Origin of the sequence: Acidovorax sp. Root275 (genome assembly GCF_001428965.1) — a bacterium.
Classification (GTDB): Bacteria; Pseudomonadota; Gammaproteobacteria; order Burkholderiales; family Burkholderiaceae_C; genus Acidovorax; species Acidovorax radicis.
Map to the genome: position 1 here is coordinate 892792 of NZ_LMJH01000001.1, position 101851 is coordinate 994642.

A 101851-nucleotide genomic window follows, 5' to 3' on the forward strand; every position below is an offset into this window, starting at 1 on the left:
CTTCGGCCGTGACCTGCTTGTAGTCCTGCTCGGCGCCCGTCGTGCAGGCCATTTCGCCAAACACCAGCTCCTCGGCCACGCGGCCCGCCAGGCCCACGCACATCATGTCCAGTGCGTTCTGCCGGGTGGTGACCTTGAGGCCCGCGAAGCTGTTGTAGCCGCCCTCGAACGAGGCGATGTTGATCTTCACCTCCTGCGGGGCCTGGCCGAACAGCAGGCAGTAGACCAGTCCGTGGCCCGCTTCATGCACCGCCAGCAAGGCGCGGAAGTCGGCATTGGCGCGCTGCTTGAGCCGGTTGAGCTCCAGAGTCACCCCAAACTGCGCCTGCTGCACATCGCCCTGGCCACCGAGACCATGCACCACCAGATGGCGCTTGTCCGCTGCCAGCGCGATGACAAAGTCCTGCGCCAGGGGCAGCTGCTGCTCCAGCACCCACAGCGCGGCGTTGACCAGGTTGGCGCTCAGGATCGCGTGCACCGACGAGAACAGCGGCCGCGTGCCCTGCGCCGGAAACACCGCGTTGGCATACAGCTCATCCAGCACGTCCTGCCCGATGGCAAAGCGCACGCCGCACTGGGCGGCAATGTCGTCGCAGTACCGCGTGCACAGGTTGCGGATGAGTTGCTCGTAGGTGGCCTTGTTGAACGAGGGGTAGATCACATGCTCGTTGCCCAGCCGCGCGATCTGCTCAGGCTTGAAGCGTTCGCTGAGCGCCTTCTTCACGTCGATGAGCGAGAGCTTGCGCGTGAGGCGGTGGAAGATATCGGCGTCGGTGTCGCAGTCTTCCACGCGCTGGGCGGTCTCGTGGTACATCTCGTCGAGGTTGCCGCAGACGAACACCAGCAGCTTGCTGTAGTCGGTCTCCCAGGACGAAAGCGATTGCTGAAACCGTGTGAACAGCGCCTGCACCTGTGTGGGCGGCCACTGCATGATCTCGGCCAGGGGCTCCGAGAGCTTGAGCATGCGCTTGAGCTCCTGCGCATCCCAGGCGTCGAGTTGGAAGCGGTAGGGTTTCTTGCCAGCGCGCTCATCTTCGTTGTCGTCGGCCCGCTCGGCTTCATAGTGCGCGTCGGCCAGCTTGCGCTCGATGTTGGTGAGGGCACTTAGCGCGGGCGGCAGGCGTCCGTCGGACAGCAGCGTCCAGACATCCTGGTAGCGCTCCACCTTGACCTCCTCGCCCTTGGTGCTCACCGTGCGAAAGCGCTGGAACTCGTCCAGCACCAGCATGCCCGGCGCGCCCTCGTGGATGCCGGAGTCGCCCAGCATGCCGGAGATGGACGAGCTGCGGTAGCTCGCGCCGTGGCTGAAGCCGTCCATCTGCACTTCCACAAAACGGTCGTAAAAGCCCAGCAGCTGCGCCAGGCGCCGCGTGAGCTGCGTCTTGCCCGTGCCCGTGAGGCCCCACAGGCAGACGATGACGGGACGGGTGATGAGCTGGGGCAACACGTACCAGGCGCGGATGGCATCGATCACGCGGTCGATCACGTCGTCGATGCCAAAAAGCTCGGCCTTCAGTTGCAGCGCCGCGTCGGTCAACGCCTGCTGGCGCTGGGCGAGCTCGGCTCGGCTGGCTGGGGCTCTGGCCGGCTCGCCCTGTTGCGCCCGCACGGGGGCGGGCTGCGGTGTGGAAGCCAGGGGGCGCACACCGGCCGGGGCCGCGTGCGGGACGGGATGCCGCAGGTGTGGCGGCACAGGGTTGTTGAAGGGATTCATCTCAATCGTTCAAAAAGGGGTTCCGGATCGCCTTGCGCAGGGCGACGTTGTCCGCGCGGCGCTGGGCCCCACGGGTTCGGATGTGCTTGCCTGCCGCACTCGACAGGCTGCGTTGGGCCAGCGCGGCGGCCACAGGGTTTCGGGGCGGGCCCGAGGCTTCGAGCAGCAGGACCAGGGGCTGCTTCATGCGGCGCAGCTTTTTGATTTCACCCTGGGCGTAGGCCCGAGACAATTTTTTGGCACTCATGTGCACTCCACAAACAAAAAACCCCGGCAATGGAGCCAGGGCTTGCGGAGCGCGTGTGGGCGCCGGGGGGCCAAGGCTGGACAGTGCGTACACAGTCCAGCCGGGGCGGTGGACTGTGGTCAGGCGGGAGCGAACAAGGGAACAAACATAGCGGTGACCTCCAGTGTTTTCAGGGGCTGCCGTTGCGGCGGGCACAGGCCTGAAAGAAGCGCGAATTGTGGCGAGGTGCCTGGGGCTTGGCAAGCCGAGGGGCCCGCAAAAGCCTGCATGTGTCGCATGAAAAGAACAGTGGACGGGCGAGCGCCTCGCCGAACCCTGTGGAAGGGCGGGGCGGGCTGTGCTCAGCCCTGGCGGCGGTAGGTCCAGCCAGCCGCGTGCATCCACTCTTCCTTGTCGCGCGTCTCCACGACCAGTTCCACCAGATCGCGGCCGTCGTTGAGCGGCACCTGCACCGTCATGCCGGCCCGGTCCGACGACAGGGGCAGCAGGAACTGGCTGTCGTCCCAGAAGAGATAACCGGGCAGTTCGGGCAGCTCACGGAGGGCGACCGCCCCCACACCCAGGGCCCGTGGAATGGACTCGGGCGCTTCGTTCGCCAGCAGCCAGGTGCTGTCCATCCGCGCGACCCATTGCGGGGGCAGCGGGGCGGCAGCGGCAGGCATCTGCTGCCCCATGGGCATGGTGACCCAGTAGTGCCCCGCTGCGGCGGGTTCGCGCGAGAGCAGGTAGCGGCGGCCTTCGGCCTGTTCCCACCGGTACTGGGTGCCGGGCTGGGCCTCCGACCACCACCAGCCGTCGCTTCGCAGGCGCAGCCCCGCGCAGAGCGGGGTCCAGTCCTTCGCCTGTGCCGACCAGACCCACAGGTCGATCTGCTGGCTGTCGGGTGAGAGGGCTTTCAGCGGCTTGGATGAGCGGCCATAGATGCCCAGCATGGCGTCCACAGCGCTTGAAGAAGAGGTTGCCGCCGCCGGGATGGCGGTGGATACCTTGGATGGCAGCGCGGGCAGCTGGCCGGTTTCCCGCAAGGCGCGCAGCAGAATACCCTCGGCAATGGGCCCGGGCTTGAAGCCGGGCGCATTGCCGGTGAGCAGCAGGGCCATGCCCGCCTGCGGCAACACGTAGAAGTCGCTGGCGTAGAACATGGTGTCGCCACTCTTTTGCCACGCAAGGACACCCGCGGCGCCCAGGCCCTGCTGTCGTGTGCTGTCCCAGCCCAGGCCCCAGCGCCAGTCGGGGTTGAGATTGATGCGCAGGCCCTGGTTCTGCTCGCTGCCCATCTCCAGAACGCCGGCTTTGGACACGATGCGCTGGCCATCGTGTTCGCCGCCATGGATGAGCATGGAGGCCAGTTTCATCATGTCGCCGGGCGTGGTGCACAGCCCGCCCGTGGCGTAACCCATCACGAATTCCTGGCCCTGCTGAGCGTTGCGGATGGAGCCGTGGGCGAAGCTGCCTTTGGGCAAGGGCTGCAGTGTGTAGCCCGAGCGGGCCATGCCCAGCGGGTTGAGGATGGCGGACTGCACGAACGCCGGGTAGGCCTGCCCGGTGACCGAGAGCACGATGCGCTCGACCAGCGTGAAGCCGTCATTGCAGTAGACCGCCATGGCCCCGGGCGTGTGCTTGAGGTGCACGTTGGCCATGGCCGCCTCCAGTTCCGCCGCATACCCTGGCAGCGGCGCAAAGGCGAACAGGTTGTGGGAATAGGTGCCCGGCAGCCCTGAAGCGTGGCTCAGCAGGTGCCGGACCGTGATGTCCCGGTAGCCCTCCGACAGCATCGTGAACTGTGGCAGGTAGCGCACCACGGGCGCATCCAGCTGCACCAGCCTGCGGTCCACCAGCACCATGATGGCCAGCGCAGCGAGCACCTTGCTGACGGAGCCGACGTTGAAGCGTGTATCCGGTGTTGCGGGCGTGGCCGAGGTCTCATCCAGCGCCCCAAAGGCCTCTTGCCAGACGATACGGTCGCCGTGCATCAGTGCGATGGACGCGGCCCGCACCTCGCTGCCTTGCATGGCCTGGCGTATTTCGGTGCGTCCCCAGGCAATGGTTGCCGTCATGGTGGGAGAGGCATTGCCGCTGCCGCCACAACCCGGCAGCAGGGGCACCAGGGGCGTCAGCGCTGCGGTGCCAGCCCATGCCAGCCAGTCACGGCGTGGTTGCGATGTGGGCGGGACGGAGCGGCTGTCGTCAAAGCGTTTCTGGGCAGATGTCTGCGGGGGCATTCGGTCATTCCTGGGGGGCCGGAGACATCGTCGGGCGATGGTCAAGAGGCGCGATTGTGGAAGCTGCCCGCCAGGGCTGGCAACCGTGCGCATGGCCCGTGTTGCACGCGGCCAACGCCCGGCTCGGATAATGCAGCCCTTCATGACCGAATCCGCGCCTCCCCATACCTTGCCAACCGCCCCGCGCACTGCGCCGCTGCGTATTACTTTTCCCGAGTCCCTGCCGGTCTCGGGCAAGCGCGAAGAGATCATGGAGGCCATCAGCAAGCACCAGGTCATCATCGTGTGTGGTGAAACCGGCTCGGGCAAGACCACACAGCTGCCCAAGATTGCGCTGGCGCTGGGCCGGGGCAAGTGCAACGCAAAGCCTGGACAAAAAGGCCAGCTCATCGGCCACACCCAGCCACGCCGTATTGCCGCCAGCAGCGTGGCCAAGCGCATTGCCGAAGAGCTGAACACGCCGCTGGGGGATGTGGTGGGCTTCAAGGTGCGGTTCCAGGACCGCCTGAGCCGGGATGCCTCCGTCAAGCTGATGACCGACGGCATCTTGCTGGCCGAGACGCAGACCGACCCGCTGCTCAAGGCCTACGACACCATCATCATTGACGAGGCGCACGAACGCAGCCTGAACATCGACTTCCTGCTGGGCTACCTGCGCCAGCTCCTGCCGCGTCGGCCGGACCTCAAGGTCGTCGTCACGTCCGCCACGATTGATGCCGACCGGTTTGCCAAGCATTTCGAGAGCGCCAAGGGCCCAGCGCCGGTCATCATGGTGTCGGGCCGCACCTTTCCGGTGGAGCAGCGCTACCGCCCGTTTGAGGAGAGCCGCGATTACGGCCTTAACGAAGCCATTGCCGATGGCGTGGACGAACTCTGGCAGGGCAATGCAGCGGGCGACATCCTGGTCTTTCTGCCCGGCGAGCGCGAGATCCGCGAGGCCGCCGACCACCTGCGCAAGCACCTGTCGCACCAGCCCGTGATGCGCAATGCCGAGGTGCTGCCGCTGTTTGCACGCCTCTCCCAGGCCGAGCAGGACCGCATTTTTGATGGACACACGGGCCGCCGCATCGTGCTGGCCACCAACGTGGCCGAGACCTCGCTCACCGTGCCAGGGGTCCGATACGTCATTGACGCAGGCACAGCACGCGTCAAGCGCTACAGTTTTCGTAGCAAAGTGGAGCAACTGCTGGTCGAACCCGTCAGTCAGGCCGCCGCCAACCAGCGGGCTGGCCGCTGCGGGCGCGTGGCCAACGGCATCTGCATCCGCCTGTACGACGAGGCCGGTTTCAATGGCCGCCCCCGTTTTACCGACCCCGAAATCCTGCGGTCATCGCTCGCAGGCGTGATCCTGCGCATGAAGTCGCTGCACCTGGGCGATGTGACGCAGTTCCCGTTCATCGAGGCGCCCTCGGGCCGCGCGATTGCCGACGGCTACCAGCTGCTGGCCGAACTGGGCGCGGTGGACGAGGCCAACCAGCTGACCCCCATGGGTGTGGAACTGTCGCGCCTGCCGCTGGACCCGCGCGTGGGCCGCATGATCATCGAGGCGCGCGACCGCAAGGCGCTCGATGAGGTGCTGGTGATTGCCAGTGCGCTCAGCGTGCAGGACGTGCGCGACCGCCCCATGGAGGCGCAGCAGCAGGCCGACCAGGCACACGCCAAGTTCGACGACGACAAGAGCGAATTCAGCGGCTACCTCAAGCTGTGGAAATGGATCAACGAGGCCCGGGGCGGGGCGCCCAGCCTGCCATCGGCCCGTGCCCAGAAAGCCATGGCCGCGCAGAAGGCACCTTCGCAGGCCTACCTGCCGGTGGCGCAGCGCAGCGGTGGTGGCAGCCCTGCGACAGCGCCTGCTGCATCCTCTGCCGCCCCAGTTGCCACCCACAAGCTCAGCAACCGCCAGTACGAGCAGTTGCTGCGCCAGAACTTCATCAGCATCCGCCGCCTGCGCGAGTGGCGCGACATCCACACCCAACTGCTCACCGTGGTCACCGAGCACAAGTGGCAGATCAACACCCAGCCTGCGAGCTATGAGCAACTGCATTTGTCGATGCTGGCCGGTTTGCTGGGCAACGTGGGCGCCAAAAGCGACGAGGAAGACTGGTACCTGGGCGCACGTGGCATCAAGTTCTACAAACACCCGGGCGCGCACCTGAACAAGAAGCCCGGCCGCTGGATCGTGGCGTCGGAACTGGTGGAGACCACGCGCCTGTTTGGCCGGGGCATTGCGGCGATTGAGCCGCAGTGGCTGGAGCAGATTGGCGGGCATGTGCTGCGCAAGCAGCTGCTCGACCCGCATTGGGAGAAGAAATCTGCCGAGGTGGTGGCGCTGGAGCGCGCCACGCTCTACGGCATCGTGGTCTACAACAACCGCCGCGTGAACTTCGGCAAGGTAGACCCCCACGCCGCGCGCGAGGTGTTCATCCGCGAAGCGCTGGTGGGCGGCAACTGGGAGACCAAGCTGCCGTTTCTGGCCGCCAACCAGAAGCTCATCGCCAAGGTCGAAGAGCTGGAGCACAAGTCGCGCCGCCAGGACGTGCTGGTGGACGACGAACTCATCTACGCCTTCTACGACCAGCAGCTGCCGCCGGAGGTGTGCAGCGGCCACAGCTTTGAGGCGTGGTACCGCGAGGAAAGCAAAAAGCAGCCCGATCTGCTCAAGCTCACCCGTGATGAGCTGATGCGCCACGAGGCCGCAGGCATCACCACCAACGCGTTTCCTAAGACGGTGCGCCTGGGCGGTGTGGACTGCGCCGCCAGTTACCTGCACGAACCCGGCGACGCGCGCGACGGCATCACCGTGACCATCCCGCTCTTCGTGCTCAACCAGGTGAGCGACGAACGCTGTGAATGGCTGGTGCCCGGCATGCTCAAGGACAAGATCCAGGCCCTGCTCAAGAGCCTGCCCCAGCGCCCGCGCAGCCGCTTCGTGCCGCTGCCCGACAGCGCCACGCGCCTGGCTGAATTGCTGGGCGCGCCCGAGCGGTTTGGCACCGGCAGCCTGACCGATGTGCTGCTCAAGCAGGTGCGCGACGAGACCTCGCTGGATGTGAAGCGCGCCGACTTCAAGCTCGACATGCTCAGCCCGCACCTGTTCATGAACTTCCGCGTGGTCGATGAACATGGCCGCCAGCTCGGCCATGGCCGCAACCTGGGTGCCCTCAAGGCCGAGTGGGGCGCCAAGGCGCGCGGTGCGTTCCAGGCGCTGGCGGGGCTCAAGCTTGGTGGTGCGGCGGCAGAGGGCGAAAAATCTGATTCAAATATGTCTCCAGCGCTTGATAGTAAAGCGCAAGCAGCTATTAAATCAGGAGTAAAACGCGCGGTGCAGCCCGCCCAGCCCACGAAGCCAGCCAACGCCACGCCATCGGCCCCCGCAGGCCAGCGCTACACCACCTGGACATTCGGCGAGCTGCCCGAGCTCATGGAGATCAGGAAGGCTGGGCAGACGCTGATCGGCTTTCCGGCACTCATTGATGGTGGCGACGCCGTGACGATCGAAGTCTTCGACGAGCCCGAGGTCGCAGCCGCCAAACACCGCGCAGGCCTGCGCCGCCTGTTTGCGCTGCAGATCAAGGATGCGCTCAAGTACCTGGAAAAGAACATCCCCGACCTGCAGAAGATGGCTGTGGCCTTCATGCCCCTGGGCACACAGGAAGAGCTGCGCACCCAGATCATCGATGTGGCGCTGGACCGCGCCTTTTTGCTCGACCCGCTGCCCACCGACGAGTTTGCCTTCAAACGCCGCGTGGAAGAGGGCCGGGGCCGCCTCACGCTGATCGCCAACGAGGTCGCACGCCTGGCTGCCACCATCCTCACCGAATACGCAGCTGCCGCCCGCAAGATCAAGGACACCAAAAACGCCCCCGAGGCCACGCAGGATGCGCAGCAGCAGCTGCAACGCCTGGTGCCCAAGAACTTCATCGCCGCCGCCCCGTGGACCCAACTGGCGCATTACGCCCGCTACCTCAAGGCCATCACGCTGCGCCTGGAAAAATACCGCGCCGACCCCGCCCGCGACGCCGCCAAACTGGCCGAACTGCGCCCGCAAGAGCAGCGCTACTGGCGCCTGGTGGCCGAGCGCAAGGGGGCGGTGGATGCGCGCATGCAAGAGCTGCGCTGGCTGCTGGAAGAGTTGCGCGTGAGCTTCTTCGCGCAAGAGCTGCGCACGCCGCAGCCGGTGAGCGTGAAGCGGCTGGACAAGCTGTGGGCGCAGGTCAATAGTTGATGGCCCGGGTGGCGGCCTGCGCCTTACCCCCTGGTCCAGATCTTGATCGTCACGTACATCGTGTAGCCCAGGGCGAGCACCATCCACACCACAAAAAACAGGTTGGCCCAGTACTGGCCGGAATGCTCTGCCAGGGTGTAGACCTGCCCGGTGCAGCCCTTTCCAACGCACGGAATTTCGCGCAGCACCACTGCGCGCAGGGCTTCGAACAAAAGGTAGCAACCCAAACCGGCAACGAGCAAGAAGCCGATGGGCCCGACAGGTGGTTTGGTGAACTCATCGTTTTCGCCGCGCAAGCCCTGGTTGAGCAACCTCTGTCCGTACCGGTAAAAGAAGTATCCGACCAGGAGCATCAGGGCGTAGTAGACGAGGGTCAGCATGTCGTCGAGTCTTGGTAGGTAGGAGGAACAAGCGGCGTGGCGACGATGGTAGCCGACGCATCTCGATCACAGTTGCCCAGGAGGCGCTGGCGCTGCGCCGCCAGCCTGTGGCCACTGCGCCGCGTTCGACCGGTACCTCGGCGTCACATTCGCGACGCACCATCAGTGCCATCCCCAATGCCGTGGGGCACCATGCGAACTAGGCTGTGTTCTTCAAAGGAATCCCTGCTCCATGCGCCCTCACTACAAGTTCTGGCCCCGCCGCCTGCCCAAGTCCATCACCCTGCCGTCCACCTCGCTGTGGGACAACCTGGCCATCAGTGCCCGCCGCTATCCCGACAAAACGGCGCTGGTGTTCTTTGGCCAGTCGCTCAGCTATCGGCAGTTGATGGAAGGCGCCGAGCGCCTGGCGGCGCGGCTGGTGGGCCTGGGCGTGCGGCGCGGCGACCGTGTGGTGTTGTGCATGCAGAACTGCCCCCAGCTGGTGATGGCGCACTTTGCGATCCTGCGGGCCAACGCGGTGGTGGTGCCGGTCAACCCCATGAACCGTGCGGAAGAGCTCAAACACTACATCACCGACCCTGATACCAAGGTGGCCTTCACCACGGGCGACCTGGCTGCCGAGATGGCCAAGGCCAGCAATGCGCTGCCGCAGGCCGAGCGCCTGGCGCACCTGGTGGTGGCGCAGTTCAGCGATGCATTCGATGTGGATGTGGCGGGTGCCGATGCACCGCCCGAGGCCTGGCGGGAATGGCTGGGCACACGCCACCCGCTGCCCGCACTGGAGGGCGGCCAGGCCCATGCCTGGACGGATGCCGTGGCCTGCAAGGATGCGCCCCCGGAGCTGGTGGTGGGCCCCAACGACATGGCGCTGCTGCCCTACACCAGCGGCACCACCGGCCTGCCCAAGGGCTGCATGCACCTGCACAAGAGCATCATGCACAACGCTGCGGCCGGGGCCCTGTGGGGCACGGGCTCGGTGGACAACGTCACCCTGGCGGTGGTACCCATGTTCCACATCACCGGCATGGTGAGCGTGATGCACACCTCTATCTACTGTGCGGCTACGCTGGTGATCATGCCCCGCTGGGACCGGGACCTGGCCGGGCGCCTCATCTCGCGCTACCAGGTCACGAACTGGACGAACATCCCCACCATGGTCATCGACCTGCTGGGCAGTCCGAATTTTGCAAGCTATGACCTGTCGAGCCTGGTCTATATCGGCGGCGGTGGCGCGGCCATGCCGCAGGCCGTGGCGCAGCGCCTGCTGGACCAATATGGCCTCCGCTATTCGGAAGGCTATGGCCTGACCGAAACGGCGGCACCCTCGCATTCCAACCCGCCCGACCATCCCAAGCAGCAGTGCCTGGGTATCCCTTTCATGAGCACCGATGCGCGTGTGATCGACCCCGACACGCTCCAGGAAGTGCCGGTGGGCGAGCAAGGTGAGATCATCATCCATGGCCCCGAGGTGTTTGAGGGCTACTGGAAGCGGCCCGATGCCACGGCTTCGTCTTTCATCGAGTTCGAAGGCAAGCGTTTCTTCCGCTCGGGCGATCTGGGGCGCATGGACGAGGACGGCTATTTCTTCCTGACCGACCGCTTGAAGCGAATGATCAACGCGAGCGGCTTCAAGGTCTGGCCGGCGGAGGTCGAGGCGCTGATGTTCCGCCACCCCGCTATCCAGGAGGCCTGCATCATTGCCGCCAAGGACAGCTACCGGGGCGAAACCGTCAAGGCCGTGGTGGTGCTGCGCGCCACGCACCAGGACACGACCGAGCAGCAGATCATCGATTGGTGCCGCGAGAACATGGCGGTGTACAAGGTGCCGCGCATCGTGCAGCTGGTGAGCGCGCTGCCCAAGAGCGGCAGCGGCAAGGTCATGTGGCGGGCGCTGCAGGAGCAGGAGGCGCAGTAGGCACAGCGGCATGTTGGCCTTCTTGCGCGACATCAAGGGCTGCCCTCGGCAGCCCTTTTTCTATGGGAGGAGTCAGTGCGATGAGGTTGCCAGCGTCAATTCGCCCAGGTCGCGCTCCAGCAACGCTGGGTCGCCCAGCTGCAACTCGATCAGGCGGCGCAGGTGGGTCACGCTGTCCAGGTCAATGCCGCGGCACAACAGGCCGGTGTGCAGGCCTTCGACATGCGCGACTTCGGTGGACATGGCGATGTGGTTGCCAGTTTCGGCCAGGGGGATGGTGAGCTGGCACAGCATGCCGGCCTCCAGGTTCGCCTGGGCCGGCGCCATGAGCAGGGCACCTTTGAGGGACAGGTCCAGCACATGCACGCTGAATGCATCGGTCGACGTGGTCAGCAGGGCCGGTGCGTCAAAGCCGACGCGGACAAAGTGGCGGCGTTCGTGGGGCATCGCTGTCTCCTGGGCGAAGCGGTGGGTGGGCACATGCTACTCCAAGCCCGACGAACGCAGATTGCATTTGGATGTTTTTGCAAGCTTTCGTTACCATGGGCTTTATTTGGTCAGGGCCAAGCTGTGAGTCCATGCGTGTACCGGTTGGGTCGTCCCCGTGTCGGCTGGTTGCGATGGGCCGTGGTGTTGCCTTTGCTGTGGGCCTGCGCCTTTGCGCTGGCGGCTCCGCGCGAACTGCGTGTGGGGGTGTACTCCAACGAGCCCAAGGTGTTTGTGGATGCCGACGGCAAGCCCGCGGGCATCTTTGTGGACCTGCTGCAGCTGGTTGCGACCCGTGAGCAGTGGACGTTGCGCTACGTCCCTTGCGATTGGCAGGACTGCCTAGGTGCCCTGGCGGCCGGGCAGCTCGATCTGATGCCCGATGTGGCCCGCACCCGCGAGCGCGAGGGGCTTTACGACTTCCATGCCTCGCCGGTGCTGCACAGCTGGTCGCAGGTCTACCGCGCGCGTGGCAGTTCCATCCAGTCGATGTTCGATCTGACGGGCAAGCGCGTGGCGGTGCTCAAGGGCTCGGTGCAGCGCGCAACCTTCCTGAGCATGATGGACAGTTTTGGCATCGCGGTGCTGCTGATTGACGCATCCACGTTGGCCGAGGCCTTCGCATTTGTACAAAATGGCGATGCTGACGCGGTGATTGCCAACCACCTGTTCGGCAACTTCCATGCAGCCCGGTTCGGGCTGGTGGATTCGGGCATCGTGTTTCAGCCCGCCTCCTTGTACTTTGCCACGGGCCGCGGGCGCAATGCCGATGTGCTGGAGGCCATCGACCGGTCGGTGCAGGACTGGCGCAGCGGCGCGGACGCGCAATACACCGACGTCCTGCGCCGCTGGGGTGGGCAGGAGCCGGGTTTGCACATCTCGCCCCTGGTGTGGTGGGGCGTGGCGGGGCTGGCGCTGTTCGGGCTGCTGGCCGCGCTCCTGGCCGTGGTCCTGCAGCGCAAGGTGCAGGAGCGCACGCGCCACCTTCAGGCCAGCGAGCAGAAGCTGGCCGCCATCCTGGACAGCGTGGGCGCCTTCATCTACATCAAGGGGCAGGACTACCGCTACCAGTATGCGAACCGCCACATCCTGGAGCTGTTCGGGCGGCCTGCGAGCGACGTGGTCGGGCAGGACGATGCCGCTTTTTTTGACCCGGCCACCGCCGCGCAGCTTCAGGCGAACGACCGGCGCGTGCTGGAGCATGGCGAGCGGCTGGAAGTGGAGGAGGTCAACACCCACCTGGCCGATGGCGTGACCCGCGCCTACCTGTCGGTCAAGATTCCCCTTCGCCTGCCCGATGGCAGCATCCATGCGCTGTGCGGCATCTCCACCGACATTACCGAGCGGCGCAAGGCCGAGGAATCGCTGCGGATCGCGGCGTCGGTGTTCGAGTCGTTCGAGGGCATGGTGGTCACGGGGCCGGACCAGCGCATCCTGAAGGCCAACCGGTCGTATGCGCGCCTCACCGGCTACACCGTGGAGGAGCTGGTGGGCCAGACGCCGGGTGTGCTGCAGTCTGGCCGCCACGATGCGCAGTTCTACGAGGCCATGCACAGTGCACTGCGAAGCAGTGGCGCCTGGCAGGGCGAAGTGTGGAACCGGCGCAAGAACGGCGAGGTGTACCCCGCCTGGATCACGGTGACGGCTGTGTGTTCTCCGCAGGGCGAGGTCACCCACTATGTGGGCACGCAGACTGACATCTCCCACCGCAAGGCTGCGGAGGAAGAGATCCGCCTGCTCGCGTTCTATGACCCGCTCACGGGCCTGCCCAACCGCCGCCTCATGACCGACCGCCTGCAGCATGGCCTGGCAGCTTCCGAGCGCTCTGGCGCGGGTGGGGCGCTGCTGTTTGTGGATCTCGACAACTTCAAGGATCTGAACGACACGCAGGGCCATGAGGTGGGCGACCAGCTCCTGCGCCAGGTGGCCGCCCGCCTGGGCGGCTGCGTGCGCAGTGGCGACACCGTGGCGCGGCTGGGGGGCGATGAGTTTGTGTTGCTGATCGAAGGGCTGAGCCCGCAGGCCAACGAGGCCGCCACCCAGGCGGAAGCCGTGGGGCGCGCGGTGCTGCAGGCGCTGGCCCAAGCCTATCCGCTCAGTGGCCACGCGTACCACAGCTCGTGCAGCATTGGCGTGGCCTTGTATGCCGATGCGCAGGGCTCGGTGGACGAGCTGCTCAAGCGGGGCGACATGGCCATGTACCAGGCCAAGGGGGCCGGGCGCAACACGCTGCGGTTCTTCGACCCGCGCACCCAGGCGGCGGTCACGGCGCGCACGGCACTGGAGTCCGGGATGCGCGAGGCCCTGCGCGACGGCCAGTTCCTGTTGCACTACCAGGCCCAGATCAGCCAGGCCCACGGGATGGTGGGGGCCGAGGCACTGGTGCGCTGGCAGCATCCGCAGCGCGGGCTGGTGTCGCCTGCCGAATTCATTCCGGTGGCTGAGGCTTCAGGCCTCATCGTGCCGCTGGGGGCGTGGATATTGCGCACGGCCTGCCTGCAACTGGTGGCGTGGGCGAACGATGCACACACCGCACGCTGGACCGTGGCCGTCAATGTGAGTGCGCGCCAGTTCCGCCACCCGCATTTTGTGGACGAGGTTCTGGGGATGCTCGAAGAAACGGGTGCCAACCCCCTGCGCCTGAAGCTGGAGCTGACCGAGACCCTGCTGCTCGACGACGTGGAGGAGACGATCGAGCGCATGACCACGCTGCGGGCGTTGGGCCTGGGGTTTTCGCTCGACGATTTCGGCACCGGGTATTCGTCCTTGAGCTACCTCAAGCGCCTGCCGCTCGACCAGCTCAAGATCGACCAGAGCTTTGTGCGCGATCTGCTCACCAACGCCAACGACGCCAGCATTGCCCGCACCATCGTCACCCTGGCCCAGAGCCTGGACCTGGGCGTGATTGCCGAAGGCGTGGAAACCTTCGAACAGCGCGACATGCTGGCCAGCCTGGGGTGCCACATGTGGCAGGGCTACCTGTTTGGACGGCCGGGGCCTGCCAGCGCGCTGCAGGACGCCTTGGCCGGCACAGGGGGGTGAAGCCCGCAGTGGTCAGGTGGATGGGATGTTTGCTATCATTTTGATTGCATAAGGCGCTTTATTGATATGCGGTGGCGGCCATTTGGGCTTGTAAAATGCGATGCCCCCGACGCTGGGGCGTGCGGTTTTTGTCGCCATTCGCTGACATCTTTTGCACGCCAGGCGGAGTAGGGTGTGGCAGGCCTTGCGACAAACCAGGGCCTGTCCCCGCAACCGTCCACCTTGTGGCCGGTAGGGGCGGAAAAAACAAGGAGTTCCCGATGAAAAACACCACCATGACCACGATGCTCTCAATCCGTCTTCTATTGTCTGGCGCGATGGCCGCGCTGCTGCTGGCTGCGGCCGGTGGGGCCCACGCCCAGGCGTATGTCAATGCCACCGTGGGGGGCGAACTGGCGCCCGGCGTGTATGGCCGCATCAACATCGGCAATGCACCACCACCACCGCTGATCTATGCAGAGCCCGTCATCATCCACCGCCCGGCGGTGGTGGTGCCACGCGCGCCGATCTACCTGTATGTGCCGCCAGGCCACGCCAAGAACTGGGGCAAACATTGCGGCCGCTACAACGCCTGCAACCAGCCGGTGTACTTTGTGCAGGAGCCACCACCACGCCGTGGCCCCGCACACCGTGGCCACGGCCGCGATGACCGCCGTTGGGACGACGACCACCGCCACGGTGGCAAACACGACCGTGACCATGACCGGGGGCGCGGCCATGGCAACGGCAAGGGCCACGGCAACCGCGATTGATGGATCGATCGCTGGCGTTGGCTGACGGCGGGACCGGCCAGCCAGCTGCTCGCAGCATGGCGCCGTGCAAAGCTGGTGCAGGCCCGGCTGCACTTTGCGGGCGCCATCCCCGCAGGCACCCTGGCACCAGCGGTTAAGCTCGGGCCCTTATGGCCCAAGTCACTTTTTCTCCCCCGTTCACGGCCCCCTCCGAAGTCGCCAGCCAGCTGCGCCAGGCAGGCTACGCCGTGTTGTCGCCCGCCGACGTAGCCCGCTGGGTAGGCTGCGATCTTGCGGCTTTGATGGCTTTGAACGGCGACTGGGCGGCATTGCCGCCGGACGATTTTCTCAAGGATGGCGGCCGCTACCGCCGTCGCCGCCATGCGTGTTTTGTGGCGCAGGGCGGGAGCCTGCAGCAGGTATCGCACCGGGCCCACTGGCAGCCTGTGGAATACAACGCGCTGCATGGCGGCATGGAGCGCTGGTTTGCGCCCATGGAGCCTGGCACTGTGGCCCAGCCCGTGTGGCAGCAGCTGCTGGCCGCGTTGGCCGGGGTGTCGGATGCCGTGTTTGCGCCCCCCGGTGCGCCCGTGCCCTGGTTCATCGAGGCGCACCAGTTCCGCATCGACACCACCGACGGCATTGGCCGGCCTACACCTGAGGGCGCCCACCGCGATGGCGTGGACCTGGTGGCGGTCTTCCTGGTAGGGCGCGAAGGCGTCAAGGGCGGAGAGACACGCGTGTTCGAGGCGGCAGGCCCCAGCGGCCAGCGCTTTACGCTGACCGAGCCCTGGTCCTTGCTGCTGCTGGACGATGCCCGCATGATTCACGAGTCCACCCCCATCCAGCCCGTGTCCGAAGGCGGGTACCGCGACACCTTGGTGGTGACCTGTCGGCGTGGCAACTTCCAGGGGGCGGATGTGGTGGGGCAGGCCGCAGCAGTGGGCTGAACGTGGGTGATTGACTGCGCCCGATTTGATGCGAATCAAGATGCGCGGTATGGTGGGCGTTCACACTGGCGTTATAGAAACCGGGCCACAAGCCGGGTCCACCATTCAACCCAAGGAGAAGCACCATGTTCAAGCACATTCTGGTTCCAGTCGATGGCTCCAACACCTCGATGCTGGCCGTGTCCAAGGCGGCCGCGCTGGCCAAGACCTTTGGCAGCGCCGTGACCGCGGTCTACGTGGTAGACCCCTATCCCTTCACCGGCGTGGGGGCCGATTTTGCCTACGGCCAAGCCCAGTACATCAATGCCGCCACGGCGGAAGCCAATGCAGCCCTGGAAGCCACGCGCAAAGCCATGGCCGAAGCCGGCGTGAACGTGACCACCTTGGTGGGCGAGGGCCATGCCGTGCACGACGGCATTCTGCGCGCGCTGGAGAGCACGGGCGCCGACCTCATCGTGATGGGTTCACACGGCCGCCGAGGCCTTGAAAAGCTGGTGCTGGGCAGTGTCACGCAGCGCGTGCTGGGCGTGGTGCACATCCCGGTTCTGGTCGTGAGGGACTGAGCGCCATCCCGATGAAAAACGGCTCCGAAAGGAGCCGTTTTTCATTTCAGTTCTCGATGACGCCGCGCCTCCGCGCATCCCACATTCCACAGCTCGTGGAGCAGGCACACACCCCCGCCAGTGCACCCGTGGATCTGGCTCTGCCAGGCTACCGGGTGCGTCCCCCTTGGGGGAGGGCGCCTCAGGCGACTCAGGGGGCTACTCAATCTTTGCGCCCGAGGCTTCCACGATGCCCTTCCACTTGGCGTAGTCCGTCTTGAGCAGGGTGCCCAGCTGTGCCGCCGACATGGCTTCGGGTTCGGCGCCCTGGGCCTGGATGGCGGCCTTCATGTCGGGCGTGGCCAGCAGCTTGTTGATTTCGGCGTTCACGGCGCTCACCACGGCGGCGGGCGTACCGGCGGGGGCAAACACGCCGTACCAGGTGCTCACGTCGAAGTCCTTGAAGCCCGATTCGGCCACGGTGGGCACTTCAGGCAGGGACGAGCTGCGCTTGGCCGAGGTCACGGCCAGGGGGCGCAGCTTGCCGGACTTGATCTGGCCCATGGCCGACGGCAGGGACGAGACCAGCAGGTCCACGTTGCCTGCCAGCGCGTCCATGAGCGCGGGGTTGGAACCCTTGTAGGGGATGTGGCTGAGCTTCACGCCAGCGGCCTTCTCGAACAGGTCGCCCGCCAGGTGGATCGACGTGCCGTTGCCGGGCGAGCCATAGGTGATGGTGCCGGGCGCGGCCTTGGCGGCGGCCACCACGTCGGCCAGGGTCTTGTACTTGGAGTTGACGCTGGTGGCGATGACGACGGGCGTGTAGGCCACGTGGGCGACGGCGGTCAGGTCCTTGGTGGGGTCCCAGGGCAGGTTCTTGTAGAGCCAGGGGCCGATCACGAGGTTGTCCTTCTGGCCCATCACGAGGTCATAGCCCGTGGGTGCTGCCTTGACGGCCTCGCCGATGCCGATGGTGCCGCCCGCGCCGGCCTTGTTGTCGGCCACCACGGTCCACTTGGCGCTTTCAGTGAGTTTGGTGGCCACCAGGCGCGAGAGGATGTCGGTGCCGCCGCCGGGCGGGAAGGGCACGATCAGTCGGATGGGCTTGGTGGGGTAGGCCGCAGCCGGTGCGGGAGTCTGGGCGTGCGCGGTGGTGCCCACGGCAAAAGCAAGTGCGGTGAGGGGAAGCAGGGTGCGAATCATGGTGAGAGATGTCTCCGTCGGTTCAATCGATGGGGCGGCTGCGCGGGTGCGCTGCCCTGGTCTTGGTGCCAGCCGCGGATGATCGCCGATCCTCCGCAGCGCAGACCTTGCCGATACAGGATGGCAGCATCGCCGGTGGCGATGCCGCCATGCCCTGCGTGCGGTCAGATACGTTCAAAAATCGCTGCAATGCCCTGGCCGCCGCCAATGCACATCGTCACCAGCGCGTAACGGCCCTGGATGCGCTGCAGCTCATGGATGGCCTTCACGGTGATGAGCGCGCCGGTCGCGCCAATGGGATGGCCCAGCGAGATGCCCGAGCCATTGGGGTTGACCTTTGCCGGGTCCAGGCCCAGGTCCTTGGTCACGGCGCAGGCCTGTGCCGCGAAGGCCTCGTTGGCTTCGATCACGTCGAGATCGTTGACAGTGAGGCCCGCCTTCTTCAATGCCAGCTGCGTGGCTGGCACCGGGCCAATGCCCATGTACTTGGGGTCCACTCCTGCGTGGGCATAGGCCACCAGGCGCGCCAGGGGCTTGGCGCCACGGGCCTTGGCGGCACCGGCTTCCATCAGCACCACGGCGGCGGCGGCGTCGTTGATGCCCGAGGCGTTGCCAGCGGTCACCGTGCCGTTTTCCTTGAGGAAGACGGGCTTGAGCTTGGCCAGGTCGTCCATGGTGGCGCCGGGGCGGAAGTGCTCGTCGGTGGCGTATTGCACATCGCCCTTCTTGCTCTTCAACGTGACGGGCACGATCTGGTCCTTGAACACGCCGGCCTGCGTGGCGCGTTCGGCCCTGTTGTGGCTTTCCACGGCCAGTTTGTCCTGGTCTTCGCGGCTGATGCCCCACTTGGCGGCGATGTTCTCGGCCGTCACACCCATGTGGATGTTGTGGAAGGGGTCGTGCAGTGCGCCGATCATCATGTCCACCATCTTGGTGTCACCCATGCGGGCGCCCCAGCGCATGTTCAGGCTGGCAAAGGGCACGCGGCTCATGTTCTCGGCGCCAGCGCCAATCGCCACGTCGGTGTCGCCCAGCAAAATGGACTGGCTGGCGTTGACGATGGCCTGTAGGCCCGAGCCGCACAGGCGGTTCACGTTGTAGGCGGGCGTGCCCTCGCCGCAGCCGCCGTGGATGGCCGCCACGCGCGACAGGTACATGTCCTTGGGCTCGGTGTTCACCACATGGCCGAACACCACATGGCCCACATCCTTGCCTTCCACGTTGGCACGCGCAAGCGATTCGCGCACCACGAGGGCGCCCAGTTCGGTGGGGGGCACGTCCTTCAGGCTGCCGCCAAAGGTGCCAATGGCGGTGCGCACTGCGCTGACGACGACGACTTCACGGGTCATGGGGAGGTCCTTTCAGAGAGGTTTCGAATCAAATGGGTCGCTGCCGCTTGTCTATCAAGCGCTGAATGCTATCAAAATAGGAGCTTTCGGTTCACGCGTCCCGCACGTCGGCAACGGGGTTTGCACCGAAATCGGCACGGTCCAGCCAGGCCAGCACGCGAGTGGCGGCGTCGGCGGGCGACGTGAGCTGCCCGCCCGTCTTGAGGTTGGCAAAGTTCTGCTGGTCCGGAAACGCTTCGGGTGCGGCGCCCCGCAGTTGCACCTGCATGTCGGTGTCGATCACGCCCGGCGCCAGCGAACACACCTTGGCGCCGTGCGGCTTGAGGGCTTCGTCCAGCGCCACGCAGCGCGTGAAATGGTCCATGCCCGCCTTGGCGGCGCAGTACGCGGCCTGCGAGGCCATGGCGCGGCGGCCCAGGCCGGAGGAGATGTTGAGCACCTTGCGTGGCACCGTCCAGGCGTCTGTGGCGCCCAGAAAAGCGGCGGTGAGCTGCATGGGCGCTTCCAGGCCGACGCGCAGGGCATGGGCCAGATCGGCGGCATCGCTGTGCGACAGGGGCGCTATGCGGGGTATCACGCCCGCGTTGTTGATCAGCGTGGCGCTGGCAAACGCCTGTGGGCCCTCGGCGCTGAGCCAGGCCTGCAGCTTGTGTGCAGCCTGCTCCCCTTGCGACAGGTCTTGTTGCCATTGCTCTATGGAGACACCTGCCGCCTTGGCCTCGGTGGTCAGGTCGGCATTGGCACTGCGTGCAATGCAGACCAGGGTGTTGCCGCTCTTCAAAAGCTGCTGGGCCATGGCCAGGCCCATGCCGCGTGAGGCCCCGGTGAGGATGTAAAGGTGATTTTGTGGCATCCCGCCATGTTACTGCGCAGTACGCATGTCCATGCGCCGCTACTGATCCGCAGGCGACTCCAGCGCCGCCAGCAGCAGTGCCAGCCGCGCATCCAGCGCCGCCAGGTCAGCGGCCTTGAGGGGGGCGAGGATGCGGTGTTCGTTGGCCACGTGCGCCTCGACCGCGCGGTCGATCAGCGCCAGTCCCTCGGCCGTAAGCTGCACCAGCGAGCTGCGCGCGTCGTCGGGGTTGGGCAGGCGGGTGATCCAGCCCTGGGCCTCGAGCTTGCCCATGCGGTGTGTCATGGTGCCGGAGGTGACCATGAGCGTCGAAAACAGCGTGGTGGGCGCCAGGCAGTAGGGGGCGCCACTGCGGCGCAGCGTGGCCAGCATGTCGAACTCCCAGAAGCTCAGGTTGAACTCGGCAAAGGTCTCGTCGAGCCGCCGCTGTAGCAGCGCGGCACAGCGTTTGATGCGGCCGATAGGGCCCATGGGGCCCACATCCAGGTCGGGGCGCTCGCGGTGCCACTGGGCCAGGATGGCGTCCACGGCGTCGGGTTGGCGTTGGGTGGCCATGGATTGTTTGTCGGGTAAATTTATCTTGAATTCGAGATTGTATGTTAGAGTTTTTGTCTTGAATTGAAGATAAATAATAGGTTTTTGGTTTTTAATCGATCTCTGCATGGCCGCTACATGACTGCTACACGTTCTTCCCCCTGGCTCGATGCGCTGACCACGGCTGTGGGCCCGGTCATCTGGGGCTCCACCTACATCGTCACTACCGAGCTGCTGCCGCCCGACCGGCCCTTCACCGCCGCGTTGCTGCGCACGCTGCCTGCGGGGCTGTTGCTGGTGTTGTGGTGCCGCCGCTGGCCCGCATGGGGCGACTGGCAGGGCTGGTGGCGGCTGATGGTGCTGTCGGCGCTCAACATCGGAGTCTTTCAGGCCCTGCTGTTTGTGGCGGCCTACCGCTTGCCGGGTGGTGTGGCCGCCGTGGTGGGCGCCATCGGGCCGCTGGTGGTGATGGGCCTGGTCTGGGGCATGGACCATCGGCGCCCGCCTGGGTTGGCGCTGGCGGCAGGGGCCTTGGGCGTGCTGGGCATGGCCGCGCTGCTGTTGTCGCCGGGCGCGCGGTGGGACATGGTGGGCGTGGCCGCCGCGCTGGTGGGCACGGTGTGCATGGCGGCGGGCACGTTCTGGTCGCGGCGCTGGCGGTCAGACCTGCCGGTGCTGGCGTTCACCGGCTGGCAGCTGCTGGCGGGCGGCATCATGCTGGCACCGGTGGCCTGGCTGGTGGACCCGCCGCTGCCTGCGCTCTCGGCCACCCAGGTGGGCGGTTATGTCTACCTGAGCCTGGCGGGGGCCTTGCTGGCCTATGCCCTGTGGTTTCGTGGCATTGCGCGCCTGCCGTCGGTGGCGGTGTCATCGCTGGGGCTGCTGAGCCCCGTCACGGCCGTGCTGCTGGGCTGGTTGATGCTGGGACAGGCCATGACGGGCGTGGCGCTGGTGGGCATGCTGGTGGTGCTGGGCAGTATCCTGGCCGTGCAGTGGGCCATGTCGAGGCCGAAGCCGGTTTAAGGGGCCGCACATCCTGGCTGGATGGTAGTGTGTTTGCTATGTTTTGTGTAGCAAACTATGAGACCCTTCAAGCGCCAGGCCCTCAAAAGACCCAAAAAAACGTTGCCCACACGGCCATCAGGCTGCCGCTATGGCACGGGGGCCGCCTACCCGAGCAACTGGCGCCATGGCGCTGAGGGCCTGTGGGGAGGGCGCCCGGCCGGCGGCGTGCAGGGGGGCTCCGCTGCACGCCGTATCCAGACGGAACACCGAGACCACTTTGACGAGATCAAGGGCCTGGCTCTTCATGCTGCTGGCGGCAGCGGCCATTTCTTCGACCAGGGCGGCGTTCTGCTGGGTGGCCTGGTCCATCTGCATGACGGCTTCACCCACTTGGCCTACGCCATCGCTCTGCTCGGCGCTGGCGGCGCTGATCTCGCTCATGATGTCTGTGACGCGCCGGATCGACTGGACGACGTCTGTCATCGTCTGCCCCGCCTTGTCCACCAGTGCAGTGCCTTGCTCGACACGGTTGACGCTGGCGGAGATGAGTTCCTTGATCTCCTTGGCGGCCTCGGCGGACCGGCCCGCAAGCCCCCGCACTTCACTGGCCACCACGGCAAAGCCCCGGCCCTGGTCGCCCGCGCGCGCGGCTTCCACGGCAGCATTCAGGGCCAGGATGTTGGTCTGGAAGGCGATGCCGTCGATCACGCTGATGATGTCGGAGATCCTCTTGGAGCTGTCGTTGATGCCCTTCATGGTCTCCACCACCTGGGCCACCACTTTGCCGCCCTCCACGGCCACATTGTTGGCACTCAGGGCGAGTTTGTTGGCCTGCTGGGCGCTGTCGGAGTTCTGTTTCACGGTCGAGCCCAGCTCCTCCATGGAGGCGGCGGTCTGCTCCAGCGCGCTGGCCTGGCGTTCGGTGCGGGCTGAAAGGTCGTGGTTGCCCTGCGAGATTTCTGCGCTGGCGGTAGAGACGCTTTCGGCGCTTTGCCGTACGTTGGCCACGATTTCGGCCAGCTTGTCGCGCATGTGGGCCAGTTCTGTGAGCAGCTGGCCCGGCTCGTCCTTGGCACCCTGGGGAATGGGGGTTGCCAGGTCCCCCGCGGCGATGGCAGTGGTGGCCTGGACCGCCTGCCGCACCGGGGCGGTGATGGAGCGTGTGGTCCACCAGGCCAGGAACAGGCCCACCAGGATGGCCAGCACGGTGCTGCCGCTCACCCAGGCGGTGCTGGCCTCGGCCTTGCGGGTGGTTTCCTTCAACGTGGTGGCCACGCCTTCATCGAGCGTATGGGTCAGCTCTTGCAGCACGGCCGCGTAGTTCTGGAAGACGGGGGCCAGCACGGTGTCGGTCTGCGCGACCACGTCTTGCCCGGCTTCCTTGGCCTTGACGAGTTCGGTGCGCTTGACGCGGTAGGCGTCGCGCGCGGCAATGGCCTGGTCGTACAGCTGGGTTTCCTTGCCGGGCAACAGGTAGCCACTCACTTCCTGCATGCGTTTGCTTTGCACCTCGACCACTGCAGACATGTCCTTCTTGAGCTTGCTGGTGTAGGGCGCGTCGTTGGCCTTGAGCAAAGCCTCGGTGCGCAGCCAGTTCATCTGGATGTCGGTCTGCCACTGGTGCATGAGGCCCTGGCGCTTGAGCTCCGAGGTGGCGATGTGTTCATTGCTGCGCTGCAGCGCCGTCACGCTCAAGACACCGAGTGTGGCGATGACCACGGTGATCAGCAGCAGCATTCCAAATGCCACTCCGAGTCGAATGCCCAGTTTCAGGTCTTTGATGCGCATGGCGGCTCCTTGGGGATGCAGTGGCGAAGTGGGGGTGAAAGGGGTGCTGGCGTCCGGTGGCTGGGGCGGTCCGGGTGTCTTGTGGGGCAGGCAGGCGCGTGTCAGGAAAGGGCCGCCGCGCCGGTTTCGAGAGAGCTGGTGCTTTGCAGGCGCTGGCCCACGCGTGCCAGGTAGTCCGCCCGCACGCGGCGGGCTGCGTAGTCGCGTGGCGCGCTGCGCAGCAGCTGCTCCCACGCCTCGCGGCGGTGCCGCTCTGACTGCTGCTGGCACTGGGCCACCACCACGGGCGTGGGGTGGGGGGCCTGGGCATCGGTCATGCATTCGTAGCCGTAGTAGTGCATGAACTCCCACGCCAGGCTCTCGATGGTCTCGATTTCGTGCGGCTGCAGCTGGGTCTTGAACTTGTCCTTGTGGGCCGGCAGGGGGGCAAAGCAGTTGGACTCCCACAGGGCGGACCTGCGGGAGAGGTCTTGCGCCTCCTGCGATGCGGCGATGTCCAGCATCTGCGGCAAAAACTCGATGCCGATGAACTGGCAGATGCGCCGCAGCGTGTGCTCCTGGTCGCTCAGGAAGTCCTCGTAGCGGATGGTGAGCACGCGGTCCGGGTAGCGCAGCGCCAGTGCACGGCCAGCAGTGTGGGCCTTGACCCAGGCCTGGGCGTTGAGCGTGGTATCGAAGTCATGGATGATCGCGCGGTTCATCGACGCCACCTGCGCCCGGGGGTCGCGCACCACGTTCAGGAACCGCATGTCGGGAAACAGCTCCATCAGTTCGTGGGCGTAGTGGACGCTGTCCAACGACTTGTCCATGGCCACGCTGGCCCCGTGCAGCTCGGCGCTGCGCAGCAGCAGCTCCCACACGATGCGGTGCACGCTGCGGGGTTTGCCCTGAAGGGCGCTGAAAATCTCTTCGGCGTCGAAGTGCACCCCCGGCCACTTCACCATGCTGGCCGCCTGCAGGCCCACCACGTCCTTGACCATCTGCCGGTACGCGCTGTCGTCGCGCAGGTCGCCATACAGCGGCACCATCGGCATGAAATCCACGATGTGCAGGGGATACGGCGAATGAAACTGAGGGCTGGCATTGAGACGCAGGCGCAGCGCGTGGCTGCCGCAGCGCCGCAGCGGAATCATCAGCAGCGGAAGCGGGCGCGGGGTGTGGGGTGGCTGGTTCATGGTGTGTCTGCCTCCAGGTGCGCAAAGAACTCGTTGATGAAGCGGTCCATGTCTTGGTCGGGCAGGCGGTCGATGCCACCCGCGCGATGCCGCCCGCCACCCGCCGGGTAGCGGCTGCAGAAGATGTCTGCACGGCTGGCGCTGGCGCTGCCAATGCGCAGGTTGACCAGAAAGTCGCCGTCCGAACGCGGGGTGAGCACGGCGACCGAGCGCCCGTTGTTGCGTGCCACGAGCTGGTTGGCCAGGGTGCCGCACAGGCGCCGGGCCCAGGCGCGGTCGGGCAGCACATACACGCTGGCCCTGTCGTTGGTGGTGTAGGGGGCCAGGTCCTGCACGGCCTGCAGGTCGCTGGCGTGGCCCTCTTGCAGGCGTCGGAATTCGTAGGCCTTGGCCATGAAATCGAGCGGGCTCTCGAAGCGGTGGAGTGACCGGTACAGCTGCACGGGGCAAAAGTGCAGGTCTTCGCGGCTTTCGCCGTAGGCGTTGTAGTTGAGCAGGTAACCCAGCTGCGCCAGCGCCCCGCGCGTGCCAGCTGTGCAGCCATGTTCCCGCGCCATGCGATCGGCGACGGCGTCCAGGTTGTCGCCGTAGGCCGCCACGATGGCCCACTGGTGCAATACACCACCCAGGTGGCGGTCCACCAGGATGCTGGTGCATACGTCGAGGCTTGTGTCGATGTGGGCCGTGAGCCGCGGGTGGCGAAAGAGGGTTTTTGCGCTGTGGTGGTCGAAATAAGTCACCTGGCCGCCTCCGTTGAGCACTCGGCACACACCCTGTGCATTGCGGTCCCACGAGATGTCCAGCGCGGTCACCTGCAGCGGCCGCCCGGAGGGCAGCTGGTCGAACAGGGCAATGTCCCGCTTCGCGCCGCTGATGAGAAAGTTGTCGCGGGGCTCTACCAGGCGCAATTGGTGCAGCGCGCACAGCCCGTCGGCGTCGCCATTGAAGAGGTCGTAGGCCTGCAACCCACGGTCGGCGGGTGCGGAGGCGGGGGGCGCGGCTGCGGCTGAGAAGCGATCAGTGAACATGGAAAAGGTCTTGCAAAAAGGGGCGGAACTGGTCGGGTGGCATTAGCGGATGTACCCGCGCTGGCGCAGGAGCGCGAGCACCTGCGCGCAGGCGTCGGCCAGGCTCAGGTGGGCGGTGTCGATGCTGAAATCGGGCGATTCAGGCGCCTCGTAGGGGGCGGAAACCCCTGTGAACTGCGGAATGTGCCCCGCGCGCGCCATGGTGTACAGGCCTTTGGGATCGCGGCCCTCGCACACGTCCAGCGGGGTGCTCACATGCACCTCCAGAAAACGGTGCTCGCCGATGAGCGCACGGGCCATGGCGCGGTCGCTGCACTGGGGCGAGATAAGGGCGGTGAAGACCATCAGCCCGGCGTCGTTCATGAGGGCGGCGACTTCGGCCACGCGCCGGATGTTTTCCGAGCGTTCGGCCGCGCTAAAGCCCAGGTCCCGGTTGAGCCGGTGCCGAAGGTTGTCTCCGTCCAGCACGAAGCTGGCAAACCCGAGGGTGTGCAGCTGCTCTTCCAGCGCGTAGGCCAGGGTGGACTTGCCCGCACCGCTCAAGCCTGTGAGCCATAACGTGACGGGGCGCTGCTGCAGCAGCTGCTCGCGCAGGGGGGCTGTGACCCGGCCCATGTGCGGGATCACCACCCGCAGGCCGTGGGGCGTCAGGCCTTTCGCTGCAGCGGCAGGGTCCTTGGCCGAGGGTTGGAGTGAGGCGGGAAGCGGCATGGTCAGTCCAGGGGGCGGTTGGGGCGTGCGGCAAGCGCGTTCACTGGCACCGGATGGCGCACGCAAAAAGCGGATGGCCCTGGACCACGGTCGGTGGCCCCAGGCGGTAGGATTCAAAACCCGTGCGGCGCAGCAGGCGTTCCACCCCCAGCGGTGAGACGGTGACCATGCGCTGGGCACCGCGCGCCATGGCGCAGCGGCTGGCCGCCTGCAGCAGGCCGGTGGTGAGGGGCGAGGAGAACTGGTCAAGCGCGGAGCCCGTAGGCCCCGAAAGGTCCATCGAGGCAAAGCGGGACAGTTCCCACACCTCGGGTGCGTTCGGTGCCGGGGCGCCGTTGAGCAGTTGCGGGAACACCTCGGCCAGCAGGTAGGGGCGGGTGGTGGGCAGCAGCCGGGCGGTGCCGATGACCTCGCCGTCTTCGTTTTGTGCGATGACGTAGACGGTGTCGTCCCGGTCAAACTGGTCCAGCTCCAGGGCATCGCGGCAATGAAGTTGCCAGCCCAGTTTTTCCACAAAAACACGGTGCCGGTACCGGGCCATGCGGGTCATCAATGGTGGGTGCAGTTCAGCAGAGCAGCCGGAGGTGATGCGCATTGGAGGTGCCCTCGTGAGTTTCGTCGATTAGAAAATCACGGAAAGATATTTGTAACTACCAACTCTGGTAGGTGTTTCCGTCGGCCTTTCTGGTCAAAATCAACTCGCCAAAGGGCTTCAATGCCGCCAGAATGTGAAAAAAACGTAACGGCGGTTGATGGCGCGTAATTCGCGTGCGGATGGTCAGTCTCTGTGGGGTGGTGCTCGGTGTTGGAGTCCTATGACAAGCTGGCAAGAAGATCTTTTGGGGGTGATGGACCGCGCGCAGTCAGAGCAAGAGGTTTTTTGCAAAATCGAGCTCGCTGCGCACGCTCTGGGGTTTGAGTACTGCGCCTATGGCCTGCGGGTACCCATGCCCTTGTCCAACCCAAAGACCATTTTGTTGAACAACTACCCCTTGGCCTGGCAGGAACGGTATGCGCAACAGGGCTATGTGCAGATCGATCCGACGGTGCTCCACGGATGCCGCAAGCAGACCCCGCTGGTCTGGTCGGACGATGTGTTTGCATCGGCCCAGAATTTCTGGGAAGACGCACGATCGTTCGGATTGCGTTTTGGTTGGGCGCAATCGTGCATTGACGGCGGCGGGGTGCGTGGCATGCTGACGCTGGCGCGTCCGTCCGAGGCCCTGACACCCGAAGAGATCGCCCACAGTGAGATGAAGATGCGCTGGCTGGCGCACATTGCGCACCTGATCCTGTCGCGCATCTTTACGACCCGCCAGGCCGAACTGATGCAGCCGCATCTGACAGCCAGAGAAATCGAGGTGCTCAAATGGACCGCCGACGGCAAGACCTCTGCCGACATCTCCTCGCTGCTGGATGTGTCGGAAAACACCGTGAACTTCCATGTCAAGAATGCCGTGACCAAACTGCAAACCACCAACAAGACGGCCGCCACCGTGCGTGCCGCCATGCTGGGGTTGCTGGGCTGATGTCGCGGCCTGCTGGCGCTGCAACCCCTTGCGCCAAGCCGGGTTGCGTCAGTGCAGGGATGGAAGCAACAGGGGCGACCGGTGGGGGGCGGGTGTGAACACCATGCGGGTTTCGCCGGATGGCCTGCTGCGCCTGTCGATTGACGAATTGCTGTCCCTGCCCATCCATCACCTGATGTCGGCGGTGGATGTGGACCTGGTGGTGCCCCGAAGGGCAGTGTGCGGGTGCGAAACCACCATCAGCGGCTACACCGAGTGGGTAAGTGCTTCCCGCCCGGCGGTGTCCATCGGCTGGGACTGGCATATCCGCCTCTGGACCGCGCAGCGGCCCTTCGCCTGGGCGCGACTGGGCCAGCCTCGCAGCAACGTCATGCTGGTGTACTCCACAGGCAACGATACGGGGTGGCAGAAGAACCTCGAGCTGCTGTCCACGGTGGTGGACGCCTTGCCCTGGCAGGAGCAGTTGAGCCAATCGGTGACGGCCCTGCTGCCAAGCCATTGAGCAAGGCCTTGGCGCTTTGCGGAATGGAAGCGTGAACACACGGAGTGTGAGTTTGCTATTGAATGTATAGCAAAAAATGGCGTCTATCTGGCGCTAGGCCGCAGAAAGCACTTCAAAAATCAGCTGCCAGCTCCCACCGCATGGCCTGGCCGGTAGCTGGGTGGGTCAGGGCCAGTTCTCCGGCATGCAGCAGCAGGCGCGGGGCCTGTGCCTGGGTGGCTGCATCGGCATACAGCGCGTCTCCCAGGATCGGGTGGCCCAGGGCGGCCAGGTGCACGCGAAGTTGGTGCGTGCGGCCGGTGACGGGTTCCAGCTCGACACGGGTGGTTCCGGCCGCAGTGTTGTGCGCCAGGGCGCGCCAGCGGGTATGGCTGGGCTTGCCTTGCAGCGCATCGATGATCCGCAGGGGGCGTCGCTCCCAATCGGCGGCGATGGGCAGGTGGATGTCAGCCCAGGTGCCGGGTGGTTCGGCCACCAGGCCTTGCACGACGGCGAGGTAACGCTTGTGGACCTGCCGCTGCTCGAACGCCAGGCTCAGGCGACGTTGTGCGTCGGCATGCCGGGCCATCAGCACAAGACCCGAAGTGGCCTGATCCAGCCGGTGAACGATGAGTGCGCCTGGCCAATACAACTGGGCGCGGGCACTCAGGCAGTCCTGTTTGTCGGGGCCGCGCCCCGGCACGCACAGCAGGCCCGAAGGTTTGTTGAGCACCAGCAGGTCAGCGTCCTCATACAGTGCCATCGGGGCCGGGTGTCTTGCAGTGCCTGCCGTGCCTTCGGCCACTGTGGGGGTCATGGGCACCCTCGAATCCACGGACGCCTTGGGGCCGCTACCGTATCGGCTTCAGCCCGGGGCATGGTTGTCGCCACCCACCAGGCGTTGCACGGTGGCGCAAAGCTCTTCCACGTCGTTGGGCTTGTGGATCAGTGCCTGTGCGCCTTCAGCCAGCGCGGCCTGCTCGATTTCCGCCGTGACATAGCCCGAGGCCAGAGCCACAGGCAGGTCGGGGCGGATCAGGCGGGCCTCGCGCACCAGGTCCACTCCACAGAAGCCGGGCATGTTGTAGTCGGTCACCAGCAGGTCAAAGGCCTGTGGGGCAGCACGCAGCGCGGCCGTGGCCTCGTGCGGATCGGTGTAGCCGCTGACCTCATAGCCCCGGCGGCGCAGGAGGCGCTGCACCAGAAACACCAGGGCCTGGTCATCGTCCACGTACATCACATGGTGCTTCTTGCGCGGCGCGCTGCCGGGGGCATCGGTGGCGGCAGGCGTCGAGGGTGCGGCGGATGCCGGTGCGGCCTGCAAGGCTTGGGGGGGCTGCGCATCCAGGATGCTCTGCGTGGCGATGTGGGCGACCGGAAAGTACAACGTGAACCGGCTGCCCTGGCCGGGTGCACTTTGCACGTCAACGCCGCCTTCGTGCGTGCGCATCACGCCGTGCACGACCGCGAGGCCGAGGCCCGTGCCTTGGCCCACGGGCTTGGTGGTGAAGAAGGGCTCGAAGATGCGTTCCAGCGTGGCAGCGTCCATGCCCGGACCACTGTCGCGCACCGTCAGGGCGACGTAGTCCACGGGTGCGAGGCCCAGCCGTTCGCTCAGGCGCTGGTCGGGCTGCACGGCGGTGGCTTCCACATGGATGCTGCCGCGCTCGGAGCCAATGGCATGGACAGCATTGGTGCACAGGTTGAGCAGGGCCTGCTCGACCTGCGTGGCGTCGGCCAGCACGGGAGGCAGGCCGGCCTGCAGCTGCATGTGCAGCTCGATGGCCGGGGGCAGGGTGACGCGCAGCAGGCGTTCGGTGTCGTGCACTACCTCTGCCAGCGATACGGCCGAGCGCTGCGGTGGCTCGTTGCGGCTGAAGGTGAGGATCTGGCGCACCAGGTCGCGCGCGCGCCGCCCAGCCTTGTCGATCTCCATCAGGCTTTCCAGCACAGGTGAGCCCGATGCACAGTCGGCCTTGGCCAGCTCGACGTTGCCCAGGATGGCGCCCAGGATGTTGTTGAAGTCGTGCGCAATGCCGCCCGCCATGGTGCCCACCGCCTGCATCTTGTGCGACTCGCGCAGCTGGGCTTCCAGCTCGCTTCGGTGCGCCTCGGCCTTCTTGCGGCCGGTCAGGTCGCGTGCGAACACGGTGGTGGTTTCGCCCTCGGCATGGCGCTCGAACGACACGCTCACCTCCACGGCCAGTTCCTTGCCGCTGGCGGTCAGCGCCGTCATCTCGCCCAGCAGGGCCTGGGTGGTGAGCTGCGCAAACGCCAGCCCCTGCGCCGCGTCGGGCAAAAAACGGTCGAGCGTGCTGCCGAGCGCGTCGCTGGCGCTGCACTGGAACAGCGCTGCCGCTGTGGGGTTGAACACGGTGATGCGCTGGTGCTGGTCCACGCAAATGATGGCGTCCAGCGCGGAGTTGATGATGGCCTCCAGCCGCTTCTCGCTGGCGCGGATCTGCTCGTTGCGCTGCTGCAGGGTAATGGCGCTGTGCTGCAACGCCTGGCGCTCGGCCAGCAGCGGGCCCTGGTCGATCACGGCACACAGAAACTGCGGCAGCGGGGGGCCATTGCTTTGCGGGGCCTCGATGTGCGCAATGTGCAGGTCGCCCGTGATGGGTGTGTCTGCATTGATGGAAAAAACGACCTCCTTGACCTCGCTGCGGCCCAGGTCCTGCGCCAGTGCGAAGGCCTCGCGCACACGCCGGGCGTCCTGCGGGCGCACAAAGGGCATCAGTGCCGTGAGCGGGCGGTCGCGTTCGGTGGGCTGGAAAGATCGGTGGGCCATCGAGTTGGCCTGCACCACCATGTCGTGCTCGTCCACCACCATGAGGGCCAGCGGTACGCTGGCAAACAGGGTTTCGAAGCGTTCGTAGGCGCTTTCGGCCACGGTCTGGCTGTAGCGCAGGACCTTGTTCTGGCTCTCCAGCTCTGCCTGGTAGGCGCGCAACTCGGCCACGAGGCCTTCGGCCGGGGTGCCAGGGGCACGGGCATGCGGGGTGGCACTACCGGGTGGGTGCTCTGCGGGGGCGGGCCGCCGCCCCTCAGGGTCCAGAAACGACAGGTCGGGTTCACTCATGGGTAAGGCGCGGCCAGGGGTTTTGGCGCGGGGAAAGTGCGCGCGCCGCGCAATGCTGTGGGCCAGAAAGCATGGCTACGAGTGTACGCCTGCAGTCTTTGTCCATGCGGTCTGGCGGGTGCCTGCCTGTGCAAGGCAACGGAGCAGAACCCGCGTGGTGCCGCATGCTGGTGGCTCCCGGCCCCCATTCAATGGGCGATTGTTGATCGATTGCGAACAATCCTTTTCTGTGGTGGGGCTTACCGATGGGGAAACGGCTCTCTACAGTTCCACCATCGCCCATTTGCCGATCAACCTTTCAGCCATCTTCAGGAATTCTTGCCATGAACCCCATCGACACCTCCCTTGCCCAACCGCTGCTGAACAAGCTGCAATGGCGGTACGCCGCCAAGAAGATGAACCCCGCCAAGGTGGTTCCACAGGACAAGGTAGAGCGTATTCTGGAAGCCGCACGCCTGGCCCCCACCTCCAGCGGCCTGCAGCCGTTCGAGATCATCGTGGTGACGGACCCCGCTGTGCGCGCCAAGATCCAGCCCATCGCCTGGAACCAGGCGCAGATCACCGACGGCTCGCACCTGCTGGTGTTCGCCGCATGGGACAACTACACGGCCGACCGCATCAACATGATGTTCGACCTGACCAATGACCAACGCGGTTTCAAGAACGAAGGCTGGGAAAACTATCGCCAGATGCTGCTCGGGAGCTACCCCCAGCGCGATGCCGAGGTGAATTTCCAGCATGCCGCCCGCCAAGCCTACATCGGCATGAGCGCCGCACTGATCGCCGCTGCGTTTGAAGAGGTGGACTCCACCCCCATGGAAGGTTTTGACCCCAACGCACTGGACGAAATCCTGGACCTGCGCTCCCGTGGCCTGCGCAGCGTGTCGATCCTGCCGCTGGGCTACCGTGCCGATGAAGGCGACTGGCTGGTCAATCTGAAGAAGGTGCGCCGCCCTCGCGAGCAGTTCATCACCGAGGTCTGAGACCTTTCTTTGCCTGCCTGCCGCCGTAGTGCCTGATAGCAGGCAGGCCCCGGCGGGTCTTGCCGGTATCTGAAGCCCGGCCGCGCGTTCAACGTGCGGCCGGGCTTTGGCGTTTCAGCGCACGGCTTTCGGTGCGTCGTTCACACGGCGCATGGGTGTCAGCACAAAGGCCAGCGCTGCCAGCACCACCAGCGTGCCGCCACTGGCTGCAAACAACTGAGGGAGTGTGACGCTCTTCATCACCCAGCCCGTCACCGCTGCAGAGATGGGAGCCAGGCCCATGAAGATGAACATGAACAGGCTCATTGCCCGGCCAATCAGGGCCGGCGGCACACGTTGCTGGATCCAGGTGAACACGCTTACCTGCATGAAGCCGCCGAGCAGGCCGATGACCAGCATCAGTGCTGCGCCCTGCCACACTGCCGTGATCAGCCCCAGGGGCATGAACAGCGCGCCGATGATGGCGTCGAACGCCAGGATGGTCATGCCCAGGCTGCCAATGCGCAGCCGCGGCACCATGCCCGACACCACCATGCCCAGCAGCGTGCCCGCGCCATGGGCGCCCACCATGATGCCGAAAGCGGCCGCGCCCAGCTGGGGCGTGCTGCTGGCCAGCACCGGGATGGCGATGTGGATGGGGCCCATGATGAACAGGGCAATGGCACTCCAGTAGAGAAAGCAGGTGCGCAGTTCGCCATCGCGCCAGAAGTGAACCAGGCCCTGCGCCACCGATGCCAGCACCGCCTGGGGTGCTGCTGCAGGGGCTGGGTTGGCTGCGTGGGTCTGCACCTTCGACAGCGTCCAGGCCGACACGGCGAAGCTCAGGGCATCGAGCGCAAAAGCGATGCCGATGCCGGTGGCATTGGCGTGGGCCGGTGCATCGGCGGCTCCTGTGGCCGCGTCGCCCGCACCAAACAGTGCAATGAGCAACCCCGCCAGCAGGGGCCCGAGGAACATGGTCAGCTGCCGCAGGCCCAGGCTGATGCCGTTGGCGGCCTGCAATTGCGAGCGTGCCACCACGTGGGGCATCATGGCCGTGCCTGCGGGGATGCTGAAGGCCGTGGCCAGGCCAATACCCAGCGACAGCGCGTACACCATCCACAGTGTCAGGGTGCCTGCAAGCACCAGCCCAGCCAGCACGGCCAGCAGCACCAGGTTGATGTATTTGGTGACCATCAGTACCTGTTTCGGCGAGTGGCGGTCCACCAGCGCTCCCCCCACCAGGATGAACAGCGCACGGGGAATGCTGATGAGGGCCAGCACGGTGCCCAGCACCAGGGTGTCGCCTGTCATCTGCAGCACCAGCCAGGGCAGTGCAATCAGCGTGAACTGGTCCCCCAGCATGGACAGGAAGGCGCCGACCGTCATCCAGCGAAAGTTGGGGTCCTTGAACAGCGCGGCGCGCGGGTCCTGGGGAGGGCTCGTTGGGGGGCGGGGCGAAGGGTGAGGGGGCGTTTCAGGTCGCATGAACAGGGTCTCCAAAAGATTTGCGGGTGTGCCGACGCCCGTTGAGCCACTGGCCCACGGCGGTGAATCGCACGCACAGGTGGTAGCTGGCCAGGCACAGGGCCGTGGTGGCCAGCACGTTGAGGGCCATCTTGGTCAGGACGGGGATCGGCACGCCGTACAGCAGAGCGCCAAAACCAATCGTCAGCGGCAGGTGCACGAGGTACACCCAGTACGAGCTGTCGGCCAGGTAGGCCAACCAGGCGCGAGGCTGGCCGACGTGGCGCAGAAAGAGTCCCATCAGCGCAAAGCTCCACAACCAGGACGCGGCGTTGTAAGCCAGTGCCATCCAGAACTGCAGATGCCGGGTGGCAGAAACGGGTTCGGCGAGGATCTCGGTGAAGGCACCGGTGAGCAGTACCAGCGCGAAGGCCGAAGCCTCAGGCTGGGCCAGCACTTCCGACAAGAATGCAGTGATCAGGAAACACGCGAGCCCCAGGCCCGCCAGTACCGGCCAGTGCCTTTCGGAGCGCGCCATCAGGTCCTTGCGCTGTGCATGCAGGCACAACCCGAATCCGTAGAACAGCCCGTTGTGGAGCCATTCCGCCAGCGGCGGCAAAAAGGACCCGCTGGGCGTGACGATGCCGTGGTCATAGTGGGCGCCGATCCAGGCCAGTGGCAATGTCAGCGCCACCACGCCAAGCGACGAACCGCCCAGCCAGGCCGTGGTGCGCCCCAGGGCTTTCTGCACGCCGCTGGGCAGCGCATTTGCCGCCGCCCACACCACGGGCGTGAACACAGCCAGCCACAACAGCATCCACAGGAACCACAGATGCATGGTGGCGGGGCCTTGGGGCACGTTTGGGCCCTGAGGCAGCAGGCTGCGGTCCACGCCCCAGGTGCCATAGGCCATGCGGTGCAGGAACATCAGGCCCAGCAGGGCGCTGACCACAAACAGAGGCGGCCAGAACACCACGAAGGGCAGGCCCAGGCGGCGCAACCGGTTGTGCACCATGCCCGCCAGTCCGCGGCGCTGCACCAGCGCCGACACAAAAAATCCGGCCAGGATAAAAAACAGGGGCATGCGGAACGCGTGGATCACGGCGACCAGCAAGTCGGCCACCGATGTGGACTGCTCGTCGTGCCAGGGCAGGGGGGACGGCCGGCTCATGTAGATGACCGAGACGTGCAGCACGATGCCCAGCCACATCATGGTGGCGCGCAAATTGTCCAGGGCATGCAGCCGTCGGCCCGGGGCGGCGGGTTCTGGGGGGCGGGTCGATCCATTCATAGGGACCGACTGTGAGCCCTCACGTTGCGTGAGGGTCAAGCGCTTTTCAGCACTTTTTCATCAATGTGTGGGCGACAACGTTGTTTTGGCGGATGTCGGTTTTGTCACTGGCGCAGCATGGGCGAGCGCCGCGTGCAGATAGGCGCGCACGGGCGCGCTCAGGGGGGACCCTGCCTGCAGCAGAGGTTCGTTGGCAGAGGCCGCGACCAGTTTTTGGCGCAGAGGGGGGTTGCCGCGGGTCAACTGGTCGAACAGCGCGTTCCAACGCAGTGCAGCGGCCCGCGCGTTGGGGTGGTGGGGTGGCACGGCGCGGCCCAGAAGCTGCTGGACGTCCTCTTCCAGCGCCGCCCATTGGGTGTAGGGCACATGGCCCAGCGCCCGCAGGTCGTCGCGGGTCAGGTACTTTTCGAGCAGTGCCATGCGCAGCTTGATGGCCGTTTCAATGAACTCGATCATGTCGCCCGGCGGGGCGTGGTTGCGCCCTTGGGTCGTGGGCTCGGTGCGGAACATGTGGCCCCAGCGCTCCAGCAGATCGAGGTCGCCATTCATCCAGTGCAGCATGAGCGCCATCCAGCGGTAGGCCAGCGCCTGCACCTCGGGCGTGTCGGGTGCCAATTGGCGGTCCATGGCGCTGCGCACCAGGTCCTTGACGACCAGCCAGTCGGCCTCGATGAGGTTCCAGTTCTGAAAGATGTGCTTGAGTTCGGCCGAGCTGAAGTACTTGCCGTAGGTCGTCATCAGCGCCAGAGCCTCCAGCCAGTTGCCCATGTCGGGATCGGCACCGGCCATCAGGCCGTCGCGCAGCATGGTCAGGCGCCCGCGCAGTTCCGTGGCCTGCGTGATCTGCTGGTCCAGCGAGCGGATTTGTTGCCCGATGATGCGCTCGGGGGCCATGCCTTCGCCCGCCAGCAGTGCGCCGATATCGCTGAGCGCAAGGCCCATCTGGCGCATGGTCTGGATGCCGTGCAGCCGCTGCACGTCGGCTTGGCTGTACAGGCGATAGCCCGCCTCGGACCGGCCCGAAGGCTTGAGCAGACCGATCTCGTCATAGTGGTGCAGCGTGCGCACCGTGAGGCCGGTACGCCGCGCAAGATCACCGACCTTCAGCAGCACGAGCGACTCCACGACGCATCTTGCGCTCCCACTGAACGATGCAACTGGCGCTCCTCAGGCCAGGGCAGCCGGGCAAGGGCTGCCCCGCAGTGAGGGCTGCGTCCCCCCTGGGGGGAAGGCGCCGCAGGCGACTCAGGGGGAGATTTCATTTCAGCGACCGACTGAAATCAGCTCGATCTCGAAGTTCAGCGTGGCATTGGGTGGAATCACGCCGCCCGCACCCCGGGCGCCGTAAGCGATGGAGGGGGGGCAGGTCAGCTTGGCCTTACCGCCCGGCTTCATGCGCTGCACGCCTTCGGTCCAGCAGGGGATCACGCCGTTGAGCGGGAACGCGGTGGGTTCACCGCGCTTGTAGGAACTGTCGAATTCCTTGCCGTCCAGAAACATGCCTTTGTAGTGCACCTTGACGGTGTCGGTGGCCTTGGGCGAATCGCCCGTGCCTTCCTTGATCGATTCATAGACCAGGCCGCTGGCCGTGGTCACGGGCTTGGCTTGTTGTGCCATGGCGACGGGGGCGATCACAAGGCTGGCAAGCAGCACGCACAGGATGTTGCGCAAAGGGTTCTCCTTGGAGGATGGGATTTCAAACAGGCGCGATCTTAGTCCGGTTCCAGGCCACGCCGGTAACAGGCTTGCCGTGAAAAAGCCTGCACGCAGCCGGGGCTCCATGCAGGCTTTGCAGGCCGAGCCGATGCGGGTCAGGCGTAGTCGCTCACCGGGATGCAGCTGCAGCTCAAATTGCGGTCACCCCACACGTTGTCCACGCGGCCCACGGGCGACCAGTACTTGTTGCTGCGCAAGGCGGCCACGGGGTAGGCAGCGGCTTCGCGGGCGTAGGGGCGGGCCCATTCGTTGCCCAGCAGGCTCTCGGCTGTATGCGGCGCATTCTTGAGCGGGTTGTTGTCCTGCGGCCAGGCGCCCGCCTCGATCTGACGGATCTCTTCGCGGATGGCGATCATCGCGTCGATGAAGCGGTCGATCTCGAACAGCGTCTCGCTTTCGGTGGGTTCCACCATCAGCGTGTTGGGCACGGGGAAGCTCAGCGTGGGCGCGTGGAAGCCATAGTCGATCAGGCGCTTGGCCACGTCCTCGGCCATCACGCCGCTGGTGTCCTTCAACTGGCGCAGATCCAGGATGCATTCGTGCGCCACATGGCCATTGGCGCTCGCGTACAGCGTGGGGTAGTGGTCCTTGAGGCGCGCGCTGATGTAGTTGGCCGAGAGGATGGCCGTCTCGGTCGCGGCCTGCAGGCCCTCGGCACCCATCATGCGGCAGTACATCCAGCTGATGGGCAGCACGGCGGCATTGCCCAGAGGCGCGGCCGAGACGGCGCCCACGCCGCCGGGCACTCCGGCCGTGGCATGGCCTGGCAGGTAGGGCACCAGATCGGCCACCACGCACACGGGGCCCACGCCGGGACCGCCACCGCCGTGGGGGATGCAGAAGGTCTTGTGCAGGTTCAGGTGGCTCACGTCGCCGCCGAACTCCCCGGGGGCTGCCACGCCCACCAGGGCGTTCATGTTGGCACCGTCCACGTACACCCGGCCACCATGCTGGTGCACCAGGGCGCACAGCTCCTTGACCTGGGTTTCGAACACGCCGTGTGTGCTGGGGTAGGTGATCATCACGGCGGCCAGGTTGGCGCTGTGCTGTTCGCATTTGGCTTGCAGGTCGGCCATGTCCACATTGCCGTTGGCGTCGCAGGCGGTCACCACCACCTGCATGCCCACCATTTGCGCGCTGGCCGGGTTGGTACCGTGTGCGCTGCTGGGGATCAGGCAGATGTTGCGGTGGCCGTGGCCCTGGGCCTCGTGGTAGGCCTTGATGGCCAGCAGGCCTGCGTATTCACCCTGGCTGCCGGCGTTGGGTTGCAGGCTGATGCCGGCGTAGCCCGTGGCCTGGCACAGCCAGGCGCGCAGCTGTTCGTCCAGTTCCTGGTAGCCCTGTAGCTGGTGGGCGGGAGCAAACGGGTGCACGTTGGCAAATTCGGGCCAGGTGATGGGGATCATCTCGCTCGTGGCGTTGAGCTTCATGGTGCAGCTGCCCAGCGGAATCATGCTGCGGTCCAGCGCCAGGTCCTTGTCGGACAGCTGGCGGATGTAGCGCAGCATGCCGGTCTCGGAATGGTGGGTGTTGAACACCGGGTGCGTAAGGTAGCTGCTGGTGCGGCGCAGCTCGGCGGGAATCAATGGCTCCACGCCTTTTTCGAATGCGTCAAAAGTGGGCAGCGCCTGGCCATCTTTGGCGAAAACCTTCCACAGCAACTCGATGTCGGCGCGCGTGGTGGTCTCGTCCAACGAGATGCACAGGTAGTTTTCGAAGTAAATTCGCAGGTTGGCGCCCATCTGTACTGCGCGAGAAGCTATGGATTTGGTAGCGCCATCGGTTTTGAGCGACAACGTGTCGAAGCAAGCCTGGGGGCGCACCGGCGCGCCCAGCTGGGTGAGCCCCTTGGCCAGGATGGCGGTGTAGCTGGCCACACGCTGTGCAATGCGCTTGAGGCCTTGGGGTCCGTGGTAGACGGCGTACATGCTGGCAATCACGGCGGGCAGCACCTGCGCAGTGCAGATGTTGGACGTGGCCTTTTCGCGGCGGATGTGCTGTTCGCGCGTCTGCAGGGCCAGGCGGTAGGCGGGCTTGCCATGCACATCCACGCTCACGCCCACCAGGCGGCCGGGCAGGCTGCGCTTGAACTCGTCGCGGCAGGCCATGTAGGCTGCGTGCGGACCACCGGCGCCCATGGGCATGCCAAATCGCTGGGTGGTGCCCACCACAATGTCGGCGCCCCACTCGCCGGGTGCGGTGATCAACGTGAGGGCCAGCAGGTCGGCCGCTGCGATGAAGGCGGCCTGTTTGGCGTGGGCCTTCTCCACATCGGCGCGCAGGTCGTCAATGCGGCCGCTGGTGGCGGGGTACTGGGCCAACACGGCGAAATACTCGCCATTCAGCGCGGCATCCCATTCGGCGGCGGAATTGGCCAGCACCACGTCGATGCCCAGGGGCTTGGCGCGGGTCTGGATCACTTCGATGGTTTGCGGGTGGGCGTCGCCGGCCACCACAAACACATTGCTTTTGCTCTTGACCGAGCGCTTGGCCAGTGTCATGGCCTCGGCGGCGGCGGTGGCCTCGTCCAGCATCGATGCATTGGCAATCGGCATGCCGGTCAGGTCGCACACCATGGTCTGGAAATTGACCAGCGCCTCCATGCGGCCTTGCGAGATCTCGGCCTGGTAGGGCGTGTAGGCCGTGTACCAGGCGGGGTTCTCCAGGATGTTGCGCAGGATGACGCCCGGAGTGTGGGTGCCGTAGTAGCCCTGGCCGATGAAGCTCTTCAAGACCTGGTTCTTCGATGCAATCGCCTTGAGCTCGGCCAGCGCCGCCGCTTCCGTTATCGGCAGGGGCAGGTCCATCGCGGTGCTGCGTGCGATGGAGCGCGGCACGATGCTTTCGATGAGTGCGCGGCGCGAGGCCTCGCCAATCACCGACAGCATGTGTGCTTCGTCGGCCGCGTCGATGCCGATGTGGCGGGGCAGGAATTCGGTGGCGTTTTCAAGCTCGCCAAGCGGCAAGGCGGATTGCATCAACATGGTGGGGCAGTCTCGAAGAGGGAATCAGGGTCAGGCGTTCTTGGCGAAGTCGGCGTAGGTGGCTTCATCCAGCAGCGCATCGAGCTGGCTGGCATCACTGAGCTTGACCTTGAAGAACCAGCCGGCATTGAGCGGGTCGGAGTTGGCCAGCGAAGGGTCGGCACGCAGGGCTTCGTTCACTTCGGTGATTTCGCCAGAGACGGGCATGTACACGTCGGCGGCGGCCTTCACGGACTCCACCACGCCGGCGACGTCGCCCTGGGCAAAGGTCTTGCCCACTTCGGGCAGGTCCACAAACACCACATCGCCCAGCGCGTCTTGCGCGTGGACGGTGATGCCGACCACAGCTGCATTGGCGTCAGCGGCGTTGATCCATTCGTGGTCTTTGGAGAATTTGACGGTCATGGGGAGGCTCCTCAAGCAACTAGAAAAATGAAAGGAATCTGCAATGTAGCGGGCGCAGGCGCGGTCTGTGCGCTGCGCCCGGCGAAATCAGCCACGGAAATAGTTGGCAGGCACGAAGGGCATGGCACGCACTTCCATCGGCACAGCCTTGCCACGCACGATGGCGTTCACGCGCGTGCCCATGGCCGCGAAGGCGGGCGCGACGTAGCCCATGGCCACGGGCTCGTTCACCGTGGGGCCCAGCAGGCCGCTGGTCACTTCGCCGATCTTCTGGCCATCGGTGCTTTGCAATTCGGTGTGTTCGCGCACGGGCACACGCTCCAGCGCCACCAGGCCCACACGTTTGCGCTGCAGGCTGGCGGGGTTGTCGATCTGCGCCAGCACCTTGTCGGCGCCGGGAAATCCGCCTGCGCGTGCGCCTCCCGTGCGGCGCACCTTCTGGATGGCCCAGTTGAGTGCCGCTTCGGGCGGCGTGGTGGTGGTGTCGATGTCGTTGCCGTACAGGCACAGGCCCGCTTCGAGCCGCAGCGAGTTGCGCGCACCCAGTCCGATGGGTTTGACCTCGGGCTGCGCGAGCAGGGCGCGGGCCAGGGTGTCGGCTTGTGCGGCGGGCACCGAGATCTCGAAGCCGTCTTCGCCCGTGTAGCCGCTGCGGGTGACAAAACAGTCGCAGCCGGCAATGGCGAAATCGCCGCCCGTCATGAAAATCAGCTTTTCCACTCCGGGCGCCAGGCGGGCGAGGGCCGTGACGGCCTGCGGGCCCTGCAGCGCCAGCAGCGCATGGTCGGGCATGGGGATCACGTTGCAGCGCTGGCCAATGCGCGCCTGAATGTGGGCAATGTCACCCACCTTGCAGGCGCCGTTCACGATGACGAAGAGCTCGTGGTTGCCCTTGTTGAAGAACATCAGGTCGTCGATGACGGTGCCCTCGTCGGTGAGCAGCAGGCCGTAACGCTGTTTGCCCACGGGCAGGTCGATCACGTCCACAGGCATCAGAGTTTCAAACGCCGCAGCAGCATCGGGGCCGACGAGCTTGAGCTGGCCCATGTGCGAGACGTCGAACAATCCTGCCGCGCTGCGCGTGTGCTGGTGCTCAGCCATCAGGCCCGCAGGGTATTGCACGGGCATGGAATAGCCGGCAAACGGCACCATGCGGGCGCCCAGCTCGATGTGCAGGGCGTTCAGGGGCGTGGTGAGCAGGGGCGAGGACGTGGCAGGGGATGACATGGCGGACTCCGGGCAAATAGGGGCCGCGACCACAAAGGTGGCCACGGGATTTGCCCTGCTGTCCGCTTTACCTGAGAGATTCACCGCAGCGCCCTGGCTGGCCATGCGGTTTGCTCCTTCGGTGGATGGCCTCATCACGCGATGCGGCGGGCCATCTCTCTCCAGCAAGGGAACGCCCGCATCACTGCGGGCGGTTGTCAGTCCTTTTGCCTGAGCGTTCGGCTGCTGCCTGCGCCTTCGGCGGTGCGTTGGCCCGTGGGGCTTGGCACTCTCTCCTGACTGGGCGATTCTAACTACTTCGCGTAGACCAGATCGCGAAGTGCCAGCGAGATCGAGGGGATGTATGTGATGATCAACAGGCACACCAGAATCACGCCGACAAACGGCAGAAGGTGTTTGATGATCCGGTCCAGCGAGATCTTTGCCACCGTGCAGGCTGCAAACAGGTTCACTCCAAAAGGCGGAGTGATCATGCCAAGCGCCAGGTTCACCACCATGATCAGGCCGAAGTGCACTGGGTCGATACCGAAGTGCATGGCCACCGGTGCCAGGATAGGGGCCAGAACGATGATGGCTGCGCTGGTCTCGATGAACATGCCAATCACGAAAAGCGCGGCGTTCACACCCAGCAGGAACAGGGCCGGGGACTGCAGCACCGCCTCCAGCCAGCGGCCGATGGCATCGGGCACACCAGCGCGCGTGATGAGGAACGCGAACAGCCCCGCGTTGGCGATGATGAACATGATCACCGCCGAGGAGATGGCCGACTTGCGCAGGATGGCGAACAAGTCCCTGAGCTTGATCTCGCGGTAGATCACCACGCCCACGATGAGTGCGTAGAACACGGCCACGGCCGACGCCTCGGTGGGGGTGAACACACCGCCGTAGATGCCGCCCAGGATGATCACCGGCATCAGCAGCGCCCAGCCAGCCTGCCAAGTGGCTTGGCCGAAGGGCATGCGGCCTTCACCGTCGTTCTTGCCCCATCCCTTCCACTTGCAATACGCCCAGACAAAAAGCATCAGCGCCCCGCTGATCAGAAGGCCGGGACCAAAACCTGCAATGAACAGCTCGCCAATCGACACTTCGGCGCTCACACCGTAAAGGATCATCGGAATGGAAGGCGGAATGATCACGCCCAGCTCGGCGCTGGTGGCCTGCAACGCCGCAGCGTAGCTGGTGGGGTAGCCATGTTTGATAAGCGCAGGAATCAGGATGGCGCCAATCGCAAACGTGGTGGCCACTGACGAGCCCGACACGGCCGCAAAGATCATGCAGGTCAGCACGCAGGTCATGGGCAGGCCACCCTGCACGCCGCCGACGATGCTCTTGGCAAACTCCACCAGACGGCGAGAGATGCCGCCCGTTTCCATCAGATTGCCTGCCAGGATGAAGAACGGAATGGCCGCCAGCGGAAACTTGTTGATGGACGCGAACATCTCCTTGACGGAAATGAGCATGTTCGCGTTCGATGCCTGGATGCCCAGGATGGACGCGAGCCCGATGGAAACGGCCACCGAGATGGTGAGCGCAAAGCACAGCACCATCGTTGAAATCATGACCACGCTCATTGTTGGTCCCCCACGCTCGGCATTGCATGTCCTCGCTGCCCCCCGAGGGGGCCGTTCGCTTGCTTGAGGCGGCTCGGCACGGCGCTCATTGGGCAGTCTCCAGTTCCATGCGAAGGGGGTCGATGAGGTTGCCGATGATGCCCACCACGCAAAACAGGCCCCCGACAGGCATGGCCAGGTAGGCCCAGAACATGGACACGGATTCCAGCCCGGCCATGCTTTGCACACCGCCACGTTTGGCGTAGTCCCAGCCCCACCAGATGATCACGCCGATGAGCGCCAGGGCCGCGATGGACACTATCCAGTCGAGCACGCGCCGCATCTTCGGTGGACTCCAGCGGTACAGCACATCCACGCTCACCATCGCACCCTGGCGGAAGGCGGCGGGGATGGCGAGGAACACCATCCAGATCAGGCTGAAACGGATCAGCACCTCGGTCCATTCTGCGGGCTGCTCCAGCACGAATCGCGTCACGATCTGGAACATGCCGAGCGCGGACGCCACTGCCAGCATGGCGCACGCGGCCAGCATGGCGAAGGAGGTCGTCCAGCGCTCAAAGGTCAGGAAAGCATTTTTCATGGGGCAGGGCCAGCCACGGGAGAAAGGGAGGGGAGAAAAGGCAAGAACCAAACGCCCGGTAGCTGGAGTGCCACAGGCGTTTGGTTCCAGAGCGCGGAGCGCACAGGGTTACTTCACGTCGCGGATCTTGTCGAGCGTGGCCTTGCCGAATTGCTTTTCGAACTCTGCATTCACCGGGGCCAGCGCGGCGACGAACTTGGCCTTGTCCACGTTGTCGATCACCGTCATACCCTTGGCTCGCAGGTCGGCCACACCCTTGGCATCGTCTTCATCGACGCGGGCGCGGTTTGCCTTGGTGCCTTCCTTGGCGGCGTCCAGAAACGCCTGCTTGTCGGCAGCGCTGAGCTTGTCGAACGAGGCCTTGTTCATCACGAAGATGCACGGCGAGTAGACGTGGCCCGTGAGCGTCAAGTGCTTTTGCACTTGGTCGAACTTGGCCGAGATGATCACCGGCAGCGGGTTCTCCTGCCCGTCCACGGTGCCTTGTTGCAAGGCCGTGAACACTTCGGGGAAGGCCATGGGCGTGGTGATGATGCCAAAGCCCTTGTACGCGGCAATGTGCACGGGGTTTTCCATCGTGCGCATCTTCAGGCCCTTGAGGTCACCGGGCTCTTTCACGTCGCGCTTGCTGTTGGTCATGTGGCGAAAACCGTTCTCGGCCCAGGCCAGGGCCTTGAAGCCCTTGCTGTCGAACTTGGTCAGCATCTCTTGGCCGATAGGGCCGTCCAGCACGGCGCGGGCATGGGCCTTATCGCGGAACAGGAAGGGCACGTCCAGGATCTTGGTGTCTGGCACAAAGTTGGGGATGGGGCCTGTGGAGCTGAAGGCCAGTTCCTGCGTGCCCAGTTGCACGGCTTCGATCGACTCGCGCTCGCCGCCGAGGGCGCCGTTGTAGAAGGTCTGCACCTTGTAGCGACCGCCTGTGCGCTTTTCAACTTCCTTGGCAAACGTGTCGATGGCCACACCCTGGTGGGAGTTCTGGGCCGTAGAAATGCTGATGCGCATGGTGGTTTGCGCGGCAGCGGAGGCCACAAAGCCGAGCGCGAGGCTCAGGCCGACGACGAGTTTGGTCAGTTGCATGCTGTCTCCTGTTGATGGTGGGCTGGGGCCGAAGGGATGCGCGGAGCTCCTTGCGGAGCGGGCCCCGAGCGCTTCCAAATTATGGTGGTGCCGCATCGGCGCAGGCATCGGGGTTTGTGCTGGTAAGCGTGCTTACTAACTGTGCACCGAGGTGCCCCCCAGTCCAAGGGTCGACCTGCAAATGCCAAGGGCCCCGTGCTGGCGGTAACCAGCCGGGGCCTTGTCAGTTTGTGCACTCCGGTAAGAGCGCCTTGATGGAAGAAGTATGCGCTGCAGGGATGAGATGAATTTGCTGAATTCTCTTTGAAACATTCAACTGTCAGAATAATTTTCTGAATTTGTAGGAATCAGTGAATAATCAAACTTATGGATCGACTGGATAGAAAAATTCTCGCTGTGCTGCAGGGCAACGCCCGCGCCAGCCTGCAAGAGATCGGGCAAGCCGTGGGCTTGAGCGCGTCACCTTGTTGGGGCCGCATCAAGAAGATGGAAGAGGCGGGTGTGATCCAGGGTTACACCGTGCGCATCAACCCGCAGTCGCTGGACCTGGCCGACACGGTGCTGGTGCAGGTCACGCTCGACAGCCACTCCGACAACACGCTCGAAAAGTTCGGCGAAACGCTGGCCAGCATCCCCGAGGTGATCGAGGCGCACCTGGTGTCGGGCGACTACGACTACCTGCTGCGCATCGTCGTGAAGGACACGCGCGACTACGAGCGCCTGCTGCGTGAGAAGCTCTACAAGATCAAGGGCATCCGGCACAGCCGCTCCAGTTTTGTACTGCGCACGCTCAAGAAGGCGGACCTCCCCCTTTTTGTGGGATGAATTTGATTAAAAATGGCCGTTGGCGCTTGTCTGTAAAGCGCTAATAGCTATCAATTTAATAGTATTTGCATCAGGTGCCAATTCCAACGCACAGGCATCAAGGAACACCCGCCGTGTTCTGTTTCTGCGGTTCTGAGGCTGTAGGGCATGCAGATCAACGGCAGAATGGCCCCGCCTTTTGCACTGGTTTCGGTGGGTTGCACCACCACGGTGCGCAGCCAGAGGGCTTGAAGCGTGCCAGCACGGCCGGAGAACCACCACCATGAACCTGCGTTTTGTCGAAGCCTTTTATTGGGTTGCCTCCCTCAAGAGCGTGACGCGCGCGGCGGAAAAACTCTTTCTGACCCAGTCGGCCATGTCCAGCCGCGTGGCGGCGCTGGAGGAAGAACTCGGTGTGCTGCTGCTGGACCGGCGCGACAAACACTTCAAGCTCACTGTGGCGGGCACCCGGTTTCTCACGTATGCGAAACGCATGCTGGAACTGCAGCGCCAGCTCAAGACCGAGATGGGCTCGGGCGGCCCGCTGGAAGTGTCGATCCGCCTGGGCGCGATTGAGTCGGTGCTCCACTCATGGCTCATTCCCTGGGTGGAACAACTGCGCAAGGACAACCCGCTGCTGGAGCTGGAGCTTACGGTCGAGTCCACACCTGTGTTGCTCGACCAGATCCGCCGGGGCACGCTGGATGCCGTGTTTGCGGCGCTGCCTGCGTCGGCGGACGGTATCCGCAGCCAGGCGCTGACGCCCATGGAGATGGTGTTCGTCGGCAACAGCAAGATCCACCGCAAGCGCCGCTATGCGCCTGAAGACTTTGCCGGTACCGACATCCTGACGTTCCAGCGTGGCTCCCAGCCCCATGTGTACCTGCTGGACACGCTGCGCCAGGCGCAGGTGGAGCCGCGCTGCGTGCACACCATTTCCTCGATCTCCGCCATGGTGCAGCTGGTACAGGGTGGCTTTGGTGTGGCCACCCTGCCGCGCCTGGCGGTGGAGCGGATGCTGGCGTTCCCGGATCTGCGCGCGTTGGCCTGCGACATCGTCCTGCGGCCACTGCCCATTCATGTGAGCTACCGCGAGGACCCCTCATCCCCGGCAATGGAGGCGATCGTGCGATCCGCGCTCAGCTTCATTGAGGCACAACCACCGCAGCCCAAGACGCGCAAGGCCCGCGCCTGAGCGCGAGGACCCCGCACGCTCCTTTTTTCTGCTGCGCGCACTTCCGTTGCGCTGTCTGCATTTCCGCTTCCGCATTGAGGACTTCGCATTGAAATGGCGTGCGGGGTTCCGCGCGACCGCGCTGGTTCAGATACTCCTTTCAAGGGTCCGGGTTAACCCTTGCAGCAATCACAAGGGTTAACCCTAAGCACCAAATTGGTTTGCCTCGCCCCAATGAAGTGCATCGAAAAAATCGATGAGCTAAGAGAAATTTTTTGAATTTGCCAGCGCAGTTACACCCCAACACAATCCGTCCAACGTCATGCAATTGACTTTTCTCAATGCAAGGAAATACGGTGGACTTAGCTCAAGAAAATTCGCTCGCGGTGTTTGGCCCTGATGGCACCAGCAACCCGAACCATGTCCGCGACACCATCCGAAAAGGACTGTGGACATCGCACACCAGCGGTCTCGCAGACGGCCATGTTCAAGGCAACGTGGTCATCCTGCCCGAGGTGCTTGCCAGTGACTTCCTGCGGTTCTGCCAACGCAACCCCAAGCCATGCCCCGTGCTGGCTGTCAGCGAGCCTGGCCAGTTCGCCCTGCCTTCGCTGGGCAAAGGCATCGACATCCGCAGCGATGTGCCGCTGTACCGTGTTTGGCGCCACGGTGAAATGTCGGAGGAGGTGGCGGACATTGCCAGCCTCTGGCGGCCGGACCTGGTCACCTTCATTCTCGGCTGCTCGTTCTCGTTCGAATCGGCATTGATCGAGGCAGGCATTCGCCTGCGCCACATTGACGAAGGCAAGAACGTGGCCATGTTCCGCACCAGCCTGCAGACCGAGCCCGCCGGCCCCTTCGGCGGTGCCATGGTGGTCACCATGCGTCCCATGCCCGCCGCGGAGGTGATCCGTGCCGTGCAAGTCACCTCACGTTTTCCCAATGTGCATGGAGCCCCTGTGCATATCGGTGACCCCGCCCTGATCGGCATCGCCGATCTGGCCCATCCCGACTACGGGGACGCCGTAGCGCTGATGCCCGGTGAGATCCCTGTTTTCTGGGCCTGCGGCGTGACACCGCAATCGGCCATCTTGAACGCCCAGCCCGCGTTCTGCATCACGCATGCGCCGGGTTGCATGCTGGTCACCGACCTTCTCAACCACCAACTTGCCAGTTTTTAAACAAGGAGCTACCCCATGAAAAAAATTACTTTTGGTCTCTGCGCCGTTGCCTTGGCGGGACTCTCGCAGGCCCAGGTCAAGTGGGATCTGCCGTCCGGCTATGCCGTGAATACCTTCCAGGTGCAGAACCTACAGCAGTTCGTGCAGGACGTGGACAAGGCTACGGGGGGCAAGCTCAAGATCGCGGTGCATCCCAATGCCTCGCTGTTCAAGGCCAACGAGATCAAGCGCACGGTGCAGTCCGGCCAGGTGGCTTTGGGTGAGTTCATTTTGTCGGGCGCTGCCAATGAGGCGCCCGTCTACGGCGTGGACTCCATTCCGTTCCTGGCGACGAGCTATGCGGACTCCAAGCGCCTGGACCAGGCCTCGCGCCCGCTGCTGGTCAAGACGCTGGGTGCACAGGGCATGAAGCTTTTGTACACCGTGCCATGGCCTGCACAGAGTCTGTACTCGGTCAAGCCCGTCACGGCGTTGAAGGATCTCAAGGGCACCAAGATGCGTGCCTACAACCCAGCCACCTCGTACATCGCCACGGCGGTGGGTGCGCAGCCCGTCACCATCCAGCTGGCGGAGCTGTCCGCAGCATTGGCCACGGGCACGGTGGACAACTTCCTCACCTCTAGCGCCAGTGGTGTGGACAGCAAGCTGTACGAGACCGTGAAGTACTTCTACGGTGTGGCTGCCTGGCTGCCCCGCAATGCCGTGGTGGTGAACCAGAAGGCGTTCGACGCGCTGGACAAGCCGACCCAGGAATCCCTGCTGGCCCAGGCTGCCGTGGCCGAACAACGGGGTTGGGCCATGAGCGAGAAGAAAGACCAGGAATATCTGAAGGAACTGGCAGCCAAGGGCATGCAGGTGGATGTGAGCGCCACGAGCCTGAAGGCAGAGCTCAAGGCCGTCGGTGAGCGCATGACCGCAGACTGGATCAAGACCGCTGGCGATGACGGCAAGGCTGTCATCGACGCCTACAACAAGAAGTGAGATGGACGTGTCTATCCTGTCTCAAACCCCTTTGGCCGTGGGCGATGCCGCCACGGTGAAGATGCCGCCGCACCTGCTGCGGCGCATGCTGGACGGTGCCTACCTTGCCGCCGGTGCCGTGGGTGCCGCCTGCATTGCGGTCATCTGCGTACTGATGGTGGTGCAGTCCCTGGGGCGCCAGTTCGGGTTTCCCACTGGCGCCATCAACGACGTGGTGGCCTGGCTGTGCGCGGCGGCGGCTTTTCTCACCATGGCGCATGCCTTCAAGCACGGCGATTTCGTGCGCGTGACGCTGGTGCTGGAAAAGCTCTCGCCCGGCATGCGCCGCAAATACGAAGTGGCCTGCCTGAGCATCGCGGCGCTGGCCATCGGCTACCTGACCTGGTGGGCCTGCATCTTCACCTATGAGAGTTGGCAGTTCCATGAACTGGCCCAGGGGCTGTGGGCGATCCCCATCTGGATCCCGCAACTGAGCTTTGCCTTGGGCTCCCTGCTGTTCTTCGTGGCTGTCATCGATGAATGGTGGATCGTGGTGCGGGGCGGCATTCCTACCTTTGTGCGGCTGGTGGAAGAGCGCCACGCCAAGGGTGACTTTTCTTCGGACCTTTAAGGAGCATCACCATGGACATTCTTTCCATCGGCGCTTTCCTGCTGCTGCTCATGCTCCTCATGCTGTCCGGCGGTGTCTGGATCGCCATGACGCTGGCCATCTGCGGATGGGTCGGCCAGGCCTACTTCACCAACAGCCAGCCCGGCTTGAACCTCTTCTCCGCGTTTTGGGAGAGCAATGCCAGCTGGGAACTGGCCGCGCTGCCCTTGTTCATCTGGATGGGTGAAATCCTGTTCCGCACCCGCTTGAGTGAAGACATGTTCACGGGGCTGGCCCCCTGGCTGGGCAAAGTGCCCGGGCGGCTGTTCCATACCACCATCCTGGGCTGCGGCATTTTCGGTTCAGTCTCGGGATCGTCGGCGGCCACTTGCGCCACCATTGCCAAGGTCTCGCTGCCTGCGCTCAAAAAACGTGGCTACGACGAGAGCATCGCCATCGGTTCGCTGGCCACCGCCGGTACCCTGGGCATCCTGATTCCCCCGTCCATCACCATGGTGGTGTATGCGGTGGCGGCCGATGCCTCCATCATTCGCATCTTCCTGGCAGGCTTTCTGCCAGGGCTGCTGCTGATGCTGCTGTTCTCCGGCTACATCGCCTGGTGGTCGGTGCGCAACAAGGAACGCATGCCTGCGGACGAACCACCCACCACGTTCCGCGAAAAGCTGCACCTGTCGCGCAACCTGATTCCCTGCGCGCTGCTGATCGTGTTCATCTGCTGGTCCTTGGTGGCCGGCTGGGCGACGGCGACGGAATGTGCTGCGTATGGCGTGGTGGGGGCACTGGCCCTGGCCGCATGGTGTAAGGCACTGACCTGGCAGAACTTCAAGGAAGGCCTGGCGGGCTCGGCCCGCACCAGCTGCATGATCATGTTCATCCTGGCGGGTGCTGCCTTCTTGACCAAGACCATGGCTTTCACCGGCATCCCACGCGAGCTGGCCGAATGGGTGGACTCGATGCACCTGTCGCCCTATGCATTGATTGCCTGCCTGGTGGGGGTGTACCTGGTCCTGGGCACCGCGCTGGATGGCATCAGCATGATCGTGCTGACCGCTGCCGTGGTCATGCCCATGATCGAAAAGGCGGGCTTTGACCTCATCTGGTTTGGCATCTTCGTGATCCTGCTGGTGGAGATCGCCGAGGTCACGCCACCTGTGGGCTTCAACCTCTTCGTGCTGCAGAACATGACGGGCAAGGACAGCAACCTCATTGCCAAGGCGGCCATACCGTTCTTCCTGTGCCTGGTGGTCTGCATCGGCCTGATCACGGCCTTCCCGCAGATCGTCACCATCGTCCCTGACCTCGTCATGGGGCAGTCGAAGTAGCCAGCCACCCGGCTTTTCACTGTGCCCTCCAGCGCACCCGTTCTGCGCTGGCGTCCACTTCCCCCCTTCAGGAGCTTGCCATGAAGAACATGGTCTTGTTGGCCGCGCTTGCCGTGGCCCCGGTGGTGCACGCCCAGACCCAGTGGAAGCTGGCCACGGGCTACCGTGCTGAGTCGTTTCATACGCGCAACGTTGTCCAGTTTGCGCAGGATGTGGAGCGTGCTTCGGCAGGCGCACTGCGCATCGAGGTGCATGCCAACAATGCCTTGTTCAAGCTGGGGGAAATCCCGCAGGCGGTGCAGGACGGCAAGGCCCAGGCGGGGGAGACCATCATGACCAGCCTGGTGCGCGAAATTCCCCTGGCAGGGGCCGATTCCGTGCCTTTTGTGGTGCGCAGCTATGCCGACGCGCGGCGCATGTGGGATGTGCAGCGTCCGCTGATCGAAGTGCACATGGCGCGCAAGGGGCTCAAGGCTCTGTATGCCGTGCCCTGGCCCCCACAGGGGCTGTTCACCACGGCCTCGGTGCGTTCGTCGGTGGATTTCAAGGGCACCCGCATGCGCACCTACAACCCGGGCACGGTGCGCATTGCCGAGTTGCTCGGTGCCACGCCGGTGGATGTGCCCATGGTCGAGGTCAACCAGGCCTTGGCGGCCGGAAAGCTGGACTCGATGATCACCTCGGCCCTGACTGGCGTGGAAAACCAGGTCTGGGGCCAGATCAAGCAGTACTACGGCATCAACGCCTGGTTCCCCAAGAACATCGTCTTTGTGAACCAGCAGGCGTTTGATGCACTGCCCGCCCCGGTACGCCAGGCCGTCAGTCAGGCTGCGGCCGAGGCCGAAAAACGGGGGTGGGCGATGAGCGCTGCGGTGGCCGAGGAATCGGTGACCGAGCTGCAGCGCAAGGGCATCAAGGTCGAACCCCCCTCGGCCGTGCTTGACACCGAGCTCAAACGCCTGGGCGAGCGGTTTTCCCGCGAATGGGTGCGGTCCGTGGGGAGCGAGGCCAACCAGCTCTTCATCCCGTACTACACGCAGCGCTAAGTCGTCGCAGGAATCACCCAGCAAGCACACGGCAATCACCAAGGAATCACCATGCAAACCCCTTCAGACACCATCGAGATGTATCTGCTGGCCAAGGATGGCAACCGGCCCCACCTGATGGAGCGGGCCTTCGCTGGCGGCGCACTGTTGCGCATGGATGTGCGGCAGGGCGACATGGGTTTTCCGCCCCTGGCCCACGGCCGCGACGCCATTGCCGAAACCCTGGTGCGCCACTTTGGCCGCACCTATGAAAACGTCTACAGCTTCTGCCTCGCCGATCCTCCGGATCCCGCGTGCTCGGAGTTTCACTGCCCCTGGCTCGTGGCCATGACAGAAAAAGACAGCCGCGCCGTGCGCCTGGGTTGCGGCCAGTACCACTGGCGCTTTGCGCCGGGTACGCGCCTGGCGCAGGAGCTGAGCATCGTGGTGGACAGCATGCAAACCCTGCCGCCCTCGGACATCCATGTCGTGATGCCCTGGATCGCGGCGCTGGACCGCCCCTGGTGCGATGCAGACCGGGCGATAGCGACGGCACCTTCCATCCCTTCGGTGCATGCGGTGCTGGAGGCGTTGGCCCGAACACCGGTTTTGGCCCCTTCGTCCCTGGCCCTGGCGGCCTGAGCGGCGCGCCGAACACTTTCTTTTCACCTTTGCAAACCATCACACCATGACCCAACTTGCACCCTCCATCCACATCCCCCGCTGGCAGTTCTGGATTGACCGTGGGGGTACATTCACCGACATCGTGGCCAAGCGGCCCGATGGCTCGCTGACCACCCACAAGCTGCTGTCGGAAAACCCTGAGCAGTACAAGGATGCCGCCGTGGCGGGCATTCGCCACCTGCTGGGTCTCAAACCCGGTGAGCCTGTTACACCCGCGCTGGTGGAATGCGTGAAGATGGGCACCACCGTGGCCACGAATGCGCTGCTGGAGCGCAAGGGCGAGCCCACACTGCTGGTGACCACGCGCGGTTTTCGCGATGCACTTCGCATTGCCTACCAGAACCGCCCACGCCTGTTCGACCGCCATATCCAGTTGCCCGAGCTTTTGTACACTGAGGTGATCGAAGCGCGCGAACGTGTGGGCGCCCATGGCGACGTGTTGCAGGCACTGGACGAGCCCAGCCTGCGGGGTGATCTGCTGGCGGCTTACGCGCGTGGCCTGCGCAGCGTGGCCGTCGTTTTCATGCACGGCTACCGCTACACCCAACACGAGCAGGCTGCCCAGCGCATTGCCCGGGAAGTGGGCTTCACGCAGATCAGCACCTCGCACGAAACCAGCCCCATGATGAAATTCGTGAGCCGGGGCGACACGACAGTGGTGGATGCCTACCTGTCGCCCATCTTGCGCCGCTATGTGGAGCAGGTGGCCAGCGAGATGCCGGGCGTGAAGCTTTTCTTCATGCAATCGTCGGGTGGGCTCACCGATGCCGGAACGTTTCAGGGCAAGGACGCGATTCTGTCCGGACCCGCGGGCGGCATTGTGGGCATGGCGCGGACTGCAGGGCTGGCGGGGCATGAAAAAGTCATCGGCTTTGACATGGGCGGCACGTCCACCGACGTGAGCCACTACGCCGGTGCGTTCGAGCGCGAGTTCGAGACCCATGTGGCGGGTGTGCGCATGCGTGCGCCCATGATGAGCATCCACACGGTGGCCGCTGGCGGCGGCTCGGTGCTGGCCTATGACGGTGCCCGTTTTCGCGTGGGCCCTGAAAGTGCGGGTGCCAACCCGGGTCCGGTGAGCTACCGCCGGGGCGGGCCACTGGCTGTGACCGATGCCAATGTGATGGTGGGCAAGGTGCAGCCACGTTACTTCCCCAGCGTGTTTGGCCCTGCAGCCAACGAAACACTGGATGCCGACGCAGTGCGCGCGCGGTTTGAAGCCATCGCCGCCCAGACCCAGCGCAAACCCGAAGAAGTGGCCGAGGGTTTCATCCAGATTGCCGTCCAGCAGATGGCCAACGCCATCAAGAAAATCAGCGTGGCGCGGGGCTACGACGTGACGCGCTACACCCTGCAGTGTTTTGGTGGTGCGGGTGGCCAGCACGCCTGCCTGGTGGCCGATGCCCTCGGCATGACCCGCGTGTTCGTCCATCCGCTGGCCGGGGTGTTGAGCGCTTACGGCATGGGCCTGGCCGACCAGACCGTGATCCGCGAGCAAGCGGTGGAGATGCCGCTGGCCACCGCATCGCTGCCGCTGATTGCCGAACGCCTGGACACCCTGGGCTCCGCAGCCCAGGCCGAGCTGGAGGGCCAGCAGGTCAGCGTCAACCCGGTGCAGGTGCGCCACAACGTGCATGTGCGCTACGAAGGCACCGATTCAGCCCTGGTGGTGCCGTTTGGCGACATGGCCAGCATCCAGTCGGCCTTTGAGACGGCCTACCGCCAGCGCTTTGCCTTCCTGATGGCGGGCAAAGGGCTGGTGGTGGAGGCCGTCTCGGTGGAGGCCATGATTGCAGGCGACGCTCCTGCAGAGCCGCGCCTGGCGGTGCACCCGCACCGCAAGCACCCGCTGCGCGAAACGGTGAAGATGTACTCGGGCAGCGAGTGGCACGACGCCGCGCTGGTGGTGCGCGAAGACCTGCACCCCGGCGATGTGATTCCCGGTCCGGCCATCATTGCCGAGAAGAACACCACCACGGTGGTGGAGCCCGGCTGGTCCGCCCGCCTGACCGACCTGGATCACCTGGTGCTGGACCGCGTCACGGCCCGCAAGGTGCAGTACGCGGCCGGCACCACGGTGGACCCGGTGCTGCTGGAGGTGTTCAACAACCTGTTCATGAACATCGCCGAGCAGATGGGCCTGCAGCTGCAGAACACGGCGTACTCGGTGAACATCAAGGAGCGCCTGGACTTCAGCTGCGCGCTGTTCGATGCCACCGGCAACCTGATTGCCAACGCGCCGCACATGCCCGTGCACCTGGGCTCCATGGGCGAGAGCATCAAGACCGTGATCCGCGAGAACGCGGGCAAGATGCACCCGGGCGATGTGTACATGCTCAACGACCCGTACCACGGTGGCACCCATCTGCCCGATGTGACGGTGATCACCCCGGTGTACGTGGCCGAGGGCTCCGAGCCCACGTTCTATGTGGGCAGCCGGGGCCACCATGCCGACATCGGCGGCACCACCCCGGGCTCGATGCCACCGTTCTCCACGCGCATCGACGAAGAGGGTGTGCAGATCAACAACGTGAAGCTGGTGGACCGGGGCGTTTTCCTGGAAGAAGAAGTGCGCAGCCTGCTGACGACGGGCGGCGGCACCACGTCGTATCCCAGCCGCAACCCCCAGCAGAACCTGGCCGACCTGCGTGCGCAAATCGCCGCCAACGAAAAAGGCGTGCAGGAACTCTCGAAGATGGTGGACCAGTTCAGCCTGGATGTCGTGCAGGCCTACATGCGCCATGTGCAGGACAACGCCGAAGAGTCCGTGCGCCGCGTGATCACGCAGCTCAAGGACGGGCAGTTCACCCTGCCGCTGGACAACGGCGCGCAGATCAGCGTGTCGGTCAAGGTCAACGTGGCCGAGCGCAGCGCGGTGATCGACTTTGCGGGCACCAGCGCGCAGCAGACCAACAACTTCAACGCGCCGCGTGCGGTGTGCATGGCTGCGGTGCTGTACGTGTTCCGTACGCTGGTGGACGACGACATTCCGCTCAATGCGGGCTGCCTGAAACCTCTGCAGGTGATCATCCCGCAGGGCTCCATGCTCAACCCGAATCCGCCGGCCTCGGTGGTGGCGGGCAACGTCGAGACCTCCACCTGCATCACCAATGCGCTGTTCGGCGCCCTGGGCGTGATGGCGGGCAGCCAGCCCACCATGAACAACTTCACCTTTGGCAATGCGCAGTACCAGTACTACGAAACCATTGCCGGCGGCAGCGGTGCGGGTGCGGTGTTCGATGCTTCAGGCCGCACGGTGCGCGGGTTTGACGGCACCAGCGTGGTCCAGACGCACATGACCAATTCGCGCCTGACCGACCCCGAGGTGCTGGAGTTCCGCTTCCCCGTGGTGCTCGACAGCTACGAGATCCAGCGCGGTTCTGGCGGGGCAGGCCGCTGGGCGGGTGGCGATGGCGGCGTGCGGCGCGTGCGCTTTCTGGAGGCCATGACGGCCAGCATCCTGTCCAACGGGCGCTTGAACCCTGCGTTTGGCATGGCAGGCGGCCAACCCGGCCGACCTGGCGCCAACCGTGTGCTGCGTGCCAACGGCCAGGTGGAAGAACTGGGCCATATCGGTGCGGCACTGATGGAGCCCGGCGATGTGTTCGAGATATCGACCCCCGGTGGTGGCGGCTACGGTGAAGAGTGCGCCGTGCATTGACGCGCAAGCCGGAGGCGCGTTGCCTCCGGCCCTGCGCAGTGGCACGGCGTTTGCGTTCTTTCCCATGCTGCTTTGCGGGCAGTGGGATGCAACCAGGAGAAATTCATGAACTATCTGCCAGCCACTTCCCATGCCGAACGGTACGCGCAGCCGCGTACGGCACCCACGACGAGCTGCGCCTCGGCGTCGGATGTGGCGCCTGTGGGCGCCTCCCGCCCCGGCCCTGCATCGGCAGAGGCTGCGCCCGCTGGTGGCCGACGCAACCTGAGCGTGGGGCAGAAGCTTGCGGCCAGCTTTGGCCTGCTGGGCTGCGCCGTGGCACTGCTGGGAGCGATGACGTGGATGACCGGCGAGGGCACCCGCCGCCAGGCCACGTTGCTTGCCAGCGAGCAACTGCCCATTGAACGCTCGGTGCGCGACTGGAAGACGCAGTCGGTCACCATTGGCCAGATTGCGTTGCGCACCACGGTGTCCTCCGACGTATTTCCCCTGGTGGCAGAGATCCGCAAGCAACTGGCGACCGAAGACGCGATGCGCAAGCGCATCGAAGAGGCTTTGGCAGGTGCATCCACAGCCGAGCACACCAAACCCCTGTGGGCCGAGGCCCAGGCGCAGCGGCAGCAATACGCGGCGCTGCGAGACGCCCTGGTGCAGAACGCCCTGGAGGCCAAGATCATCAGCCAGAAGGAGCTGCAGGACCACGCCGCCGCACTGACGCAATACCTGCGGGCCATTGATCAGTTGCTCGGGGCGTCCGAGCAGGCGTCCCTCCAGGCGGCGGACGCCATGATCAGCGACGCCTCGCGCGCACAGTGGATCAGTGCCATCGCGGTGCTGGTGGTGGTGGGGCTGTCGGCGCTGTTTGGCTGGCTATTGCAGCGCTCCATCGTGCTGCCGCTGCGCCAGGCCTGCGAGGCTGCGGACTTGGTGGCACATGGCGACCTGACCGTGCGCATGCAGACGCAGCGCACCGATGAAATCGGCCAGTTGCTCACGGCGCTGGACAAGATGGTCGAGTCCCTGCACTACGTGGTGACCGAGGTGCGTGACTCGGGGGAGTCCATCCACATGGCCAGTTCCGAGGTGGCGGCGGGCAACACCGACCTGAGCGCACGCACCGAACATGCCGCCAGCAACCTGCAGCAGACGGCGGCGAGCATTGCCCAGCTGGCACAGATGGTGGCGGCCAATGCGGACAGCACGCGCCAGGCCAATGCGCTGGCCCTGAATGCCACACAAGTGGCCAGCAAGGGCGGTGAGGTGGTCAGCCAGGTGGTGAAGACCATGGAAGAGATCAACGCCAGCAGCAAGAAAATTGCCGACATCGTGGGCATCATCGATGGCATTGCGTTCCAGACCAACATCCTGGCACTCAATGCGGCCGTCGAGGCTGCCCGTGCGGGCGAACAGGGGCGTGGTTTTGCGGTGGTGGCCAGCGAGGTGCGGGGCCTGGCCGGGCGCAGCGCCAACGCGGCGCGCGAGATCAAGGCGCTGATCTCCACCAGCGTCGAGAAGGTGAGCGACGGCGCCAGGCTGGTGGTGACGGCAGGCTCCACCATGGGCGACATCGTGCAGAGCGTGGAGCGCGTGACCACGCTGATGTCCGAGATCAACGAGGCCAGCAGCGAACAGAGCACGCAGATCGGCCAGGTGAGCCAGGCCGTGGACCAACTCGACCACATGACGCAACAGAACGCCGCACTGGTAGAGGAGGGCGCGGCAGCCGCCCAGAGCCTCAAGGACCAGGCGCACCGCCTGGCCGGTGCCATGGGGCAGTTTCAGCTCGTTCGTGCAGCGGTTTGATCCCGGAAATTCAATAAAAAAGGCCTGCAGCGCAGGCCCATAAAGCGCCAGGCGCTATGAATTTTGATGTGACTACATGCCCGCGTAGTTCGGGCCACCGCCACCTTCGGGCGTGACCCACACGATGTTCTGCGTCGGGTCCTTGATGTCGCAAGTCTTGCAGTGCACGCAGTTTTGCGCGTTGATCTGCAGGCGTTGCGCATCGCCGCCCTTGGCCACGTCGGGCACAAACTCGTACACGCCCGCGGGGCAGTAGCGCGCCTCGGGGCCGGCGTACTTGGCCAGGTTGATGTTGACTGGCACGCTCGCGTCCTTGAGCGTGAGGTGGGCCGGCTGGTTCTCTTCGTGGTTGGTGTTGCTGATGAACACGCTGCTGAGGCGGTCGAACGTGAGCTTGCCATCGGGCTTGGGGTAGACGATAGGCTTGCACTCTGCCGCGGGCTTCAGATACGCGTGGTCGGGCTTGTCGCGGTGCAGGGTCCAGGGGATGTGGCCGCGCAGCACGAACTGCTCGAAACCGTTCATCAGCGTGGCGGCGGTCAGGCCGTACTTGAACCAGTTCTTGAAGTTGCGGTCCTTGTTCAGCTCGGTGTAGAGCCAGCTTTCCTCGAAGGCCTTGGGGTAGGCCGTCAGTTCGTCGTGCTGGCGGCCCGCCACGATGGCGTCGTAAGCGGCTTCGGCGGCCAGCATGCCGGTCTTGATGGCCGCGTGGCTGCCCTTGATGCGACCCACGTTGAGGTAGCCCGCGTTGCAGCCCACCAGTGCGCCACCCGGGAAGACCGTCTTGGGCAGGGCGTTGATGCCGCTGGCGTTGATGGCACGCGCGCCATACGACAGGCGCTTGGCCGTGATCTCGCCCTTTTCGTTCTCAAAGTAGTAGCGGACGTTCGGGTGGGTCTTCCAGCGCTGGAATTCCTCGAACGGGCTGAGGTACGGGTTGGTGTAGCCCAGGCCCGTGACGAAGCCCAGGGCCACCTTGTTGCCCTCCAGGTGGTACAGGAAGGCGCCGCCGTAGGTATCGTTCTCCATGGGCCAGCCGGCGGTGTGCATCACAAAGCCGGGCTGGTGCTTCTTGGGGTCGATCTCCCACAGCTCCTTCACGCCGATGCCAAAGCTCTGGGGATCGCGGTCCTTGTCGAGCTGGTAGCGCGCAATCAACTGCTTGCCCAGGTGGCCGCGTGCGCCTTCGGCAAACACGGTGTACTTGCCCAGCAGCTCCATGCCCAGCTGGAAGTTTTCGGTGGGCTCGCCATCCTTGCCGATGCCCAGATTGCCGGTGGCCACGCCCTTGACGGAGCCGTTGTCGTTGTAGAGCACTTCTGCGGCGGTGAACCCGGGGAAGATTTCCACGCCCAGGGCTTCGGCCTGTTCACCCAGCCACTTGGTCAGGTTGCCCAGGCTGATGATGTAGTTGCCGTGGTTGTGCGCAAACGGCGGCAAGAACATGTTGGGCACGCGAAAGCCCGATTTTTCGCCCAGGAAGATATAGGCGTCGTCGGTCACGGGCTGGTTCAGCGGAGCGCCGCGCTTTTTCCAGTCGGGGATCAGTTCGGTCAGCGCCTTGGGGTCCATGATGGCGCCCGAGAGAATGTGCGCGCCGGGTTCGGATCCTTTTTCCAGCACCACCACCGAGACATCCTGGCCTTTTTCAGCCGCCAATTGCTTCAGGCGGATCGCAGTGGCCAAGCCGCCCGGGCCACCGCCGACGACCACAACGTCGTATTCCATGGATTCGCGGGGGCCGTATTGGGCGAGGATTTCTTCATTGGTCATGGGCTTCTCGTCGGGCGTTTGATAATGGGCTATTTTCTACAGAGCAGGGTGCAATGCCCTGTCTGGCTGGCGACTGATTGTATTCACGGAATACAGACAATCGAACGACCGTTCTATTTTGATCCAGTAGGGAGACTCTAAATGGCATACAGCATCGACTTGTCCGGCCGCGTGGCCTTCATCACAGGTGCCTCCAGCGGCCTGGGCGCACAGTTTGCCCGTACGCTGGCCCGCGCGGGCGCCGGCGTGGTGCTGGCCAGCCGCCGGGTCGAAAAGCTCAAGGAGCTGCGTGCACGCATCGAAGGCGAGGGCGGTGACGCCCATGTGATCGAACTCGACGTGACCGACCACGACTCGATCAAGTCCGCCGTGGCACACGCCGAGACCGAGATGGGCTCCATCGACATCCTGGTCAACAACTCGGGCGTGAGCACCACGCAGCGTATCCAGGACGTGACGCCGGAGGACTACGACTTCATCTTCGACACCAACGTGAAGGGCGCCTTCTTCGTGGCTCAGGAGGTCGGCAAGCGCATGCTGGCTCGCTCGCGCGGTGCCGCGCCGGGCAGCTTCACGGGGGGGCGCATCATCAACATCGCCTCGATGGCAGGCCTCAAGGTGCTGCCGCAGATCGGCGCCTACTGCATGAGCAAGGCCGCCGTGGTGCAGATGACCAAGGCCATGGCCATGGAGTGGGGCAAGTTTGGCATCAACGTGAACGCGATATGCCCTGGCTACATCGATACCGAGATCAACCACCACCACTGGCAAACCGAGCAGGGCAAGAAGCTCATCGACATGCTGCCCCGCAAGCGCGTGGGCAACGCGCAAGACCTGGATGCCTTGCTGGTCATGCTGGCCAGCGACCAGAGCCACTTCATCAATGGTGCGGTGATTGCGGCCGATGACGGCTTTGCTGTATAGGAAGCCCCCTGAGGCGCTGCGCGCCATCCCCCGAGGGGGACGCCACCGGTGGCCTGGCAGAGCCAGTTCCACGGTGGCACTGGCATTGGGGCGTGCCAGTTGCGGAGCGCGTGGACGTGCCAACAACCTGGACTACCGATGAAGCTTGAAATTCCCGAAATCAAGAAGCTGGTCTTTGAGATGCGGTTCCCCGTGCGCTGGGGCGACATGGACGCCATGGGCCATGTCAACAACACGGTGTACTTCCGCTACCTGGAAACCGCGCGCATCGATTGGATGGTCTCGGTGGGCTGCAACCCCGACCCGCGCGGACAGGGGCCGGTCATCGTCAATGCGTTCTGCAATTTCTACAAGCAGCTCGAATACCCGGCCGACGTGTTGCTCAAGCTCTACGTGAGCGACCCGGGCCGCACCACGTTCGAGACCTGGGGCACGATGGAGCGGGTGGACCAGCCGGGTGTGATCTGCGCGGCGGGTGGGGCCACCACCATCTGGGTGGACTTTCCGCAGCAGAAAGCAGCGCCCTTGCCGGACTGGATGCGGGCACTTGTCACTGCAGACTGAATTTGAAAGAAATAGGGCTCTAGCGCTTATTGGATAAGCGCTGGTAGCTATCAAATATGTAGTAAATGCGCCAGGGCACTTACTTCTGCTTGGGCACCCGTCCCATCAAGTAGAACTCTGGGTTGGGCAACATGCCCGCAAAGCTGGCCATGCGGTTGCTCAGGCCAAAGAACGCGGTGATGGCCGCGATGTCCCAGATGTCCTCGTCGTCGAAGCCGTGGGGGTGCAGGGCCTCGAAGTCGGCGTCCTCGATCTCGTGCGAGCGCTGGCAGACCTTCATCGCAAAGTCGAGCATCGCGCGCTGGCGTGGGCTGATGTCGGCCTTGCGCCAGTTGACCGCCACCTGGTCGGCAATCAGCGGCTTTTTCTCGTAGATGCGCAGGATGGCGCCGTGGGCCACCACGCAGTACAGGCACTGGTTGGCAGCGCTGGTGGTGGTGACGATCATCTCGCGCTCGCCCTTGGTCAGGCTGCCTTCTTCCTTGAGCATGAGCGCGTCGTGGTACGCAAAGAACGCGCGCCACTCGGCCGGGCGGCGGGCAAATGCCAGGAACACGTTGGGGATGAAGCCGGCCTTTTCCTGCACTTCCACGATGCGTGCGCGGATGTCTTCGGGCAGGGTGTTCAGGTCGGGGAAGGGGTAGCGGCTCACGAAGGTCTCCTGGGGTTTCTGTTTGTTGGTCGGGTTGCGGGTGCAAGTATCACGGATGCCATTGGGTAGCGCGTACAGGGCTCTGCGATGGCGCAGTTGTATTGCCCGCCAGTGCATACGACAGCTGTGTGGCAGCAGCCACCACCGTCTGGGCCAGGGCTTCGAGCTTTTCAGCGGGCAGGCGCGACGCGGGGCCCGAGATGCACACGGACCCCATCAGGCGCCAGTGCATGCCGAACACCGGCGCCGACACGGTGGCCACGCCTTGCTCGCGTTCGCCGATGGACCAGTGGTAGCCCTTTTTGCGGATGTCTTCATACGCCTTGCCCGGCTCGCCCGAGAACGCCAGGATCACGCGGCCCGGCGAGCCTTTGTCCAGCGGCAGGCCCTCGCCCATGCGGGCGTGGTGGCGCAGTGCCTGGGGGCCTTCCACGCGCACCAGGCAGGTCCGCACCTGGCCTTCGCGCACGTAGAAGGCCGCGCTTTCGCCCGTGGCGTGGGTCAGCTCGCGCAGCGCGGGCTCCAGCACGTTCTGCACGTCAAAGCCCGCCTGGTAGCGCGCGCCCAGCCAGCCTGCGGCGGGGCCCAGGCGCCAGTCGCCGTCCTCGCGCTGCACCATGAAGCCCGACTGCGCCAGCGTGCGCGCCAAGCGCAGCACCGTGGTCTTGTGCAGGCCGCAGCGGCGGCTCAGCTCGGCCAGCGGCAGGCTCGATTCGCCCAGTGCAAAGGCTTCGAGCACCTGCAGCGCGCGCGTGACGGCGATCACGCCGCCGGCAGCGTCGGGCTGCGGGGCGGGGGCGGATGTGGTTGCGGGGGCTTCCGGCGTTGGCGATGGCGCGGGGACAGGGGGCTTGCGGGGCTTGTTGCTCATGGTGCCATTCGTTTCACTGTGTGCAACTGCATTGTATGGGTTGAAACGTCTGCGTAAAGTCGCAGCCACGGCGCCGGGCCGTCGCAGGTTCTGCAGACCGGCGTGACGAACCACCATAAAACGGAGACAAATCCATGCCAGCCTTTCCCTCGCTTTCGCGTGCTGTCGGCGCGCATCTGTGCGCAGCCCTGATGGGCCTTGCCGCAACCGCCGTGCCCTTGGCCGCCCAGGCCCAGGCCGCGTACCCCAACAAGCCCATCCGCCTGATCGTGCCGTTTCCACCCGGTGGCGGCACCGACATGATCGCGCGCACCGTGGCGCAAAAGCTCACGGACCAGAACAAGTGGAACGTGATCGTGGACAACCGCCCCGGCGCGGGCGGCAATCTGGGCGTGGACGCCGCGGCCAAGTCGGCCCCTGATGGCTACACGCTGGTCATGGGCCAGACCAGCAACCTGGCCATCAACCCCACGCTGTACCCCAAGCTGCCCTACGACCCCATCAAGGACCTGGTGCCCGTGGCGCTGGTGTCGTCGTCGCCCATCGTGATCGCCGCGCCGGCCAATTCGCCGTATAAGACCTTTGCCGATGTGGTGGCTGCATCCAAGGGCAAGCCTGACGCGCTCACCCTGGGCTACTCGGGCAACGGCACGGTGGCCCACCTGGCCGGCGAGCTGGCCGAGAACGCGGCGGGCATCAAGCTGCGCCATATCCCCTACAAGGGCGCGGCCCAGGCCATGACCGACCTGGTGGGCGGGCAGATCGATCTGTACATGTCGTCCGTGCCCACGCTGCTGGGCCAGGTGCGCAACGGCAAGCTCAAGGTGCTGGCCATCACGTCGGCCAAGCGCTCGTCGCAATTGCCGGATGTGCCCACGCTGGCCGAGTCGGGCTACAAGGGCTTCGAGGCCGTGACCTGGTTCGGCATCCTGGCGCCCGCCGGCACGCCCGCACCCATCGTGGCGCAGCTGAACAAGGCCATCAACCAGGCACTGCAGCACGCCGAGGTGGCGGAGAAGCTGCGCTCCGAAGGCGGCGATATCCTGGGCGGCTCGGCCGATCAGTTCGGCCAGCTGCTGCGCACCGAAGTGCCGCGCTGGGGCAAGATCGTCAAGGACTCGGGCGCCAGCCTGGACTGACCGGCAGCACCGCCACAGCGACCGCTTCACGTCCCCCCAAGAGTCCGCGCCATGCACCGCGACAGCCTTGTCACGCCTGTGCGTACCGCCCATGCGGTGCGGTTTTCAGCCGGTACTGCCGTGCCGCGCACCGTGGTGCCGGCCGGCGCCTGCGACTGCCATGTGCATGTGTACGACAGCCGCTTTCCGCCTGCGCCGCAGGCCAGGCTGCTGCCGCCCGATGCGTCGGCTCTGGACTATGCAGCGCTGCAGCAGCGCATCGGCACCACGCGGGTGGTGCTGGTCACGCCATCGACCTACGGCACCGACAACCGCCCGATGCTGGAAGGCCTGGCCGCGCTGGGCGCCATGGGCGTGCAAGCCCGTGGCGTGGCGGTGATCGACGGCACCGAGAGCGATGCCGCGCTGCAGCGCCTGCAGGCCGCCGGCGTGCGCGGCGTGCGGCTGAACCTGTCGCTGGGCGTGTCGGGCACGGCGGATTCACTGCTGCCGCTGGCCCGCCGCATCGCGCCGCTGGGCTGGCACCTGCAGTTGCTGATGGCGCCTGATGCGCTGGTCGCACAGGCCGATGTGCTGCACCAGTTGCCCGTGCCGGTGGTGTTCGACCACTTCGGCCGCATCGCTCCCGCGCAGGCGGGGCGGCACCCCGCTCATGCGCTGCTGCTGGCGCTGCTGCAGGGCGGGCGGGCGTGGGTCAAGCTGTCGGGCGGCTACATCGTGAGCGAGCAGCACTCGGTGGAAGACCCCGCGCTCGACGCCCTGGCTGCCAGCTACCTGCGCTGCGCACCCCACCGCGTGGTGTGGGGCAGCGACTGGCCGCATGCCACCGCATCGGCCGGCGTGCAGCCCCTGCCCGACGACGCCCGCCAGGTGGACCGGCTGGCCGACTGGGCGCGCGAGGCTGGCGACAGCAGCGCCACGCTGCAGCGCGTGCTGGCGGACAACCCGGCCGCGCTCTACGGCTTCACGCCGACCATTTCTTCATTGCCTTGACGACACCGGGAGACCTGCCCATGACCGAATCCGCAACCCCCACTCCATCGGCCGGCCTGTCGCGCCGTGGCGTGCTCGCCGCCGGCGGTGCCGCGCTGCTGGCCCCGTGGCTCGCCGCCCCAGCACAGGCCCAGGGCGACTGGCCCGCCGGCCGCGTCATCACCTGGGTGGTGCCGTACCCCCCGGGCGGCAGCACCGACGTGCTGGGCCGCAATGTGGCGCAGCGCATCGGCGCGGCGCTGTCCACCAACGTGATCGTGGACAACAAGGCCGGTGCCACCGGCACCATCGGCGCGGCCTTCGTCGCCAAGGCGGCGCCCGACGGCTACACGCTGCTGGGCACTTCCATCGGCCCGCAGGCGATCGCGCCGCACCTGATGGGCAAGCTGCCGTACGACCACATCACGGCCTTCGAGCCCGTGGTCATCATCGGCACCATTCCGCACATTTTGGTGGTGGGTGCGGACCAGCCGTTCAAGACGGTGGCCGACTTGCTGGCGGCGGCCAAGGCGCAGCCGGGCAAGCTCGCGTTCGCCTCCGGCGGCAACGGCACCATTTTGCAGATGCAGGGCGAGCTGCTGCAGCAGCAGACCGGCGCGCGCTTCATCCACGTGCCCTACAAGGGCGACACCCCGGCGCTGCAGGACACGCTGGCCAGCCAGGTGCAGTTCATGTTCGCGCCGGCGGCCGCGGCGCTGCCGAATGTGCAGGCGGGCAAGCTGCGCGCGCTGGCCGTCACCTCGGCCCAGCGCCTCAAATCCCTGCCGACCGTGCCCACGATGGCCGAGGTGGGCATGAAGGACTTCGTGGTGGAGCAGTGGCAAGCCGTGTTCGCACCCGCCAAGACGCCCACCGCGGTCGTGCAGCGCCTGAACCAGGAGATCAACAAGGCCCTGAAGGACCCCGCCGTGGTCGCCCTGGCCGACAAGCTGGGCGTGACGCTGGTGGGCGGCACGCCGCAGCAACTGGGTGACCTGCAAAAGGCCGACTCCGCCAAGTGGGCCAAGGTCATCAAAGACGGAAACATAAAAGCTGAGTGAGACGGCCTTTGCAGCCGGCATTCCCTGCACCCATTTCTTCTTCATTTTTCAAACGGACAGAACACCATGAGCCAACTCCCCGAAATCATCCGTGACATCGAGCGCGTGAGCGCCGACGTCGTAAGCAAAGCCGCGACCTTCCAGGCCGCCATCCTGGCCGACGTGGCGGGCCGCCGCGGCACGATGCACGGTCGCGTGGCCCCGGTGCACCAGAGCATGAAGGTGGCAGGCCCCGCCTTCACCGTGGAAGTGCGCCCCGGCGATAACCTCATGATCCACGCCGCCATCGCCCTGGCCCAGCCGGGCGACGTGCTGGTGATCGACGGCAAGGGCGACCTGACCGCCGCCCTCATGGGCACGCTGATGCTCAGCGCCTGCAAGAAGCGCGGCCTGGCCGGCGTGATCGTGGACGCCGCCATCCGCGACAAGCTGGAGATCCTGGAGCTGGACTTCCCCGTGTTCAGCGCGGGCTTCAACCCCGCCGGGCCCACCAAGTACGTGCCCGGCCGCATCAACCACCCCATCTCTGCCGGCGGTGCGACCGTGAACCCCGGCGACCTGGTGGTGGGCGATGCCGACGGCGTGGTTGTGATCGAGCGCGCCAAGGCCCCCGGCATGATGGCCCTGGCCGACAAGAAGGTGGCCGACGAGGCCGCCCGCATCGAGGCCATCGCCCGTGGCGACACGGCATCGAAGTGGCTGCCCGCAGCGCTGCGCGCGGCGGGTGTCCTCCAGGAAGGGGAATCGCTGTGAGCACCAACCCCACCATCATCGTTACAGGCGCCGACCTGGCGCAGCAGGCGCTCGGCCTGCTCACCGGCTATGAAGTCATCTACGCCGGCAAGACGCCGACCGAAGAAGACATGGTCGCCCTGGCCAAGCAACACGACCCCGTGGCCATCATCGTGCGCTACGGCAAGGTGGGCGCATCCGTGATGGACGCGGCGCCTTCGCTCAGGGTGATCTCCAAGCACGGCAGCGGCACCGACACCATCGACAAGGTGGCTGCCAAGGCGCGTGGCATCGAGGTGGTGGCCGCCGTGGGCGCCAATGCCGCGGCCGTGGCCGAGCAGGCGCTGGCGCTGCTGCTGGCCTGCGCCAAGTCGGTGGTGCAGCTGGATGCGCGCATGCATGCCGGCCACTGGGACAAGGCCACGCACAAGAGCCTGGAGCTCGGCGGCCGCACCGTGGGCCTGGTGGGCCTGGGCGCCATCGGCCTGCGCTTTGCGAAGATGGCCGATGCGTTGGGCATGCGCGTGATCGGCTTTGACCCGTTTGCCAAGAACCTGCCCGCCTACGTGCAGAGCGTGGGCCTGGAGACGATCTGGCGCGAAGCCGATGCTGTGTCTTTGCACTGCCCGCTGACCGACGAGAACCGGGGCATGGTGAACGCCACCACGCTGGCGCAATGCAAGCACGGCGTGATCGTGGTGAATACGGCGCGTGGCGGCCTGATCGACGAGGCCGCGCTGCTGGCAGCCGTGCGCTCGGGCCAGGTGATGGCGGCCGGCCTGGACAGTTTTGCGGTGGAGCCCATGGCGGCCGGCCACCCGTTCCAGGGCGAGAAGAATTTCATCCTCAGCCCGCACATCGGCGGCGTGACGAGCGACGCCTACGTGAACATGGGCGTGGGTGCGGCCCAGAACCTGCTCGCCGTGCTGGCCCGCCTGCCGGCCGCCGCGGCGGCATGAGCCCGCGCTGGCCCTGCCGCAGCAGGGCCAGCCGCAGCGTGAGACCGTAGCAGGCAGACCCCGGGCCGGGCAGGGCACACCAGCGTTGTGTGCCCGCACCGGATAGCGCCACAACCGGCGGCTGCCACACCCCAGCCCATGACAGGAGACACGTCGATGAACAAGAATTTTGAGAAAAAAATGCCCCTGCCGCTTGTCCATCAAGCGCTAGCAGCTACGCTTTTAATAGCATCTGGCGCTTGCTTCGCGCAGTCCAGCGACTACCCCGCCAAGCCCGTGAAGCTGGTGGTGGGCTTTGCTGCCGGGGGGCCCACCGACGTGGTGGCCCGCGCATTCGCAGACCACGCCAGCCGCGCGCTGGGCCAGCCCTTCATCATCGACAACAAGCCCGGCGCCAACACCATCCTGGCCGCGCAGGCGGTGGCCAGTGCGCCGGCCGACGGCTACACGCTGCTGTTCGGCGCCACCAACCACACCATGATCCCGGGGCTGTACAGCAACCGGGTCAAGTTCGATGCGGTGAAGTCCTTCAAGCCGTTGTGCACCGTGGCCACAAGCCCGACGGTGCTGGTGGTGGGCCCCGGCATACCGGTGAAGTCGCTGGCCGACTACATGGCCCGTGCCCGCAAGGAGCCGGGCGTGACCACGGCCGGCACTGCCGGCGTGGGCAGCTCGGGCCACTTTGCCACCGAGATGTTCGCGCGGGCCAACGGCCTCAAGCTCAACCATGTGCCGTACAAGGGCGCGGCGCCGGTGGTCACGGACCTGATGGGCGGCCAGCTCGACAGCTCGTTCGCCACGCTGGGCTCGGTGCTGCCGCAGATCAAGAGCGGCAAGCTCACGGCCCTGGCCGTGGCCTCGCCCAAGCGCTCGTCGCTGCTGCCCGACGTGGCCACCTTCGCTGAAGCCGGCGGCGGCAAGTATTCGGCCGATGCCTGGTACGGCGTGCTGGCACCTGCCGGTGTGCCCGACGCCGTGGTGCAGAAGCTAGAGCGCGCGGCCGTGGACTTTGCGAAGAGCGCCACCGCAGTGGAAAAGCTGCGTGGCCTGGGGCTGGATGCGGACTCGACCTGCGGTACTGCGTTTGCGGCGCAGGTGGAGCGCGAGGTTGCCACTTACACCCAGATCGCCAAGGACCTGGATCTGAAAGTGGAGTGACCCCCCTGAGGCGCTTTGCGCCTTCCCCCCTCTCTCGCCTCGCTGCGCGATGCGGGAAGGGGGACGCAGCCAGTGCGGCGGGGCGGCCCTTGCACGGCTGCCTGCGCTTTGTCTGCGCCAGTTTCGCGGGCCGGAGGGCAGCAATACCTGTTGGCTCTGGATGGATTGAATGGATAAGGAGACTTTATGTTGCGTTTTCTCAAACCCCTGATCGCCGCCTGCGCCCTGGCCACGGGCCTGGCCCATGCCGCCTACCCAGATCGCCCCATCACCATCGTCGTGCCGTATGCGCCCGGCGGTGCGGCCGATGCCGTGGCCCGCGTGCTGGCCACGCGCCTGGGCGCCAAGCTGGGCGCCAGCGTGATCGTGGACAACAAGGCCGGCGCCAGCGGCACCATCGGTGCCAGCTACGTGGCTAAGGCCAATGCGGATGGCTACACGGTGCTGTACGACGCCACGCCGTACTCCATCAACCCGCACCTGTTCCCCAAGATGCCGTATGCCGCCAACGCGCTGCAGCCGCTGTCGCTGGTGCTGCTCGCGCCCAATGTGCTCATCGTGAAGACCGACTCGCCGATCAAGAACATCGGCGACCTCGTTGCCAAGGCCAAGGCGGCCCCGGGCAAGCTCAACTTCGCCTCGGGCGGCAGCGGCACCGTGCAGCGCCTGGCGGCCGAGCTGCTGCGCCAGCAGCTGAACCTGGACATGGTGCATGTGCCCTACAAGAGCGGCGGCCCCGCCATCACCGACGTGATGGCCGGCCAGGTGGACTTCATGTTCGGTACCGTGGCCGCGACCTACCCACATGTCTCCGGCGGCAAGCTGCGCGCCCTGGCCGTGTCGGCGCCCGAGCGCTCCAGGCGCCTGCCCGACGTGCCCACCGTGGCCGAGACGGTGATCCCCGGCTACGAGGCCTATGAGTGGAACGGCCTGTTCCTGCCCGCCGGCACGCCCGAGCCCATCGCCGCCAAGCTGCGCGAGGCCGTGCAGGAGGTGATGAAGGAAGACGAGCTCAAGCAGCGCCTGGCCGACATGGGCGCGCAGCCCGTGGGCTCCACGCCTGCCGAGTTCGCGGCCTTCCTCAAGAAGGAAGATGCGAAATGGGGCGAGGTGGTGCGCAAGGGCAACATCAAGCTGGACTGAGCGCCGATGGACCAGCCCCTGCCTGGCGCCGTGCCGCATTCGGCAGGCCTCAACCAGCCGCTGCGGGCGCTGCCGCCGCTGGCGTGCGACAGCCACATGCACATCTTCGATGCGCGTTTTGCGCCATCGCCGCACTGGCCGCGCACGCCGCCCCATGCGCCCGTGGCCGCCTACCGGCAGCTGCAGCAGCGCCTGGGCACATCGCGCACCGTGGTGGTCACGCCGTCCACCTACGGAACCGACAATGCCTGCGCGCTGGATGCACTGGACGCCTTGGGCGACAGCGCGCGTGGCGTGGCGGTGGTGGGCCAGGATGTGAACGATGTGGAGCTGGCCCGCCTTGCCGCGCGGCGCGTGCGCGGGTTGCGCGTGAACTTCGTCTCGCCGCAGTCCTGGGGCACGACCACGCCGCAGATGCTGTCCACCCTGGCGGACAAGGTCGCGCGCCATGCGGACTGCGGCGGCTGGCATATCCAGGTGTTCGCGCACCCGGAGCAGATCGTGGCGCTCGAACCCGTGCTGCAGGCCTTGCCTGTTCCGCTGGTCATCGACCACCTGGGCCGCATCGACCCGGCGCAGGGCCCGAGTGCCGACGCCTACGGCGTGCTGCGCAGGCTGCTGGACGGCGGCAATACGTGGGTCAAGCTGTCGGGCGCCTACATGCGCTCCACCGCGCAGGGCCCGAGCTACGCCGACATGCTGCCCCTGGGCCGCGCGCTGGTGCAGGCCGCGCCCGGGCGCCTGGTGTGGGGCAGCGACTGGCCGCACACCACCGAGGCACCGGGCTCGGTCAACGATGCCGGCCTGTTGGACTTGCTGCGTGCCTGGGCGGGCAGCGATGCCGTGATGGACGGCATCCTGGTCGACAACCCGGCGCGGCTGTATGGTTTCGCCACCGCGTCCTGAACAAGAAAGACCCCCACCATGTTTCTGCTGCAACCGCCCCAGGTCCGCGACCTGGATATGTTCTCCGCCATGCCCGAACACTTTCGCCGCCGCGAGCGCAGTGCCTGGGCCGATGCCAACCGGGGCGGCACCGTCACCGATTCGTTCCTCGAAGGCCCGGTGTTCGACGGTGCGGGCCACCTGTACGTGACCGACATCCCCTGGGGCCGCATCTTTCGCATCAACCCCGAGGGCGAATGGACACTGGTGGCTGAGTACGACGGCGAGCCCAACGGCATGAAGTTCCTGGATGCCGGGACGCTGCTCATCACCGACTACAAGAACGGCCTGATGCGCCTGGATGTGGCCTCGGGCAAGGTCACGCCGCACCTGGAGCGCCGCAACAGCGAGCGCTTCAAGGGCGTGAACGATCTCATCTTTGACGCCGAAGGCAACCTGTACTTCACCGACCAGGGGCAGAGCGGCCTGCACGACCCGAGCGGCCGCCTGTACCGCCTGCGCCCGAACGGCCAGCTCGACCAATTGCTGGCCAACGTGCCCAGCCCCAATGGCGTGGCGCTCTCGCCCGACGGCCGCGTGCTGTACCTGGCCGCCACGCGCGGCAATTGCGTGTGGCGCGTGCCGCTGCTGCCCGATGGCAGCGTGGCCAAGGTGGGGCAGTTCTTCACGTCCTACGGCCCGAGCGGCCCCGACGGGCTGGCCGTGGATGCGCAGGGCCGCCTGCTGGTGGCCAACCCTGGCCTGGGTTATGTCTGGGTGCTCAACCACCGCGCCGAGCCCGAGCTGGTGCTGCGCGGGCCGGCCGGTGCATCCACCACGAACCTGGCGTTCGGCGGGGACGATGGCACAACGGTGTTCGTGACCGATTCGACCCACGGCCGCATTCTGCGCGCGCGGCTGGATGCGCCAGGGCTGCCGCTGCACCGCCCGGCGGTGGGCTGAGCAGCGGCTGAGCCCGGTTTACTGCGCTGCGGCTGCCACCTTGGCCGCGCCACGGTAGCGCGACAACCAGTGCGCATACGGTGCGGGCAGCGTGGTCCATTCAGGCTTTTGCGCCCCCAGCACCTGTGCCAGATGGTAGGTGTAGTGCGGGTTGGACAGGTGGGCGCGGCCGATCATCACCAAGTCCATCTGGCCGTCCGCCACCGAGCGCTCGGCGACCTGAGGATCATCGATGCCCCAGGACGAAGCCACGGGCAGGCCGGCTTCGCTGCGCACGCGCTGGGCCACCGGGGCCAGGAAGGCGGGCGTTGCCCAGGGGATCTGCGTCTCTGCGATCACGAAATTGGCGCTGACGTTGACCATGTCCAGGCCACGTTCGCGCATCTGGCGCACCAACTCGATGGACTCGGCCACGGTTTCCTCGTCGCGGCCGTCGTATTCGATCACGCCGAAACGGGCCGTGAGCGGCAGGTGCGCGGGCCAGACCTTGCGCACGGCCTCCACGGTTTCCAGCAGAAAGCGTGCGCGGTTGTCGAAGCTGCCGCCGTACTGGTCGGTGCGCTGGTTGCTGTGGGGCGAGAAGAAGCTCTGCGCGAGGTAGCCGTGGGCAAAGTGCAGTTCCAGCCATTCAAAGCCCGCGGCCATTGCGCGGCGGGCAGCGGCGACGAAGTCGGCCTGCACGCGGGCAATGTCCTCCAGCGTCATGGCCTTGGGCACGCGGGGCAGGCCGCCGCCATAGGCAATGGCGGACGGGGCGATGGGTTGCCAGGCACGCGGATCGCTTTCGGGAATGTGGTCGTCTCCTTCCCACGGGCGCTGGGCGCTGGCCTTGCGGCCGGCGTGGCCGATCTGAATGCCGGGCACGGCGCCAGCGGCTTTGATGTTGGCGGCGATGCGGGTCATACCTTCGATTTGCTGGTCGTTCCACAGGCCCGTGCACGCCGGGGTGATGCGGCCTTCGGGCGATACGCCCGTGGCTTCCACGATGACCAGGCCGGCGCCGCCACGGGCGAGACCGGCGTAGTGCGCCTGGTGCCATTCATTGGTCAGACCATCGGTGGCGCTGTACTGGCACATCGGCGGGACGGCGATGCGATTGCGCAGGGTAACGCTTTGAAGTTGGAACGGGGTGAACAGGGCAGACATGCAGCTTTCTTTCTTGTGGGAGGCTGAAAAATGGAATGAAGCGGGGAGGGCCAAAAGATCTAGTGGCCACGCACGATGAGGATGGTGGGTACGATCCAGCCATAAACCAAATCGATATTTTTTATTTTTGAAATCATGAAAATAGATATCAGATCCATGGACCTCAACCTGCTCAAGGCACTGGATGCGCTGCTGGACGAGCGCAGCGTGACCCGCGCCGCCCAGCGCCTGTCCCTGACCCAGCCGGCAGTGAGCGGCATGCTGACCCGGCTGCGCGAGAGTTTTGATGACCCGCTGTTCGTGCGCACGCAGCGCGGCATCACGCCCACCTTGCGGGCACAGGAGCTGGCCGCACCCGTCAAGGAATTGCTGGGCGGGATCGAATCCTTGCTGCAGCCGCGGGCGTTCGACCCGGCAACGGCGCAGATGACCCTCCACCTCGCTTCCACCGACTATGCGCTGCAGGCGGTGGTCGTGCCGTTCCTGGCCCGGCTTCGGCGGCATGCGCCCGGCGTGCGCGTCGCCGTGGTGCCCGCCCAGCACCTGCCGGTGTACGAGCGGCTGGAGCGCGGCGACATCGACCTGGCCCTGATCAGCCCGGAGAACACGGCGCCCGACCTGTACGCCCGCCACCTGTTCGACGAGCGCTATGTCTGCGTGATGCGCGAGGGGCACCCGGATGCCCAGGCTGGTGTGCTGTCGCTCGACCGTTTCTGTGCGCTGGACCATGCACTCATCTCGTACACCGGCGGCAGCTTCTGCGGCGTGACGGACGAGGCGCTGGCACGCCTGGGCCGGTCACGCCGGGTGGCGCTGTCGATCACCAGTTTTTTGGTGCTGCCGCAGATTCTGCGCACCAGCGACCTGATCGCGGTCGTGCCGCAGCGGGTGGTGGCCGATGCACCGGGGCTGGTCGTCATGGAGCCGCCGGTGGCCATACCGGGATTCGTGAAAACTGCCGCCTGGCACGAACGTACCCACCGCTCCGCGGGGCATCGCTGGGTGCGCTCCGTGCTGTTCGATACCTGTGGTTGCGGGGAGCCTGAAGCTCCGCTGGAGCTCGCCAGTTTTCAACAAAAACTATCGCCTTGATGAAGATGATTGTCTTTTCAATGGGGTGCGCATTTCTTAGGATCGGAGCCGTTCATCAGCCATAACAAGGAGTGACCCATGACGACAGACGCAAAGTGCCCCTTCGATCACACCCAGGCCGCCGCGCCCAAGGGCCGTGGCAACGCCGACTGGTGGCCCAACCAGCTCAACCTGCGCCCCCTGAACCAGAGCTCGCCCCTGGTGGACCCCATGGGTGACGGCTTCAACTACGCCGAAGAGTTCAAGAGCCTGGACCTGGCCGCTGTGAAAGCTGACCTGCACGCGCTGATGACCGACTCGCAGGACTGGTGGCCGGCCGACTTCGGCCACTACGGTCCGCTCTTCGTGCGCATGGCCTGGCACAGTGCCGGCACCTACCGCCTGGCCGATGGCCGCGGCGGCGCCGGGGCAGGGCAGCAGCGTTTTGCGCCCCTGAACAGCTGGCCCGACAACGCCAACCTGGACAAGGCCCGCCGCCTGCTCTGGCCCATCAAGCAGAAATACGGCCGCAAGATCTCGTGGGCCGACCTGATGATCCTCACGGGCAACGTGGCTCTGGAGTCGATGGGCTTCAAGACCTTCGGCTTTGCCGGTGGCCGCCCCGACGTGTGGGAACCCGATGAAAACGTGTACTGGGGCGCAGAGAGCACCTGGCTCGGCGGCGACAAGCGCTACAGCGGCGAGCGCGACCTGGCCAAGCCCCTGGCCGCCGTGCAGATGGGCCTGATCTACGTCAACCCCGAAGGCCCGAACGGCAACCCCGACCCCCTGGCCGCAGCGCGCGACATCCGCGACACCTTTGCCCGCATGGCCATGGACGACGAAGAGACCGTGGCGCTGATCGCCGGTGGCCACACCTTCGGCAAGACCCACGGCGCAGGCGACGCGGCCCTGGTGGGCCTGGAGCCCGAAGGCGGTGGCATCGAAGACCAGGGCTTCGGCTGGATCAGCAAGCACGGCAGCGGCTTTGGTGGCGACGCCATCACCAGCGGCCTGGAAGTCACCTGGACCACCACACCCACGAAGTGGAGCAACAACTTCTTCGAAAACCTGTTCGGCTTTGAATGGGAGCTGACCAAGAGCCCCGCAGGCGCGCACCAGTGGACGGCCAAGAATGCACAGGCGACCATCCCGCATGCGCACGACCCGTCCAAAAAGCTGCTGCCCACCATGCTGACCACCGACTTGTCGCTGCGCTTCGATCCGGCCTACGAGAAGATCTCGCGCCGCTTCCTGGAGCACCCCGAACAGTTCGCCGATGCGTTTGCCCGCGCCTGGTTCAAGCTGACCCATCGCGACATGGGCCCGCGCTCGCGCTATCTGGGTGCGGATGTGCCGGCCGAAGTGCTGGTGTGGCAAGACCCGGTGCCGGTGGTCGACCATGCGCTGGTCGACGCGCAGGATGTGGCTGCGCTCAAAGCCAAGGTGCTGGCATCGGGCCTGTCGATCGCCGAGCTGGTGTCCACGGCCTGGGCATCGGCATCGACCTTCCGCGGCGGTGACAAGCGCGGCGGTGCCAACGGTGCACGCATCCGCCTGGCGCCGCAAAAGGACTGGGAGGTGAACCAGCCCGCGCAGCTGGCCAAGGTGCTGGGCCAGCTTGAAGTGATTCAGCAGGCCTTCAATGCAGCGCAGACCGGTGGCAAGAAAATCTCGCTGGCCGACCTGATTGTGCTGGCCGGTGGCGCAGCCGTGGAGGCTGCGGCCAGGAAGGCCGGGCAGGATGTGACGGTACCGTTCACGCCAGGCCGCACCGATGCCTCGCAAGCGCAGACCGATGTGCCATCCTTCGAGGTCATGGAGCCCGCGGCCGATGGTTTCCGCAACTACGTGAAGCCCGGCCTGGAAGGCGCCGTGTCCGAGTTGTTGATCGACCGGGCCAACCAGCTCACACTGACCGGGCCCGAGATGACGGTGCTCGTCGGCGGCCTGCGCGTGTTGGGGGCGAACGTGGCGTCGTCCGCCGCGCATGGCGTGTTCACGCAGCGCCCGCAGACCCTGAGCAACGACTTCTTCGTGAACCTGCTGGACATGCGCACCAAGTGGCAGAAGTCTGCCTCGGCCCCCGGCGTGCTGGAAGGCGTGGACCGCAGCGGCGGCACCCCGAAGTGGACGGGCACGGTGGCCGACCTGGTGTTCGGCTCCAACTCGCAACTGCGCGCCCTGGCCGAGGTGTATGGCAGCAGCGATGCGCAGGCGGTGTTCGTGCAGGACTTTGTGCGCGCCTGGACCAAGGTCATGAACCTTGATCGTTTCGATCTCGCGGCTGCATAAGCCAACGGCGGAGCCATTGACCGCGCCACTTGCCTGCACCACGTGGGGGACGGCAAGTAGCGTTGTGCTTTTTGCCCAGGCGCTGCGGCTAACATGGCGGCCCCAACCGTATTGGAGAGCCCGCATGACGCAACCCCCATCCACCAAGGACTTCGACAAAGGCCTGGCCACGCGCAAGCAGGTCATGGGCGAGGACTTCGTGGCCAATGCCTTCGGCAACGCCACGGAATTCACCCAGCCGATTCAGGAGTTCATCACCCGCAATGCCTGGGGCGATGTGTGGCAGCGTCCGGGGCTCGACCTGAAGACACGCAGCCTGATCACCGTGGCTTTCTTGACCGCTTTGGGCAAGCAACATGAGCTCAAGGGCCATGTGCGCGGCGCACTCAACAACGGCGCCACCGCGCAAGAAATCCAGGAAGTGCTGCTGCACGCCAGCATCTACTGTGGCTTGCCCACGGCCGTGGAGGCGTTCCGTACAGCGGCTGAGGTGATCGACGGGCCCAAGAAGGGATGAACCCAGTCGCGGCCTTCAGCCCCCCGCGAGCAGTTTGTGCACCAGGTCCGCTGCGGTGGACGCGTTGTACTTGCGCATGAGGCGGGCACGGTAGATCTCCACCGTGCGGTGGCTGATCTCCAGCGCCCGGCCGATTTCCTTGGAGGTCAAGCCCTCCAGCAAGCGTGCGGCCACCTCGCGCTCGCGGCCCGTCAGCTCGGCCTTGACGGGGCGCTGCGAACTGAGGTCTTCAAAGCTCCAGATGCCCGATTCATGGGGAGCGTCGCGGTTGAGCGCGCGGCCTGACACATGGCACCAGAACACCTCGCCGTTGGCGCGTTTCATGATGCGGTTGTCGGCGTAGTGGCCCTTGGCGTTCAGGATGGGTTCCATGTGCGCGCCCAGGCGTTCGTATTCGTCGGCGCTTGGGTACAGTACCTGGAACGACTGGCCAATGAGCACCTCGCGCGAGGCGCCGAACATCTCGCAGACCTGGCGGTTGCAATCGACCATGGTGCGATTGCGTGACAGCACCAGGCCCACGGGGGCCATGTCAAAAGCGAGTCGGTAATCAACGTCCATAGTGCAAGTCTTTACGGAATACTACTTAATCGGGTACGTAGTATCGTAGCGCATCCAAATTCACAAGGAGATCGTGGTGAACAAGTTATTCCCCTCCGCAGCCGAAGCCTTGAAGGGCGTGGTTGCAGACGGCCAACTCATGGCCGTGGGTGGCTTCGGTTTGTGTGGCATTCCAGAAGCGCTGATCGACGCTTTGCGCGACTCCGGCGCCAAGAACCTCACCGTGATCTCCAACAACGCAGGTGTGGATGGCTTCGGCCTGGGCAAACTGCTGGAGACCCGACAAATCAAAAAGATGATTTCGTCCTACGTGGGCGAGAACAAAGAGTTCGAGCGCCAGTACCTGGCGGGCGAACTGGAGTTGGAGTTCACGCCCCAGGGCACGCTGGCCGAGAAGCTGCGCGCTGGCGGCGCTGGCATCCCGGCTTTCTTTACCAAGACGGGTGTAGGCACCATCGTGGCCGACGGCAAGGAACTGCGCGAATTTGACGGCGAAACCTACGTGATGGAGCGCTCGCTGGTGCCCGAGGTCTCGCTCATCAAGGCCGACGTGGCCGACAAGTCCGGCAACCTGCGTTTCAACCTCACAGCGCGCAACTTCAACCCTGCGGCTGCCACTGCCGGCAAGGTCTGCATTGTGGAAGTGGAGCGCATTGTGGAAGTTGGCGAGCTTGCCCCAGACGACGTCCATCTGCCCGGCATCTATGTGCACCGCATCGTGCTCAATGCCAACCCCGAAAAGCGTATCGAAAAACGCACGATCACCGAGAAAGCAGGAGCCTGAACATGCCGTGGACCCAAGACCAGATGGCCGCCCGCGCGGCGCAAGAACTCGAAGACGGTTTCTATGTGAACCTGGGCATCGGCATCCCCACGCTGGTGGCCAATTTCACCGGTGACAAGGAAGTGTGGCTGCAGTCCGAGAACGGCATGCTGGGCATTGGCCCGTTCCCCACCGAAGACAAGGTGGACCCGGATCTCATCAACGCTGGCAAGCAGACCGTGACCACGATCAAGGGCTCGTCGATCTTCGGCAGCGACCAGTCGTTTGCCATGATCCGTGGCGGCAAGATCAACCTGTCGATCCTCGGTGCGATGCAGGTCAGCGAAAAGGGCGACCTGGCCAACTGGATGATCCCCGGCAAGATGGTCAAGGGCATGGGCGGCGCGATGGACTTGGTGGCAGGCGTCAAGCGCGTGATCGTGCTCATGGAGCATGTTGCGAAGAAGAAAGACGGCACGGAAGACATGAAGATCCTGCCCCAGTGCACGCTGCCCCTCACAGGCGTGGGCGTGGTGGACCGCATCATCACCGACCTGGCCGTGCTGGACGTGACGCCCGAAGGCCTCAAGCTCGTGGAGCTGGCACCCGGCGTGAGCTTCGAATCGCTGCAGGCCAAGACCGGCGTGACCGTGCTGCAGTGATCGGTGTGCTGCCGCGCCCTTCACGGGCGCGCGGCGAACAATACAAAAAAGGCCGGGGCCCCGTGAGGGGCTCCGGCCTTTTGCATGGAGGCTGCAGTGCGGTCTGCAGCGTTGCCTTGCGTGGATTACAGAACGCCGATCTCGCCCGAAGGGATCTGGCCAGTGCGCACGGCTTCGGCTGCAGCGGCGCGCACGGCGGCGCGGTCGGCCTTCGACTGGTAGGTCGCTACGCGGGAACCGGCAGGCTCCATGCTGTGTGTGCGGGCCTCCACAGCGGCTTCGGCAGCCACTTCGGCGCGGGTGCGGTTGGTCTCGAACTTCAGGGCGAACTGCGAGCTGTCGGCTTCATCGGCGTAGGCACCAAAGGAGGCGAAAGCGGCAACGGCGGCGATGGACAGGAAACGTGCGGTGTTGTTCATTGTGATTCTCCGATCAAATGGGGTAGGGGGCTTGGTGCGGGGCGGTGCGGATTACAGGTAGCTTGCTTCGCCCGACGAGATCTTGCCGGTGCGCAGGGCTTCGGCAGCCTGGGCACGCACCGCGGCGCGGTCTGCCGTCGATTGGTAAGTCACCACGCGGGAACCAGCGGGTTCCATGCTGTGCGTGCGGGCCGTCACTGAGGCCTCGGCAGCGACTTCGGCGCGTGTGCGGTTGGTCTCGAACTTCAGGGCGAATTGCGAGCCATCGGCCTCATCGGCGTGGGCGCCGAACGATGCAAAAGCAGCAACAGCGGCGATGGAGAGGAAGCGTGCAGTCGTGTTCATGATGAAAATCCTTGGAAGATCAAAAAAGCGTCTCAAAAACCGGGACAAAAACCTCTCTGAACCGGGTTCGGTGAGTCGCCTTGCGGGTTCGGCTCATCGATGGGTTGAACTGTACGCCTGAGGTGTTCAGAGAAAAACCATCTGGTCGCGAACTGACTATTCCAGTTTTGGAAATATTGGTGCGGAACTGGCGCGCACAAAAAAAGCCCGCAGTCGCTTGGCGACTGCGGGCCTCGCAGGCCGGACCTTGGGGCGGCGCTGCAGCGCCGCCTGGTCAGGGCAACTGTGTCCAGTTCTGGTTGTTGCCGCCGTTGCAGGTCCAGGTGACCAGTGGAATATCCTGCGCCGTCGAGTTGTTGGGCACATCCAGGCAGGCCCCCGATGCGCGGTTGCGCAGCGTCGACCCCACCATGCTCCACTGCGCCGTGTTGCCCGTGCTGCAAGCCAGTTGCACCACGCCAGCACCACTCGCCGCCGCGCTGTCCTGCGCCAGGCACAGGTTGCTGTGCCGCGCCACCAGTTGCACAAAACCGCCCGCCACGGTGCGCACCGTAAAGGTCTCGTTGGCCGCCGTGCCGCAAGGCCACTGGATCGCGACCACACCGCTGTTGGGTGACGCGCCGCGGATGTTGACGCACAGCGTGCTGTGCGGCGAGCGCAGGCGCGTGGTGAAGTCCGTCGCCGTATCCAGCGAGCGCACGTACTCGGCCAGCGCCTGCCGGTCGGCAGCAGGCAGGCTGCCGGCATTGCCGTGGCCCCCCGCCATTACATCCAGCACGCTCGCCTTCTGGCCGTTGTGCAGGTAGGACTTGGCAGCCCAGCTGCCGATCAGCGTGGGCGTATCAAAGCCCAGGCCGGCCAGCGGCTGGTTGCCGCCCTTGCCGGACGATGGCTGGATCGTGCCCACGTCATGCCGCAGCCCGTCGGTGAGCGTGCCGCCCGCGTGGCAGCTGGCGCAGTTGGCACTGGCAAACAGGGTCTGCCCGCGTGCCGCCTCTACCGTGAGATTGCCGTCGACCGCACGCGCCGGGCTGCGCATGTACTTGTTCAGCGAAGTAAGGTAAGCCGCGAGGTCGTCGAGCTGCGCATTGCGCCCGGCCTTGGGCGCGCCCAGCGGGTCGGACGTGGCTGCAAAGTCGGCGTCGCTCAAAAAGCCCGTGCCCCCAAACGCGCTGCGCATGTCGTTCTCGAAGTCCTGCACCTCGTCGAAGTTGGCGCTCCAGTGCAGCTTGCCGTGGCCCAGGCCGCGCCGGCCCTGCAGGCTGATGGTGCGGCGCAGGCCCTCGCCACGTTGGGTGAAGTCCCACACCATGCCGTCGTCGCCGCCATCGGCGTGGCAGCTTGCGCACGACATGTAGTTGTCCTTGCTCATGCGCCGGTCGGCCGCGTTGTAAAACACCTGCTTGCCGCGCAGTGCCGCGGCCGCCAGGGGCTCTTGCGCCACCGTGGCCACGTTCTGCACAAAGACCGCCGCCGCGCTGCGCGATGCCAGCACATCGGCCACATCGTGCACGGTGACCGAGCGCGCGAGGAAGTTATTCACGAACAGCCGCTTGCGCGAGGCATCCAGGTACAGCCCGTGCGGCGCGCTGCTGGCATTGATCTCGCCGCGCACGGCGCGGGTGTAGGCATCGACGATGGCGATGTTGTTGCCCTCCATCTGCGCGACAAACAGGTAGTCGCCCACCGGGGAATACAGGGCCGCACGCGCCGGTGCCCGGTCGTCGAAGTCGATCTGCTCGGCCAGCAAATGCGTGCCCTGCGCCAGGTCGACCTGCGAGAGGATGGAGCGCACCGTCTGGTCGTGTGGCAGGTCGTTGCCGTCGCGAAAGCGCCCGCGCACGATGTTGTCCTTCTTGCCCGGCAGCACCGCACGGCCGCCGTCGGGCGAGATCACCACCTGGCTCAGGTAGTTGGCCACGCCGCGCGAGCTGTTCTCGGTGTCGACCGTGGTGGTGTCGACCGGCAGCGCAATCGTGGACACCAGCGCCATGCTGCTCAAGCCCACCTTGTGCAGCTGCCCGCCCGTCATCCTGGACTTGAAGCGCGTGATGTAGGCGGTCTGCGAATCGGCCGCCACGGCAATGCCGCGCAAGTCGCCTTCCAGCGCGAGCGTGCCCGTGGTGCTGCCGTTGGCGGGGTCAAAGGCAATGAGCGTGGACTTGCTCTCCAGCGTCAGCAGGCCCTTGGCGCCGTTGGGCGTGAAGGCCACGCCGTACGGCCCGCTGCCGTAGGCCAGCGTGATCGTGGTCGAAATGCTGCCGTCCGCAGGGTTCAGCGCCACCAACTTGTCCTCGCCCTGCACCGTGACCCAGATGCGGCCATCGGGTGCGCGCGCCAGGGTTTTGGGCTCGTCGCCCACACGCGTTTCCCAGCGCTTGGCGAGTGACACTGCATCGATGGCGGCCACCGTGCCGCTGTCCGGGTTCACGGCATACACGCTGTTGGCGTCGCCCACGATATTGCTCGAATGCGTGGGCGCGGTGGCGGTCGCCGGGAAGACCACGGTCACGTTGTAGGTGTAGAAAGTCTCCCGGCCCGCAGCATCGCGCACCGTCAGGGTCACGGTGTAGTGGCCCGGGCGGTTGTAGGCGTAGATGGCATTGGCCTGGGCTGAGAAGTTGGTCTGCGTGCCGTTGCCAAAATTCCACCGGTAGGTGAGGCCCGTGCCGCCGCCCAGGCGGGTTGGGTCGAAGGTCAGCTGCCCATTGACCAGCTGCGGGGAACCGCTTACGGCAACGTCGCCAATGATGGCCTGCGAGCGCAGTTGCGCCACGTCGGCATCGCTGAGCACGCGGCCATAGACCCGCACGTCGGCCAGGCTGCCGCGGAAGAAGTCGGCATTGCCCTGTATCTGCCCGAGCAGCGTGAACTTGTTGGACAGGCCTTTGGTCCCGGTGAGCCCGGTTGAGCTGGTCTTGGTGCCGTCGACGTACACCGTCTGCGCGCCCGACGCGGCGTCGCGTGTCATCACCACATGGTGCCAGGCGCCATCGTTCACCGGGGCGGTGGAACGTGTGCCGGGGTTGTTGGCCGCGACGTTGCCCACCGACAGGTTCACGCGCCCGGTGTTGTCGAGCCAGCCCCAGAACACGTCGTCGGCGCCGTTGGCCTGGTCGCGCCCAAAAATGCCCGGCGCGGTCCAGGGGTTCGCCGAGCCTGCCTGTGTCGTCTTCATATAGAACGCAACTGAGGCCGTGCCGCCCAGGGCAGTGGCCAAGCTGTCGTTCTTGAGCGCGACGCCGCCGGTGCGTTGCGCAAAGTTCAGGCCCAGGCCCTCGAAGCGGTCGGCCGCCGAGGCCGTACCGTTGTTCGCACCGATCTCATCGGTCAGCGCGCTGGTCAGCGGCCAGTGGTTGCTCAGGCTGATGTCGGTGGCGTTGCCGGTGTGGAAAACAGCCCTGTACTCTGTAGCGATGCCGTTGCCCGCATAGTCCTTCACTCCTCCGGCCGTCAGCAGAATTTCGTAGCTGGTGCCAGCTGCCAGGGGCTGTGCAGGGTGGAAATTGATGATGCCCAGCTGCACGCTGTAGGTGCCGGCCAGTGTGTTGCCGTTGACCGGCCGCACGATGAAGGTGCTGGCGGTCACGCTCTCGGGCAGGATGCTGTCGGTGAGGCCCACGCCGATGCGTGAGGTCAGTGCCTGTTGCTTGGCGCCGTTCGTGGGCGATGTCTGCTTGACGGCGGGTGGCGTGGTGTCGCGCGCCGTCTGGTGCACGATGAAACCGCTGCCCGAACCGTGGTCGTTGCCGATGAACAGCAGGTTGCCCATGGGCGCCACCTGGCCGTGGTCGGAGTGTGAGTAGTCAGGATGGTTGGTGGCGAACAGGCTGCCCTGGCCTACCTCGACATGGTTGAGCGGGTTGCTCACGTCCACCTTGTGCACCTTGAACTGCGCGCCCTGGAACACGTAGTGGTCCTGCGTGCCGCAGTACAGCTGTTCGTCGATCACGAGCCGGTTGTCTTCCACCACGAACTGTGTGCGGTCGGACAGGTCATAGCTGTACATCTTGGCGCCATTGCCGCGTGCTGATGCGTGCAGGTTTTTGCCATCAAAACAGGTGGCGTAGTAGTTGGGGTTGGAGCCCACGGTGTCGAGCACCTTGGGGTTGAGTGGGTCGGAAATATCCAGGCTGGCAAAGCCGTCGGTGTTGTCCATCGAGGTCAGCACCATGTGGTTGCCCATGGTGAAGATAGGCCCCACACGAAAACCGCCCAGCTCGCCCGTGGGCACGGGGTTGGGCTTGCCGGCGCCGCGGTTGGCGATCACGGCGTTGACCGGGTCGCTGGCGTCCACGATGTATACCCCGTCGTTGGCAGAGGCCACATACAGATACGGCGCCTGCCACCACAGCTGCCAGGCCACGTTGGCGTAGTCGCCACCGTTCACGGTGGGTAGCGCCAGCTTCTTGACCTGCTGGATATTGTTGATGTCGGTGAAGTCCCAGAACTCGACGCCCTTGATGCTGGGCACCACCACGTATTGCTTGCCGCCGATCTTCGCGGTGCCGAAAGAGTGTGCCTCGCGGAACTCTTTGGTGCGCCCCTCGGGCTCGTAGATCTTTTTTACCAGCACGATGGCGCGCGGGTTGGACACGTCGTACAACAGAAAGCCCCCAGGGCCCAGCCCGCTGTCCGGCGCAAAGGACGTGAGGAAGTAGCCGTTGAGCATGATGCCCACGTTCAACCCGTAGTCCTTGCGGCCTGGGTAGGTGGCCGGCACATCGCCCGAGGCGCGGGTGATCATGGAGACCGGCTTGAAGAGCTCGGCCGAGGTGTAGGTGAGGTTGCCCAGGCCCGGGCCCTGCAGCGCCAGCGTCGCCTCGCCGGCTCGCGTGACCGTGGTCACCATCGTGCTCAAGGTGGTCATCGGGCTCACGCCCGTGATCGCCGCGTGCGTCATCAAGGTGGCGAATGGCAGCAACAGCGCCAGCAAGTAGTACCGGATCTTCATCGTTGTCTCCTGGTTAGGGTGGGTCCTCGCGGGACCTTTTTTTCTCGGTCTTTCCGACAGGCCGCTGTAGGTCGAGCGCACGCAAACACGCGCAGGCGCTCCCGGCCGATGGCGCGTGTGCCACCGGCCGCAGGGCTCTTCTTTTTCTTTCTTCTCCCTCGCTCCCTCTCTTCTCGTTTTCTTCTCACCCATCGGCGGTGGCGGGGCAGGCCCGCTCTGTGCCTGTTACGGCACCGGTCGCCAGGCGCCCACGACCAGACGGCCGGGCGCGTTGGGGGACTTACTTCTTTCTTTGCACGAACAGGTTGCGGCGCGCATCCTCGGGATAGGCGAAGGTGACGGCGGAATTGCGCACCAGCCCGACCACCAGCATGTTCTGGCTGATGGCCTCCTTGTCCTCTGGCGAAAAGGGCTTTTCGTACGTGGCGACCACTCCGTAGAAGACGCGGGGAATCGTCTCCAGCGCGTGCTTGACGGCCGGCCCACTCAGGTCGCCGTTGTGGATGCCGAGCAAGGCGTAGGTCAGCAGGTAAGTCGCGTCGTACGCCTGGGCCGCTGCCATGGGCACGCGGATGCGCGACATGCTGAACTTGCGGGCATAGGTGCTGAGGAAGGCGGCGCGGCGCTCGTTGCTCGGCTCGGCAATAAAGGTCTGCGCCATGAGTGATCCTTCCGCGCCGCCATACGCGCCGTCGATGTAGTTCGGGAAAGAGAGCGGCCAGGCACCCACCTGAGGGACTTTCCAGCCCAGGGTCTTGCGGCCGTTGGCAATGGTGGCGGCCTCAGGGCCTGCGGCGTAGCTCAGGATGACGTTGGCGTGGGCTGCCCTGGCCTCGGCCAGCTGCGCCGTCACTTCCTTTGCGCTGGCTGCGACGCGCGCTACGTATACGGGTTTGACGCCCTGTTGCGCCAGGGCTTGCGTGACGTCGTGCAAACCGGCGCTGCCGTAGTCCGTGGTGTCGGCAAACACAGCCACCCGGCTCCAGCCGCGCTTGAGAATGTCGTCGACGATGAACGACGCCTGGATCGCATCGCGAGCGGCGGTGCGAAAGATGAAACTCTGCGCCGGGGGCACCTTGGTGGTGAGCAGCGTGCCGGTGGCGCACGGGATCACCAGCGGCACCTTCGCTTGCTGGAAGACGTCCACCACCTTCATGCCCACGCCGTTGTCGCACACGCCAATGGTGGCCACCACCTTCTGGGCCACCAGCTCTTTGGCGGCCGCCAGGCCCTTCTCAGGGTCGGCGAAGTCGTCCTTGATGTCTAGTTCCAGCGGGCGCCCCAGGTAGCCACCCACTGCATTGATCTCGTCCACGGCCATGCGGATGCCGTTGAGCATGGTGGTGCCGACATCGGCCGAGCCGCCGGTGAAGGGGCCGATCACCCCGATACGCACCGGCGTACCCTGTGCCAGTGCGCTCGCCGAAAACAGCGCTGCCGCGAGGATCCAGGGCGTTTTCATGGAGGGTCAGGCCGGCGTGGATTCGTACAGGCGCCATGCCTCGGCAGCGCTGGCGCCGTGGTGGATCATGGACATCAGCGCATTCACCACCGCCGAAGGGTTGGCGTGCTGGTACACATTGCGCCCATAGACCATGCCCGATGCGCCCTGGTCCATCAGCACACGCGAGCGTGCAAACACCTGCTGCAGGTCCTCGCGGCCGCCGCCGCGCACCAGTACCGGGCAGCGCGCGGCTTGCACCACGCGGTGGAAGTCCGTGGGGTCCGTAGTGGGGTCGGCCTTCACGATGTCGGCGCCCATTTCACGCGCCAGGCGCACCAGGGTGACGATCTTCTCGGCGTCGCCATCGACCATGTAGCCGCCCTGGTCGCTGTGCGGGCGCATGACCAGCGGCTCGATCATCAGCGGCATGCCGTAGCGGTCGCAGTCGGCGCGCACGCGGGCGATGTTGGCCACGCACTGGCGAAACAGGTCGGGCTCGTTGGGCAGCATGAACAGGTTGACCACCACACAGGCGGCGTCGCGCTGCACGGCGGGCAGGACCGGGTCGTGCTCGTTCTGCAGCACGGCCCACATCACGCGGTGGGCGGTGGCGTTGTAGGGGTTGCCCATGTCGATGCGCATCACCAGCGCGGGCTTGTCGCGGCCCGGACGGTCCTGCAGCAGGTCGGCCTGGCCGTAGTTGAGCTGGATCGCATCGGGCCCGGCGGCCACGAGCTTGTCCATCACCTGGGGCATGTCCTCCAGGCCATTGAGGAACGAGGGTTCGTTGCAGACGCCGTGGTCGAGCGCGATATCCAGGCAACGTCCGTTGGTGAGCAAACGGTTCAGGCGCGCGGTCTTGTCCTTCGACATACGAAGAGGTCCTTGTGAAATTGGAAAGAGAGACGGGGAAAGAGAAGCGGGCGATGTCAGCCCAGCGCACGCAGGTGGCGGGCTGCGGCATCGTCGATGCGCTGCACGGCCTCGCGCGGGATGTCGATGGCGCCGGCCGCGGCGTTCTCCACGGCCTGCTGGCGCACGCGGGCACCACACAACGCCACCGACACGTTGCCGCTGGCCACGGTCCAGGCAATCATCAGCTGCCCGAACGAGCAGCCGATCTGGTTGCGCACGGGTTCAAGCTCCTCAAAGAATGCCTTGAGCTTGGCGCGGTTGGCCGTGCTGAAACGCGGGTTGGTGGCGCGCTGGTCGTCGCCGGTGAACTCGCGCGCCGGGTCGATGGGGCCGGCCAGCAGGCCCAGCGCCAAGGAGGAATAACCCAGCATCGCCACGTTGTGTTGGCTGCACAGGGGCGTTAGCGTGTGCTCGATCTCGCGGTCGATCAGGCTGTAGCGCTCCTGCGCCGCATCCACCGGGCCGTAGCGCAGGTATTCCGACAGCGTCTCGGCGCTCACGTTGCTCACGCCGATGGCGCGGATCTTTCCCTGCCTCTTGAGGGTGAGCAGCGCGTCCATGGTCTCCTCGACCGGGGTGGTCCCATCCTGCCAGTGCGTGATGTACAGGTCGATGTAGTCGGTCTGCAGGCGCTTCAGGCTCTCCTCGGCCTCATGAAAAATCGACTCCCGGCCCAGGTAGCGGTACACCGGGTGGCCGTCTTCATCAAAGAAGTGCGTGCCCTTTTGGGTATGCCACACCAGGCCACACTTGGTTGCGATCACGGCTTCATGGCGGCGGCCCTTGAGTGCGGCACCGACGATGTTCTCGGAAGCGCCCAGGCCATAGGCGGGCGCGGTGTCGATCAGCGTCACCCCGGCGTCGAGCGAAGCGGCAATGGCCTCGGTGGCAGCAGCGCTGTCCTGCCCGCCCCACATCCATCCGCCCATGGCCCAGGTTCCGAGGCCAATGGCCGAGCATTCAATGCCCGAGGGCCCGAGGGTGGTGGTCTTCATCTCTGCGTTCAGCACGGCATTCATCGCTTGGTCTTTCGGGTGTTCATGAGGTGGTCAATGGTCACGGCGGTCAGCAGGATCAAACCCTTGATCACGTCTTGCCAATAAGGCGATACGTCGAGCAGGATCAGCGAACTGGTCACCACCGAGAGCAGCGCCAGGCCCAGCACGGCGCCCAGCACCGTGCCCGAGCCGCCCTTGAGGCTGGCGCCGCCGATCACGGCTGCCGCAATCACGTTGAGTTCCATGCCTACGCCAAAGGTGGGCGTGGCTGCGCCGAAGCGCGCGGTGTAGATCACGCCGGCGAGGCCGGCCGAGGCTGCGCACAGCACCGTGACCCAGAACTTCACATGGCCTACGCGGATGCCGGAGTACAGCGCCGCCTTCTCGTTGCTGCCGGTGTAGAACACGCGGCGCAGCAGGCTCGCGCGGCGCAGCACGAAGTCGCTGACCACCACGATGGTGAGGAAGATCAGGATCACCGCCGGAATGCCAAACAAAGTGCCCTGGCCGATGAACTTGAACTCGGCGGGCAGCGAGAACAGCGACTGGGGCGTGCCCTGCGTGAGCGCAAGGCACAGGCCGCGCACGATGACCATGAAGGCCAGCGAGGCGATGAAGTGGTTGAGCCCGATGCGCACTACGCAGCCGCCAATCATGGCGCCGATGAGCGCGCTGGCGGCAATCGCGATGAGCCCGGCCGTCCACGGGTCGAACCCCATGAGAAAGAGCTTGCCCGTGACCACCATCGCAAAACACACCACGGAGCCGACCGAAAGGTCGATGCCGCCGACGATCAGCAAGATGGTCATGCCCACCACCACGATGCCCTCGATGGAGAACGACAGCAGCATGGCGCGGATGTTGTCCCAGGTGAGGAAATACGGCGACGCGAAGCTCATGCCCACGCACAGCGCGACGATGATGACCAGAAGGCCCATCTCGCGCATGCTGGTGAGCTTGGTACCGCCGGGTTTCCCGGGCCCTCCCGGTGCCTCGCGCGGAGGCTGCAGGCCGGCCACGATGCCGGCGTCAAGTTGTGCGGGGTGATTCATGCCATCTCCTCTTGTCGTTCCAGTCCAGAGGCCAGCCGCAGCAGGGCCTCTTCGGTCATGTCTTTGCCTTGCACCTCGCCCGCGATGCGGCCGTCACGGATCACCAGGGCTCGGTCGCACAGCCCGATGATCTCGGGCAGCTCCGAGGAGATCACCACCACGCCCACGCCCTGGCAGGCCAGGTCTCTGAGGATGTGGTGGATCTCTGACTTGGCGCCCACGTCCACGCCGCGCGTGGGTTCGTCCATCAGCAGCACCGCCGGGTTGGTGGCCAGCAGCTTGGCAATGGCCACCTTCTGCTGGTTGCCGCCCGACAGGCTGGCCACCTCGATCTGCACGCCGTCGGACTTGAGCTTGAGGCGCGTGCCCAGCTCCTGCGCCAGCCGGTGCTCGGCCGCGCGCTGCAGCAGGCCGAATCGCGAGCTCACGCGCTGGAGCGCCATCGCCGCGATGTTCTGGGCGATGGGCAGGTCCAGGTACACGCCTGCGGCCTTGCGGTCCTCGCTGAGGTAGGCGATGCCGGCGCGCAGCGCGTCGCTGTATTTGCGAACGGTGAGTGCCTTGCCGCGCAGGCGCACGCTGCCGGCCGTGGCAGGGCGCAGGCCACACAGGGTCTGCGCCAGTTCGCTGCGCCCGGCGCCCATGAGCCCGGCGATGCCCAGAATCTCCCCGCGCTGCAGGGTGAAAGACACGCCGTGCACCCGCTCGCCGTCAGCCAGGTCGGCCACTTCGAGCACATGCTCGCCGCGGTCGGCATCCTGCTGCTTGGGTGGGTAATAGCTGCCTAGGTCGCGGCCGACCATGCGGCGCACCAGGTCGTCAGCGTTCAGCTCGGCCAGCGGGCCCGAATGCACATTGCGTCCGTCGCGCAGCACTGTCACGCGGGTGCAGTGCGCAAAAATTTCGGCCATGCGGTGGCTGATGTAGATGATGCCGATGCCCTGGTCCTTGAGGTCGTGCAGCACGCGGAACAGCGCTGCCGACTCGTTGTCGGTGAGCGCGGCCGTCGGCTCGTCGAGGATCAGCACCTTGCAGTCGAGCGTGAGTGCCTTGGCGATCTCGATCAGCTGCTGGCTGGAGATGGAGAGATCACTCACCCGGGCAGCGGGGTCGATGTCCTGGCCCAGGCGCGCCAGCACCTTTGCGGCCCGTGCATTGAGGCTGCCGTAGTCCATCCACGCCTGTTTGCCGGCGTTGATCTCCGGCATGAAGATGTTTTCGGCCACGGTGGCGTCGGCGCACAGGGCGATCTCCTGGTGCACCAGGCCGATACCCAGGCGCATGGCCTGGGCCGGACCATCGATGGCCACCACCTGGCCTTCGAGCACGATCTCGCCCGCGTCCGGTTGGTGGATGCCATCGATGATGTTCATCAGCGTGGACTTGCCCGCGCCGTTCTCGCCGCACAAGGCGTGGATCTCGCCCCTGTGCAGCGAAAAATCCACGCCCGAGAGCGCATGCGCAGCGCCGAAGCGCTTGCTGATGCCGCGCAACTCGAGCAATGAAGAGCCCATGGCGTTGCTGCTCACTCGTTGATGCCCTTGGTACCGCGGCGGGTGAGGTACTTGTCCCAGTAGAAGTCGTCGGCGTTGGCCTTGCTGACCACCGCCAGGCCGTTGTCCAGGAAAGGCACGGCCATGGGGTTGGCGCCGTTTCGCTTGGCGTCGTTCATCGGGTCGATGAGGCCGGGGTTCTTGGCCAGGAACAACATCATCATTCCCATGTAGCCCTGCATGCCCTGGTTGGGGTTGATGGCGCCGAACACGTCGCCGGACTTGATCATGTCCAGGATCTTGGCGTTCACGTCGCAGCACATCACCTTGATGTTTTTCTTGGATTCGACCTTGGCCTGCGCTGCACCCAGTGCCGAATTGGCCTCGGGCATGAACAGCGCGCCCAGGTTGGGGTTGGCTTGCACCAAGCTCTGCACGGCCTGGTAGGCCTTGTTGGGGTCCTGGTTGCTGGCGGCGCGGCCAACCAGCTTCATGCCGGGGTGCTTGGTCTTCATGCGGTTGACAAACGCGGCGATGCGGCGGTCGTGGTTGTCCTGGCCGGGGTTCTCCAGCACCGCGAATTCGCCCTTGCCACCCATCGATGCCGCAATGGCGTCGGCGGCCTGGGCACCCTCGCGGTCATTGTCCGACGTGATGAACGACGTGCGCTTGGAGTTGGGCGAATCGGCCGCGAACGTGACCACCGGGATGCCCATCGCGGCAGCGCGGTTGATGGGCTCGATGAACGGGTCAGGGTTCATGGGGTGCAGCAGGATGCCGGCGGGCTTGCGGGCCAGTTCCTGCTCGAACGACGCCAGCTGCTTGTTCACGTCGTACTCGGGCGTGCCGGTGTAGCGGGTCTTCACGCCCAGCGTGCGGCCGAGCTGCTTCATCATTTCGTAGACCGGAAACCAGTACTCCACACCCGAGACCATCACGTTCATCACGTAGACGTCGCTCGCGTTGCCGCGCAGGCCAGCACCCGCTGCGGGTGCGGCGGCTGCCTGTTGCTGCGCGAAAGCAGTGGTACCGGCCAGACCGATACCGGCAGCGGCCGCGGACTTCAAGAAATTACGCCTCATGTTTTGTCTCCTCTTTGTTGAGTGGCACAGCTTGCGATGCTGCTCATTGACAGCAGCTTCGGGTTCTTGGTGTCACGACAGTTGTTATGACAGGTAGAATGTAATCATGGATCGATTCACTAGCTAGTTAGGGGAAACACTACTGGAACTACCGCCTGATCCGGCAGAAGCTGTTATGACATGAAGACCAACATACTCATCGGCATCGACCTGGGGTCGAGCAGCCTCAAAGCCCTGGCCCTGGAGGCCGCGACCGGCCGCACCGTGGCCTTGTCCCGCATGCCCCTGCTGCACAACCGTCTGCCCGGCGGCGGCTGCGAGGTGCCTGCCTCCGTGATCCGCTCGGCCCTGGCCACCGTGCTGCGCGACGTGTCGCACCAGCTGGGCAACCGCGTGGGCGATGTCCGCGCCATCGGCTGCACCGGGCACGGTGCGGGGCTGTACGCGCTGGGCACTGACCAGGAACTGGTGGGCGGCCGGGCCGTGGCCTCGACCGACCAGCGCGCCGACGCGCGGGCGCAGTCGCTGGCGCGCAGCCATGGCGAGCGGCTGCTGGTCGACGTGGGCTGCCAGCCCTGGCCGGGCCAGCCCACCGTGATTGCGGCCGAGCTGCTGGGCAGCGATGCCGTGCGCAGCGGCGCCGTGCAGCGCCTGATGTTCGCCAAGGACTACGTGGGCTTTCTGCTCACGGGCGAGATCGCCACCGATGCCAGCGATGCGAGCACGGCAGGGCTGCTTACGCTGGCCACGGGTACCTGGTCATCGACGGCGTTTGCCGCCTCGGGCATTGCAGGCTTGTCATCGCAGGCTTTTGGGCCGCTGGTGCAAAGCGGCAAGCCCATCGGCACGGTACAACCGCTCGCGGCCGTGGCCCACGGCCTGCCCGCGGGCATTCCCGTGGCGATGGGCGCGATCGACCTGCTGGCGTCGATGACCGCCATCTGCGCCGAAGAACGCGGCCGCACGGTGTCGGTGCTAGGCACCTGGTGCGTCAACGCTGTCATCGGCCCGGTGATGGAGCCGCAGCCTCGCGTGGCAGCCACCGTCAACTTCGGCCCCACCAAACGGCGCCTGTACATGGAAAACAGCCCCTCGTCGATGGCCAACATCGCCTGGCTTGCCGGCGTGTTGGGCCTGCCGGATGCGCGGGCGGTGGTCGACCTGGCGATGTCCGTGCCGCTGGGCGCGGGCGGACTGCGCTTTTTGCCTTTCGTGAACGGCGGTGGCGGTGTCACTGCGGGGTTTGTCGGCCTCAAGAGCCACCACACGCGGGGCGACATGGCCCGCGCGGTGGTCGATGCCACGGCGGCGCTGCATGTGCGCCACACGGCGCGCCTGGCGGCGGCGGGGCTTGCGGTGTCGGAGTCCACCATCCTGGGCGGCGGCGCGAGCGACACGCGCCTGGTGCGCCTGCTGGCCGGCCTGCTCGGGCGGCCGGTGGAGCGTTGCGCCGACGATGAGACCGGTGCGCGCGGCGCGGCGATCTACGCAGCGATGTCGCGCGGTATGGATACGGAGCCTTTGCGCGCGCCCTGCGACACGGTCGAACCCGATGCCCGCCAGGCGCGGGCCCATGCGGACTACAACGCGGCCTTCAACGAATTGATCGACACCATGGCGCCCGTGTTTGGCCACCTGGCGGGCAGCGCAGCCCCGCCGCCGTTGCAGCAGCCACAGCAAGCGCCACCGCAGCGCGCGGCGGCGCCCTCGCCCAGCGTGGAGGTGTTGCCATGAACAGCACCAGCAGCTTCTCGCCATCGCCCTTCGTGCGCCCAGCCGCCGTGGCGGGCCGGCATTTTTCGACCGTGATCGTCGGCGCCGGCATCAACGGCGTAGGGGTGTTCCGTGACCTTTCGCTGCAGGGCGTGGACTGCCTCATCGTGGACAAAGGCGATTTCAGCGCGGGCGCCAGCAGCGCGCCCTCGCGCATGATCCACGGCGGCCTGCGCTACCTGGAGAGCGGCAGCTTCTCGCTGGTGGCCGAGGCCACGCGCGAGCGCAACCTGCTGCTGCGCAACGCGCCGCATCTGGTGCAGCCTTTAATGACCGTGGTGCCGCTATCGAGCTTTTTTGGCGGGTTGATGAGCAGCGCACTCAAGTTTTTGGGCCGCACACCGCCCCAGCGCACGCGCGGCCTACTGGCGGTAGCCACGGGGCTGCGCCTGTACGACCTGCTGGGCCGGCGCCAGCGTGTGATGCCCAACCACCGCATCGGCCGCGTGCAGCCTGCGGACCGCCTGCTGTTTCGCACGGCGGTGCGCTGGACGGCCACCTTCTTTGACGCTTGGATCAGCCACCCCGAATGGTTGGTGCTGGAGCTGATGCGCGACGCCTGCCGCGACGAGCCGCGTTCGGCCGCCACCAACCACTGCCGCGTGACGGGCTGTGCGGGCAAAACCATCACGCTGCGCGATGAGATCACGGGCGAGGTCGTGCAAGTCACCGCTGACAGCGTAGTGAATGCCAGCGGTGCGTGGCTGGACCGCAGCACCGCGCTGTTCGGCGGCGCCGTGCCGCGCGTGATGGGCACCAAGGGCTCGCACCTGGTGCTCGACCACCCGGCGCTGCGCGACGCGCTCAGCGGGCGCATGGCGTACTTCGAAGCGCTTGACGGGCGCGTGTGCATCGTCTACCCGTTCCTCGGCCGCGTGCTGGTCGGTTCCACCGACATCCCCGTGGACGACCCGGACCAGATCGCCACCGAGCCGGCCGAGGTGGACTACCTGCTCGAGGTGCTGGGCGAGGTGTTCCCCAACCTGGCCTTCGGCCGCCGCGACGTGGTCTACACCTATGTGGGCGTGCGGCCGCTGGCGCGGTCGGATGCAGACAAGCCGGGACAGATCTCGCGCGACCATTCGGTGGTGATCGACCCTCCCTCGCCATTGCGCGATATCCCGGTCGTGGGTCTGGTGGGGGGCAAGTGGACCACCTTTCGCGCGCTGGCCGAGGAGGCAACCGACGAGGTGCTGCGCCTGCTGGGGCGCGGGCGCACGGCTTCGACCCGGCAGCTGCCCATTGGCGGTGGCACGGACATGCCGCAGGGTGCGGAAGCAACGGAGCGCTTCATCGACCGCATCGCCCAGGATTCCGGCCTGGGCCGTGTCCGCGCCCAGGCACTGCTGCGCCGCTACGGCACCCAGGCCTTGCGCATGGCCAAGCATTTCAAGGTGGCCGGCGACGTGACGCTGCAGCATGCACCCGACTACTCGGCGGCGGAGGTGGCCTGGCTGTGCACCGAAACCGGCGTAATCCACCTCGACGACCTGGTGATCCGGCGCACGCTGCTGGCCATTCGCGGCCTCGTCACGGACGCGGCGCTGGCCGAAATGGCGGGCATCGCCGCACAGGCGCTGGGTTGGGATGCGGAGCGCGAACAGCAGGAACTGCACAATTGCACCACCGCACTGCGCGAGCGCCATGGCGTGCGCCTGGCCCCCGCAGTCCCCGATTCCGATGCAGCGCTGGCTTTCCATGCATCATTGACCAAGCACCCGGCCCTGAGCCCGACCTGACGTGAATTCACCGACCGAACTCCAGCCCCTGCTCGACCGCAACTCCGAATCGCCCCTGTGGGCGCAGTTCCGCGATGCCCTGCGCCTGCAGATACTGCAGGGCGAACTGGCCATCGGCGCCAAGCTGCCCTCCGAGGCCGAGCTCGGCGAGCAGTTCGGCATCTCGCGCATCGTGGTGCGCGAGGCGCTGGCCGACCTGGTGCGCAACAACCTGATCTACAAGATCAAGGGCCGCGGCGCGTTTGTTGCGGCGCGCGAGCGCGACGAGGATTTCGTCTCCACCGTGCTCGGCTTCTCCGACGAAATGGAGCGCAAGGGCCGCTCGGTGCGCACCCAGGTCCTCGTGCAACAGCTGCGTGACCCCACACCACAGGAGATCAGCGCGCTGGGGCTCACGGACGACACCCAGGTGGTCGCGCTCAAGCGGCTGCGCAGCGTCGACGGTGAACTGCGCCTGCTGGTGGAAACCGTGGTGCCCGCGGACCTCGCGCCCGGCCTGCACCGCATGCGCCTAGACGACCGCTCACTGTACGACGTGCTGCGCCGCCAGTACGGCGTGCGCCTGGTGCGCGCCGAGCGCTGGATCGACGCCGTGCTGCCCGACGCCGAGACTTGCGGGCTGCTGCAGCTCGAGGACCCCGAACCGCTGCTGCGCATAGAGTCCATCGCCTATGGCGCCAACGGCCGGCGCCTGGAGTATTACAACGCCTTGCACCGCTGCAAGTCGAGCCGCCTGCATGTGCAGACAACAACATAGGAGACTGTGCGGAGTTCATTTTTTAGCATCCCATGGCTGTGGCCGAAATTCCATGATCCGAAAATTTCAGTGCTCCATCGCGCTGTGTATCACCCGCAGCCCATGAAACCGGCGCGGCTGCTATCGGAGGCTGCGGTGCAAAGACGGCCGTGTCGCTCTGGCGGCGTCTCCCTTCCTGCTGCGAGAGAAGTCATCCCATGCGAATGATGGCCTTGGTTATCGGTGCAATAGCTCTGGCATGTCTTGGCGCTGCCCTTTGGCTGCTCGCCGCAGCCGCTGGGCTCTACTGGGGGCCTGAGTACGCTCCTGGTTCCGCTGGCATGCCTGGCTACAAGGCTGCAGGTGTGGAGGCCGATGGAGGTGGAATCTTCTTTCCAGGCTTTCTTGTCCTTGCAGTCGGTGTTTTTCTGGGCAAGTTCGCGCTCAATCTGTGGCGCAAGCCCTAGGCTTGTTGAGGGCCGCCCCGGCAGGCTGCGGCTTTGAAGGCATCAAACCGTGATCGAGAAAAGAGGGCTGAAAACACCCCTATGATCGCGCCGAACAAATCCGGGTTCGCCATGCCAACGATTGCCTTGTCCCATCCTCCTATTACGCAGCTACTGAATGCCTGGTCCGAAGGGAAGGACCAGGCGTTGGAGAAGCTGGTCCCGCTGGTCTACGCAGACCTGAAACGCATCGCCCAGTTTCACATGCGGGGAGAACGCGACGACCATGTGCTGCAGAGGACCGCACTGGTGCACGAGGCCTTCATGCGGCTGGGCGAGCAACGCGGCAATGCGTGGTCCTCGCGCAGCCAATTTTTTGGCTGGATGTCCACGTTGATGCGGCGCATTCTTGTGGACCATGCCCGGAGCCGCGATGCGATGAAGCGTGGCTTTGGCGCCACGGACAAGAGCCTGGATTCCATGCAGGAGGAATCGCCCGACGAAATGCTGACTTGCCCCTCGAGCGATCAGTGGCAAAGCCTGCTGCACCTCGACCAGGCGCTGGTGCGCCTGGAGCAACTGGATGCACGGCAGGGCAGGGTGGTGGAATTGCGTTTTTTTGGTGGCTTGTCGGTGGAGCAGACCGCCGAGGCGCTGAAAGTGTCCGAGGCCACGGTCAAGCGGGAGTGGTCCACAGCGCGCGCCTGGCTGCTGCGTGAACTGAACCCGTGACTGGTGTGGCGGAGCGGGGCACTGCAGCGCAAGCATTGCGCTGGCAGCGCATGAAGGTCATCCTGGCCGACGCGCTGGAGCTGCCTGCCGAGCAACAGCAGGCGTTTTTGCAGCGGCACGCAGGGGATGCCGAAGAACTTCTGGAACTGCAGGCCCTGAGGGCCGCAGGCCATGCGGAGAGCCGACTTCTCGATGCCGGCTCCGGCGTGTTCCTGGCGGAGGCAGTGGCTTCCCGGTTCGGGGCCGGTTGGTTGGGGCACGAGGTAGGCCGCTACCGTCTCGTCGAACTGATTGCCCGCGGAGGGATGGGGCAGGTGTATCGCGCAGAGCAGCTGGACGGCTCCCCAGGCCCGGATGTTGCCGTCAAGCTGATGCGCGACGGCCTGGTGGACGGGGCCTTGGCATCGCGCTTTCTGGCAGAGCGCCAGATACTGGCCAGACTCGAACACCCCCATCTGGCACGACTGCTGGACGGTGGTGTTGCCGACGGTGTGCCGTACCTAGTGATGGAGCTGGTTCGAGGGGTTCCGATTGACGTCTATTGCAGGCATCACGAATTGACGCTGGTCCAGAGAATCGAACTGTTCAGGACCCTGTGCCATGCCGTGCACTATGCGCATGGACAGGGTGTCGTCCATCGGGATTTGAAACCGGACAACGTACTGGTCACCGATCAAGGGGACGTCAAGCTGGTCGATTTCGGTATCGCCAAAAACCTGGGCGATCCACTTGTGGCAGGCACGGCCACCACGGTACGGGTCATGACCCTGGCATGTGCCAGCCCTGAGCAGGTGCGGGGCCAGAAAATCACGCCCGCCAGCGATGTGTATTCGCTCGGTGTACTCCTGTACCAGCTGCTGACGGGGCGGACTCCTTATCGGCTGGATGACTGCGCCGACGATCTGGAGGTGCGCAAGGCGATCTGTGAGACCCCACCCCTTCGTCCCAGCCTGGCCACCGCCGGTGCCGTTCGCCGAGCGCTCAAAGGGAGTCTGGATGTGGTGGTAATGAAGGCGCTGAGCAAAGAACCTGCGCAACGCCATGCGAGCGCGCAAGCGCTCTCCGAGGATTTGCGTCGCTATATGGAAAGCTTGCTGGCGGAGGCACAGCGACAGAGGCTTGGGCGTACGGCCAGCTTTGCCCATCGCAACCCCCGGGTGTGGACAGGGGCATGGGTGGCAGCCGTTCTGATGGGACTTGGGGGGCTGTGGTGGGGTTGGCATGCCTGGTCTGAGGCAACCCGCAAGGCAAGCGTGGAGATGCAGTTGCTCACCAGTGCCCGCAACGGGCTTGAAGCGGTACTGGTGCGGATGGAGGCAGAGCAAGAGCCATTGGGCTCTGCCCAAGGGCAGCAGGCGCTGGTCCGGATGGCCCTGGGCCAAGTGAGTGGGCTGGCAGCGAAGGCCACTGGTGCCGACGCTGCATTGCATGCCGAGTTGGGGCGTTCCCATCTGCGCATTGCGCGGGTGCAGGGCGGACCGCAGGGTGTGCATCTGGATGACCGTGCCGGTGCGATGCGAAACTATGGTGCAGCGGTTGCGGCGGTGGATCGGGCCGTGCACCTGGGTTTGACTGGGAAAGCGCTGCGCCAGGCTCGCCATTCCAGAGCCGCAGCCCGCGGCGCATGGGCGCGCCTGTTGGCACAGGAGGGCCGGCCACAGGAAGCACGGGTGCTTGCTGGCCGGGCCTTGGTCGAGGCGCGGGAGGTCAGCCAGGAAGATCCCAGCTCCTGGGAGGGGCGCTGGTTATTGGCCAGCACGCAGTTGGATATGGCCCACACCCTCAGCCTGAAAGAAGAGGGGCCAGCGATGGAGGATTCTCTTCAATCTTCTCGGGACCTGCTGGAGTTGATGCATGAGGAGCGTCCTTCAGATGGGATGGTGGCCCAGGCGCTGGCGGACAACCACGTGCGGCGTGGCCAGCGTTTCTTGCACGCCGATCTGCCAGCCGTACGCAGTGTGGAGCAGGCGGCAAGTGCTTTCGAAAAAGGACGTGGGCTGCTGGAAATACTCCTGCAGGCACAACCGCGCAGTGTTCACCTGCAGCTGGACCTGGCGCTGGTACATCGCCACCTGGGCGAAGCACTGTGGCGGGCCGGGAGGAGTGCTGATGCCTTGGTAAGCGGCCAGCGTGCACGGGACTTACTGCACACCCTGTGGAAAGGTGCTCCAGACCAACGCCTGTTGCAGTTGCATTGGGCAGAGGCCTCTCAGTCGCTTGGAGAACTCCTGTTGGCCGTTGGGTCGGCCGACCGGGCTGTGCAGGCCTTGGCCCCAGCGGTCTTGGCCCTGGACGCTCTGGAGCCGGGCCTTTCCGGCGATCGCAGGGGGGAGCTTCGGCATGCTTCCGCCCGTTATGCCTTGGGCAAGGCGCTGATGGAGCGGACCCCAGTGTCCGCCAATGCGCTTGCCGACCCCATCCCACCCGATTGGTCGCTGGCATGCAATCATTTTCGGCGGAGCCTTGAGCGGCTCCAACCCATGCAGCCACGCTGGACGGGGGACCCACTGCTGTCTGATGCCACACGTGTCCTTGAGATGCAACAAGTGCTTCACACATGCCCGAGCGCGTGAAACCTGTGCGTATGCTGGACAACCCGCGCTCCGTACTGCGGGGGGCTTTCCAGGCGCTGCTGTGCTCCATGCTGCTCTTGTGCGCGACGGCGTCACTGGCAAGTGCTCAGGCGGATCGTGCGTCCATTGGATCAGCCCCTGTCTTCCCGCCGCTGGGGGTGGAGCGCGGGGCGTCCCGCAAGGCCTGGGCCGCTGCGGCGGCATTGTCACGCGGTGTCAACCTGGCTGTCTTTGCGGCCCCGCGCGAGGGCGACTGGGGACTGCGCATGGACGAGCAGTGGATCGAGACGCTCGCCAAAGCCGGCTTTCGCAGCGTGCGCCTCTCAGTGCGCTGGAGCAACCATGCTTCTGCAGGGCCGCAAGCTGTTCTCGACGAGGCGTTTGCCCGGCGCATTGACCGTGTGGTGGAAGCCTTGCTGGCCAACGATTTGCGGGTCGTGATGAACATGAGCTTCTACAGCCAGCTCAACGGTTGGGCCTTGCACGAAGGGGAAACCCCCGTGGCTGCGGCCGTTGTCCGCACCCGCTTCGTCAATATCTGGAGGCAGCTGGCACAGCGCCATGCCCATCGCTCCGACCGCCTGCTGTTCGAGTTGTACAACGCACCGCAGGGAAATGCGCAGGAGTGGAACCGCCTGGCTGCAGTGACCGTGGCCGTGATCCGGCAAAGCAATCCCAGCCGGATCATTGTCATCGCACCCATGCGTAACGATGCTGCGAATCTGCCGTACCTGTCATTGCCCCGTGATGCCCACCTGATGGTCACGATCCACAACCGCGAACCGCAGACGTTCACAAGCCAGGGCTCTCCCTGGTTTGCAGGTTCCGAGGAATGGCTGGGAACCCCGTGCTGCAACGAGCGGCAGCGCCTGGAGCTGGCGCGCAACCTGGATCGCGCCAAAGCATGGTCCGACGTGCACCGCTATCCCGTCTGGCTTGGGTCTTTCGGTGCGGCCAGTACGGCGCCCATGGATTCGCGGGCCCGCTATCTTCGCCAGATGCGCGACGCGGCGGAAGCCCGTGGCATGTCCTGGTCGCATGCAGATTTTGCAGCCAACTTCAATGTACAGGATCCCCCCCTGGACTCGGGTATCTACGACGTGGTGAAGCGCCAATGGCATCGCTCCCTGCTGGATGCGCTGCTGGGGCCTTGAACATGGTCCTGATTCCTTCTTCCTGGGCACGCTGGGGTTTTTTGCTGGCGATGCTTTGGTGTGGGGTCGGGCACGCACAAGCACCACTGCCTTCCGGCCCGCCGCCGTATCCGCTGGGGACGCAGTCGGGTGCTTCGCGGCAGGCATGGGTGGCAGCCGCCGCCTTGTCACGGGGAATTAGGCTCGACGCCGCGCTGGAAACTTCCACCTCGCTTTCGGAGAGCAGTTCCACTGCTGAGACGATTGCCAGGGCCGGGTTCCGGACGGTGCGGTTGACGGTGCCGCAGTCCTCGCTGCATTCAGCCTGGATGGTGGAACTAGGCCAGGAATCGCGTCTCGCCTTGCTGGACGAAACCATCGAAGCGCTGCTCGCAAGGGGGCTGCACGTGGTGCTCGGCGTGCGGGATGGTGGCACGGAGCACGCAGGCAGCCCGCAGATGCGGGAAGAGAGCTTGCCAGCCGCGCAGGCCAGGCATCGCCAGTCCGTGCTGATCTGGCAGCACCTGGCCCGGCGCTATGCCAGCCGTCCCCAGCGATTGTTGTTTGAAGTCTCCTTCGCGCAGGGCGCTGCCAGCACGCTGAAAAACAGGCAAGCAACGTCACTCTTGAAAGCCATTCGCAAGAGCAATCCAACGCGGGTCCTGGTGCTGGGCTGGGCCGATGCCATTGGCCTGCCCCAGTTGGAGCTACCGGGCGACAGGCACCTCATTGTGGGCATCACCCATGTCGAGCCGTTTCGTTTCACCCGCCAAGGGGTTTCTGGTATCTCCGGGGCTGAGCAGTGGCGTGGAACGACCTGCTGCAGCGCCCAGGAATTGCAGTTGATGGCTTTGCCACTGGATATTGCAAAAACCTGGTCACTGGAAAACAGGTACCCCGTATGGGTGCGGGATTTTGTGTCCTACCAGGACATCCCCATCGAACTTCGTGCTCGCCACGCCCGCCTGGTGCGCCAAGCCGCCGAGGAGCGCGGGTTTTCCTGGGTGTATGGAGATTTTTCTACTGATTTCGGTATCTACGAAACGGCTTCCCATGTGTGGCAAATGCCGCTGCTGCAGGCGCTGCTAGGGCCATAGAGCTTGGAGGTGTGGGCTGCACCAACAGGTGTTCTTCTATTTTGGGACGACAGCCGGCGGCGCGCGCCAAAAAAAAAACAGGCTCCCACATGGGAGCCCGTTTTCATGCATGCAATCGTCGTTGCACGTCGTGTGTGGGGAAACACTTCCACATGGTGGCGGCATCCACGACCGTGAAATGCCACCACCACGGGGAGGCCCGCATTCTCTACATGGCGCCGATTTCGCCAGAAGGGATCTGGCCAGTGCGCAGGGCTTCAGCAGCCTGGGCACGCACCGCAGCGCGGTCAGCGGTGGACTTGTAGGTCACCACACGCGAACCAGCAGGTTCAATGGAGCGGGTCTGTGCCACGGTAGCGGCTTCAGCAGCCACTTCAGCGCGGGTG

Annotated in this window: 83 protein-coding genes, 1 pseudogene and 2 riboswitches (1 of these 86 cut by a window edge); of the genes and pseudogenes, 43 read left to right on the top strand and 41 right to left on the bottom strand. The window is 65.4% G+C overall.

Annotated elements, in window-relative coordinates:
• The 3 genes from ASE52_RS04140 to ASE52_RS04150 all read right to left on the bottom strand — a co-directional run.
• A protein-coding gene (locus ASE52_RS04140) for an AAA family ATPase (protein WP_057224025.1) crosses the window boundary here: on the bottom strand, positions 1-1714 show its 5' portion. It extends 401 nt beyond the left edge of the window; 1714 of the gene's 2115 nt are visible here — the first part of the coding sequence; it begins with the start codon at positions 1712-1714; its stop codon lies off the left edge, out of view.
• A gap of 1 nt (position 1715) precedes the next feature.
• Positions 1716-1961, bottom strand: a complete 246-nt coding sequence (locus ASE52_RS04145) for a hypothetical protein (RefSeq protein WP_057224027.1) — start codon at positions 1959-1961, stop codon at positions 1716-1718.
• A gap of 341 nt (positions 1962-2302) precedes the next feature.
• A complete protein-coding gene (locus ASE52_RS04150; RefSeq protein WP_057224030.1) occupies positions 2303-4183 on the bottom strand; it encodes a serine hydrolase domain-containing protein in 1881 nt (626 codons plus the stop codon).
• A 142-nt stretch (positions 4184-4325) separates the two neighbouring features.
• On the opposite strand from ASE52_RS04150, the gene hrpA reads away from it, so the two are divergent.
• Positions 4326-8408 (top strand): ATP-dependent RNA helicase HrpA, encoded by a 4083-nt coding sequence (gene hrpA / locus ASE52_RS04155; protein ID WP_057225185.1) that lies wholly within the window; start codon positions 4326-4328, stop codon positions 8406-8408.
• Between the two features lie 23 nt (positions 8409-8431).
• Here hrpA and ASE52_RS04160 read toward each other — a convergent pair whose 3' ends face one another.
• Positions 8432-8788, bottom strand: a complete 357-nt coding sequence (locus ASE52_RS04160; RefSeq protein ID WP_057224032.1) for a hypothetical protein — start codon at positions 8786-8788, stop codon at positions 8432-8434.
• Positions 8789-9020: 232 nt separating this feature from the next.
• Between ASE52_RS04160 and ASE52_RS04165 the strand changes: the two genes are divergently transcribed.
• Entirely contained in the window at positions 9021-10706 is a 1686-nt protein-coding gene (locus tag ASE52_RS04165; protein WP_057224034.1) for a long-chain fatty acid--CoA ligase, read from the top strand.
• A 72-nt stretch (positions 10707-10778) separates the two neighbouring features.
• On the opposite strand, the gene ASE52_RS04170 is transcribed toward ASE52_RS04165, so the two are convergent.
• Positions 10779-11153, bottom strand: coding sequence for a PilZ domain-containing protein (locus ASE52_RS04170; RefSeq protein WP_057224037.1), 375 nt, complete (start codon positions 11151-11153; stop codon positions 10779-10781).
• 123 nt (positions 11154-11276) lie between these two features.
• On the opposite strand from ASE52_RS04170, the gene ASE52_RS26395 reads away from it, so the two are divergent.
• From ASE52_RS26395 to ASE52_RS04190, 4 genes are all read left to right on the top strand, one after another.
• A complete protein-coding gene (locus tag ASE52_RS26395) occupies positions 11277-14234 on the top strand; it encodes an EAL domain-containing protein (RefSeq protein WP_277814396.1) in 2958 nt (985 codons plus the stop codon).
• A gap of 260 nt (positions 14235-14494) precedes the next feature.
• Positions 14495-14986 carry a hypothetical protein gene (locus tag ASE52_RS04180; RefSeq protein ID WP_010458637.1) on the top strand — a complete coding sequence of 164 codons (492 nt, stop codon included), beginning with the start codon at positions 14495-14497 and terminating at the stop codon, positions 14984-14986.
• Positions 14987-15135: 149 nt separating this feature from the next.
• Positions 15136-15915 (top strand): 2OG-Fe dioxygenase family protein, encoded by a 780-nt coding sequence (locus tag ASE52_RS04185; RefSeq protein ID WP_010458639.1) that lies wholly within the window; start codon positions 15136-15138, stop codon positions 15913-15915.
• Positions 15916-16040: 125 nt separating this feature from the next.
• Positions 16041-16478 carry a universal stress protein gene (locus tag ASE52_RS04190; protein ID WP_010458641.1) on the top strand — a complete coding sequence of 146 codons (438 nt, stop codon included), beginning with the start codon at positions 16041-16043 and terminating at the stop codon, positions 16476-16478.
• Positions 16479-16676: 198 nt separating this feature from the next.
• Here ASE52_RS04190 and ASE52_RS04195 read toward each other — a convergent pair whose 3' ends face one another.
• From ASE52_RS04195 to ASE52_RS04210, 4 genes are all read right to left on the bottom strand, one after another.
• Positions 16677-17660 carry a tripartite tricarboxylate transporter substrate binding protein gene (locus ASE52_RS04195; protein WP_057224041.1) on the bottom strand — a complete coding sequence of 328 codons (984 nt, stop codon included), beginning with the start codon at positions 17658-17660 and terminating at the stop codon, positions 16677-16679.
• A gap of 164 nt (positions 17661-17824) precedes the next feature.
• A complete protein-coding gene (gene bktB / locus ASE52_RS04200) occupies positions 17825-19009 on the bottom strand; it encodes a beta-ketothiolase BktB (protein WP_010458645.1) in 1185 nt (394 codons plus the stop codon).
• Between the two features lie 91 nt (positions 19010-19100).
• Positions 19101-19862: an SDR family NAD(P)-dependent oxidoreductase gene (locus tag ASE52_RS04205; RefSeq protein WP_010458647.1), complete on the bottom strand. Its 762-nt coding sequence runs from the start codon at positions 19860-19862 to the stop codon at positions 19101-19103.
• Positions 19863-19901: 39 nt separating this feature from the next.
• Entirely contained in the window at positions 19902-20417 is a 516-nt protein-coding gene (locus ASE52_RS04210; protein ID WP_010458648.1) for a MarR family transcriptional regulator, read from the bottom strand.
• A gap of 117 nt (positions 20418-20534) precedes the next feature.
• Between ASE52_RS04210 and ASE52_RS04215 the strand changes: the two genes are divergently transcribed.
• The gene (locus ASE52_RS04215; RefSeq protein ID WP_057224043.1) at positions 20535-21419 is read left to right on the top strand and encodes an EamA family transporter; all 885 of its coding nucleotides are present in this window, start codon (positions 20535-20537) and stop codon (positions 21417-21419) included.
• Positions 21420-21536: 117 nt separating this feature from the next.
• Here ASE52_RS04215 and ASE52_RS26400 read toward each other — a convergent pair whose 3' ends face one another.
• From ASE52_RS26400 to ASE52_RS04240, 5 genes are all read right to left on the bottom strand, one after another.
• Positions 21537-23189, bottom strand: a complete 1653-nt coding sequence (locus ASE52_RS26400) for a methyl-accepting chemotaxis protein (protein WP_057224045.1) — start codon at positions 23187-23189, stop codon at positions 21537-21539.
• A 101-nt stretch (positions 23190-23290) separates the two neighbouring features.
• The gene (locus ASE52_RS04225; protein ID WP_057224047.1) at positions 23291-24364 is read right to left on the bottom strand and encodes a sulfotransferase; all 1074 of its coding nucleotides are present in this window, start codon (positions 24362-24364) and stop codon (positions 23291-23293) included.
• Entirely contained in the window at positions 24361-25392 is a 1032-nt protein-coding gene (locus ASE52_RS04230; protein ID WP_241776915.1) for a hypothetical protein, read from the bottom strand. The genes ASE52_RS04225 and ASE52_RS04230 overlap by 4 nt, the downstream gene beginning before the upstream one ends.
• Before the next feature lie 42 nt (positions 25393-25434).
• Positions 25435-26103, bottom strand: a complete 669-nt coding sequence (cysC, locus tag ASE52_RS04235; protein WP_082606753.1) for an adenylyl-sulfate kinase — start codon at positions 26101-26103, stop codon at positions 25435-25437.
• A gap of 40 nt (positions 26104-26143) precedes the next feature.
• On the bottom strand, positions 26144-26698 hold the full coding sequence (locus tag ASE52_RS04240) for an acyl-homoserine-lactone synthase (RefSeq protein WP_010458661.1): 555 nt from the start codon (positions 26696-26698) through the stop codon (positions 26144-26146).
• Positions 26699-26918: 220 nt separating this feature from the next.
• On the opposite strand from ASE52_RS04240, the gene ASE52_RS04245 reads away from it, so the two are divergent.
• Positions 26919-27632 (top strand): autoinducer binding domain-containing protein, encoded by a 714-nt coding sequence (locus ASE52_RS04245; protein ID WP_057224049.1) that lies wholly within the window; start codon positions 26919-26921, stop codon positions 27630-27632.
• A 103-nt stretch (positions 27633-27735) separates the two neighbouring features.
• Positions 27736-28134, top strand: a complete 399-nt coding sequence (locus ASE52_RS04250) for a DUF4902 domain-containing protein (protein ID WP_139019156.1) — start codon at positions 27736-27738, stop codon at positions 28132-28134.
• A 112-nt stretch (positions 28135-28246) separates the two neighbouring features.
• On the opposite strand, the gene ASE52_RS04255 is transcribed toward ASE52_RS04250, so the two are convergent.
• Together ASE52_RS04255 and ASE52_RS04260 are read right to left on the bottom strand one after the other, a co-directional pair.
• Entirely contained in the window at positions 28247-28930 is a 684-nt protein-coding gene (locus ASE52_RS04255; RefSeq protein ID WP_057224051.1) for an RluA family pseudouridine synthase, read from the bottom strand.
• A gap of 48 nt (positions 28931-28978) precedes the next feature.
• A complete protein-coding gene (locus ASE52_RS04260; protein WP_057224053.1) occupies positions 28979-31195 on the bottom strand; it encodes an ATP-binding protein in 2217 nt (738 codons plus the stop codon).
• A 323-nt stretch (positions 31196-31518) separates the two neighbouring features.
• On the opposite strand from ASE52_RS04260, the gene ASE52_RS04265 reads away from it, so the two are divergent.
• Positions 31519-32178: an NAD(P)H-dependent oxidoreductase gene (locus ASE52_RS04265; RefSeq protein ID WP_057224055.1), complete on the top strand. Its 660-nt coding sequence runs from the start codon at positions 31519-31521 to the stop codon at positions 32176-32178.
• A 114-nt stretch (positions 32179-32292) separates the two neighbouring features.
• Here the strand turns inward: ASE52_RS04265 and ASE52_RS04270 are convergent, their stop codons facing one another.
• The 10 genes from ASE52_RS04270 to ASE52_RS04315 all read right to left on the bottom strand — a co-directional run bounded on the left by ASE52_RS04270 (position 32293) and on the right by ASE52_RS04315 (position 44478).
• Positions 32293-33645: an MFS transporter gene (locus tag ASE52_RS04270; RefSeq protein WP_057224057.1), complete on the bottom strand. Its 1353-nt coding sequence runs from the start codon at positions 33643-33645 to the stop codon at positions 32293-32295.
• Positions 33635-34915: an acyltransferase family protein gene (locus tag ASE52_RS04275; protein ID WP_057224059.1), complete on the bottom strand. Its 1281-nt coding sequence runs from the start codon at positions 34913-34915 to the stop codon at positions 33635-33637. Before ASE52_RS04275 ends, ASE52_RS04270 begins: the two co-directional genes overlap by 11 nt.
• 60 nt (positions 34916-34975) lie before the next feature.
• Complete coding sequence (locus ASE52_RS04280; protein ID WP_082606754.1) at positions 34976-36040, bottom strand: MerR family transcriptional regulator; 1065 nt, start codon at positions 36038-36040, stop codon at positions 34976-34978.
• A gap of 138 nt (positions 36041-36178) precedes the next feature.
• Positions 36179-36532 (bottom strand): FKBP-type peptidyl-prolyl cis-trans isomerase, encoded by a 354-nt coding sequence (locus tag ASE52_RS04285; RefSeq protein ID WP_085940313.1) that lies wholly within the window; start codon positions 36530-36532, stop codon positions 36179-36181.
• A 194-nt stretch (positions 36533-36726) separates the two neighbouring features.
• Positions 36727-39615 carry an aminomethyl-transferring glycine dehydrogenase gene (gene gcvP, locus ASE52_RS04290; protein ID WP_057224061.1) on the bottom strand — a complete coding sequence of 963 codons (2889 nt, stop codon included), beginning with the start codon at positions 39613-39615 and terminating at the stop codon, positions 36727-36729.
• A gap of 30 nt (positions 39616-39645) precedes the next feature.
• Positions 39646-40020: a glycine cleavage system protein GcvH gene (gcvH, locus tag ASE52_RS04295; protein ID WP_010458679.1), complete on the bottom strand. Its 375-nt coding sequence runs from the start codon at positions 40018-40020 to the stop codon at positions 39646-39648.
• An 87-nt stretch (positions 40021-40107) separates the two neighbouring features.
• The gene (gcvT, locus tag ASE52_RS04300; protein WP_057224063.1) at positions 40108-41247 is read right to left on the bottom strand and encodes a glycine cleavage system aminomethyltransferase GcvT; all 1140 of its coding nucleotides are present in this window, start codon (positions 41245-41247) and stop codon (positions 40108-40110) included.
• A 48-nt stretch (positions 41248-41295) separates the two neighbouring features.
• Positions 41296-41422: riboswitch (glycine riboswitch) on the bottom strand.
• Positions 41423-41443: 21 nt separating this feature from the next.
• A riboswitch (glycine riboswitch) is annotated at positions 41444-41527 on the bottom strand.
• Positions 41528-41540: 13 nt separating this feature from the next.
• Positions 41541-42818, bottom strand: coding sequence for a TRAP transporter large permease (locus tag ASE52_RS04305; RefSeq protein ID WP_057224065.1), 1278 nt, complete (start codon positions 42816-42818; stop codon positions 41541-41543).
• An 85-nt stretch (positions 42819-42903) separates the two neighbouring features.
• Positions 42904-43398, bottom strand: a complete 495-nt coding sequence (locus tag ASE52_RS04310) for a TRAP transporter small permease (protein WP_057224067.1) — start codon at positions 43396-43398, stop codon at positions 42904-42906.
• A 108-nt stretch (positions 43399-43506) separates the two neighbouring features.
• Entirely contained in the window at positions 43507-44478 is a 972-nt protein-coding gene (locus tag ASE52_RS04315; RefSeq protein ID WP_057224068.1) for a TRAP transporter substrate-binding protein, read from the bottom strand.
• A gap of 366 nt (positions 44479-44844) precedes the next feature.
• Between ASE52_RS04315 and ASE52_RS04320 the strand changes: the two genes are divergently transcribed.
• The 10 genes from ASE52_RS04320 (at position 44845) to ASE52_RS04365 (ending at position 57723) form a co-directional block, all read left to right on the top strand.
• Entirely contained in the window at positions 44845-45303 is a 459-nt protein-coding gene (locus tag ASE52_RS04320; RefSeq protein WP_010458688.1) for an Lrp/AsnC family transcriptional regulator, read from the top strand.
• 262 nt (positions 45304-45565) lie between these two features.
• Positions 45566-46477 (top strand): LysR family transcriptional regulator, encoded by a 912-nt coding sequence (locus ASE52_RS04325; protein ID WP_057224070.1) that lies wholly within the window; start codon positions 45566-45568, stop codon positions 46475-46477.
• Between the two features lie 335 nt (positions 46478-46812).
• On the top strand, positions 46813-47637 hold the full coding sequence (locus tag ASE52_RS04330) for a putative hydro-lyase (RefSeq protein ID WP_241776916.1): 825 nt from the start codon (positions 46813-46815) through the stop codon (positions 47635-47637).
• Between the two features lie 15 nt (positions 47638-47652).
• Positions 47653-48618, top strand: coding sequence for a TRAP transporter substrate-binding protein (locus ASE52_RS04335; protein WP_010465486.1), 966 nt, complete (start codon positions 47653-47655; stop codon positions 48616-48618).
• A gap of 61 nt (positions 48619-48679) precedes the next feature.
• The gene (locus tag ASE52_RS04340; RefSeq protein ID WP_192425349.1) at positions 48680-49228 is read left to right on the top strand and encodes a TRAP transporter small permease; all 549 of its coding nucleotides are present in this window, start codon (positions 48680-48682) and stop codon (positions 49226-49228) included.
• An 11-nt stretch (positions 49229-49239) separates the two neighbouring features.
• A complete protein-coding gene (locus tag ASE52_RS04345; RefSeq protein WP_010465482.1) occupies positions 49240-50550 on the top strand; it encodes a TRAP transporter large permease subunit in 1311 nt (436 codons plus the stop codon).
• A gap of 80 nt (positions 50551-50630) precedes the next feature.
• A complete protein-coding gene (locus ASE52_RS04350; protein ID WP_057224072.1) occupies positions 50631-51596 on the top strand; it encodes a TRAP transporter substrate-binding protein in 966 nt (321 codons plus the stop codon).
• 51 nt (positions 51597-51647) lie between these two features.
• Entirely contained in the window at positions 51648-52217 is a 570-nt protein-coding gene (locus ASE52_RS04355; protein WP_057224074.1) for a hypothetical protein, read from the top strand.
• A 46-nt stretch (positions 52218-52263) separates the two neighbouring features.
• Entirely contained in the window at positions 52264-55920 is a 3657-nt protein-coding gene (locus ASE52_RS04360; protein WP_057224076.1) for a hydantoinase B/oxoprolinase family protein, read from the top strand.
• Between the two features lie 105 nt (positions 55921-56025).
• The gene (locus tag ASE52_RS04365) at positions 56026-57723 is read left to right on the top strand and encodes a methyl-accepting chemotaxis protein (RefSeq protein WP_057224078.1); all 1698 of its coding nucleotides are present in this window, start codon (positions 56026-56028) and stop codon (positions 57721-57723) included.
• A gap of 72 nt (positions 57724-57795) precedes the next feature.
• On the opposite strand, the gene ASE52_RS04370 is transcribed toward ASE52_RS04365, so the two are convergent.
• Positions 57796-59496 (bottom strand): electron transfer flavoprotein-ubiquinone oxidoreductase, encoded by a 1701-nt coding sequence (locus ASE52_RS04370; protein ID WP_057224080.1) that lies wholly within the window; start codon positions 59494-59496, stop codon positions 57796-57798.
• Between the two features lie 141 nt (positions 59497-59637).
• Between ASE52_RS04370 and ASE52_RS04375 the strand changes: the two genes are divergently transcribed.
• The gene (locus ASE52_RS04375) at positions 59638-60420 is read left to right on the top strand and encodes an SDR family oxidoreductase (protein WP_010465470.1); all 783 of its coding nucleotides are present in this window, start codon (positions 59638-59640) and stop codon (positions 60418-60420) included.
• Between the two features lie 138 nt (positions 60421-60558).
• Entirely contained in the window at positions 60559-60984 is a 426-nt protein-coding gene (locus ASE52_RS04380) for a thioesterase family protein (RefSeq protein ID WP_010465469.1), read from the top strand.
• Between the two features lie 79 nt (positions 60985-61063).
• Here ASE52_RS04380 and ASE52_RS04385 read toward each other — a convergent pair whose 3' ends face one another.
• Together ASE52_RS04385 and ASE52_RS04390 are read right to left on the bottom strand one after the other, a co-directional pair.
• Positions 61064-61636 carry a peroxidase-related enzyme gene (locus ASE52_RS04385; RefSeq protein ID WP_057224083.1) on the bottom strand — a complete coding sequence of 191 codons (573 nt, stop codon included), beginning with the start codon at positions 61634-61636 and terminating at the stop codon, positions 61064-61066.
• A 49-nt stretch (positions 61637-61685) separates the two neighbouring features.
• A complete protein-coding gene (locus tag ASE52_RS04390) occupies positions 61686-62507 on the bottom strand; it encodes an IclR family transcriptional regulator (RefSeq protein WP_241776917.1) in 822 nt (273 codons plus the stop codon).
• A 134-nt stretch (positions 62508-62641) separates the two neighbouring features.
• On the opposite strand from ASE52_RS04390, the gene ASE52_RS04395 reads away from it, so the two are divergent.
• The 9 genes from ASE52_RS04395 to ASE52_RS04435 all read left to right on the top strand — a co-directional run bounded on the left by ASE52_RS04395 (position 62642) and on the right by ASE52_RS04435 (position 71519).
• Complete coding sequence (locus ASE52_RS04395) at positions 62642-63646, top strand: tripartite tricarboxylate transporter substrate binding protein (protein WP_057224085.1); 1005 nt, start codon at positions 62642-62644, stop codon at positions 63644-63646.
• Positions 63647-63697: 51 nt separating this feature from the next.
• On the top strand, positions 63698-64639 hold the full coding sequence (locus ASE52_RS04400) for an amidohydrolase family protein (RefSeq protein WP_057224087.1): 942 nt from the start codon (positions 63698-63700) through the stop codon (positions 64637-64639).
• A 20-nt stretch (positions 64640-64659) separates the two neighbouring features.
• Positions 64660-65679, top strand: coding sequence for a tripartite tricarboxylate transporter substrate binding protein (locus tag ASE52_RS04405; RefSeq protein WP_057224090.1), 1020 nt, complete (start codon positions 64660-64662; stop codon positions 65677-65679).
• Between the two features lie 66 nt (positions 65680-65745).
• Positions 65746-66432, top strand: a complete 687-nt coding sequence (locus ASE52_RS04410) for a diguanylate cyclase (RefSeq protein WP_057224091.1) — start codon at positions 65746-65748, stop codon at positions 66430-66432.
• Positions 66429-67370, top strand: a complete 942-nt coding sequence (locus ASE52_RS04415; protein WP_057224094.1) for an NAD(P)-dependent oxidoreductase — start codon at positions 66429-66431, stop codon at positions 67368-67370. The genes ASE52_RS04410 and ASE52_RS04415 overlap by 4 nt, the downstream gene beginning before the upstream one ends.
• A gap of 156 nt (positions 67371-67526) precedes the next feature.
• Positions 67527-68528, top strand: coding sequence for a tripartite tricarboxylate transporter substrate binding protein (locus tag ASE52_RS04420; protein ID WP_057224096.1), 1002 nt, complete (start codon positions 67527-67529; stop codon positions 68526-68528).
• Between the two features lie 186 nt (positions 68529-68714).
• On the top strand, positions 68715-69671 hold the full coding sequence (locus tag ASE52_RS04425; RefSeq protein ID WP_057224097.1) for a tripartite tricarboxylate transporter substrate binding protein: 957 nt from the start codon (positions 68715-68717) through the stop codon (positions 69669-69671).
• 6 nt (positions 69672-69677) lie between these two features.
• Positions 69678-70577, top strand: coding sequence for an amidohydrolase family protein (locus ASE52_RS04430; RefSeq protein WP_057224098.1), 900 nt, complete (start codon positions 69678-69680; stop codon positions 70575-70577).
• Positions 70578-70595: 18 nt separating this feature from the next.
• On the top strand, positions 70596-71519 hold the full coding sequence (locus ASE52_RS04435; RefSeq protein ID WP_057224099.1) for an SMP-30/gluconolactonase/LRE family protein: 924 nt from the start codon (positions 70596-70598) through the stop codon (positions 71517-71519).
• An 18-nt stretch (positions 71520-71537) separates the two neighbouring features.
• On the opposite strand, the gene ASE52_RS04440 is transcribed toward ASE52_RS04435, so the two are convergent.
• Positions 71538-72665 carry an NADH:flavin oxidoreductase/NADH oxidase gene (locus ASE52_RS04440; protein ID WP_057224100.1) on the bottom strand — a complete coding sequence of 376 codons (1128 nt, stop codon included), beginning with the start codon at positions 72663-72665 and terminating at the stop codon, positions 71538-71540.
• A gap of 135 nt (positions 72666-72800) precedes the next feature.
• On the opposite strand from ASE52_RS04440, the gene ASE52_RS04445 reads away from it, so the two are divergent.
• From ASE52_RS04445 to ASE52_RS04455, 3 genes are all read left to right on the top strand, one after another.
• Positions 72801-73757, top strand: coding sequence for a LysR family transcriptional regulator (locus ASE52_RS04445; RefSeq protein ID WP_057224101.1), 957 nt, complete (start codon positions 72801-72803; stop codon positions 73755-73757).
• A 78-nt stretch (positions 73758-73835) separates the two neighbouring features.
• Positions 73836-76031, top strand: a complete 2196-nt coding sequence (gene katG, locus ASE52_RS04450) for a catalase/peroxidase HPI (RefSeq protein ID WP_057224102.1) — start codon at positions 73836-73838, stop codon at positions 76029-76031.
• 124 nt (positions 76032-76155) lie between these two features.
• Positions 76156-76548 carry a carboxymuconolactone decarboxylase family protein gene (locus ASE52_RS04455; protein WP_010465441.1) on the top strand — a complete coding sequence of 131 codons (393 nt, stop codon included), beginning with the start codon at positions 76156-76158 and terminating at the stop codon, positions 76546-76548.
• 15 nt (positions 76549-76563) lie between these two features.
• Here ASE52_RS04455 and ASE52_RS04460 read toward each other — a convergent pair whose 3' ends face one another.
• The gene (locus ASE52_RS04460; protein ID WP_010465438.1) at positions 76564-77109 is read right to left on the bottom strand and encodes a PAS and helix-turn-helix domain-containing protein; all 546 of its coding nucleotides are present in this window, start codon (positions 77107-77109) and stop codon (positions 76564-76566) included.
• 76 nt (positions 77110-77185) lie between these two features.
• Between ASE52_RS04460 and ASE52_RS04465 the strand changes: the two genes are divergently transcribed.
• The gene (locus tag ASE52_RS04465) at positions 77186-77893 is read left to right on the top strand and encodes a CoA transferase subunit A (protein WP_010465436.1); all 708 of its coding nucleotides are present in this window, start codon (positions 77186-77188) and stop codon (positions 77891-77893) included.
• 2 nt (positions 77894-77895) lie between these two features.
• The gene (locus tag ASE52_RS04470; RefSeq protein WP_057224103.1) at positions 77896-78534 is read left to right on the top strand and encodes a 3-oxoacid CoA-transferase subunit B; all 639 of its coding nucleotides are present in this window, start codon (positions 77896-77898) and stop codon (positions 78532-78534) included.
• 125 nt (positions 78535-78659) lie between these two features.
• On the opposite strand, the gene ASE52_RS04475 is transcribed toward ASE52_RS04470, so the two are convergent.
• The 9 genes from ASE52_RS04475 to ASE52_RS04515 all read right to left on the bottom strand — a co-directional run bounded on the left by ASE52_RS04475 (position 78660) and on the right by ASE52_RS04515 (position 91236).
• Positions 78660-78953: a hypothetical protein gene (locus ASE52_RS04475; RefSeq protein ID WP_057224104.1), complete on the bottom strand. Its 294-nt coding sequence runs from the start codon at positions 78951-78953 to the stop codon at positions 78660-78662.
• Between the two features lie 51 nt (positions 78954-79004).
• Positions 79005-79298, bottom strand: coding sequence for a hypothetical protein (locus tag ASE52_RS04480; RefSeq protein WP_057224105.1), 294 nt, complete (start codon positions 79296-79298; stop codon positions 79005-79007).
• 274 nt (positions 79299-79572) lie between these two features.
• Positions 79573-84252 (bottom strand): LamG-like jellyroll fold domain-containing protein, encoded by a 4680-nt coding sequence (locus ASE52_RS04485; RefSeq protein WP_057224106.1) that lies wholly within the window; start codon positions 84250-84252, stop codon positions 79573-79575.
• Between the two features lie 280 nt (positions 84253-84532).
• Positions 84533-85714, bottom strand: coding sequence for an ABC transporter substrate-binding protein (locus ASE52_RS04490; protein WP_057224107.1), 1182 nt, complete (start codon positions 85712-85714; stop codon positions 84533-84535).
• A 6-nt stretch (positions 85715-85720) separates the two neighbouring features.
• On the bottom strand, positions 85721-86569 hold the full coding sequence (locus ASE52_RS04495; RefSeq protein ID WP_057224108.1) for an aldolase: 849 nt from the start codon (positions 86567-86569) through the stop codon (positions 85721-85723).
• Positions 86570-86625: 56 nt separating this feature from the next.
• The gene (locus tag ASE52_RS04500; protein ID WP_057224109.1) at positions 86626-87630 is read right to left on the bottom strand and encodes an aldo/keto reductase; all 1005 of its coding nucleotides are present in this window, start codon (positions 87628-87630) and stop codon (positions 86626-86628) included.
• Positions 87627-88661, bottom strand: a complete 1035-nt coding sequence (locus tag ASE52_RS04505; protein WP_057224111.1) for an ABC transporter permease — start codon at positions 88659-88661, stop codon at positions 87627-87629. The genes ASE52_RS04500 and ASE52_RS04505 overlap by 4 nt, the downstream gene beginning before the upstream one ends.
• Positions 88658-90175, bottom strand: coding sequence for a sugar ABC transporter ATP-binding protein (locus tag ASE52_RS04510; RefSeq protein WP_057225198.1), 1518 nt, complete (start codon positions 90173-90175; stop codon positions 88658-88660). The genes ASE52_RS04505 and ASE52_RS04510 overlap by 4 nt, the downstream gene beginning before the upstream one ends.
• An 11-nt stretch (positions 90176-90186) precedes the next feature.
• Positions 90187-91236 (bottom strand): substrate-binding domain-containing protein, encoded by a 1050-nt coding sequence (locus tag ASE52_RS04515; RefSeq protein WP_057224113.1) that lies wholly within the window; start codon positions 91234-91236, stop codon positions 90187-90189.
• Between the two features lie 180 nt (positions 91237-91416).
• Between ASE52_RS04515 and ASE52_RS04520 the strand changes: the two genes are divergently transcribed.
• The 7 genes from ASE52_RS04520 to ASE52_RS04550 all read left to right on the top strand — a co-directional run bounded on the left by ASE52_RS04520 (position 91417) and on the right by ASE52_RS04550 (position 101465).
• On the top strand, positions 91417-92970 hold the full coding sequence (locus tag ASE52_RS04520; RefSeq protein WP_057224115.1) for an FGGY family carbohydrate kinase: 1554 nt from the start codon (positions 91417-91419) through the stop codon (positions 92968-92970).
• A complete protein-coding gene (locus ASE52_RS04525; RefSeq protein WP_057224117.1) occupies positions 92967-94748 on the top strand; it encodes a glycerol-3-phosphate dehydrogenase/oxidase in 1782 nt (593 codons plus the stop codon). Before ASE52_RS04520 ends, ASE52_RS04525 begins: the two co-directional genes overlap by 4 nt.
• Before the next feature lies 1 nt (position 94749).
• The gene (locus tag ASE52_RS04530; RefSeq protein WP_057224118.1) at positions 94750-95505 is read left to right on the top strand and encodes a GntR family transcriptional regulator; all 756 of its coding nucleotides are present in this window, start codon (positions 94750-94752) and stop codon (positions 95503-95505) included.
• A gap of 557 nt (positions 95506-96062) precedes the next feature.
• Positions 96063-96662, top strand: coding sequence for a sigma-70 family RNA polymerase sigma factor (locus ASE52_RS04535; RefSeq protein ID WP_035198430.1), 600 nt, complete (start codon positions 96063-96065; stop codon positions 96660-96662).
• Between the two features lie 50 nt (positions 96663-96712).
• On the top strand, positions 96713-99235 hold the full coding sequence (locus tag ASE52_RS04540; RefSeq protein ID WP_057224120.1) for a serine/threonine-protein kinase: 2523 nt from the start codon (positions 96713-96715) through the stop codon (positions 99233-99235).
• Positions 99232-100389 (top strand): cellulase family glycosylhydrolase, encoded by a 1158-nt coding sequence (locus ASE52_RS04545; protein ID WP_158004140.1) that lies wholly within the window; start codon positions 99232-99234, stop codon positions 100387-100389. The genes ASE52_RS04540 and ASE52_RS04545 overlap by 4 nt, the downstream gene beginning before the upstream one ends.
• A gap of 2 nt (positions 100390-100391) precedes the next feature.
• Positions 100392-101465: a cellulase family glycosylhydrolase gene (locus tag ASE52_RS04550; protein WP_158004141.1), complete on the top strand. Its 1074-nt coding sequence runs from the start codon at positions 100392-100394 to the stop codon at positions 101463-101465.
• Positions 101466-101673: 208 nt separating this feature from the next.
• Here ASE52_RS04550 and ASE52_RS26165 read toward each other — a convergent pair.
• A pseudogene (locus ASE52_RS26165) lies at positions 101674-101851 on the bottom strand (DUF4148 domain-containing protein); the annotation flags it as partial.

Excerpts from the sequence above, each read along its gene's own strand:
- ASE52_RS04145 (WP_057224027.1), bottom strand. The coding sequence starts at position 1,961 with ATGAGTGCCAAAAAATTGTCTCGGGCCTACGCCCAGGGTGAAATCAAA.
- ASE52_RS04150 (WP_057224030.1), bottom strand. The coding sequence starts at position 4,183 with ATGCCCCCGCAGACATCTGCCCAGAAACGCTTTGACGACAGCCGCTCC.
- hrpA (WP_057225185.1), top strand. The coding sequence starts at position 4,326 with ATGACCGAATCCGCGCCTCCCCATACCTTGCCAACCGCCCCGCGCACT.
- ASE52_RS04160 (WP_057224032.1), bottom strand. The coding sequence starts at position 8,788 with ATGCTGACCCTCGTCTACTACGCCCTGATGCTCCTGGTCGGATACTTC.
- ASE52_RS04165 (WP_057224034.1), top strand. The coding sequence starts at position 9,021 with ATGCGCCCTCACTACAAGTTCTGGCCCCGCCGCCTGCCCAAGTCCATC.
- ASE52_RS04170 (WP_057224037.1), bottom strand. The coding sequence starts at position 11,153 with ATGCCCCACGAACGCCGCCACTTTGTCCGCGTCGGCTTTGACGCACCG.
- ASE52_RS04180 (WP_010458637.1), top strand. The coding sequence starts at position 14,495 with ATGAAAAACACCACCATGACCACGATGCTCTCAATCCGTCTTCTATTG.
- ASE52_RS04185 (WP_010458639.1), top strand. The coding sequence starts at position 15,136 with ATGGCCCAAGTCACTTTTTCTCCCCCGTTCACGGCCCCCTCCGAAGTC.
- ASE52_RS04190 (WP_010458641.1), top strand. The coding sequence starts at position 16,041 with ATGTTCAAGCACATTCTGGTTCCAGTCGATGGCTCCAACACCTCGATG.
- ASE52_RS04195 (WP_057224041.1), bottom strand. The coding sequence starts at position 17,660 with ATGATTCGCACCCTGCTTCCCCTCACCGCACTTGCTTTTGCCGTGGGC.
- bktB (WP_010458645.1), bottom strand. The coding sequence starts at position 19,009 with ATGACCCGTGAAGTCGTCGTCGTCAGCGCAGTGCGCACCGCCATTGGC.
- ASE52_RS04205 (WP_010458647.1), bottom strand. The coding sequence starts at position 19,862 with ATGCCACAAAATCACCTTTACATCCTCACCGGGGCCTCACGCGGCATG.
- ASE52_RS04210 (WP_010458648.1), bottom strand. The coding sequence starts at position 20,417 with ATGGCCACCCAACGCCAACCCGACGCCGTGGACGCCATCCTGGCCCAG.
- ASE52_RS04215 (WP_057224043.1), top strand. The coding sequence starts at position 20,535 with ATGACTGCTACACGTTCTTCCCCCTGGCTCGATGCGCTGACCACGGCT.
- ASE52_RS26400 (WP_057224045.1), bottom strand. The coding sequence starts at position 23,189 with ATGCGCATCAAAGACCTGAAACTGGGCATTCGACTCGGAGTGGCATTT.
- ASE52_RS04225 (WP_057224047.1), bottom strand. The coding sequence starts at position 24,364 with ATGAACCAGCCACCCCACACCCCGCGCCCGCTTCCGCTGCTGATGATT.
- ASE52_RS04230 (WP_241776915.1), bottom strand. The coding sequence starts at position 25,392 with ATGTTCACTGATCGCTTCTCAGCCGCAGCCGCGCCCCCCGCCTCCGCA.
- cysC (WP_082606753.1), bottom strand. The coding sequence starts at position 26,103 with ATGCCGCTTCCCGCCTCACTCCAACCCTCGGCCAAGGACCCTGCCGCT.
- ASE52_RS04240 (WP_010458661.1), bottom strand. The coding sequence starts at position 26,698 with ATGCGCATCACCTCCGGCTGCTCTGCTGAACTGCACCCACCATTGATG.
- ASE52_RS04245 (WP_057224049.1), top strand. The coding sequence starts at position 26,919 with ATGACAAGCTGGCAAGAAGATCTTTTGGGGGTGATGGACCGCGCGCAG.
- ASE52_RS04250 (WP_139019156.1), top strand. The coding sequence starts at position 27,736 with ATGCGGGTTTCGCCGGATGGCCTGCTGCGCCTGTCGATTGACGAATTG.
- ASE52_RS04255 (WP_057224051.1), bottom strand. The coding sequence starts at position 28,930 with ATGACCCCCACAGTGGCCGAAGGCACGGCAGGCACTGCAAGACACCCG.
- ASE52_RS04260 (WP_057224053.1), bottom strand. The coding sequence starts at position 31,195 with ATGAGTGAACCCGACCTGTCGTTTCTGGACCCTGAGGGGCGGCGGCCC.
- ASE52_RS04265 (WP_057224055.1), top strand. The coding sequence starts at position 31,519 with ATGAACCCCATCGACACCTCCCTTGCCCAACCGCTGCTGAACAAGCTG.
- ASE52_RS04270 (WP_057224057.1), bottom strand. The coding sequence starts at position 33,645 with ATGCGACCTGAAACGCCCCCTCACCCTTCGCCCCGCCCCCCAACGAGC.
- ASE52_RS04275 (WP_057224059.1), bottom strand. The coding sequence starts at position 34,915 with ATGAATGGATCGACCCGCCCCCCAGAACCCGCCGCCCCGGGCCGACGG.
- ASE52_RS04285 (WP_085940313.1), bottom strand. The coding sequence starts at position 36,532 with ATGGCACAACAAGCCAAGCCCGTGACCACGGCCAGCGGCCTGGTCTAT.
- gcvP (WP_057224061.1), bottom strand. The coding sequence starts at position 39,615 with ATGTTGATGCAATCCGCCTTGCCGCTTGGCGAGCTTGAAAACGCCACC.
- gcvH (WP_010458679.1), bottom strand. The coding sequence starts at position 40,020 with ATGACCGTCAAATTCTCCAAAGACCACGAATGGATCAACGCCGCTGAC.
- gcvT (WP_057224063.1), bottom strand. The coding sequence starts at position 41,247 with ATGTCATCCCCTGCCACGTCCTCGCCCCTGCTCACCACGCCCCTGAAC.
- ASE52_RS04305 (WP_057224065.1), bottom strand. The coding sequence starts at position 42,818 with ATGAGCGTGGTCATGATTTCAACGATGGTGCTGTGCTTTGCGCTCACC.
- ASE52_RS04310 (WP_057224067.1), bottom strand. The coding sequence starts at position 43,398 with ATGAAAAATGCTTTCCTGACCTTTGAGCGCTGGACGACCTCCTTCGCC.
- ASE52_RS04315 (WP_057224068.1), bottom strand. The coding sequence starts at position 44,478 with ATGCAACTGACCAAACTCGTCGTCGGCCTGAGCCTCGCGCTCGGCTTT.
- ASE52_RS04320 (WP_010458688.1), top strand. The coding sequence starts at position 44,845 with ATGGATCGACTGGATAGAAAAATTCTCGCTGTGCTGCAGGGCAACGCC.
- ASE52_RS04325 (WP_057224070.1), top strand. The coding sequence starts at position 45,566 with ATGAACCTGCGTTTTGTCGAAGCCTTTTATTGGGTTGCCTCCCTCAAG.
- ASE52_RS04335 (WP_010465486.1), top strand. The coding sequence starts at position 47,653 with ATGAAAAAAATTACTTTTGGTCTCTGCGCCGTTGCCTTGGCGGGACTC.
- ASE52_RS04340 (WP_192425349.1), top strand. The coding sequence starts at position 48,680 with ATGCCGCCGCACCTGCTGCGGCGCATGCTGGACGGTGCCTACCTTGCC.
- ASE52_RS04345 (WP_010465482.1), top strand. The coding sequence starts at position 49,240 with ATGGACATTCTTTCCATCGGCGCTTTCCTGCTGCTGCTCATGCTCCTC.
- ASE52_RS04350 (WP_057224072.1), top strand. The coding sequence starts at position 50,631 with ATGAAGAACATGGTCTTGTTGGCCGCGCTTGCCGTGGCCCCGGTGGTG.
- ASE52_RS04355 (WP_057224074.1), top strand. The coding sequence starts at position 51,648 with ATGCAAACCCCTTCAGACACCATCGAGATGTATCTGCTGGCCAAGGAT.
- ASE52_RS04360 (WP_057224076.1), top strand. The coding sequence starts at position 52,264 with ATGACCCAACTTGCACCCTCCATCCACATCCCCCGCTGGCAGTTCTGG.
- ASE52_RS04365 (WP_057224078.1), top strand. The coding sequence starts at position 56,026 with ATGAACTATCTGCCAGCCACTTCCCATGCCGAACGGTACGCGCAGCCG.
- ASE52_RS04370 (WP_057224080.1), bottom strand. The coding sequence starts at position 59,496 with ATGACCAATGAAGAAATCCTCGCCCAATACGGCCCCCGCGAATCCATG.
- ASE52_RS04375 (WP_010465470.1), top strand. The coding sequence starts at position 59,638 with ATGGCATACAGCATCGACTTGTCCGGCCGCGTGGCCTTCATCACAGGT.
- ASE52_RS04380 (WP_010465469.1), top strand. The coding sequence starts at position 60,559 with ATGAAGCTTGAAATTCCCGAAATCAAGAAGCTGGTCTTTGAGATGCGG.
- ASE52_RS04390 (WP_241776917.1), bottom strand. The coding sequence starts at position 62,507 with ATGAGCAACAAGCCCCGCAAGCCCCCTGTCCCCGCGCCATCGCCAACG.
- ASE52_RS04395 (WP_057224085.1), top strand. The coding sequence starts at position 62,642 with ATGCCAGCCTTTCCCTCGCTTTCGCGTGCTGTCGGCGCGCATCTGTGC.
- ASE52_RS04400 (WP_057224087.1), top strand. The coding sequence starts at position 63,698 with ATGCACCGCGACAGCCTTGTCACGCCTGTGCGTACCGCCCATGCGGTG.
- ASE52_RS04405 (WP_057224090.1), top strand. The coding sequence starts at position 64,660 with ATGACCGAATCCGCAACCCCCACTCCATCGGCCGGCCTGTCGCGCCGT.
- ASE52_RS04410 (WP_057224091.1), top strand. The coding sequence starts at position 65,746 with ATGAGCCAACTCCCCGAAATCATCCGTGACATCGAGCGCGTGAGCGCC.
- ASE52_RS04420 (WP_057224096.1), top strand. The coding sequence starts at position 67,527 with ATGAACAAGAATTTTGAGAAAAAAATGCCCCTGCCGCTTGTCCATCAA.
- ASE52_RS04425 (WP_057224097.1), top strand. The coding sequence starts at position 68,715 with ATGTTGCGTTTTCTCAAACCCCTGATCGCCGCCTGCGCCCTGGCCACG.
- ASE52_RS04430 (WP_057224098.1), top strand. The coding sequence starts at position 69,678 with ATGGACCAGCCCCTGCCTGGCGCCGTGCCGCATTCGGCAGGCCTCAAC.
- ASE52_RS04435 (WP_057224099.1), top strand. The coding sequence starts at position 70,596 with ATGTTTCTGCTGCAACCGCCCCAGGTCCGCGACCTGGATATGTTCTCC.
- ASE52_RS04440 (WP_057224100.1), bottom strand. The coding sequence starts at position 72,665 with ATGTCTGCCCTGTTCACCCCGTTCCAACTTCAAAGCGTTACCCTGCGC.
- ASE52_RS04445 (WP_057224101.1), top strand. The coding sequence starts at position 72,801 with ATGAAAATAGATATCAGATCCATGGACCTCAACCTGCTCAAGGCACTG.
- katG (WP_057224102.1), top strand. The coding sequence starts at position 73,836 with ATGACGACAGACGCAAAGTGCCCCTTCGATCACACCCAGGCCGCCGCG.
- ASE52_RS04455 (WP_010465441.1), top strand. The coding sequence starts at position 76,156 with ATGACGCAACCCCCATCCACCAAGGACTTCGACAAAGGCCTGGCCACG.
- ASE52_RS04460 (WP_010465438.1), bottom strand. The coding sequence starts at position 77,109 with ATGGACGTTGATTACCGACTCGCTTTTGACATGGCCCCCGTGGGCCTG.
- ASE52_RS04470 (WP_057224103.1), top strand. The coding sequence starts at position 77,896 with ATGCCGTGGACCCAAGACCAGATGGCCGCCCGCGCGGCGCAAGAACTC.
- ASE52_RS04475 (WP_057224104.1), bottom strand. The coding sequence starts at position 78,953 with ATGAACAACACCGCACGTTTCCTGTCCATCGCCGCCGTTGCCGCTTTC.
- ASE52_RS04480 (WP_057224105.1), bottom strand. The coding sequence starts at position 79,298 with ATGAACACGACTGCACGCTTCCTCTCCATCGCCGCTGTTGCTGCTTTT.
- ASE52_RS04485 (WP_057224106.1), bottom strand. The coding sequence starts at position 84,252 with ATGAAGATCCGGTACTACTTGCTGGCGCTGTTGCTGCCATTCGCCACC.
- ASE52_RS04490 (WP_057224107.1), bottom strand. The coding sequence starts at position 85,714 with ATGAAAACGCCCTGGATCCTCGCGGCAGCGCTGTTTTCGGCGAGCGCA.
- ASE52_RS04495 (WP_057224108.1), bottom strand. The coding sequence starts at position 86,569 with ATGTCGAAGGACAAGACCGCGCGCCTGAACCGTTTGCTCACCAACGGA.
- ASE52_RS04500 (WP_057224109.1), bottom strand. The coding sequence starts at position 87,630 with ATGAATGCCGTGCTGAACGCAGAGATGAAGACCACCACCCTCGGGCCC.
- ASE52_RS04505 (WP_057224111.1), bottom strand. The coding sequence starts at position 88,661 with ATGAATCACCCCGCACAACTTGACGCCGGCATCGTGGCCGGCCTGCAG.
- ASE52_RS04510 (WP_057225198.1), bottom strand. The coding sequence starts at position 90,175 with ATGGGCTCTTCATTGCTCGAGTTGCGCGGCATCAGCAAGCGCTTCGGC.
- ASE52_RS04515 (WP_057224113.1), bottom strand. The coding sequence starts at position 91,236 with ATGAGGCGTAATTTCTTGAAGTCCGCGGCCGCTGCCGGTATCGGTCTG.
- ASE52_RS04520 (WP_057224115.1), top strand. The coding sequence starts at position 91,417 with ATGAAGACCAACATACTCATCGGCATCGACCTGGGGTCGAGCAGCCTC.
- ASE52_RS04525 (WP_057224117.1), top strand. The coding sequence starts at position 92,967 with ATGAACAGCACCAGCAGCTTCTCGCCATCGCCCTTCGTGCGCCCAGCC.
- ASE52_RS04535 (WP_035198430.1), top strand. The coding sequence starts at position 96,063 with ATGCCAACGATTGCCTTGTCCCATCCTCCTATTACGCAGCTACTGAAT.
- ASE52_RS04540 (WP_057224120.1), top strand. The coding sequence starts at position 96,713 with ATGAAGGTCATCCTGGCCGACGCGCTGGAGCTGCCTGCCGAGCAACAG.
- ASE52_RS04550 (WP_158004141.1), top strand. The coding sequence starts at position 100,392 with ATGGTCCTGATTCCTTCTTCCTGGGCACGCTGGGGTTTTTTGCTGGCG.